Annotated in this window: 99 protein-coding genes, 4 tRNA genes and 3 rRNA genes (1 of these 106 only partly in view); 63 read left to right on the top strand and 43 right to left on the bottom strand. The window is 33.4% G+C overall.

From position 1 onward, the window contains the following. Positions 1-120 precede the first annotated feature (120 nt). Positions 121-504 (bottom strand): DUF983 domain-containing protein, encoded by a 384-nt coding sequence (locus AAFN75_RS04105; RefSeq protein ID WP_144115679.1) that lies wholly within the window; start codon positions 502-504, stop codon positions 121-123. 85 nt (positions 505-589) lie between these two features. On the opposite strand from AAFN75_RS04105, the gene AAFN75_RS04100 reads away from it, so the two are divergent. The 9 genes from AAFN75_RS04100 (at position 590) to AAFN75_RS04060 (ending at position 10,572) form a co-directional block, all read left to right on the top strand. Beyond that, the gene (locus AAFN75_RS04100) at positions 590-2,500 is read left to right on the top strand and encodes an ATP-binding cassette domain-containing protein (protein WP_411808351.1); all 1,911 of its coding nucleotides are present in this window, start codon (positions 590-592) and stop codon (positions 2,498-2,500) included. 79 nt (positions 2,501-2,579) lie between these two features. Beyond that, entirely contained in the window at positions 2,580-3,713 is a 1,134-nt protein-coding gene (locus tag AAFN75_RS04095) for an efflux RND transporter periplasmic adaptor subunit (protein ID WP_411808350.1), read from the top strand. 2 nt (positions 3,714-3,715) lie between these two features. After that, a complete protein-coding gene (locus AAFN75_RS04090) occupies positions 3,716-6,913 on the top strand; it encodes an efflux RND transporter permease subunit (protein ID WP_411808349.1) in 3,198 nt (1,065 codons plus the stop codon). Further along, the gene (locus tag AAFN75_RS04085; protein WP_411808348.1) at positions 6,903-8,222 is read left to right on the top strand and encodes a TolC family protein; all 1,320 of its coding nucleotides are present in this window, start codon (positions 6,903-6,905) and stop codon (positions 8,220-8,222) included. The genes AAFN75_RS04090 and AAFN75_RS04085 overlap by 11 nt, the downstream gene beginning before the upstream one ends. A gap of 188 nt (positions 8,223-8,410) precedes the next feature. Then, positions 8,411-9,235, top strand: a complete 825-nt coding sequence (locus tag AAFN75_RS04080; protein ID WP_411808347.1) for a Two component regulator three Y domain protein — start codon at positions 8,411-8,413, stop codon at positions 9,233-9,235. A 67-nt stretch (positions 9,236-9,302) separates the two neighbouring features. Further along, positions 9,303-9,485 (top strand): CPXCG motif-containing cysteine-rich protein, encoded by a 183-nt coding sequence (locus AAFN75_RS04075; protein WP_411808346.1) that lies wholly within the window; start codon positions 9,303-9,305, stop codon positions 9,483-9,485. Between the two features lie 119 nt (positions 9,486-9,604). Beyond that, positions 9,605-9,677 (top strand) — tRNA-Met (locus AAFN75_RS04070). A 235-nt stretch (positions 9,678-9,912) separates the two neighbouring features. After that, entirely contained in the window at positions 9,913-10,158 is a 246-nt protein-coding gene (locus AAFN75_RS04065) for a hypothetical protein (protein WP_411808345.1), read from the top strand. 168 nt (positions 10,159-10,326) lie between these two features. Beyond that, positions 10,327-10,572, top strand: a complete 246-nt coding sequence (locus tag AAFN75_RS04060) for a hypothetical protein (protein ID WP_411808344.1) — start codon at positions 10,327-10,329, stop codon at positions 10,570-10,572. Positions 10,573-10,943: 371 nt separating this feature from the next. On the opposite strand, the gene dps is transcribed toward AAFN75_RS04060, so the two are convergent. The 18 genes from dps to AAFN75_RS03970 all read right to left on the bottom strand — a co-directional run bounded on the left by dps (position 10,944) and on the right by AAFN75_RS03970 (position 27,144). Next, the gene (gene dps / locus AAFN75_RS04055; protein WP_411808343.1) at positions 10,944-11,417 is read right to left on the bottom strand and encodes a DNA starvation/stationary phase protection protein Dps; all 474 of its coding nucleotides are present in this window, start codon (positions 11,415-11,417) and stop codon (positions 10,944-10,946) included. Between the two features lie 44 nt (positions 11,418-11,461). Next, positions 11,462-12,067 (bottom strand): cysteine hydrolase family protein, encoded by a 606-nt coding sequence (locus AAFN75_RS04050; RefSeq protein ID WP_411808342.1) that lies wholly within the window; start codon positions 12,065-12,067, stop codon positions 11,462-11,464. 25 nt (positions 12,068-12,092) lie between these two features. Continuing rightward, a complete protein-coding gene (locus AAFN75_RS04045; RefSeq protein ID WP_411808341.1) occupies positions 12,093-12,497 on the bottom strand; it encodes a nuclear transport factor 2 family protein in 405 nt (134 codons plus the stop codon). Positions 12,498-12,632: 135 nt separating this feature from the next. After that, complete coding sequence (locus AAFN75_RS04040) at positions 12,633-13,025, bottom strand: DoxX family protein (RefSeq protein WP_411808340.1); 393 nt, start codon at positions 13,023-13,025, stop codon at positions 12,633-12,635. A 12-nt stretch (positions 13,026-13,037) separates the two neighbouring features. Beyond that, complete coding sequence (locus tag AAFN75_RS04035) at positions 13,038-13,703, bottom strand: peroxiredoxin-like family protein (RefSeq protein WP_411808339.1); 666 nt, start codon at positions 13,701-13,703, stop codon at positions 13,038-13,040. A 102-nt stretch (positions 13,704-13,805) separates the two neighbouring features. After that, on the bottom strand, positions 13,806-14,660 hold the full coding sequence (locus tag AAFN75_RS04030; protein WP_411808337.1) for a helix-turn-helix domain-containing protein: 855 nt from the start codon (positions 14,658-14,660) through the stop codon (positions 13,806-13,808). 89 nt (positions 14,661-14,749) lie between these two features. After that, on the bottom strand, positions 14,750-15,994 hold the full coding sequence (locus AAFN75_RS04025; RefSeq protein WP_411808336.1) for an MFS transporter: 1,245 nt from the start codon (positions 15,992-15,994) through the stop codon (positions 14,750-14,752). Between the two features lie 32 nt (positions 15,995-16,026). Continuing rightward, entirely contained in the window at positions 16,027-16,797 is a 771-nt protein-coding gene (locus AAFN75_RS04020) for an MBL fold metallo-hydrolase (protein WP_411808335.1), read from the bottom strand. Between the two features lie 137 nt (positions 16,798-16,934). Next, on the bottom strand, positions 16,935-17,072 hold the full coding sequence (locus AAFN75_RS04015; protein WP_411808334.1) for a hypothetical protein: 138 nt from the start codon (positions 17,070-17,072) through the stop codon (positions 16,935-16,937). Between the two features lie 123 nt (positions 17,073-17,195). After that, a complete protein-coding gene (locus AAFN75_RS04010; protein ID WP_411808333.1) occupies positions 17,196-17,858 on the bottom strand; it encodes a DUF2461 domain-containing protein in 663 nt (220 codons plus the stop codon). A gap of 174 nt (positions 17,859-18,032) precedes the next feature. Beyond that, positions 18,033-18,602, bottom strand: coding sequence for a TetR/AcrR family transcriptional regulator (locus AAFN75_RS04005; protein ID WP_411809269.1), 570 nt, complete (start codon positions 18,600-18,602; stop codon positions 18,033-18,035). 227 nt (positions 18,603-18,829) lie between these two features. Further along, positions 18,830-20,101, bottom strand: coding sequence for an aminotransferase class V-fold PLP-dependent enzyme (locus AAFN75_RS04000; RefSeq protein ID WP_411808332.1), 1,272 nt, complete (start codon positions 20,099-20,101; stop codon positions 18,830-18,832). Positions 20,102-20,322: 221 nt separating this feature from the next. Beyond that, positions 20,323-21,696: an MBL fold metallo-hydrolase RNA specificity domain-containing protein gene (locus tag AAFN75_RS03995; protein ID WP_411808331.1), complete on the bottom strand. Its 1,374-nt coding sequence runs from the start codon at positions 21,694-21,696 to the stop codon at positions 20,323-20,325. Between the two features lie 12 nt (positions 21,697-21,708). Further along, the gene (locus AAFN75_RS03990) at positions 21,709-22,548 is read right to left on the bottom strand and encodes an ATP cone domain-containing protein (protein WP_411808330.1); all 840 of its coding nucleotides are present in this window, start codon (positions 22,546-22,548) and stop codon (positions 21,709-21,711) included. 129 nt (positions 22,549-22,677) lie between these two features. Continuing rightward, positions 22,678-23,526 (bottom strand): universal stress protein, encoded by an 849-nt coding sequence (locus AAFN75_RS03985; protein ID WP_411808329.1) that lies wholly within the window; start codon positions 23,524-23,526, stop codon positions 22,678-22,680. Positions 23,527-23,660: 134 nt separating this feature from the next. Continuing rightward, entirely contained in the window at positions 23,661-24,500 is an 840-nt protein-coding gene (locus AAFN75_RS03980; RefSeq protein WP_411808328.1) for a universal stress protein, read from the bottom strand. An 89-nt stretch (positions 24,501-24,589) separates the two neighbouring features. Continuing rightward, positions 24,590-25,642 carry a response regulator gene (locus tag AAFN75_RS03975; RefSeq protein ID WP_411808327.1) on the bottom strand — a complete coding sequence of 351 codons (1,053 nt, stop codon included), beginning with the start codon at positions 25,640-25,642 and terminating at the stop codon, positions 24,590-24,592. Continuing rightward, a complete protein-coding gene (locus AAFN75_RS03970; protein ID WP_411808326.1) occupies positions 25,639-27,144 on the bottom strand; it encodes a PAS domain S-box protein in 1,506 nt (501 codons plus the stop codon). The genes AAFN75_RS03975 and AAFN75_RS03970 overlap by 4 nt, the downstream gene beginning before the upstream one ends. Positions 27,145-27,270: 126 nt before the next feature. Here AAFN75_RS03970 and AAFN75_RS03965 point away from each other — a divergent pair, with 126 nt between their 5' ends. The 15 genes from AAFN75_RS03965 (at position 27,271) to AAFN75_RS03895 (ending at position 44,648) form a co-directional block, all read left to right on the top strand. After that, the gene (locus AAFN75_RS03965) at positions 27,271-27,663 is read left to right on the top strand and encodes a hypothetical protein (RefSeq protein ID WP_411808325.1); all 393 of its coding nucleotides are present in this window, start codon (positions 27,271-27,273) and stop codon (positions 27,661-27,663) included. Between the two features lie 81 nt (positions 27,664-27,744). Continuing rightward, the gene (trxA, locus tag AAFN75_RS03960; protein WP_411808324.1) at positions 27,745-28,041 is read left to right on the top strand and encodes a thioredoxin; all 297 of its coding nucleotides are present in this window, start codon (positions 27,745-27,747) and stop codon (positions 28,039-28,041) included. Positions 28,042-28,174: 133 nt separating this feature from the next. Then, a complete protein-coding gene (locus AAFN75_RS03955; protein WP_411808323.1) occupies positions 28,175-29,257 on the top strand; it encodes an efflux RND transporter periplasmic adaptor subunit in 1,083 nt (360 codons plus the stop codon). Continuing rightward, complete coding sequence (locus AAFN75_RS03950) at positions 29,254-30,516, top strand: ABC transporter permease (RefSeq protein WP_411808322.1); 1,263 nt, start codon at positions 29,254-29,256, stop codon at positions 30,514-30,516. Before AAFN75_RS03955 ends, AAFN75_RS03950 begins: the two co-directional genes overlap by 4 nt. Position 30,517: 1 nt before the next feature. Then, the gene (locus AAFN75_RS03945) at positions 30,518-31,192 is read left to right on the top strand and encodes an ABC transporter ATP-binding protein (protein ID WP_411808321.1); all 675 of its coding nucleotides are present in this window, start codon (positions 30,518-30,520) and stop codon (positions 31,190-31,192) included. An 82-nt stretch (positions 31,193-31,274) separates the two neighbouring features. After that, positions 31,275-31,487 (top strand): hypothetical protein, encoded by a 213-nt coding sequence (locus AAFN75_RS03940; protein ID WP_411808320.1) that lies wholly within the window; start codon positions 31,275-31,277, stop codon positions 31,485-31,487. Next, positions 31,487-32,371, top strand: coding sequence for a DnaJ C-terminal domain-containing protein (locus tag AAFN75_RS03935; protein ID WP_411808319.1), 885 nt, complete (start codon positions 31,487-31,489; stop codon positions 32,369-32,371). The genes AAFN75_RS03940 and AAFN75_RS03935 overlap by 1 nt, the downstream gene beginning before the upstream one ends. A gap of 1 nt (position 32,372) precedes the next feature. Then, positions 32,373-32,669, top strand: coding sequence for a chaperone modulator CbpM (locus tag AAFN75_RS03930; protein WP_411808318.1), 297 nt, complete (start codon positions 32,373-32,375; stop codon positions 32,667-32,669). A gap of 9 nt (positions 32,670-32,678) precedes the next feature. Then, on the top strand, positions 32,679-33,590 hold the full coding sequence (locus AAFN75_RS03925) for a mechanosensitive ion channel family protein (RefSeq protein ID WP_411808317.1): 912 nt from the start codon (positions 32,679-32,681) through the stop codon (positions 33,588-33,590). A 127-nt stretch (positions 33,591-33,717) separates the two neighbouring features. Further along, positions 33,718-35,685, top strand: a complete 1,968-nt coding sequence (locus AAFN75_RS03920) for a heavy metal translocating P-type ATPase (protein ID WP_411808316.1) — start codon at positions 33,718-33,720, stop codon at positions 35,683-35,685. A gap of 152 nt (positions 35,686-35,837) precedes the next feature. Next, complete coding sequence (locus AAFN75_RS03915) at positions 35,838-36,293, top strand: pyridoxamine 5'-phosphate oxidase family protein (protein WP_411808315.1); 456 nt, start codon at positions 35,838-35,840, stop codon at positions 36,291-36,293. Positions 36,294-36,381: 88 nt separating this feature from the next. Beyond that, positions 36,382-37,260: an RsiV family protein gene (locus tag AAFN75_RS03910; protein WP_411808314.1), complete on the top strand. Its 879-nt coding sequence runs from the start codon at positions 36,382-36,384 to the stop codon at positions 37,258-37,260. Positions 37,261-37,646: 386 nt separating this feature from the next. Next, complete coding sequence (locus AAFN75_RS03905) at positions 37,647-40,844, top strand: SusC/RagA family TonB-linked outer membrane protein (RefSeq protein WP_411808313.1); 3,198 nt, start codon at positions 37,647-37,649, stop codon at positions 40,842-40,844. 10 nt (positions 40,845-40,854) lie between these two features. Continuing rightward, the gene (locus AAFN75_RS03900) at positions 40,855-42,192 is read left to right on the top strand and encodes a RagB/SusD family nutrient uptake outer membrane protein (protein ID WP_411808312.1); all 1,338 of its coding nucleotides are present in this window, start codon (positions 40,855-40,857) and stop codon (positions 42,190-42,192) included. Positions 42,193-42,431: 239 nt separating this feature from the next. Then, positions 42,432-44,648 (top strand): FUSC family protein, encoded by a 2,217-nt coding sequence (locus AAFN75_RS03895; RefSeq protein ID WP_411808311.1) that lies wholly within the window; start codon positions 42,432-42,434, stop codon positions 44,646-44,648. A gap of 16 nt (positions 44,649-44,664) precedes the next feature. Here the strand turns inward: AAFN75_RS03895 and AAFN75_RS03890 are convergent, their stop codons facing one another. Then, positions 44,665-45,687, bottom strand: a complete 1,023-nt coding sequence (locus AAFN75_RS03890) for a LacI family DNA-binding transcriptional regulator (protein ID WP_411808310.1) — start codon at positions 45,685-45,687, stop codon at positions 44,665-44,667. Between the two features lie 153 nt (positions 45,688-45,840). On the opposite strand from AAFN75_RS03890, the gene AAFN75_RS03885 reads away from it, so the two are divergent. The 5 genes from AAFN75_RS03885 to era all read left to right on the top strand — a co-directional run bounded on the left by AAFN75_RS03885 (position 45,841) and on the right by era (position 50,806). Beyond that, positions 45,841-46,887: a sugar kinase gene (locus tag AAFN75_RS03885; RefSeq protein ID WP_144115636.1), complete on the top strand. Its 1,047-nt coding sequence runs from the start codon at positions 45,841-45,843 to the stop codon at positions 46,885-46,887. Between the two features lie 125 nt (positions 46,888-47,012). Beyond that, positions 47,013-48,230: a 6-phosphofructokinase gene (locus tag AAFN75_RS03880; protein WP_411808309.1), complete on the top strand. Its 1,218-nt coding sequence runs from the start codon at positions 47,013-47,015 to the stop codon at positions 48,228-48,230. 27 nt (positions 48,231-48,257) lie between these two features. Then, the gene (locus AAFN75_RS03875; RefSeq protein ID WP_411808308.1) at positions 48,258-48,926 is read left to right on the top strand and encodes a bifunctional 4-hydroxy-2-oxoglutarate aldolase/2-dehydro-3-deoxy-phosphogluconate aldolase; all 669 of its coding nucleotides are present in this window, start codon (positions 48,258-48,260) and stop codon (positions 48,924-48,926) included. Positions 48,927-49,099: 173 nt separating this feature from the next. Beyond that, positions 49,100-49,801, top strand: coding sequence for an FKBP-type peptidyl-prolyl cis-trans isomerase (locus AAFN75_RS03870; RefSeq protein ID WP_144115633.1), 702 nt, complete (start codon positions 49,100-49,102; stop codon positions 49,799-49,801). Between the two features lie 123 nt (positions 49,802-49,924). Continuing rightward, positions 49,925-50,806, top strand: a complete 882-nt coding sequence (gene era / locus AAFN75_RS03865) for a GTPase Era (protein ID WP_144115632.1) — start codon at positions 49,925-49,927, stop codon at positions 50,804-50,806. Here the strand turns inward: era and AAFN75_RS03860 are convergent. After that, complete coding sequence (locus tag AAFN75_RS03860) at positions 50,803-51,321, bottom strand: GTP-binding protein (RefSeq protein WP_411808307.1); 519 nt, start codon at positions 51,319-51,321, stop codon at positions 50,803-50,805. The genes era and AAFN75_RS03860 overlap by 4 nt on opposite strands. 391 nt (positions 51,322-51,712) lie before the next feature. On the opposite strand from AAFN75_RS03860, the gene der reads away from it, so the two are divergent. The 4 genes from der (at position 51,713) to AAFN75_RS03840 (ending at position 57,042) form a co-directional block, all read left to right on the top strand. Then, complete coding sequence (der, locus tag AAFN75_RS03855) at positions 51,713-53,017, top strand: ribosome biogenesis GTPase Der (RefSeq protein WP_411808306.1); 1,305 nt, start codon at positions 51,713-51,715, stop codon at positions 53,015-53,017. Between the two features lie 175 nt (positions 53,018-53,192). Next, on the top strand, positions 53,193-53,435 hold the full coding sequence (locus AAFN75_RS03850) for a hypothetical protein (RefSeq protein WP_411808305.1): 243 nt from the start codon (positions 53,193-53,195) through the stop codon (positions 53,433-53,435). A 7-nt stretch (positions 53,436-53,442) separates the two neighbouring features. Continuing rightward, complete coding sequence (locus tag AAFN75_RS03845; protein ID WP_411808304.1) at positions 53,443-55,947, top strand: outer membrane beta-barrel protein; 2,505 nt, start codon at positions 53,443-53,445, stop codon at positions 55,945-55,947. 90 nt (positions 55,948-56,037) lie between these two features. After that, positions 56,038-57,042, top strand: a complete 1,005-nt coding sequence (locus AAFN75_RS03840) for a sugar kinase (RefSeq protein ID WP_411808303.1) — start codon at positions 56,038-56,040, stop codon at positions 57,040-57,042. 102 nt (positions 57,043-57,144) lie between these two features. Here the strand turns inward: AAFN75_RS03840 and AAFN75_RS03835 are convergent, their stop codons facing one another. The 5 genes from AAFN75_RS03835 to AAFN75_RS03815 all read right to left on the bottom strand — a co-directional run bounded on the left by AAFN75_RS03835 (position 57,145) and on the right by AAFN75_RS03815 (position 60,444). Next, the gene (locus AAFN75_RS03835) at positions 57,145-57,987 is read right to left on the bottom strand and encodes a TPM domain-containing protein (RefSeq protein ID WP_411808302.1); all 843 of its coding nucleotides are present in this window, start codon (positions 57,985-57,987) and stop codon (positions 57,145-57,147) included. Positions 57,988-57,996: 9 nt separating this feature from the next. After that, on the bottom strand, positions 57,997-58,440 hold the full coding sequence (locus tag AAFN75_RS03830) for a TPM domain-containing protein (RefSeq protein WP_411808301.1): 444 nt from the start codon (positions 58,438-58,440) through the stop codon (positions 57,997-57,999). Between the two features lie 5 nt (positions 58,441-58,445). Continuing rightward, positions 58,446-59,042 (bottom strand): LemA family protein, encoded by a 597-nt coding sequence (locus AAFN75_RS03825; protein ID WP_411808300.1) that lies wholly within the window; start codon positions 59,040-59,042, stop codon positions 58,446-58,448. A 101-nt stretch (positions 59,043-59,143) separates the two neighbouring features. Continuing rightward, positions 59,144-59,473 (bottom strand): MerR family transcriptional regulator, encoded by a 330-nt coding sequence (locus AAFN75_RS03820; protein ID WP_411808299.1) that lies wholly within the window; start codon positions 59,471-59,473, stop codon positions 59,144-59,146. Beyond that, positions 59,473-60,444: a M23 family metallopeptidase gene (locus AAFN75_RS03815; protein WP_411808298.1), complete on the bottom strand. Its 972-nt coding sequence runs from the start codon at positions 60,442-60,444 to the stop codon at positions 59,473-59,475. The genes AAFN75_RS03820 and AAFN75_RS03815 overlap by 1 nt, the downstream gene beginning before the upstream one ends. A 223-nt stretch (positions 60,445-60,667) precedes the next feature. Here AAFN75_RS03815 and alaS point away from each other — a divergent pair, with 223 nt between their 5' ends. The 3 genes from alaS to AAFN75_RS03800 all read left to right on the top strand — a co-directional run bounded on the left by alaS (position 60,668) and on the right by AAFN75_RS03800 (position 65,350). Next, positions 60,668-63,283, top strand: a complete 2,616-nt coding sequence (gene alaS / locus AAFN75_RS03810; protein WP_411808297.1) for an alanine--tRNA ligase — start codon at positions 60,668-60,670, stop codon at positions 63,281-63,283. Positions 63,284-63,309: 26 nt separating this feature from the next. Continuing rightward, positions 63,310-64,254 carry a GSCFA domain-containing protein gene (locus tag AAFN75_RS03805; RefSeq protein ID WP_411808296.1) on the top strand — a complete coding sequence of 315 codons (945 nt, stop codon included), beginning with the start codon at positions 63,310-63,312 and terminating at the stop codon, positions 64,252-64,254. A 481-nt stretch (positions 64,255-64,735) separates the two neighbouring features. After that, the gene (locus tag AAFN75_RS03800; RefSeq protein WP_411808295.1) at positions 64,736-65,350 is read left to right on the top strand and encodes a DUF4230 domain-containing protein; all 615 of its coding nucleotides are present in this window, start codon (positions 64,736-64,738) and stop codon (positions 65,348-65,350) included. Here the strand turns inward: AAFN75_RS03800 and AAFN75_RS03795 are convergent. Next, a complete protein-coding gene (locus tag AAFN75_RS03795) occupies positions 65,345-65,650 on the bottom strand; it encodes a rhodanese-like domain-containing protein (protein WP_411808294.1) in 306 nt (101 codons plus the stop codon). The two genes, AAFN75_RS03800 and AAFN75_RS03795, sit on opposite strands and share 6 nt — an antisense overlap. A gap of 111 nt (positions 65,651-65,761) precedes the next feature. Between AAFN75_RS03795 and AAFN75_RS03790 the strand changes: the two genes are divergently transcribed. The 3 genes from AAFN75_RS03790 (at position 65,762) to AAFN75_RS03780 (ending at position 68,795) form a co-directional block, all read left to right on the top strand. Next, on the top strand, positions 65,762-66,511 hold the full coding sequence (locus AAFN75_RS03790; protein WP_411808293.1) for an enoyl-CoA hydratase/isomerase family protein: 750 nt from the start codon (positions 65,762-65,764) through the stop codon (positions 66,509-66,511). Between the two features lie 185 nt (positions 66,512-66,696). Then, complete coding sequence (locus AAFN75_RS03785) at positions 66,697-67,239, top strand: hypothetical protein (protein WP_411808292.1); 543 nt, start codon at positions 66,697-66,699, stop codon at positions 67,237-67,239. Between the two features lie 95 nt (positions 67,240-67,334). Next, positions 67,335-68,795, top strand: coding sequence for a potassium/proton antiporter (locus AAFN75_RS03780; RefSeq protein ID WP_411808291.1), 1,461 nt, complete (start codon positions 67,335-67,337; stop codon positions 68,793-68,795). Positions 68,796-68,838: 43 nt separating this feature from the next. Here AAFN75_RS03780 and AAFN75_RS03775 read toward each other — a convergent pair whose 3' ends face one another. The 3 genes from AAFN75_RS03775 to AAFN75_RS03765 all read right to left on the bottom strand — a co-directional run bounded on the left by AAFN75_RS03775 (position 68,839) and on the right by AAFN75_RS03765 (position 71,623). Continuing rightward, positions 68,839-70,596, bottom strand: coding sequence for an aromatic amino acid hydroxylase (locus tag AAFN75_RS03775; RefSeq protein ID WP_411808290.1), 1,758 nt, complete (start codon positions 70,594-70,596; stop codon positions 68,839-68,841). 189 nt (positions 70,597-70,785) lie between these two features. Next, positions 70,786-71,343, bottom strand: coding sequence for a DUF4136 domain-containing protein (locus AAFN75_RS03770; protein WP_411808289.1), 558 nt, complete (start codon positions 71,341-71,343; stop codon positions 70,786-70,788). 115 nt (positions 71,344-71,458) lie between these two features. Next, entirely contained in the window at positions 71,459-71,623 is a 165-nt protein-coding gene (locus AAFN75_RS03765; protein WP_411808288.1) for a DUF5522 domain-containing protein, read from the bottom strand. Between the two features lie 160 nt (positions 71,624-71,783). Here AAFN75_RS03765 and AAFN75_RS03760 point away from each other — a divergent pair, with 160 nt between their 5' ends. From AAFN75_RS03760 to AAFN75_RS03740, 5 genes are read left to right on the top strand one after another with little or no spacing between them, the layout of a single operon-like run. Beyond that, positions 71,784-72,122 (top strand): hypothetical protein, encoded by a 339-nt coding sequence (locus tag AAFN75_RS03760; RefSeq protein ID WP_411808287.1) that lies wholly within the window; start codon positions 71,784-71,786, stop codon positions 72,120-72,122. Then, a complete protein-coding gene (locus AAFN75_RS03755; protein WP_411808286.1) occupies positions 72,112-73,020 on the top strand; it encodes a 1-aminocyclopropane-1-carboxylate deaminase/D-cysteine desulfhydrase in 909 nt (302 codons plus the stop codon). The genes AAFN75_RS03760 and AAFN75_RS03755 overlap by 11 nt, the downstream gene beginning before the upstream one ends. A gap of 4 nt (positions 73,021-73,024) precedes the next feature. Continuing rightward, a complete protein-coding gene (locus AAFN75_RS03750; RefSeq protein ID WP_411808284.1) occupies positions 73,025-73,810 on the top strand; it encodes a glucosaminidase domain-containing protein in 786 nt (261 codons plus the stop codon). Positions 73,811-73,815: 5 nt separating this feature from the next. After that, positions 73,816-75,102: a glutamate-1-semialdehyde 2,1-aminomutase gene (hemL, locus tag AAFN75_RS03745; RefSeq protein ID WP_411808283.1), complete on the top strand. Its 1,287-nt coding sequence runs from the start codon at positions 73,816-73,818 to the stop codon at positions 75,100-75,102. A gap of 16 nt (positions 75,103-75,118) precedes the next feature. Beyond that, complete coding sequence (locus AAFN75_RS03740; RefSeq protein ID WP_411808282.1) at positions 75,119-75,601, top strand: SRPBCC family protein; 483 nt, start codon at positions 75,119-75,121, stop codon at positions 75,599-75,601. Between the two features lie 97 nt (positions 75,602-75,698). Here AAFN75_RS03740 and AAFN75_RS03735 read toward each other — a convergent pair whose 3' ends face one another. The 3 genes from AAFN75_RS03735 to AAFN75_RS03725 all read right to left on the bottom strand — a co-directional run bounded on the left by AAFN75_RS03735 (position 75,699) and on the right by AAFN75_RS03725 (position 79,290). After that, positions 75,699-76,184, bottom strand: coding sequence for a hypothetical protein (locus AAFN75_RS03735; protein WP_411808281.1), 486 nt, complete (start codon positions 76,182-76,184; stop codon positions 75,699-75,701). A 335-nt stretch (positions 76,185-76,519) separates the two neighbouring features. Beyond that, complete coding sequence (locus AAFN75_RS03730) at positions 76,520-77,737, bottom strand: hypothetical protein (protein ID WP_411808280.1); 1,218 nt, start codon at positions 77,735-77,737, stop codon at positions 76,520-76,522. Positions 77,738-77,772: 35 nt separating this feature from the next. Further along, on the bottom strand, positions 77,773-79,290 hold the full coding sequence (locus AAFN75_RS03725; RefSeq protein WP_411808279.1) for a hypothetical protein: 1,518 nt from the start codon (positions 79,288-79,290) through the stop codon (positions 77,773-77,775). Between the two features lie 153 nt (positions 79,291-79,443). Between AAFN75_RS03725 and yiaA the strand changes: the two genes are divergently transcribed. The 5 genes from yiaA to AAFN75_RS03700 all read left to right on the top strand — a co-directional run bounded on the left by yiaA (position 79,444) and on the right by AAFN75_RS03700 (position 83,626). Beyond that, the gene (yiaA, locus tag AAFN75_RS03720) at positions 79,444-79,926 is read left to right on the top strand and encodes an inner membrane protein YiaA (protein ID WP_411808278.1); all 483 of its coding nucleotides are present in this window, start codon (positions 79,444-79,446) and stop codon (positions 79,924-79,926) included. Positions 79,927-80,062: 136 nt separating this feature from the next. Continuing rightward, positions 80,063-81,349 carry a DUF2157 domain-containing protein gene (locus AAFN75_RS03715; RefSeq protein ID WP_411808277.1) on the top strand — a complete coding sequence of 429 codons (1,287 nt, stop codon included), beginning with the start codon at positions 80,063-80,065 and terminating at the stop codon, positions 81,347-81,349. A 5-nt stretch (positions 81,350-81,354) separates the two neighbouring features. Next, on the top strand, positions 81,355-81,918 hold the full coding sequence (locus tag AAFN75_RS03710; protein WP_411808276.1) for a GDYXXLXY domain-containing protein: 564 nt from the start codon (positions 81,355-81,357) through the stop codon (positions 81,916-81,918). Positions 81,919-81,963: 45 nt separating this feature from the next. Beyond that, positions 81,964-82,842, top strand: coding sequence for an alpha/beta hydrolase (locus AAFN75_RS03705; protein WP_411808274.1), 879 nt, complete (start codon positions 81,964-81,966; stop codon positions 82,840-82,842). After that, positions 82,802-83,626 carry an alpha/beta hydrolase gene (locus AAFN75_RS03700; RefSeq protein WP_411808273.1) on the top strand — a complete coding sequence of 275 codons (825 nt, stop codon included), beginning with the start codon at positions 82,802-82,804 and terminating at the stop codon, positions 83,624-83,626. The genes AAFN75_RS03705 and AAFN75_RS03700 overlap by 41 nt, the downstream gene beginning before the upstream one ends. 1 nt (position 83,627) lies before the next feature. On the opposite strand, the gene AAFN75_RS03695 is transcribed toward AAFN75_RS03700, so the two are convergent. Both AAFN75_RS03695 and lysS read right to left on the bottom strand, forming a co-directional pair. Beyond that, entirely contained in the window at positions 83,628-86,096 is a 2,469-nt protein-coding gene (locus AAFN75_RS03695) for a hypothetical protein (protein ID WP_411808272.1), read from the bottom strand. A gap of 332 nt (positions 86,097-86,428) precedes the next feature. After that, on the bottom strand, positions 86,429-88,123 hold the full coding sequence (lysS, locus tag AAFN75_RS03690; protein WP_411808271.1) for a lysine--tRNA ligase: 1,695 nt from the start codon (positions 88,121-88,123) through the stop codon (positions 86,429-86,431). A gap of 319 nt (positions 88,124-88,442) precedes the next feature. Here lysS and AAFN75_RS03685 point away from each other — a divergent pair, with 319 nt between their 5' ends. Beyond that, positions 88,443-88,601 (top strand): YqaE/Pmp3 family membrane protein, encoded by a 159-nt coding sequence (locus tag AAFN75_RS03685; protein WP_092851274.1) that lies wholly within the window; start codon positions 88,443-88,445, stop codon positions 88,599-88,601. An 85-nt stretch (positions 88,602-88,686) separates the two neighbouring features. Next, positions 88,687-89,385 (top strand): lipoyl(octanoyl) transferase LipB, encoded by a 699-nt coding sequence (gene lipB / locus AAFN75_RS03680; RefSeq protein ID WP_411808270.1) that lies wholly within the window; start codon positions 88,687-88,689, stop codon positions 89,383-89,385. A gap of 102 nt (positions 89,386-89,487) precedes the next feature. On the opposite strand, the gene AAFN75_RS03675 is transcribed toward lipB, so the two are convergent. The 7 genes from AAFN75_RS03675 to AAFN75_RS03645 form a co-directional block, all read right to left on the bottom strand. Then, positions 89,488-89,880 carry a response regulator gene (locus tag AAFN75_RS03675; RefSeq protein ID WP_411808269.1) on the bottom strand — a complete coding sequence of 131 codons (393 nt, stop codon included), beginning with the start codon at positions 89,878-89,880 and terminating at the stop codon, positions 89,488-89,490. After that, positions 89,867-91,738 (bottom strand): PAS domain S-box protein, encoded by a 1,872-nt coding sequence (locus AAFN75_RS03670; RefSeq protein ID WP_411808268.1) that lies wholly within the window; start codon positions 91,736-91,738, stop codon positions 89,867-89,869. The genes AAFN75_RS03675 and AAFN75_RS03670 overlap by 14 nt, the downstream gene beginning before the upstream one ends. A gap of 307 nt (positions 91,739-92,045) precedes the next feature. Then, the gene (locus tag AAFN75_RS03665; protein ID WP_144115595.1) at positions 92,046-93,095 is read right to left on the bottom strand and encodes a nucleoid-associated protein; all 1,050 of its coding nucleotides are present in this window, start codon (positions 93,093-93,095) and stop codon (positions 92,046-92,048) included. Positions 93,096-93,218: 123 nt separating this feature from the next. Then, the gene (locus tag AAFN75_RS03660; RefSeq protein ID WP_411808267.1) at positions 93,219-93,896 is read right to left on the bottom strand and encodes a hypothetical protein; all 678 of its coding nucleotides are present in this window, start codon (positions 93,894-93,896) and stop codon (positions 93,219-93,221) included. Positions 93,897-93,973: 77 nt separating this feature from the next. Further along, complete coding sequence (locus tag AAFN75_RS03655; RefSeq protein WP_411808266.1) at positions 93,974-94,426, bottom strand: hypothetical protein; 453 nt, start codon at positions 94,424-94,426, stop codon at positions 93,974-93,976. A 95-nt stretch (positions 94,427-94,521) separates the two neighbouring features. Then, positions 94,522-96,954 carry a ribonuclease HII gene (locus AAFN75_RS03650; protein WP_411808265.1) on the bottom strand — a complete coding sequence of 811 codons (2,433 nt, stop codon included), beginning with the start codon at positions 96,952-96,954 and terminating at the stop codon, positions 94,522-94,524. 31 nt (positions 96,955-96,985) lie between these two features. Then, complete coding sequence (locus tag AAFN75_RS03645; RefSeq protein ID WP_411808264.1) at positions 96,986-97,585, bottom strand: ribonuclease HII; 600 nt, start codon at positions 97,583-97,585, stop codon at positions 96,986-96,988. A gap of 273 nt (positions 97,586-97,858) precedes the next feature. Here AAFN75_RS03645 and AAFN75_RS03640 point away from each other — a divergent pair, with 273 nt between their 5' ends. From AAFN75_RS03640 to rrf, 10 genes are all read left to right on the top strand, one after another. Then, positions 97,859-101,203, top strand: a complete 3,345-nt coding sequence (locus AAFN75_RS03640) for a SusC/RagA family TonB-linked outer membrane protein (RefSeq protein ID WP_411808263.1) — start codon at positions 97,859-97,861, stop codon at positions 101,201-101,203. A 10-nt stretch (positions 101,204-101,213) separates the two neighbouring features. After that, a complete protein-coding gene (locus AAFN75_RS03635; RefSeq protein ID WP_411808262.1) occupies positions 101,214-102,716 on the top strand; it encodes a RagB/SusD family nutrient uptake outer membrane protein in 1,503 nt (500 codons plus the stop codon). A 26-nt stretch (positions 102,717-102,742) separates the two neighbouring features. Beyond that, complete coding sequence (locus AAFN75_RS03630) at positions 102,743-103,600, top strand: substrate import-associated zinc metallohydrolase lipoprotein (RefSeq protein WP_411808261.1); 858 nt, start codon at positions 102,743-102,745, stop codon at positions 103,598-103,600. Between the two features lie 12 nt (positions 103,601-103,612). Next, positions 103,613-105,016, top strand: coding sequence for a DUF4302 domain-containing protein (locus AAFN75_RS03625; protein WP_411808260.1), 1,404 nt, complete (start codon positions 103,613-103,615; stop codon positions 105,014-105,016). 247 nt (positions 105,017-105,263) lie between these two features. Continuing rightward, positions 105,264-107,267, top strand: coding sequence for a putative porin (locus AAFN75_RS03620; RefSeq protein WP_411808259.1), 2,004 nt, complete (start codon positions 105,264-105,266; stop codon positions 107,265-107,267). An 827-nt stretch (positions 107,268-108,094) separates the two neighbouring features. Next, a 16S ribosomal RNA gene (locus AAFN75_RS03615) occupies positions 108,095-109,612 on the top strand. A gap of 88 nt (positions 109,613-109,700) precedes the next feature. After that, positions 109,701-109,774 (top strand) — tRNA-Ile (locus AAFN75_RS03610). A 103-nt stretch (positions 109,775-109,877) separates the two neighbouring features. Further along, a tRNA-Ala gene (locus AAFN75_RS03605) sits at positions 109,878-109,951 on the top strand. A gap of 191 nt (positions 109,952-110,142) precedes the next feature. Next, a 23S ribosomal RNA gene (locus tag AAFN75_RS03600) occupies positions 110,143-112,967 on the top strand. Positions 112,968-113,101: 134 nt separating this feature from the next. Further along, positions 113,102-113,209 (top strand): 5S ribosomal RNA (rrf, locus tag AAFN75_RS03595). Together the 16S, 23S and 5S rRNA genes with 2 tRNA genes alongside form the textbook arrangement of a ribosomal RNA operon. A gap of 859 nt (positions 113,210-114,068) precedes the next feature. Here the strand turns inward: rrf and AAFN75_RS03590 are convergent. After that, a tRNA-Phe gene (locus AAFN75_RS03590) sits at positions 114,069-114,141 on the bottom strand. A 179-nt stretch (positions 114,142-114,320) separates the two neighbouring features. Here AAFN75_RS03590 and AAFN75_RS03585 point away from each other — a divergent pair. Both AAFN75_RS03585 and AAFN75_RS03580 read left to right on the top strand, forming a co-directional pair. After that, positions 114,321-115,052 carry a type III pantothenate kinase gene (locus AAFN75_RS03585; RefSeq protein WP_411808258.1) on the top strand — a complete coding sequence of 244 codons (732 nt, stop codon included), beginning with the start codon at positions 114,321-114,323 and terminating at the stop codon, positions 115,050-115,052. Beyond that, positions 115,049-115,343: the 5' end (the start) of a hypothetical protein gene (locus tag AAFN75_RS03580; protein WP_411808257.1), read on the top strand. It continues 1,010 nt past the right edge of the window; 295 of the gene's 1,305 nt are visible here — the first part of the coding sequence; it begins with the start codon at positions 115,049-115,051; its stop codon lies off the right edge, out of view. Before AAFN75_RS03585 ends, AAFN75_RS03580 begins: the two co-directional genes overlap by 4 nt.

The following is a 115,343-nucleotide window of genomic DNA, read 5'->3' as shown; positions in this document are numbered from 1 at the left end:
CAGTGAAACATTTATAATCGATGAATATAGGTTCGCAGCCCTTAGGATGAGCGAGGACTTATAGAGAAATTCGCAACTCTGTATGATTAACCTATCTGAAGGCAGGCAGACGTCTAAAAATTATTTTTTCTTTAAGGTTTTATCGTAACTCATAAAAAAGTTTATCCAAATGTTCCTTGAAACTCTCATTATTATGGGCATAAAAACGACAAGCGTAACTATTATAGAAATAAAAATACCATTAAGGCTAGCGTTAAAAACGTAAAGGCTAATAATAAAAGCGGCAAAGGCAAAAGCTATACCTACGGCGTAACTAACATACATGGCACCGTAAAAAAACGAGGGTTCAATCTTATATTTTGTGCCACAGTTGCTGCATTTTTCGTTCATGGTTAATGCTTCGGTTAGAATATAAGGGTTAGTATTAACGTACATAGATTCTTCATGACACTTTGGACATGTTCCGGTTAAAATGCTATATAATTTTGATCCTTTTTTAAACATATAATTTAGTGTACTTTTGCATGCGAAATTGCAATACAAAAATACTATTTTATTAATAACGTATTGTTACAAAAGTTACATTTCTATGATGAATATCCATAATTTATCGATTTCTTTTCAAGGAGAATACCTTTTTGAAGACATAACATTTAAACTCGGTAATGGCGATAGAATTGGGCTTATTGGAAAAAATGGCGCTGGAAAATCTACAATGCTTAAAATTTTATCGAAAGAAATGGAGCCCGATACAGGACAAATAGCTGCCGATAAAGAACTTAAAATTGGCTTTTTAAAGCAGGATATTGATTTTGTTTTAGGTAGAACGGTCTTAGAAGAATCGTATGAAGCGTTTACCGAAATAAAAGTACTTGAAGCTAAAATGGAAGCTGTTAATACGCAATTAGCAGAACGTACCGATTATGAAAGTGAAGGCTATAACCAGCTCATGATTGATATAAATGAGTTGCAACACCAATATGAAATTCAAGGTGGTTACAATTACCAAGGTGATACCGAAAAGATCCTGCAAGGTTTAGGTTTTAAACGTGAAGATTTTAATAAGCTTACCGATACTTTTTCTGGCGGATGGCGTATGCGTATTGAACTAGCAAAATTATTATTGCAGAATAATGATATTTTACTTTTAGATGAGCCTACCAACCACTTGGATATTGAATCTATTATTTGGTTGGAAGGATTTTTAAGAAATTATGCAGGTGCAGTGGCTATTGTATCGCATGATAAAATGTTTTTGGATAATGTTACTAATAGAACTATTGAAATTTCTTTAGGAAGAATTTACGATTATCCAAAACCGTATTCTAAGTTTTTAGTGTTGCGTGAAGAATTGCGAACCCAACAATTGGCGTCGCAAAAAAATCAGCAAAAGCAAATTGAGCAAACCGAAAAGTTAATTGAAAAGTTTCGTGCTAAAGCATCAAAAGCGACTATGGCACAATCGCTTATTAAAAAGCTTGATAAAATTGATAGAATTGAGGTTGATGAAGATGATAATAGTGTAATGACCTTAAATTTCCCGGTATCTATAACACCAGGAAAAGTTGTAGTTGAAACCAATAAGATTTCTAAAACCTATGGTGATAATCAGGTTTTAAAGGAAGTTGATTTACTTATTGAGCGCGATAGTAAAACCGCTTTTGTTGGTCAAAACGGACAAGGGAAATCGACTTTAGCCAAAATTATGGTTGGCGATATTAAATATGATGGTGAATTAAAACTTGGGCATAATGTACAAATAGGATATTTTGCTCAAAATCAAGCAGAGTATTTAGATGGAAATAAAACCGTACTAGATACTATGATTGATGCCGCAAATGAAACCAACCGTAGTAAGGTTCGTGATATTTTAGGATCGTTTTTGTTTAGAGGTGACGAGGCCGAAAAATATGTACGTGTGCTTTCTGGAGGAGAGCGTAACCGTCTGGCTTTAGCTAAGTTGATGCTACAACCGTTTAATGTGCTTATTATGGATGAGCCAACGAACCACTTAGATATAAAATCTAAAAATGTATTAAAGGATGCTTTAAAGCGCTTTGAAGGTACTTTAATTTTGGTGTCGCATGATCGTGATTTTCTACAAGGTTTAACAAACTTAGTATATGAGTTTAAGGACCACAAGCTAACGCAGTATCTAGGTGATATTGATTACTATTTAGAAAAACGAAAAGTTGAAAACTTAAGAGAGGTTGAAAAACGTACGGTAGTTAAGGAAACGCCAAAGGTTAAAAAACAACAGTCTTATGAAGATCAAAAAAAATTAAAGTCGCTTAATAATAAGTTGAGTAATGTTGAGTCTAAAATTAACCAGTTAGAACGCGAAATAAAGGCAATTGATTTAGAACTCGAAATTAACTATGAAGAAGTGACCTCTAAACCAAACTTTTTTGATGATTATCAAAAAAAGAAAACTGCTTTACAAGGTTTTATGGAAAAATGGGAAGACATTCATCTAGAAATTGAAGAGTTCGAAAATTAGTAATTTTTTATGTTTTTTTTAACGTTTATCGCTTCAACTATAGGCTAATTTTGCCTGCATACTTATCAAAACTCTGTGTATGCGCAAAATTATACTATCCATTATTGGACTATTGTTAATAGTAGCCTCTTTTTTTTATGCTAAAAAATTAATAGCAGATAAAAACAGACCAAAACCTGTACTAGCAAAAGTTGTAAAAACTGTTTTTACAGATACTATTCAAAACAGCGTAATTCCTATCGTTATTGCTGCAAATGGAAGTTTGGAAGCCAAACGCAGATTAGAAATTTATGCCGAGGTACAAGGTATATTTAAGCAAGGAAGTAAGTTATTTAAGCCAGGGCAAGAATACAGAGCTGGACAAACTTTAATTAAAGTGGATGCAGCAGAGTATTATGCAAGTGTACAATCTGCTAAAAGCAATCTCTACAACTCCATTGCTGCAATTATGCCAGATTTACGTTTAGATTTTCCTGATATTTTTAATAAATGGCAAAACTATCTTTCTAGTTTCGATTTAAATAAAACAACACCTAAGTTGCCTGAAATGACTTCCGATAAGGAGAACTATTTTATTACAGGAAGAAGTATAGTTTCTAATTACTACAATGTAAAAAATTTAGAACAACGTTTAGCCAAATATAGTATTACTGCACCGTTTTCTGGTATTTTAACTGAAGCTTTAGTTACCGAAGGTACATTAATTAGAAGTGGACAAAAACTAGGGGAATTTATAGATCCATCCGTTTACGAAATGGAAGTTGCTGTTAGTAAAGTCTATGCCAACTTACTTAAAGTGGGAGAAGATGTTGCTTTAAATAATTTAGATAAAACCGAAAATTATAAAGGAAAAGTATCTCGTGTAAATGGAAGCATAGATCCAACAACGCAAACCATTACAGCTTATATTGAAGTTAAAAATACAAACCTAAAAGAAGGTATGTACTTAGAGGCTAATTTAAATGCGAAGGAGGAAAGTGATGCTATAGAAATAGATAGAAACTTATTACTAGAAACGCAACAAATTTACGTTGTAAAAGATAGTTTGCTAGATGTAATAGATGTAAAACCTATTTATTTTTCGGATACTAAAGTGGTTTTGAAAAATGTGCCAAACGGAACGGTAATACTTAAAAAGCCAGTTCCTGGAGCGTATGCAGGAATGTTGGTGAAATCTTTTGAAGAACAATCTGAAGCTAAAGACCAACAATAGCCATGAGAAAACTTATAGCCTATTTTATTAAGTATCATGTAGCAGTAAATGTTTTTATTTTAGCTTTTATTGGTTTCGGAATTCTAGGAATACTATCGTTAAAATCATCATTTTTCCCTTTAGTAGATTCTAAAATAATTAATGTAAGTGTTAATTATCCGGGAGCTTCACCTCAAGAAATTGAGGAAGGTATTGTACTTCAAATAGAAGATAATCTTAAAGGATTAAAAGGTGTAGATCGCGTTACATCTGTATCGAGAGAAAACAGTGGGTCTATTACTGTAGAAATAGAAAAAGGCGAAAATATAGACTTCATGTTACTTGAAGTTAAAAATGCGGTAGATCGTGTGCCTTCTTTTCCAACAGGAATGGAACCTTTAGTAGTTGCAAAGCAAGAAGCCGTTAGAGAAACCATTTCGTTTGCATTGAGTGGCGAAAATATTCCGCTAGCTACTTTAAAACAAATTGGTAGAGATGTTGAAAACGATTTGAGAGCTATAGATGGTATTTCTCAAATTTCTATTTCTGGTTACCCTGCTGAAGAAATTGAAATCGCAGTAAATGAAACTAGTTTATTAGCTTATAATTTAACATTTAGTGAAGTTTCGCAAGCAGTTAGCAGAACTAATATTTTAACTACAGGCGGAACTATAAAAACAGATGCCGAAGAGTATCTTATTAGAGCAAATAACCGTTCGTATTATGGAGACGAGCTTTCTAATATTGTTGTTCGTGCTTCAAGCGATGGAAAAGTAGTCCGTTTAAAAGATGTTGCTGTTATTCGCGATCGCTTTTCAGAAACACCTAATGCCACGTATTTTAATCAAAAATTAGCCATAAATATTTCTATAACTAGTACCAATTCTGAAGATTTAATTTCATCTGCGGATAAAGTTAAAGAGTATATTGAAGTTTATAACCAGAAACATAATAATGTACAATTAAATGTTGTTCGTGATTTATCTACAACATTAAACCAACGTACAGATCTTTTAACAGAAAATGCCATAGTAGGAATGCTATTGGTATTAATATTTTTATCCTTATTCTTAAATACACGTTTAGCCTTTTGGGTTGCTTTTGGGTTGCCAATTTCATTTTTAGGAATGTTCATATTTGCAGGACAGTTTGATGTAACCATTAATGTATTATCACTTTTTGGAATGATTATCGTTATTGGGATTTTGGTAGATGATGGTATTGTTATTGCTGAAAATATTTATCAGCATTTCGAAAAAGGAAAATCTGCTATCGATGCAGCTATAGATGGAACAATGGAAGTTATTCCTCCTGTAGTTTCAGCAATTATTACAACGCTATTAGCATTTTCATTATTTCTGTTTTTAGACAGTAGGATTGGTGAGTTTTTTGGCGAAGTGTCGGTAATTGTAATACTTACTTTGGTGGTTTCTTTAGTGGAGGCATTAATTATTCTTCCGGCGCACTTAGCCCATTCTAAAGCGTTAAGAAAACCAGTTGTAGAAGAGAATCCTTCAAAAATGAAGCAATTCTTCACAAAAATGAGAGTGATAAATAAGGCTGGAGATAATTTTATGAACTTTTTACGCGATAAATTTTATACACCAATAATTACTTTCGTTTTAAATTTTAAAATACTCTCTTTAAGTATTTTTGTGGCTTTACTAATTTTTACCTTTGGAGCTATTGGAGGCGGAATAATTGGAGTTACTATGTTTCCTTCGGTTGCCAGTGATAGAGTATCCATAGAACTGGATATGCCCAACGGAACCAACGAGAAAATCACAGATTCTATTATTTCTATGATAGAAGAAAAATCGTTTATTGTTAACAAAGAATTTACCGAGAAATACTTAAAAGGAACAGGTAAGGAGCTATTTGAAAATACTATTTTAACTATAAATAGTAGCTCTAGTGCACAATTACAAATTAATATGTTACCCGGAGAGGAGCGACCAGATGCTATTAAATCTTCATTAGTAACTAATAGATTAAGAGAGCTTGTAGGTCCTGTAATTGGGACAGAACGTTTAATTTATGGTTCTGGAGGAAATTTTGGAGGAAGTCCAGTTTCAGTAGCGCTTTTAGGAAATAATATAGACGAATTAAAGGCAGCAAAAGTAGAACTGAAAAAAGTTTTAGAATCTAATGTTTTGTTAAAGGATGTCGAAGACAACGATCCTGCAGGAATTAAAGAAATACGCATAGAACTTAAGGAAAGTGCATATTTACTAGGCTTAAATTTAAGCACTGTAATGAGTCAAGTTCGTTCTGGTTTTTTTGGAACACAAGCGCAGCGTTTTCAAAGAGGACAAGACGAAATTAGAGTTTGGGTGCGTTACGATAGAAGCAATAGAGCATCGATTAACGATCTAGACGAAATGCGAATTGTAACACCAACAGGAGAGCGTGTCACATTAAAGGATATCGCTTTTTATAGCATAGAAAGAGGAGATGTTGCCATTAATCATTTAGAGGGGCAAAGAGAAATTAAAGTGTCGGCAGATTTAAAAGATCCAAATACAAGTACAGCAGATATTCTAGAAGATTTAAAGAACATAACAATGGTAGATTTACAGTCTAAATACCCAACCATTTCTGCATCTTTCGAAGGACAAAACAGAGAAAAAGATAAATTAATGAGTTCTTTAGGTAAAGCTGGAATTCCTATTTTATTTCTTATCTATATTGTTATTGCTTTCACGTTTAGAAGCTACAGCCAACCTATATTATTAATTTTATTGGTTCCGTTTAGTCTTACAGCTGTAGCTTGGGGACACTGGATGCTTGGTTTTTCTGTAAATATATTATCGCTTTTAGGAATCATAGCCTTAATAGGTATTATGGTTAACGATGGGTTGGTGCTTATAGGTAAATTTAATTCTAATTTAAAGGAAGGCTTAAAGTTTGATGAAGCATTATTAAACGCAGGTAAATCGCGTTTTAGAGCAATATTTTTAACCTCTTTAACAACTATTGCAGGTTTAGCACCGTTGCTTTTAGAAAAAAGTAGACAAGCACAATTTTTAAAACCTATGGCAATTTCAATATCATTTGGTATTGCATATGCAACCGTATTAACATTGTTGGTGTTACCATTGTTTTTATCTTTTAGTAATAGTTTTAAGCAAAAAGGTAAATGGTTAATTACAGGAAATGATGTTACAAAAGAAGAAGTAGAACGAGCTATAAAAGAACAAAATGAAGAGAATGAACATTAAATTTGTTTGTTTTAGTTTAATAGTAATGTTGTTCCACGGTTCAATAATTGCTCAAGAACTAATTACACCCGAAAAAGCTGTTAGCTTAGCTTTAGATAATAATTATGGTATCAAGTTAGCGAAAACCGATGTGGAAATCGCTAAAAATAATGCCGATATTTTAAACTCTGGTTATTTACCAACTTTAACGGGTAACGCTGGTGCTAATTACAATTTAGATGATACGGAAGTTGGTTTTGCAGATGGAACGAATAGAGTTTTAAACGGTGCAGAAAGTTCTAGATACAATGCTTCTGTAGATTTAAATTACACCATATTTGACGGTTTAGGGCGTTCTTATAACTATAAACAGTTTAAAGAAACAAAGCAATTAACAGAGTTAGAAGCACGTGAAACTATTGAGAATACAATTGTACAACTATTTACAATTTATTATAAAGTAGCGGAACTTGTTGAAAATAAAGATGCTGTTTCTCAAACTTTAAATATTTCAAAAGAAAGGTTATTAAGATCTCAATATCAATTTGAATACGGACAATCTAATAAGTTAGCGAGTCTTAATGCCGAGGTAGATATTAATAATGACAGTATTAGTTTAATGAATACTACACAGGAGTTAAATAACGCTAAACGCGATTTAAATTTTGTTTTGGGTAATACAATTCCCGAAGATTTTAATATAAGTACCGAAGTTGATTTTAATAACCTTTACGATAAAAATGAACTTTTAAATAAAGTTAAAGATAATAATATTAGTGTTTTACAGATAAATAAAAGTATTGATATTAATACTTTAGGAGTAAAATCTGAATCGTCCGCCTATTTACCTACTGTTGGTTTAACAGGAAGTTATGGTTGGAATAAAAGTAATAATAATGCGGCTTCTTTTGCTGCCTATTCCGTTAACACGGGGCTTTCAGCAGGATTAAGTTTTAGTTGGGATTTATTTGATGGCGGAAGCACAATTACAAATGTTAGAAATGCCAAAATAAATTTAGAATCTCAAAACATTTTAAAAGAGCAACTATTAGTATCGGTAGTACGCGATTTTAATAACGCCTGGGACGATTACCAGAATAAGCTAAGTGTTTACAGACTTCAAGAACATAATATAAAGACAGCTCAGAATAATTTTGATAGAACACAAGAGCAATTTAAATTAGGGCAAGTTAACTCTATAGAGTTTAGGCAGGCACAGCTTAATTTACTAAGTGCAGAGTTAAGTAGAAATCAGGCAAAGTATTTGGCAAAATTAGCCGAATTCCAACTTCTTCAATTAAGTGGGGAGATTTTAAACGTAGAATACTAGATTAAGTCATTTAAAATCAATGTATTAATAGTTTTTGGTTTGGGGCTTTATGTTGTAAAAGACATGTATTTCGTCTATTCATCGAAAATGAAATGTTAAAATTACGTGTGTTTCAGCGATAAAAATAGTTTTTAATCTGATTCGGGTCTATATTCGTACCAGAATTAACCCCCGAATTAATCGAAATTATGAAAACTCTTAAATTAATAGCAATTTGTTTTTTAGTATCAGCTTATTCTTTTGCAAACGTTTCTAGTTCAGATAAAGATGCTTTAATTGCTCTATATAACTCTACTAACGGTGCAGAATGGAATTCTTCTTGGGATTTAAGTTTAGCTATCGATACTTGGTATGGTGTTAAAATAGAAAATGAAAGAGTTGTAGAGATTAATCTTCAGTTTAATAATCTTAATGGGCCTTTACCAACAGAAATAGGAGATTTAACAGGATTAAAAATTTTAAACTTAGGTTTTAATAAACTTAACGGAACAATCCCTTCTTCAATTAAAGAATTAAAAGAATTAAAGGATTTACAATTATTTATGAATGGTTTTGAAGGTGAAATTCCTGCTGAACTTGGTGAATTAAAAAAATTAGAATCTTTAAAATTATATAGCAATAAATTTACAGGAGAGATTCCTAGTGTATTAATGGGCTTAACAAACTTAAAAGAGCTTTTATTAGGAAGTAACTTTTTAACAGGACAAATACCAACAGAGATTTATGCATTAACAAAGTTGCAAAAACTAAGTTTAATGGATAATAAAATGGATGGTGAAATCCCAGCAGAAATAGCACAATTAAAAGATTTAGAAGAGTTATTATTATCTACAAATCAATTTTCGGGAGACTTACCAAAAGAATTCATGAATTTAACCAAGTTAAATACAATGATGGTAAGTGATAATAACCTAAACCAAGAATACATTAGTGTTTCTGGTAAAAACCCTCCAACGTTAATGCATTTAGAATTACAAAATGCAACTGCAACAATGGATATAGAAAAAGAATAATATAGTTTTTATAGTTTAGTTAGTATTAAACCATCACAGTTGTGATGGTTTTTTTTATTTTTATAAAATGATTGAACATTATTTTACCTGTCCACATTGTTGGGAAAACATTTCAATGTTATTAGATGCTTCGGTAAATAAGCAAACTTATATCGAGGATTGCGAAGTTTGCTGTAACCCAATTCAGATTATTACTCAGTTTATTGATTCCGAATTAACAGTGTTTCAAGCAAATAGCATTGAGCAATAATATTTTATTAAATTATGTTTGTAGAAACGTAAAAACAGTGTATATTTGCAGTCCGAAATAATTTGGTCGGCATTATGAACCGAAAGTTAACAGCTAAGTAAATTATTTCAAGATTACATCGCGGGATAGAGCAGTAGGTAGCTCGTCGGGCTCATAACCCGAAGGTCACTGGTTCGAGTCCAGTTCCCGCTACTAACAAATAAAGGGCTTCCGATAAATCGGAAGCTTTTTTTATTCCAATGGTACAGAATAGGTACAGAATAAAGCTGTTTTTCTTCACCTTAATAGCATTTGATTCAGTTTGATTTCATTTGGCATTTAAAAAAATTAAATAATTTATATAATGTTTTGAATATATCTGAATTAACAAAACCCGAGACTTAGGATTTAACTTAATTATTAGTGTTATAAATAATAAAATGTAGGCGTGGTGGAATTGGTAGACACGTTAGACTTAGGATCTAATGCCAGAAAATGTATTTGGAGACTCATTAAAAATGAACAAGATAACGCTATTTTATCCATAGTTAATGTTGGAAAAGAAAGTGTTGAATTAACCATAAAAAATAGCGAAATGATTGTCTTTAAGAATAAAATTAATGGTGCGCCAATAACTGCAATACCAAGAATAGAATATTATGACGTCTTGTTTGTTGAAGAACTAAAAAACTAATGACTATACTTAAATTTGAAATGATGAATTATTCAAAAAACAATAATGGTCTTATGCAGTTTCGTATTACTTTTAGTGAGTTTGTGCAACTCTACAAAAAAGGGACCAGATGATACTAAAAAGGTGGACACGAATACAATCCTGAAATATACAAGCAAAAGTATGAAGATGCTGAAAAAAGAGGACAAAAAGGCATTTTTTTATTATTTGAAACCATTAGAGCATAAAGGAAAAAATGTTGATAACGATACTGAATATTTAACCGATGTATTATTTGGTGAAGGTGCTCGTTTTATTAAAGAATCTTCAAAAATGTATAAGCCATTCTTCTTATTTATGTCTTATAATGCACCACAAACACCATTAGAAGCTGAAAAGGAAGACTTAGAATTTTATTCAGGTATGAAAAGATAAAAATCGTCGCACGTATGCGGTCATGGTTCATGCTGTTTATAAAGGTGTGGTGGAAATTTTTTAAAGTTTAAAGGCTACAGGAGAATATGAAAACTCGTTAATCATATTTTATAGTGATAATGTGATAGACCAGACAAAGGTGCGTCAAACTTCCTATTAAAAGTGAGAAAAGGAAGCGTTGCGAAGGAGGTTATAGAAGAGTCATATGATTTAAAGCATATCAAATGAAACTAAATAGGGTGGCCAAATTCTATATCCTTATAATTTCTGAAAGAAGAAAATTTAAAGAATCCTTAAAACAATAAGCATCCAACCCTATTACTAGATCAATGCCTTTTTAAATATAATAATCTTAAATATTCTCCGAAATTTTAGTGCAAATGAGACTCTAACAACCAAAGTCCTTTATCTAAACCTCTTGTTACTTCAGTCATTAAATCTGCTGACGCAGTATCTTCCAAATTTTCAATTAACTTAATTGCATCTCGTGAGGTTTGGCAAAGATTTCCATAAGCAATAGATAGCTGTTTTAAAAGATTCAATTGACCCTTATTCGTGTTAGATAATGGGGTTAACCTAGAAGCTTTAGTAACATCGCTTAATCCGCCTTTAGCAACTCCTCCAATAGAGGCAATACGTTCGGCTATTGTATCAATGAAACCTAGAACGTCATTCCCAAGGTCATCAAAAAGTTGGTGCAAGGAATAAAAGTTATTCCCTTTTACATTCCAATGCGCCAGCTTTAGCTGACTATACAAATCGATAGTATCTGCTAATTGTAAATTCAAAATGTGTGTTACATCCTCTGTGTTTTCTATTTTAAGAGCGCTTTTTAATACTGCCATAAGATTATGTTTATGCCATAGAAACTGGTTCTAAAGTTTTTTAATTAATGAACTGGCTTTGTATCCATACGTTGAATTACCTTGTCTAATGGAACTACTTCACTTGCCCAAGTACCAATAACTTGTAAATAGTCATCCAAAGAGTCTTTATTTTCGAATGGTGCGGGTCCTGTAGTTTCTGTAACTACAAAAACAGGTATGTCTCTTGAAAATGCCTCGTGTGCCGTAAAACTGATGGCATTATTGACACTAACACCACCAAGAATGATTTGTTCTTTTCCTAATTCCTTTAAGAGCACATCTAGAGTACCGCCCCAAAAGGCACCTAGTCTATTCCTTGTATGTTTAAAATCTTCACTTTCTTGAACTAACCTAGTGTCCCAATTGGTCCAAGGTGAACTTAGCTCGTAATACCCTTGCTCAACTTCTGGCCAATTACTTATGAGGCCAGAATCTTCCTTGCTGTTTTTAAGTGCATAAGTCGAATGTATTACAGGAATCCCCATCTTTCTGCTATAAGAAGTCAAAGCATTTATCGGCTCAATTAATGGCTCTGCATCGTTTTTATATGGACTACCTGGTTCTGTAAATAAGCGTTCCATATCCACTATTAAGGTCACTGCCTTATCTGGATTTAATTTGAATTGCATAATTTATATTTTTAAATGAAACAATTTAGTTTTCTTCTGGTCTCAAGAAAATCACCTCACGAGTTACCTGCCAACGACCATCTTCAAATACCAAATCAATACTTAGAATAAGAATTTGTTCTTGCCCACTTAGATTATTCTTACGAGATAATAATACATGTGCATTTTTCCCATTCACATCTATTTTGTGAAATTTCGCCCATGTGTTCATTGGTGGATCACCAGCATCTCTTTTGCTTTTAAAAAGGCCTTTAAAGGCTTCTTTATTAGCCGTATTTAAATTATCATCTGTATCTATCATTATGACATTTAAATCATTGTGATAAATTGTATCTAACGTTTCAACATCATAATTTGTTGCTGTTTGTATTAAATCTACAATTACCTTTTTTACGGTATTGGTACCGTTATTTCTCTTTTCTGTTTTCATTGTATTTGTATTTTTAAAATTATTATTTTTTTATACTTCAAAATTAAGGCAAGACCCATTGTTTTGCGTAATCGATATCTGATTAATTATAGTCAATATATAACTTATACCATTTTCTATTTAAAATTGCTGGTATTAATTAAATTGAACTTCTTCTTTTTGCGCCAATGTTCCTGAAAATACTTTATGTTCATAAACTCTAGAAATAATGATAGCAATAATTGCTATTACTGCTAGAGGCCACTCACCATCACTCACCATATAGTGAGCAAAAAATGCTAATACAGCATCAAAAAAGAAACCAGCATAAGCCCATTCTTTTAGGATATTATTTTTTCTATACCATACCGCAAATAAGCCTAGGATTTTTAAAAAAGCCAGTGGGTAGATAATCCAAGTCGGGAAGCCTAAATTATTGTAGAATCCTGATACCATATCATACTTGGTCAAATACATAACTGCTGAGAATGTAAAAATAAGAGTCATTACACCTGTAGCTATCCAATAAATCGTTTTGTTTGTTTTCATAATATTTACTTTTTATATTAAAGTTGTTTGTTTTGTTTTAGATTTTAAGATGTTTAGTAATTCACTTGGCTCTAACCTTGTCATATAGTTTTCTTCAAGGTGCTGAAAAATAACCTCTAAGTCTTTATTAATCACATAAACGCCTGGAACTGGTAACTCAAAGTTTAAGTTTGCGTGAAACTTTGACAAGTCAATTCCAAAATTGGCGTATTCAGTTTTAAGAGCGTCATTTAACGTAAATACAATACCTAGAGATTTCATAAATTTTGCATCTATATCGCTTAACACGGGGAACGATAATCTGTTCTTTTCGAAAGTCTTCATATTGTTATTTGGCACCTCAGCACTAATAGCTATAATGCTTGCACCTAAGTTTTGAAAACTTTTTTGAAGGGCGTCGTAAGCACGTAGTTCCATATTGCAATAAGGACACCATCCACCTCTGTAGAAGTTTAAAACAAGGTAATCTTGCTCGATAAATTGGCTTATGTTCTCGCTTTTTCCAGCAACATCAATAAGAGAGGCATCCTCAATTTTTTCACCAACTTGGGTCGTGTTTTTCTTTAAATCGCTAGAAGCGATTTCTTCAATTCCATCAAGCAAAACTTTGGCTATATGTTTTGGCATTCTGGAGAATCCGGTTTCATTAATTTGAAGTAATTGTTCTTGTAATGTCATAGTAAATAATTTTATGACACAAAACTAGTACGTAAGGCAAGTAAGTGGATATTCTATTTGAAATTAAAAATAGTCAATATGTAACCAAAAAAATAACTAAAGCTAATTTGTAAATTTACTTGGAGTGACACCCTCATATCTTTTAAAGAAACGTATAAAGTTTGACGGTTCTTGAAAACCGACTTTAAAGGCAATTTCTTGAGTGGTATATTTTTTTTCTGAAAGGTTACGCTTTATTTCTAAAAGCAACCAACTGTCTATAAAAGCCTTTGCAGTAACATTAGCAAGTTCTTTACAAATATCATTGAGATACTTATAGGATACAAACAATTTTTTTGCGTAAAACTTAGCATCGTGGCTATCGTGATAGTGCAAACTTATAAGCTGTTTGAATTGAATAAAATCTTTAAAACGTTTACTTTGAAAAACTTCGTGCTGATACACTGTAAAACGTTTCATTTGAATAAGTAGAGAAAGAAAGATGTTTTTAGCAAAATCCGCTTTTAGATTTTGATTGCTACTTTCTTGCATATTCTTTAGAAGCGTAATAAACGGAATTAGGTTAGGGATATTTTCTTCACCAGTAAGTAAACTTTTTGTATTGAATAAATGAAGAAAGTGAAAGAGGTCTTTTTCGCCTATATTGTCAGTAATAAAAGATGCTTTAAAAGAAATAACATAACCTTTTACTTGTAGTTCTTTTTCAAAGTAATTGACTTGGTCTTTCACTAAAGGAATAACAACGCCTGGCGAAAGTATAATTTCATTAAAATCAACATTATGAACACCTTTACCTTCCGTAATAATAATTAATGCATGAAATTGAATTCTATGACTAATCGAGATATCAAAGTTACTTTGTTTACATCGCTCATAAAGTTCTTCAATAGGAATCACTTCAAAATCAATCGGTTGATTAATGAATCTAGTAAAACCAATATTTTCAATTTCTACCAAGGTTATATTGATAATTTGAGTTTATACAAACGATAATAATTGTATAAGCTGTCCAGGAAGCGTAAAAATAAACTTTAAATTCCACTATTTCAATTTTCCTTTTTAGACATCAACCACTTTCTAAGAATAAGCATAAACAATCCTAAAAATCCAAAAATAACGGTCGCGACTTGTATCGGAAATTCATAGCCATATAATCCAGCTAAAACTCCCGCAATTAAGGCTGGTATGGTTTGACCCAATGAATCTGCGCTGGCTCTAAACCCTAACACTTTACCTTGTTCTTTTCTGGAACCACTTTGAGACGTAATGGTTATAATGCCTGTACGCAGCAACTCGTTTGCAGAAGCAAAAAACAAAACAAACACTAACAACTCCATTGTTCTTGTAGTAAAAGTTAAAAGGCCTAACGCTGCAAACAAAACAAATGCACTCACTATACTTATTTTATATTGCTGATACAACTTATCTATTCTTGGTACTAATTGGGTTTGCGAAATAATACTTACAATCCCAATATAGAAAAACAATAACCCAATATTAGTTTCAGAATAATCCAATCGTTTTAGGAGGAATACTCCTAAAAAAGAAGTAAACAACGTAAAAGCAAAAGAGTAAATAAAGCTACTTCCATAAAGCACTCGGTTAGCTTTGGTTTTTATTATTTCAGAAATGTTGCCCAAAGATTTAAATAGCTTTACATCTAGGGATTTATCCATGGGAGATGTTTCTGGTAAACGCTTATGCAATAAGAATACATTTGTAAATGAAAATACAGCAGACACCATAAATGCGAAAAAAGGACCAAACCAAGGCACCAGTTCTGAATTAGAAAGAAGTCCTCCCAAAAACGGACCAATCATAAACCCTAATCCTAAGGCTGCCCCTGCAATACCGAAATTTTTAGCTCGGTCTTTAGGTTCTGAAATATCTGCAACAACTGACTGTGCAATGGCGATAGACCCTCCAGTAATACCATCAAAAAAGCGGGCAATAAAAAGTAGTGGAAGATTACCTATTAAAATACCAACGGCAAACAACACATTAGAAACTCCAGTGCCCATAATTGCACCTTTTAACAAAGGCCTCCGTCCAAATTTATCTGAATATTGTCCAAAAACCGGATTTGCAAAAAATTGAGCAAACGTATAAATGGAGAATAATATGCCTAATAATAAATAGCCTGTCTCTTTAGACATAGCGGCTGGCAATACGTAACTGGGAGAGTTAGGGTCTGTAAACATAAATGGTAGAATAGGAATAATCATAGAAAATCCTATAACTTCAATTAAAATGGTTACGAATACAATGTCTATTGTTTTCTTTTGGTTCATCGGATAATTTTTAAAATTTAGTTTAACAATTTTTAATGTTTAGCGAGTTGGTACGAAGCAGGTACAAAACGAAATCCATTTCCTCTTTCCTCCACGTAGCCTATTCCAGGAAATGGCATATGATACCCAATCATAGGTGTTTTATCCGCTGCTAACATTCCTAAAATTTTACGTCGAGACGTCACCGCTTTTTCAGCGTCTGCATCAAACTTAAAATGCCAATCTGGACGCGCAAAAGACCAGATATAATGGTTTGCGAGGTCTGCAGTTAATACTAATTGCTCTCCATTACTTTCTAAATGCAAACAAAAATGTCCAGGCGAATGACCAAATGAAGCCATTGCAGTAATTCCACTGGCTATTGAATTTCCATCATCTATAAATGTCATTTTTTCTGCTAGTGGAGTCACTTGTTTTGCCACCATGTCACTTACTAAATTACCTTCTCCTAGTTTCTGCCAGAAATTATATTCAACTGCACCTGCAACATATTTTGCATTGGGAAAATTTGGTTTTCCGTCTTTAATTAATCCGCCTATGTGGTCTGGATGCATATGAGAAATCGCAACCACATCAATAGATTCTGGCGATACATTTGCTTGTTTAAGTGACTGCATAAGTCCGCCAAAGCCTAGTCCAGTATCTGCTAAAACACGTTCTTTTCCGGTGTCAATTAGCGTAGGGCTCATATAGGCTTGCAGAGAAGTGGAAGAAATGAAATTTTCTTTTGAAACTTTATTGAATTCAGCTTCAGGTATTGCTGCTGCATATTCAAGCCTTGGTTCATCTGCGATTGCCGTCATATCTAATAATGACGTTATTTTCATATCTCCTAAGTTGTATATTCTAGAGACTCGATTTGTTTCTGCTGCTTTTTTGTTTCTGTTTATATTTATAGACATCGTATTTATATTTTAAGATTAAATTTTATTTTTTTACTTTAAAGTGTTGTTCCATTTAAATGCACAACGGTTTTACTAGGTGTAGCATTTACAAAAGCTTGCATTGCCATACAGGTATTTGTGCAATCTGTTATAAAGGCCTGAATTACATCTTCGGGCTCATTACTTTCAATCACTAAATGCGTTTCAATACCCTTACAGCCTCCATTAATGCCTGGTGGCTCATTTGGGTTCAGTAGTAAAAAGCATTTTTTATTTTACTCGTAAGTTGTAAACTTTTAAATTTTTAGTTAGTTTAATTAAACACTAGTTGCTTTTTCTAACCATTGTATAAATGGTTTTGCTGTGAGTACAACGTCTTCAATAATATCTGCTAGATTACCGTCTATAAGTTCTTTTTTTGTCGGATTATAGGTTGCTGTAAAACTTTTTCGTCTTAGTAATTCTATATTAGGATGGTCATTGGCGTAGCCTCTTGGACTTGTTTTAAGTGCGTGCTCATCTTCAGCTAGACCTCCAAATAATTTTTTAAACTTTTTTTCATTCAAAATATCAATAAGCTCTTGAGCATCATAATCTATAGCTTGTCTAACGCTTTCCAAAACGTCTTTTTCTGGCCGATAAAGACCAGTGCCTATTAATGTGAATTCGGGACCAAAAGCAAAAAAGAATTTAGATATACGTTCGTCTTTTGTAAAAGGTGAACACGAAAAATTAGCACGATAAATAGGTTTGTTCTTGTTGAACATTCTGTTATTAGTGATGCGCATAATCACGTCTTTTGGTTTGAATTGATTGAAAAATGGATCGTGTATTTTCATACGTTCTAAGATGGCTTCAACTTCATCTAACCAATATTGTTTAGCTGTATGATATCGTTTTCTATTTTCATCCATCCATTCCTTACTATTGTTTTTTTGAAGGTCTAGAAGAAAGTCCCAGATATAGTTTTTAGTGTTCATGTTTCTAATTATTTTAAAAATGAAGAATGTATTTATGCAATTTTAATTTATTCGAAAAGGTGTTGCATTTTATACAGCAAATACAAATGACCGTCGGTCATTAATGTGTTAGCAAAATGCTAATGTTTAACTTATTTTTAATATAGTTAAACATAATAGAGATATAGGATATATTTATGGAATTAGACCTTCTACAGTTGTATTTACAAAAAATTCAAAAAAATTCTTGGCTGTAGTATTTAAATTATTTGATAATTGTTGTTCTCTAGTTTCAACAAGTTGCATAATGCCTCCAGTCATTCCCCAAAACATAAAGCTGAGTGATGCGCTATTTAGGTCTTGTCTAATAGCTTTGCGTTCTATAGCTTCATCGATAATTCCCTTAATATATATAGAAATCTCGTGTCCTTTTTTAGCAAGTTCACCTGTTTCATTTAAACCAGAATTTTGCTCATAGAAAGTAATAAGCTGATGATATCTTTTTTGTTCTTTAGAGAAATAATAATCTGCCCAAAAAATACCTTTGATTTTTTCGATTGAATCTTTTTCGTCCTGAGTGTACTTCTTAAAATAGTCTAGCAATAAATTTCTAGCCATTATAGCTATAGTGCCAATTATTTCTTCTTTATCATCAAAATACAAATAGACAGTACCTTTGGCAACACCAGCCATTTTTGCAACTTTATTGATGCTGAATGCCGCTAAGCCATCTTTTAGAATTAGTTCTTCCGCTGCTGCTAATATTGCAACATATTTGGGTTCTTTAGATTTTTGTTTTTTAGTGATGATTTGAGGTATTTAGAAGTTTTCATTTTATCAACCAATCTGTTCAAAGATAAAATTAAATTTAGCTTAAGTTTATAATTAATCAGTATTGTAAAAAGGCCTCATCAAAATAGCTGAGCTTTTATCTCGGTTGCTTCACTAAAAAAGTGCCTTGTTTTAAAACTAAGCGAAATCACTTATCACAGTTATAAGCTGAACCAATTTTGAGTAATTTGTTCTTCTACGCTGTGATTTTTTTTATGAACAAATTCATTTTTAACAGCATCATATTTATAGTCTGTTCCCCAAGTTTCAAAGTGTTCTGCAACTTGTTTTATAGCATCGCAAATAAAAGAAATTTCATCGTTTGTCATCGTAGGATGAATAGACATCCTAATCCAACCTGGACGTTCTAAAAGACAACCATCCAAGATTTTTTTCTCTATGGATTTAGAAGTTAAATGGTCAACGTTTAATAAATAGTGCCCATAGGTACCAGCACAAGAACAACCTCCACGAGTTTGTACACCAAATCTATCATTAAGTAATTTAACGATGAGATTATAATGTGCATTTTCAATATAAAAAGAAAAAACTCCTAATCTATCTTCATGTTCGGGTGCTAATATTTTTAAATTTTCTATCGTTCTGAGCTTTTCAAAAATTATGTCATTTAACTCATGCTCTCTATCCAAAATATTTTGGACCCCCATTTTTTCTTTCAATTGAATGGAAAGTGCAATTTTTATGGCTTGAAGAAAACCTGGTGTTCCTCCATCTTCACGAGTTTCAATATCATCAATATAATCATGATCGCCCCAAGGATTTGTGTAACTTACTGTGCCGCCGCCTGGGTTATCTGGCACTAAATTTTTATATAATTTTTTATTAAAAATTAATACACCTGAAGCTCCTGGTCCACCTAAAAATTTATGTGGAGAAAATGTTATAGCATCTAAATAAGATTCCTCATCATTAGAAGGATGCATATCGATATCTACATAAGGTGCAGAACATGCAAAATCTACAAAGCAAAGCCCATTGTTTTGATGCATGATTCTTGCTACTTCACGGTAGTTTGTTCTAATACCTGTAACGTTGGAACATCCTGTGATTGCAGCTATTTTAATAGGGCAATCTTTATGTTTTTCAATAAGCGCTTCTAATTTTATAACACAAGGAAAACCAGCTTCATTTGAAGGAATAACTTCTACTCTTGCAATCGTTTCTAACCAAGAGGTTTGATTAGAATGGTGTTCCATGTGAGATACAAAAATAATTGGGCGTTTTTCCTCTGGAACTTCTGTATGGTCTTTTAAATTTTCACTCAGTTTGAGTCCTAAAATACGTTGAAACTTATTTATTGCGCCAGTCATACCTGTACCAACAGTTATTAGTACATCATCTTTTGAAGCTTCATGCATTTCTTCAGCATTAAGCCATTCTACGTAGCGTAAATGTTTTTGTGTGGTTTTCATGGTGTGTGTGTTTAATAAGAAAGCAAAACACAATTCCCTTAAATCATGTTCTGCTTTCTTGCGCGTTACAAAAGTGTGATAACCTGTTCAGCTTTAGGAAATCGTTTTTGTAAGTTGCTTAATAATCCAAGTTTTTGTTTTATATTTTTTCAAATATTTTCCTAAATTACTTTTAGTGAATCATTTATGAAATGATAATTATCAGTTATACTAATTTAATTTTAAACCATTAACTTACTTACATCGGTTAGCTTAGGTATAGTAGCGTCCCAATTATATAGGTCTTTCAGTTTTACTCTAAACGCGTCTAAGGCTGTTGGTTCACCATGTATTAGGTATACTTTTTCTGGTGCGTTTTTAATATCGCTAAGCCAATCTAATAGGCCTTGTTGATCTGCATGAGCCGATAAGCTTTCAATGTTTTTTATAGTAGCCTTTACAGGATAGTATTTTCCGTAAAACCGAATCTCGTGTGCGCCTTCTTGTAATTGTCTGCCACGAGTGCCTTCTGCTTGATAGCCAACTAATAGCACTGTTGTTGAAGGCTCATCAATAAGTTGTTGTAAATAGGTTAAAACGCGTCCTCCTGTAACCATACCACTTCCTGCCATCACAATTTTAGAGCGTTTATCGTCAATGGTTTCCCAGGTTTCTTTGTAGGATTGAATTATGTTTACATGCTCGCACATAGCAGCAAATTCTTTAGGAGATTGTTTATGCCATTTAGGGAAACGTTTAAAAACATCCAATACGTTTTTACCCATTGGGCTATCAACAAATATTGGGATGTTTGGAATTTTATTGTCTTGATATAGTTTCCATAAAATGAACATGAGCATTTGTAAGCGCTCTACAGCAAAACTTGGTATTATAAGATTCCCCTTTTTATTGATGGTTTCCAAAATAATTTGGGTTAGTACATCTTCAATATTTTCTGCCGGATGTAATTTGTTACCATAAGTGCTCTCAATAAATAAAAAGTCGGCCTTTTTAGGTTTTTTAGGAGCGTATAGTAAGTAATCGTGTTTTCGGCCTATATCTCCAGAAAACACAAAACGCTTCCCGTTAATGTCTAATTCTATAAAGGTTGCTCCTATAATATGGCCATTGTATTGAAAGCGATAAGATATATGCTCTGATAATTGAATCCAAGTATCTTCAATCTCTACTTCAAATTGTTTAATGGTTTTTTCGGCATCTAATTTGGAATAAAATGGTAAAGCAGGACTGTGTTTTGTGTAATTTTCCTCATTTGCCTTTTTCGCCTCTTCCTCATGTATTTTAGCGCTATCTCTTAATATTACTTCTGCTATAGCCAAAGTAGGAGCAGTGCCTTTAATTTTACCCTTAAAGCCTTGTTTTATTAAACGTGGCAGATAGCCAACATGGTCTAAGTGGCCATGCGTTAATAAAACTACATCGATAGTGCTTACATCTATAGGGAGATTTTCCCAATTAAGTTCTCTAAGTTCTTTTAAGCCTTGAAACATACCACAATCTATAAGGATGTTTTTTTCTGAAGTTTCAATTAAAAATTTAGAACCCGTAACAACTCCTGCCGCACCTAAAAAACTGATTTTTACAAATTTTTCCATGTTAATATATTTTTAGCCACATAAATGTGAAATATCATCTAGAATTTTCTTTTTCCGTGTCTCGGAAACACCAAGATGATCTAAATAAAATTTATCGTTAATTAAATCTCTGCAAAGGATTACAGATCGACTTAAAAGAAAATTTTTTTCACGCTTAGAAAGCAGTGTAGACACGGTAATTGGGTATAGACCTAAACGATCAATTCTATCTTTTAAACCATCGTTTAGTGGGTAATCCCAACTTAATAAATACAGTCCGCAGCAATTACCATATTGTATGGCGTCCTTGGTGAATCTTGTGTTAGTAACGACCCAGCCTTGGGTAAGTGACTCTTCGTCTTTTTTTAGTTTTTGCCAATTGTTTTTTATGTCTTGATATCTAGAATTGATATACAGAGGAATTTTAACATTACAGTTAAGACCTTCTTCACTATGAAATTTACATTCTATAATAGTCGCTTCAGAATTTTTTCGCGCTATAACGTCAATTTCATGCGAAACACATTTGCCCTGTAAAATAGTACCAACCTCTGTTTTGTAGCCCGAATATTTTAAAATAGCGCTAACAAAACGCTCAAAAGGAAAGCCCGTTGGTCCTAACTCGTAAATGGCTTTCTTGAGTTTGTATTTTGAAGCAAAATGACTCTTGCTTTTTTTAAGTAATGCAAACGCTCTGTTATATATTTCTTTGGTTGATATACTTTGGTAGAGCTCATCACGAACCTTATCTATAATTTGATTGACAACTTGGTTATCTGCCCCGGATCGTTTTAAGGATGTTCGTAATTTTTCCAATGAAAATTTTACTTTTTCACCAGAGGACTTAATAATATCTATATTAGAAATATTCATGTTATAATAACTTTTATACTTATTCGGTTAAGCCAGTTTAGCTTAAAATGAAGCACGAATACTAATTGAGATTAAGCATCATATAAAAAAGACTTAGAAGTAATAGCATCTTTTTTACGATTTTAAATATTAAACGCGTGCTGTGTTTTGCATAGCTAATAAGGGTATAGTTAACCCAAGACTCACCTTATCGATATTAGAAGGGAATAACATATCTTCTAAAAACGAATGCTGTGTATTAACCATGGTAATCATATCGAAATCTTTCTCTTCTATAAAAGTCTTGATAGTATCGGCTATTTTTCTGCTGTCTTCATGATGAAATTTTACTTCGTTTTCACTCAAGGCATCTTTTATAAAAGCTTTGTTATCTTCTTGTCTTATGGAAAGTTTGTTAATTTTAGAAACATATAAAACATCGATGCAGCTTCTGTTAGGTTTGGCTAAAATGGAAAGTAGTTTTAGCTCGCGACGTTTGTAAGGCATTAAATAGTTAGTGGGGAATAAAATTCGTTTAGGTCGAGTATTGGTGTAATTGGAAGGAATAGCCAAAACAGGACATGGCACATATTTTAAAACTTGAAATGTTTGGCTGCCAAATACAATATGCCTTTCGTCTGATATACCTTTAGTGCCCATAACAATCAAATCTATATTTTTTGCATTTGCAATAAGATTAGCTTCTTCTATTAAAGTGTTATAAGCCGAAATGCAGTGATAGGTAAATCTAGGATTAGGCGCTGTTTTTTTTACCTCTGTAATAAGTTGTTCTAAATTAGATTGCGACTCATTTCTAACACGAGTTAAAACATCATTAAAAACGTCTCGAGAGGCTAATTCTTCATGATCGTAAAATTCATTTTGATACGCATGCATGAAATAGAATTCGGTTTTTTGATATTTAAAAAATTCTAGCGCATAGTTAATGGCATTCTTAGAGTTTTCTGAAAAATCCGTAGGAATTAAAATAGATAGCATGATAATTGGTTTTAGATTTCTGTTAGGAAAGTAAGCTTTAAAAAATCTAGAAACTATGATATATATCAGATGTGCCATTTTAAGGCATTGTGCTAAAACTATTTAGGTGTCTATTTAATTTAAGCGTAAATGTGCTACTCGTGTAATACTAAAAAAGGAATATCTGTGTGGTATGTTATTTTTTCAACCTTAGAGTGGAATAGAATATTTTGAAAATAATTTAGGTTTTTGGCTACCATTGCTATCATGTCTACAGACCTGCTTTCTACAAAGCATTCAATAGCATCTTCAACATTTTTATTGGTAAGAAAATGAAAGCTTGGATTAAACTCTTCAAAATAATCATTTAGTAATTCCTTATTATTAAGTTGTTCGGGATTTAATGTAGTGTCTTTATTTTGAATATGAATAACTCGTAAATTGCCTTTTGTATCTTTTAATACATTTGTTAAAGGTTGTAGTATATTAAGATCGTAAGTGAGGTTAAAATCTGATGTAAATGCAACCTCTTGTAGCTTATTATATTTTGCACATTCTGGTACTACTAAGGTGGTACATTTCACTTTGGTAATAACATCGCCAGTGTTACTGCCAACAATGAATTTGCTAAGGCCTGATGCACCTTTGGTGCCCATAACAATCATGTCTATTTTCTTTTCTTCAACATGTTTTCTTATGGCTTCTAAAAAGAAATAATTTTCGGTAAGTGTATAAAAACGGTGGTTTTTGTTTACTTTATGGTTCTCTCTAACTTGTTTTAATTGCTGTCTTAATTTAGTGCGAGAAGGCTTGGTGTAAATTTCTTCAATAACGTCTTCTGTTGTTATATAATTTTCTGCACTAGCAACCATACCTTCAATTCTGTTAACATGAAGTAGGTAAAAATTACATTCCGTATTTTCAAAAAAAGCAATGGCATACGATATAGCATTCCATGAGTTTTCTGAGAAGTCCGTAGGTAATAAAACATTCATCTTTTAAATTTCTTAGTAAATACAAATCTAAAATGATGAAGCCTATTAAAATATGATATCCATCATATTAGAAATACTTGTGTATTAGGCTAGTAGATGTCCTGTAATTCTTGAAGATTAATAACTTTAATATTTCTGCCTTCCATTTCTATGAGGCCTTTCTTTTTAAAATCGGACAAGGTTCTTATTAATGTTTCTGTCGCAATTCCAGCTACACTTGCCAAATCATTACGAGAAATTTTAATAGGATCTTCAGGTTTCGAATTTATTTTTTCGGCAAATCTTATAATTGTTGATGCTGTTTTTCTTTGTACAGAACTGTAAGCCATTTGCAATAATTGGTCTTTAACTCCTGTAATGTCATCGGTTAGTAATTGAATAACTTCTAGGGCTACCTTGTGGTTTTGGTCTAGTATATCTTTTAGTTCGTTTTTAGCAACACCAACCATTTTTAACTCTCCTAAAGCTGTTGCTGTTTCTCGGTAAGGTATATTTTGCGTGAATGATGTATAGCCAAAGAGATCATCTTCTTTATGAAGGGCTGTGGTAAGTTCTTTTCCTTTTTCATCAAATTTATAACACTTTACAACACCTTTTAAAATTAAATAGACATAATTAGAGTTATTACCTTCTTTATAAATAATGTCGCCTTTACTGTAGTTAAAAATGGTGCCATTATCGTCGAAGAAATTTTTTAGGTCGTTAATTGTTCTTAATTGTTCTTCTGGATTAGTTGAATCATTTAAAGCTAATTCGCGTTCTTCCTTTAAAATAGCAGCTTTTGCTATTCTACTTTCAATAGCGCTTAAAATTTCATCTTCATTAAAGGGTTTTGTAATATAGTCGTCTGCTCCCATATTCATGCCTTTTCTTACATCTTGTCTTTCTGTTTTGGCAGATAAAAATATAAACGGTATAAATTTGGTGCTATTATCTTTTGATAGGCCTTCTAGCACACCATATCCATCTAAAATAGGCATCATGATATCACAGATTATAATATCTGGATTTTTATCTTTTGCAACTTCAAGACCAATTTGCCCGTTGGCGGCTGTAATAACTTCGTAGTCCGAAAGCTCTAATAACTCGGCTGTGTTTTCTCTTAATACGGTGTCGTCCTCTATTAATAATACTGTTTTCATTGTTGTGCTTTATTGGGTAGTTCTATAGTGAATGTTGAACCTTCGTGCTCTATGCTTTTAAATGTTATACTGCCATTTAAGCTTTCTAAATGGTCTTTTACAATATTTAGTCCAATACCTGTACCTTGTATTAGTAATGCATTTTCAGCTCTAAAATAGCGATTAAATATGTTTTTTTGATCTTTCTCCGGAATACCAATACCATTATCTTTTACTATAAAAACGGTAGTTGTTTCATTTTGAGAAATCTTTATGTCAATAATCGTGTTTTCAGAAGAGTACTTTATAGCATTATAGATTAAGTTGGATAAAGTTAGTTCTAATATTTTTTCATCTTGGTATAACGAAATATCATCTATATTCTCTGGGTAGTTAATTTTTTGTCCAGCTTTTAATAGCATATTGGCATTATAGATAACCTCGTTAAGAACTTTACTTAACTTAAAAGTGGCAAATTTATAATTGATTTTACCTTTCTCTAGTTTTTCTATCGAAAGGAAATCATTTAATATAGTATTAAGGTATTGTACTTTTTCTGTAATGGTATTAATATGTTTCTCTCGTTTATCTTGCTGTTCGGTTAATTTGTATTTATTTAATAACATGGTTGACGTTAAAATACCGCTTAAAGGGGTTTTAAATTCATGCGAAACCATAGATAAGAATTTTGTTTTCAACTCGTTTAATTCCTTTTCGGTAGCTAAAGCTGTTTTCAGTTCTGCGGTACGCACAGCAACCGTTTTCTCCAAATTTTCAGTATAATTTTTTTGTTCCGTTATATCTAAAATAATGGCTAAAAAAACATCTTTATCGCCTAGTTTAGAACGCTGTAAATGTACATTTACAGGGTAAGTGCTACCAGATTTTCGTTGATGGACCGTTTCGAATTCAATCTTTTCTTCTTTAGTCTCATTAAGTAATTCTAGTTTTTGTCTGAATTGTGATTCTGTAAATTTTGGTTTTATGTCAACAGGAGTCATGGTTTTAAGCTCTTCCAAACTGTAACCTATGTTTTTTTGCGCACCATAGTTAACGTTTATAAATTTTAAATCATCGTTAGCAAATACATATATTTCATTAAGTGATTCTTGAAAAATATTAGCCAAGTGATTGCGTTCTTGTTCCATGTATTTACGCTCGCTAATGTCTATTACTAGAGCCATAACATACCCCTTTCCGTAAACAGTAAACGGATTAAGTCCTGCTTCAACAGGAAAAACACTACCGTCTTTACGCGCGCCATAAAGATCGCGACCATGTCCCATTTGTCGGCGGGCTTTATCTTTCATAAAACCATTAAAATGAGCGCCATGACCAGCATGATAGTTTTGAGGAATTAAAATATTTAGTGGTTGTTTTATGAGTTCGCCCTTAGCATAACCAAACATTTTGTTGGCAGAATCGTTAGTTTCAACAATGTTTTGGTGTTCATCAACTACTATAACGCCTTCGGAAACAGCATCTAAAAGCACCTTAGTTATATCTTTATCTTGCTGAAACATATAAGTTTTAATGGTTTAATTGGTAAAGTGATTAAAGATAACTGATTTATATCATTCTTTAAAACTAATATTACCTCTAAATTTGGTTTGGTTTAAAGCCCTTAACATATGGTGGTTAAAAAGAAAATGACACTACAGTTTTATCAAAACCTTGGTAAGTTGTTTTATGCTATTGCAGCTATAGATGGTAAAGTAAGTGCGAAAGAATTTGAGAAACTAAAACTATTAGTAAAAAAGCAATGGTTAGAGGTAGATGCTATTGAAGATGCTTTTGGTACAGATGCCGCTTACCAAATTGAATTTGTTTTCGATTGGCTTAATGAAGCTAGATCGCTTAACACGAAGACTTGTTTTGACGATTTTATTAATTACAAAAAAAGCCAAAGTCACTTATTTACTAAAGAGATTAAAAGCCTAATATTAAAAACGGCTTCGGCAATTGCTTATGCTTTTTCGGGTATTAATAAGTCTGAACTTACTTTGTTAGCAAAATTAGATATAGAGTTAAAAATATCCTAAAGTTATTCTCGTGTTTCAGCCTTTGAAACCGCAGTTTAATTGACGATTTTAAACTTAAAAATGGGATAAATATATTAGAAAATGAAAAGTAGTTTTAACAATATTATAAAATCAGAACCATGTGTTTTAGTAGACTTTTTTGCTGATTGGTGTGGCCCATGTAAAACGCTATCTCCAATATTAAAGGATGTTAAAAAAGAGCTTGGAGATACTGTAAAGATTGTGAAAATTAATGTTGATAAAAATGAATTGCTAGCAGCAAAGTACCAAGTACGTGGTGTGCCAACAATGTTGCTTTTTAAAAATGGAAATCAGGTTTGGAGGCAATCTGGAGTACTTCAAAAAAATGATATTATAGCAGTTATCAATTCAAATTAAAGCGTACAAATAATCTCGAAGCCATATAGCGCATTTTAATTTTGGTAATTAGGGGTTTGTTCAGGTACATGTCCTAGAGCATTAGTTGTATCTATCAAAATATCACGTTAAAATTTAAACGATCTTATTAGTCATGAAAGTATGTTTTTGTATCAGTATACTATTGCTTACCGTGTCTTGCTCAGATAAACAGGATAAAATTTTACCTGTAGAACAATCTTTAACGGAGTCTGTTTATGCCTCGGCAACGGTTCAGCCCGACAGCCTTTATAAAGTTTATGCCGCTGTTTCAGGAATTTTAGACGACGTTCTTGTTAAAGAAGGCGACTTGGTAGCTAAAGGAAAACCCTTGTTTCAAATTATTAATAGTGCACCAAAATTAAATAGTGAAAATGCCAAATTTGCTTTAGATCTCGCTAAAGAAAATTATAATGGAAGTGCAGCTATTTTAAGTGGTATTAAAGATGAAATTGATGCGGCTATCCTTAAACTTAAAAACGATTCGATTAATTATTTCAGACAAAAAAATCTTTGGGAACAACGTATAGGTTCCAAATTGCAATATGAAAGTAAAAAGCTCACTTTCGACTTGGCTGTAAACCAATTAAAACTTTTAAAAAACAATTATAATAGAACCAAATATGAGTTGCAAACCGTAGTAAAACAAGCGGAAAATAATTTTAATACGGCTTCCATAGCAACAAGTGATTTTATGGTTGCTAGTAAAATGAATGGGAAAGTTTATGCACTACTAAACGAACCAGGGGAGATTGTATCAAGTATGGAGCCTTTAGCAGTTTTAGGCAGCACAAATCGTTTTATTATTAATTTGCTGGTAGATGAGGTAGATATTGTTAGAATTAATAACAAGCAACAGGTGTTGTTAGTTTTAGAGGCGTATGCAGATACTGTTTTTGAAGCTCAGATTTCTAAAATTTATCCCAAAAAGGACGAACGAAACCAAACTTTTACCGTTGAAGCTGTTTTTATAAATCCACCAAAAATATTGTATCCAGGACTTTCTGGTGAGGCTAATATTATCATAACCAAAAAGGAAAATGTATTAACCATTCCTAAAGCTTATTTAATAGACGATAATAAGGTAAAAACAGACGACGGTATTGTGTCTGTAAATATTGGTGTGCAAAATTTAGATGCCATTGAAGTGCTTTCAGGAATAACCAAGGATACATATATTTATAAGCCAGACAAATGACTAATTGGAGCATCATATTAAGTATTGCTAAAACACATTTACTTACTAAAATAAAGCAAACATCCATTGCTGCATTAGGTGTAACATTTGGTATTGGGTCTTACATTACTTTAGTGTGTTTTATGACAGGTTTAAACACCATGTTGGATGATTTAATGCTAAATCAAACACCACACATTCACGTTTACAATGAAATTGAACCTTCAAAAAAGCAACCGGTTTCATTATACGATAATCTTAGTAATAGTTTTAACGTTATTCATTCCATTAAACCAAAATTAAGTCAGAAAAAAATACATAATGCTTTACCAATTATAAATTATTTAGAACATAGTGATAAAGTATTAGGCGCACTTCCTCAGGTAAAAGCACAAATTTTCTATATAGCAGGATCGATAGAAATTAGTGGGAATCTTATAGGTATCAATCCTATTGAAGAAGCTAAGTATTTTAATATGAGCGATTATATTATAGAAGGGTCTGCCATGGCATTACAAAATACAGATAATGGGATTTTGTTGGGTATTGGTATTGCAAAAAAAATGGCTTTAAAAATAGGAGACCGTATTCAGGTAAGCCCAATAAATGGTTCTATTTTTCCATTAAAAATTGTAGGGTTTTATCAAAGTGGTGTAGCCGATGTAGATGCTATTCAAAGCTTTACTAATATTAAAACGGTACAGCGCATTTTAGGAGAAGCTAATAACTATATCACAGATATTAATGTGAAGTTGTATGATATAGAAACAGCCATACCACTTGCAAAAACAATAGAACAACAATTTAACCTTAAAGCTATTGATATTAAAACCGCTAACGCACAGTTTGAAACCGGAACAACAATTAGAAACTTAATTACCTACGCTGTGTCTATAACACTTCTTATTGTAGCAGGATTTGGTATATACAATATTTTAAATATGCTTATTTACGAAAAAATGAATGACATCGCTATTCTTAAGGCTACAGGGTTTTCTGGTAAAGATGTACAACTTATTTTTATGAGTCAAGCTATGATAATTGGTTTTGTTGGTGGTGTTTTAGGTTTGCTAATTGGTTTCGGGTTAACGAGTTTAATCGAAACAATTCCTTTTAAAACAGAAGCTTTACCAACCGTAGAAACATACCCTATAAATAAAGATCCGTTGTACTTTACAATAGGCTTTTCGTTTGCTATGGTATCAACGTTTCTTGCGGGGTATTTACCAGCAAAAAAAGCCAAAAAAATAGATCCAGTTAAAATTATAAGAGGCCAATAATATGAGTGTTATTTTAGAAGCTAAGCATATTAATAAATACTTTAAAAAGCCTGTGAATTTTCATGTGTTAAAGGATATCAGTTTTCAAATAAGAAAAGGGGAATTTGCATCTGTTATGGGGAAATCGGGTTGTGGGAAATCGACTTTGCTTTACATTCTTTCCACTATGGATACCGATTACGAAGGTGAACTATATCTTAAAAACCAACTTATTACAGGTCAAGATAGCACGCATTTATCTCATTTGCGTAACAAACATATTGGTTTTGTGTTTCAGTTTCATTATTTGCTTTCGGAGTTTTCGGTGCTAGAAAACGTTATGCTTCCAGCTAAGAAATTGGCAGAAAAATCACTTCAAGAAATTGAGCATAATGCCATTCAAAAACTTAAAATTCTAAATATTGAGCATTTAGGATCTAAAAAAGCATCGCAAGTTTCTGGTGGTGAGAAACAGCGTGTAGCTATTGCTCGTGCACTTATAAACGACCCGTCTATAATTATGGGCGATGAGCCAACGGGAAACTTAGATAGCCACAATGCTGAAAATGTATTTAATATTTTTAAACAGTTGAGTGATGAGCAAGGTTTGTCTCTTTTAATCGTTACACACGATGAAGATTTTGCAAATAAAACAGATAGAATTATTCAAATGGAAGATGGAAAAATACTTCTGTAAACACACCTTTCATTCATGATATTAATCATTTTTAATACCCTCTTTTGCAACTAACTTTATAGTGTAGTTTTAAGCAAAAGGTATGAAAACACTTCAAGACATAGAAAATCAAATAATAACGTTAACGACAAGCATAGAAGTAAATTACCCCGAGCTATATGCTACGTTAGATGAAAACCCAGTTACTATTCCTAGTAATAGTCATCCGGATATGACCATAACTATTATGGAAGATTATCTAGAAAGTTTAAAACAAATATTAAAGCAATACAGTAAAACTCATAATAAAAAGTAATGGCATTTATCGATTATTATAAAATACTAGGCATTTCTAAAACTGCTACAGTAGGCGATATCAAAAAAGCCTATCGTAAGCTAGCGCGTAAATATCACCCAGACTTAAACCCTAATGATAAGCTTGCAGAGCAAAAATTTAAGGAGATTAACGAGGCTAATGAGGTGCTAAGTAATCCTGAAAATCGTAAAAAATACGATGAGTATGGGGAGCATTGGCAACATGCCGAAGAATACGAAAAAGCGAAACAACAAAAGCAGTATCAGCGAAGCACACAGGGACCTCAAGGTGGTTATTCCGAAGAAGATTTTTCGGATTTTTTCGGAGATATGTTTGGAGGAAGAGCGTCTGGAAGTAGTGGCAGACAAGTAAAGTTTAGGGGGCAAGATTTTAATGCGCAACTGCAGTTAGAATTAAAAGATGTTTATACTACTCAAAAAAGGACATTAACCGTAAATAATAAAAACATACGTATTACCATTCCTGCTGGTGTTGAAAATGGACAGGTTATTAAAATTAAAGGGCATGGAGGAAAAGGAGTAAATGGTGGTCCTAATGGCGATTTGTATATCGAGTTTTCAGTGGTTAATAATTCACTTTTTAGAAGAGATGGTAATAATTTATACGTTTCGGTAGATTTAGATTTGTATAAAGCGCTGTTAGGTGGCGAAATTATGGTGAATACTTTTGATGGAAAAGTAAAACTTACCGTAAAACCAGAAACCCAAAATGGCACCAAAATAAAATTAAAGGGCAAAGGGTTTCCTAAGTATAAAAAAGAAGGACAATTTGGCGATTTGTATGTAACCTATAATATAAAAACACCAGTAAACCTTTCAGAAAAAGAAAAAGAACTGTTTACAGAACTTTCAAAATTGCGATAAAATGGACACAGCACAACTTATATCAATACAACAATTTTGCACACATTACAATGTACCTGTAAAGTTTATTAACGCCTTACAAGAATACGAGTTAATTGAAATTACGATTACCAATAATCAAGATTATTTAAAAACTAACCAGCTTAATGCTATCGAAAAAATGATGCGAATGCATTATGATTTGGATATTAATTTTGAAGGTATAGATGTTATTTATAATTTATTAAAACAAGTAGAGCTGCTTCAAGAAGAAGTGCGCATTTTAAAAAATAAATTAAGCGCTTATGAAGGTTTTTAATTTGCTATTATGACAACAATAGAATACATAAAAGAATGGTTAAGTACCAATCCACTAATATGGAATGTTATTCGGTTTCTTGCCATACTATTTGTTATTTTATTAGGTGTGCAGTTGGTAAGACGCTATTTAAAAAAACACATTTCTAATACGGTTATACGTTATAAAGCTCAAAAAGCCATAGAGATTATAGGTTATGGATTGTTAATTTTTTTAACTATCACTTATTTTTCTGGTTCTATTAAGGATTTTACAATAATTATAGGACTATTTACTGCAGGGTTAGCATTTACATTACAGGAGTTAATCTTAAGTATTGCGGGATCAATCTATATATTTTTAGTAAAAGTTTATAAACCTGGAGATCGCATTGAAATTAATGGCATTAAGGGAGATGTTATAGATGTGGATAGTATTTATACAACCATGATGGAAATTGGCCAATGGGTTGAAAGTGATAACTATAGTGGGCGTATTGTAAAACTGAGTAATGCTTTTGTGTTTAAAGGTCCAATCTATAACTACTCGCAAGATTTTCCTTTTATTTGGGATCAATTCAATTTGCCTATTCGTTATGGTTCAGATATGGAACTTGCAAAATCTATTGTTATTAATATTGCTTCAGAAACCCTTTCAGAATACACTAAGGCATCCAAATCGCAATGGGAAGCGGTAGTGAATAAATATTATATTGAAGATGCTATAGTTGAACCTACACTTGCTATTAGGCTTACCGACAATTGGGTGGAATTCAATTTAAGGTATATTGTAGATTACAAAAAAAGACGATTAACAAGGCACCTTCTTCATGATGAAATTCGAAAAGCTTTCGAGCAAACAAACGGAAAAGTGGTATTAGCATCAACAACAATAGAGCTTATTAAAATTCCTGAAATAAAGATAAATTCAGAACAAATTTAAAAGTAATAATACCCATTATAAATGGTGTTCGCTGGTTGTAAACTTATTTTTTTTACTATGGATTTATTAACTTTATAAGCATCGAAATGCCAAGATATACTTTTAGTGAGTTTTAATTAAAAAACATATGGCTAATAATGAACATGACGTACACGGACATTACCAGGTTTTAGGTAAGAAAACAGAGCTTTACTTTGCAGTCTTTTGCGGTGTTTTTCTAGTTATAGGTTTTAGTATTGAAAAATTAATTGGCTTAGAAGGTTGGTTTTCTTTGTTAAGTTACATTATTTCTTATTTTTTTGGAGGGTTCTTTATTACTATCGAAGCCATAAAAAAAATTCCGAAAGGTGAATTTGATATAGATTTTTTAATGATTGCCGCTGCCGCTGGAGCTGCTTATATTGGTAGTTGGGCAGAAGGCGCGTTACTTTTGTTTCTATTTAGTTTAGGTCATGCTTTAGAGCATTATGCCATGAATAAAGCTAAAAAATCTATTGAGGCTTTAGGTCATTTATCTCCAAAAACGGCTCTTGTAAAAAGGAATGGAAAACTTGAAGAAGTACCAATCGAGACTTTAAAAATAGAGGATGTTATTGTTGTTAAACCAAATACAAAAATTGCAGCCGATGGTGTTATTTTAAGTGGTAGTTCTAGTATTAATCAAGCACCAATAACAGGGGAAAGCATGCCAATTGATAAAACAAGCATTGCTAGAACAAACAATTTGCCGGAGTTTAAGGATATTGATAAAAGCCATGTTGTATTTGCTGGTACAATTAATGGGGATAGTAGTATTGAGGTTTTAGTGCTTAAACTAACAGAAGATTCTACGGTTTCTCGATTAATTAAAATGGTAAGCGAGGTTGAAACTCAAAAATCGCCAACACAGCGACTCACCAAAAAGTTTGAAAAATGGTATGTGCCCATTGTTATTATAGTTGTTTTTCTATTGTGTTTTGCTTTCATTATAGTAGATGAAACTTTTAATGCAAGCTTATACCGAGCCATTACAGTATTAGTTGCTGCTAGTCCTTGCGCATTGGCAATTTCAACGCCAAGTGCTGTTTTAAGCGGGATAGCAAGAGCCGCTCAAAAAGGAGTGCTTATTAAAGGCGGAAAAGCTTTAGAGGATTTAGGCGAAATAACTACTATAGCATTCGATAAAACGGGCACATTAACCGAAGGCAAACCAAAACTCACAAATTTAATTCCTTTAAATAATTTTAATGAGAAGGATTTAGCTCATTTAGTTTTGGAGGTGGAGAGTTTAAGCAACCATCCGTTGGCAAAAGCTATAGCTAATGATTTAGGTGTGAAATTTAATATAGCGTCTCAAAATAAAGCATCTAATGTAAACGCTATTCAAGGAAAAGGTATTCAGGCACAATATAAAGGTGAAAAAACACGTATCGGTAATGTAAAATTAATGGAAGATTCAGGTATAAAAGTCACTAAAACCATTCATTCTAAAATGAATCAGCTTTTACAAAATGGACATACCGTAATGTTAGTAGCGTTTAAAACTGATATTGTAGGACTAGTTAGTGTTATGGATTTACCTCGCAAAACCGCCGCTTCTACCTTAAAGCGATTGCAGGAAATAGGTGTTAAACACATGATAATGCTTACAGGAGATCATCAAAACGTTGGTGATGCTATTGCTAAACAAATAGGACTAACTGAAGCTAAAGGAAACTTGCTTCCAGAAGATAAAGTTTCGGCTATAAAAGCATTAATTAAACGCGATAAAAAAATAGCTATGGTAGGAGATGGTGTTAATGACGCACCAGCAATGGCATTAAGTACAGTAAGTATTGCTATGGGAGCAGCAGGTAGCGATGTCGCATTAGAAACAGCCGATGTAGCTCTCATGTCCGATAAAATTGAAAATTTACCTTTTGTTATTGGTTTAAGTCGAGCCTCTAAGCGTATTATTAAACAGAATATTTTTATAAGTCTTGGTGTTGTAGTGCTGCTAGTTCCAGTAACCATTTTGGGACTAACAAATATAGGTGTAGCAGTAGCTTTTCATGAAGGCTCAACCATTGTAGTGGTTTTAAATGCCTTGCGATTACTTCGTTTTAAAATGAGTTAATTCTTAAGTTTTATGAAAAATTAATTGGTCTTGGTACCATGAGTAGATTTCTTAAAGAAGTAATCTCATTTGTTAATTGTGAGAACTGATTAATATCATAGTCTAAAGCTAACATTATTAGTATTTTAGGTGAAATACTAGACTATAACACCATGATAAGGAATTTACAGCAAGATGAATGTGCAAATATTCTGGCATCCAATTACATTGGTAATCTATCCTATATTTATAGAGATCGGCCCTATGTAGTGCCAATAACCTATTTCTTTGATGCACAAAATAATGTTATTATTGGTTACTCAGCCGAAGGCCATAAAATTAGAGCCATGCGTAAAAACACAAGTGTTTCTTTAGGGGTTTCAGAAATCGATTCGGTTAATTCTTGGAATTCAGTGCTCGCTCAAGGCACATTCAAAGAGCTTTCTGGAAGTAATTCCAAAGCGCAACTGCATGTTTTCTCTTTAGGTGTAAAAGATTTAATTATTTATAAAGAACACAGGAAACTAGATTTTATAAGTGAGTTTTCTAGTAAAATCTACAAAGATGATTTTCCAATCGTTTTCCAGATAAAAATAGATGAGCTTACCGGTAAAATTAGAAACCACTAATTTACTAAGTAAACTATAAAAGTCAAGTTGATAGGAGTTTAATCAATTCAATAAATGTCGTATTAATTAAAGTAATAATTTCAAAAGGATGAAATATTTATATCTAGTTGGGCTGTTAGTTGTGTTTTTAGCGTGTAAAAACGATAAACGTGAGGAAAATACTTTGGAGAATAAGGTTTTAGACAGCCTTAAGCGGATGCCTTTAGATTCATTAAAATTAAAGGATTTTGATATTGAATCCTTAGATAAATCTGTTACCATTGAGTTAAAGCAAAAACAACTCATCGAAAAAAAAGATGAAAGTGAAGAGCTTGAGGAGTTGATAATTGATAAGCATTACCTGGTTGAAAAGAAAGATTATACCATTAATTTTAAATACCCGCTAATTAACGAATCTTATAAACTCACTAACAGAAATTTTAATGAGTTTATTAATGATTATTATGTTAATATAACCAAAACAGAATCTGATATTTTAGAGAGTAAAGCGTTCTGTGATAGTATAGATGCTAAAACATTTAGGGAGGAGCGCTTTATCGATTATAAGATTTATAATGTTAATGATCTGCTAGTAAGCGTATTGTTTTATAAAGAGAATTTTTATAATGGTGCCATGCATCCTAGTTATTCTTTCGATTGTTTTAATTTCGATTTAAACAGAGGTGTTTTTATGACTTATGCCGATTTTTTTACTCAGGATTCAGAAGAAGAGTTAGTAGATATTATAAACAAAAACATAAATAAACGAATTGGAAAAGCAGATATTTACTATGATTGCTGGGAGGTTTCTTTAGATGATTTTTCTACAAGTAAAAACAACTTTGTACTCAATGATACTTATATCGAATTCTATTTTGATGATTGTGTAATATGTCCATCGTACACAGGTACATATTCTATTGAACTGCCTTTAACCAATTTGCTTTCAGTTTTAAAGAAATACGATTCTAATCCATTAGTTTTTTAATGTAGTTGAGCGGTATTGTAATTTTTTAAAGTGTCATATTATAATAAAATCAGTGCGACTTACCAATTTATTAGTCAATAGACTCAATACTCATTTGGTGGTCATCAAAACAAATTTGGCATCTATTCTATGTACAACAAATTAGCTTTGTAATTGGTAATAAACATGAATTCAAGGCTATTTTAAATTTTATTAACTAGTATCGCTAGAGCATAATTATTAAGGATTCTTCATTTTAATAGAGGTTTTTTAGTGGAATTCTCTAAACCAGCTAAAAACTAGTGAAAAAAAATTTTGTTTTAACATAGTTTTAATATATATTTGGCAAACCAATTTGGTAAACCAATTTGGTGTACCAAAACTAATATTAAACAAAAACTAAATTAATGAAACAAACAAGAAATTTAAAAAAGACGCTCCTATTATTAATAGGGTTTTGTTTTGCATTGAATTTAAATGCACAGCAAAAGACGATAACCGGTGTGGTTACTGCTGAGGCAGATGGTATGGGACTTCCAGGTGTTAATGTTATTGTTAAAGGAACAACTACAGGAGCATCAACAGATTTTGATGGTAATTATTCTATTACTGTAAGTGGTAGCGATGCCGTTTTATCTTTCAGTTATATTGGATATGTTGCTAAAGAGATTACAGTAGGTGGTAACAATACAATTAATGTTGCCTTAGTTGAAGATTTAGCTGCGCTAGATGAAGTTGTAGTTGTAGGGTATGGTACTCGAAAAAAATCACATTTAACGGGAGCAGTAGCAAAAATAGGTGGTGATGATGTTGCCGCTGTACAAACAGCTCGTGTTGATGAAGCATTGGTAGGAAAGCTACCTGGTGTTAATATTCAAAATCAGAGTGGTGAACCTGGTTCGGACTTAAAAATACAAATTAGAGCAGGATCTTCACTTTCGAGTAATTCAGATCCTTTAATTGTTGTTGATGGCTTTCCGATTTCAGGAAATTTAGCAACGGTTAATCCAAACGATATTGAAAGTTTAGAGGTGTTAAAAGATGCTGCTTCTGCCGCTATTTATGGTTCTTTGGGAGCAAATGGTGTTATTTTGGTAACCACCAAAAAAGGAAAAACAGGAAAACTAAATTTTAGTTATAACGCCTATACAAGTACTTCAAGAAAGTATGTAAAAGATATTGAGATGCTTAAAACTGCTGGTGAATGGGCAGAAGACTTACAATCAGGTGATTATGATCTTTCTTTTACTGATCCAGGTTTATTAGAATATAGACTTGATGCATACACGAATGCACCAGATGTTGTGAGTATTGAAGATTGGCTTTTTAAAAGTGGTAATTCAACTAGCCATGATTTTAGTGTGAGTGGAGGATCTGAAAATATTAAAGCGTTTGCTTCACTTGGTTATTTAAATACCGATGGTATTGTGAGAGGGCAAGGTTATGAAAGATATAACGGACGTATGAATATTGATGCTAATTTGAACGATAAATTTAAAGCAGGCTTGAGTATGAATGGATTCTATGGTAATCAAGATATTGTTCCTTGGGAAATGAGGGATCTTTTGAGATCGTATAGTATAAGTCCTATATACCATACACAAGCGTCGATTGATTTCGTTCAGCAACTAGATCAAAAAAGACAAGCTTTATTCGATTCTGGGTTTACAGGAAATAATATAGGGCAGTCGTTTGATAGTAATTATAGAGGTGTAGGTTTAGATCCTACTAGTATCTATGATTTACAACCTGGTGATGTAGTTCACGATTGGCAATACGGTAGAAATCAAAATGGAATTGGAGGAACAGGAGATGCTGGTGTAGCTGCTAAATTTGACAATTCAAGAAGATATAAGAAAACATATTATGGAAACGTAAGTTCTTATTTACAGTATGAGTTAATGGAAGGGTTAAACATTAAAACCATTTTTGGCGCAGATTTACGTGATGTTAATGAGTACGAATATCATGGAGTACAATCAGATGGTCAACAACGTGCTGATAGAGGAACATTGGATATAAGTGATATAAAAAAGTCTACTGTGTTAAGTACAACTACTGTAGATTATTCAACTGTACTTAATGATAAGCATGATATTAATGCAGTTGTCGGTATGGAGTTTGTAAATACTAAATTCACCGGACTTGAATCAGATGGTACTAATGCACCTGAAGGTTATCCTTTAAATTATTCTTTTTTCAATGCTGAAGATGTCATTTCTAATAGAATTGAAGAGAAGCAATCAAGAAGAGGTATTTTTGGAAGAGTTGCTTATGCCTATGATAATAAATATTTGTTATCAGCATCTGTTAGGAGAGATGGTGATTCACGTTTTGGGGCAAATGAAAGGTTTGCAGTATTTCCAGCATTGTCTTTAGGGTGGAATGTACACAAGGAATCTTTTTTACAAGATAGTGAAACGTTAAGTTTGTTAAAGCTTAGATTTAGTACAGGTTCTTTAGGGACTTCTTCAGATTTAGGTTCTTATAGTTCTTTAAGTATTTTAGGAACTTCGCCTACTGCTTTTGGTACAGGGTTTTTAATTCCTCAAGATGTGGCAAATGCAGATTTAACTTGGCAAACCAATAAAGAAACTAACTATGGAGTTGATTTAGGGTTTATAAATAATCGTTTCAGATTAAGTGTAGATTATTATAACTCAGATGTTAACGATATGTTGATTCAACAAAGTGTTTCTGAAGTTTTAGGAACACCACAAATTAGACTTAATCGTGGTGATATTACTAGTTCTGGTTTAGAGTTTGAACTAAATGCTAACATCATGCAAAAAGATGATTTTTCTTGGAGTATGAATGCCAACTTATCTACAGTTAATTCAGAAATTACTAGCTTAGGATCTCTTGATGAATTACCTAGACAAATTTATGGTGGGCCGTCTGGTAGAGGTGTTGAGTTTAGAAACTATGTAGGTGGAGAGCTTGGTGAAATGTGGGGTTATGAAAGCGCTGGGAGAGTTGAAACCATATATATGGCAGATCCAACTAGAAATGTTGGAAATGGTAGTGGTTTAGCTTATATAGTAGATCAAAATGGTGATGGTGACATTACTTATGAAGATGATTATGTTAAATTAGGATCGGCTACTCCAGATTTTTACTGGGGATTGTCTAGTACTATGAACTATAAGGAATTTGATTTATCATTCCAGTTCCAAGGATCTCAAGGTGCTGAAGTGTATAATATTGATCCTATTTACTGGCAATCGGAATTTCGTGACTCTACAACACCTGCTTTTGACCTTGAAAGCGATGGTATTGCCGATAATAATGGCCTGCATTATCAATTAACCAGAGATGTACATGGTGCATTGATTCAAGATGCATCATACATTGCTTTAAGAAATATAACTCTTGGTTATACACTTCAACCAGATTTTATAAGCAAAATGGGAATAGGTTCTCTGAGAGTATATGCTGCAGCTACCAATTTATTATACATAATGGGTAAAGATTATACGTCTTTTAACCCAGAAGGTGTTGAGATTGAAAATAGTAATTATGCAGGCCCTACAACTTACGGATATCAAGAAGGAGCTAGCCCGATTGTTAGAAGTTTTACTTTCGGCGTAAATGTTAATTTTTAAATAAGAAATAATGAAAAAAATAAAATATATATATATAACATTAGTCGCTACGTTGTTGATAACAGCATGTGATAATGATTTGGAGCAATCACCTTCTTTAGATTTAGAAGCAATTAATTTGATAGAATTTGGACCAGTTTTAAATGCAGCATATTACTATCACACAGGAGTTGCCATGCCGCAAGCGGTTTTAGGAGATTTTAGAGCAGACAATATGTTGATGTTAGAAGATCCTTTTACATCAATTGATACGTATAACTCAGACTTGGCAGGAGGAGATATGACAGGTGCATTTTTTACCCCTGTTTATCGTAATTTATATAAGGCAATATTAAGTGCTAATAACGTTATTGAAAACTCATCAAATGAAACTCAAATTGCCGAGGCTAAATTTTTAAGAGGATTATCTTACTTTAAACTAGTGCTTATTTTTGGTGATGTTCCTGTTAACTTATCGGCTGCACCAAGTACTTCCGATTTGTCTATCTTGGTTAAACAACCAGTGAATGATATTTACAATGATGTAATTATTCCAGACTTCCAAGATGCTATAGCGGGTCTAGATAATTCTGATATAGCTTCAGGACGCGCAAGTCAAATTGCTGCACGTGCATTTCTTGGTAAAGTATACATGCATAGAGGTGATTTTGGCCCTGCAGCGACAGAACTTGGAGCTGTAGTAAGCGCTGCTAGTGCTGCTGGTATAACTTTAGAGCCTAACTTTGCTGATGTAGTAACCGATATTAGTTCAGAAATTATTTTTGCAACGAAAATATCAGGTTCTATTTCTAATGCCGATGGTTCTACGTCTTCTTCTACATTTCCAGGTTGGTTTTCTGGAGGTGATACTAAATCTAGTACACCTTTAGATCCGCGCTTAACTGCTGCTTTTGATGCTAGTAGTGCTGCTGGTGGTGGTACAGATTTAAGAAAAGCATTAACTATTGATGCAGCAGGTGGTAAAGGTGTAAAATATACTGGAGGTGCCGATCAGGACTTTATAGAAATGAGACTATCTGATGTTATTTTAATGTATGCGGAAGCATTAAATGAAAATAGCACACCTGCTAGTACAGTACTTCCTTTATTAGATCCAATAAGAACGAGAGCTGGTTTAACAAGTTTAACGGGTACGGTAAGTTCTCAAGCAGATGTTAGAGAAGTTATTTATGATGAAAGAAGAGTAGAGTTAGCGCTTGAAGGACATAGATGGTTTGATTTAGTAAGAACAGGCACAGTTGATGCTGAAATGGGGCTTACTATTAATGCAAATTATTACATATTCCCTATTCCAGATAGCGAAATACTTGCTACCAACGGAGTAATCACACAAAACGACGGTTACTAACAGGAAAAACTTTAATTTAAGTTAGTTTGATTTTTAGGTTCTCCGATCTTTTTTAAGGTCGGAGAACCTTTTTTTATACCCTTAATCCAAATTAAAACTAGCATTAGGTTTGTGTCATTTTAATGTGATTGATACTCTTAAATAACTACATTTTGCCCTTTTGGTTTTGGAATAATTATTATCCTAAATAACTAGTCTTAGCTAAAAAGACTTCTTAAATTTGAGGCATAAATTTAGTTATGATTAAAAATTTAATTAGATACTTTAAAAGCATACATTTTACTAAGGCCATTTTGGTTGCTTTAGCCATGGTAACGCCGGTATTAATATCTATTTATTTTTTTAATAGTTTCGAAATAGGCTTTAGTATAGCTTTAGGCGCAATATTATGTGCCCCATGCGATGTTCCAGGAAGTTTAAAACATAAGTTTTACGGCATATTAACATCTGTTGTGTTAGTGTTTATCATCACGTTACTAATCGGGTATTTTAGTAGTACACTTCTAATAGTTATACCGTTGTTAATCGTTTTGGTTTTTGCGGTTTCTTACATTTCGGTTTTTGGTTTTAGAGCCTCATTAATTTCATTGGCTGGTTTGCTTTCGTTTGTGTTAGCCTTTGCCTATGAAAGTAGTGAGATTACTGTTTTGGAACATGCCTTATATCTTGCGTTAGGAGGCGTCTGGTACTTGTTTTTAACAATTTTAACCCAATTGTCTTTACCACAAGTGCAAACGGATTACTTGTTTATAGAACTGTTATACAAAACATCAGAATTTATAAAAATAAGAGGAAAGTTATTAGTTGAAATCAATAATAGAAATGAACTTTTAGAAGCCAATTTTAAACTGCAAATAGAAATAAACGAACTCCAAGAAACCATAAGAGAGGTGATTTTAGAAAAAAGATTAAACTCTGGTTTTAGTAATAGAACAAGACGACAACAGTTGTTTTTTTCTAGAGTTATGGAAATATATGAATTGGCTATTTCCAACACGATTGATTATTATAAGTTTGATACCTTATTTAAAGATCATCCCGAAAAAATAGATGAGTTTAAAGTATTAATTTTCGAAATTTCAAATAGACTAGCTTTTATTGCTAAGGTGGTTTTAAAGGAAGAGAAGCTTACATTTAATGATAATTTTAAAGTGCTTCTTAAAAAAATACAGAACCATATAGATATTTATAAGGTGAAGGTAGGTTTACCGGAATCAAGAGAGGGTGCCATACTTCTGTTAAACTTTAAAGCCTATCAAGAGCGGCAGATTAGCAACTTAAATGACATCGCTAGGATATTAGAGAATTATTCTAAAAACAATAAAATTAGAGGCATAAAGGACGCCGAACAATTTATAACTCAACAGGATTATGATGTTAAAAAACTGAAAGCCAATTTTAGTTTTAAATCGCCAATATTTAGACACTCGTTACGATTAACGCTTACAATGCTAATCGGTTTTTTAATTGGGTATGCTATGGAAATGCAGCAATCGTATTGGATTTTGTTAACCATTGTTGTAATAATGAGACCTAGCTACGGCTTAACTAAACAACGAACTGTACAAAGGTTGGTAGGAACTTTAATAGGCGCTGCTTTAGGTGTGGGTATTGTTTTTTTAACACAAAACACTGTAGTTTATGCTGTAATTGCAGCCTTATCTTTAATAATTGGGTTTTCAATTTTAAAACAGAATTATAGAAATGGCGCAGCCTTTATTACCTTATATGTAGTTTTTATGTATGCCTTAATTCATCCAAATGTTTTAATGGCTATTCAGTTTAGGGTTGTAGATACGCTTATAGGAGGAGTATTGGCCTATGCTGGGAATTATTTATTTTGGCCAGCATGGGAGTCGAAAAACATTAAAGAGTTTTTTGTTAATTCTATTAATGGAATTGCTGATTTTTTGAAACAAATAGATGTTTTATATCATGAAAAAGGAGAGGTGTCTACGGCCTATAAGTTAGCTAGAAAAGAGACGTTTTTACAAGTAGCGAATTTGAATGCTGCTTACCAAAGATTGGTGCAAGAGCCTAAATCGAAACAACAGAATATTGTTGTTATTTACGACTTAATTACCATTTGTAATACCTATTTGTCTTCGTTGGCATCCTTAGGTATTTATATTAGAACAAACAAAACAAGCAACGTACCAAAGCAATTTGAAATTTATGTAACGCATATTTTATCTAATCTTGAAAAAGCTGTAGATATTTTAGAAGATAAAGAATCTAATATCCATTTAGTAAATGAAGATTTAGATAAGGCTACCAAGAATTACGAGGATGACTTTAATTGCTTAGTATCACAACGTGGAGAAGAAATTAAAAAAGGAGTTCCTATTTCTAACGAAATGAGAGCGCAGTTGCACGAAACAAAATTAATATTCGAGCAGTTAAGTTGGCTGTTTAATCTATCGGAAAGTTTAGTTAAAAAAGTAAAACGTATTTAAATAAATGGCTTTTTTATTAATTTCTTGAGGATTCTCGTATTACCAATTCGGCATCTAAAATTATTTTATTCAAGGTTTGTTTTACTGTTTTTTTCTTGGTGTAACCTAAAAATGTTAAGGCAGCTTGTTTTCCAATTCCTGCACTGTGTTGGTTAATACTACTAATAGAAGGTGTTACTACAGCTGTAAAAGGTTCGTCGCCAAAACCAACTAAAGCGATATCTTCTGGCACCTTTATTTTTCGTTCTTTTAAAGCTTGTAAAGCACCTAATGCAGCATAATCACTGGCAACGTAAACAGCATCTGGTCTTTCTTTTAGTTGGAGTAATTGTTCCATTTTTTCTTTGCCATCTTCAATAGTTAGGCTGCTTTCAATTAAAAGCTCTGGATCTAACGGTAAATTGTGCTTCTTTACAGCATCAATATAACCTCTAATTCTATTGTTAAAAATGCGGGTACGCTTATAGCCTCCTATATGGGCAATTCTTTTTCGACCTTGATTTACAAGATGCTCAATAATATCTTGACTGCTTTTATAATCATTAATACCTATATAATCCACATTTAAATCATTTTCACCACGATCAAATAAAATTAAAGGAATGCCTTTTGCTTTTACTTTTTCATAATAATCTAAATCTACAGTTTCATTGGCCATTGATGCAATTATACCATCAACTTGAGTGAACAATAAAGTATCAATACTGTCGCACTCCTTTTTAAACGATTCGTTAGATTGTGTTATAATAATGTTATAACCTTCTTTGTTCAACACCTCTTCAATATTTTGAATAACAGAAGAAAAAAAGTTGCTATTAGTTCTAGGCACAATAACGCCAACTAATTTGCTTTTTCCTTTTCTTAAGGCGCTAGCAAGATGATTTGGTTGATAATTAAGATTTGCGGCAACTTGTTTAACAGCCTTTTTAGTTTTTTTACTAATTCTAGAGTCGTCGTTAAGTGCTTTAGAAACCGCAGCAGCAGAGATATTTAAAACATTAGCAATATCTTTTATAGTGGTTTTCTTTTTGATATTCAATTTTTTTATATATTTGCTTAATCGTTTAAGCAAATATATAGTTTTAACTTATTCAATCAAAATCTAAGCGTAATTAAAGATTTTGATTTATTTTCAACTAGTTGGTTAAACGTTTAAGCAAAAACTAATTTTTAAATAATAATACTAAATAAGATGAGTAAAGTAGTAACTTTCGGAGAGATCATGTTAAGATTAGCTCCACAAGGATTTTTAAGATTTTCACAAGCAAATAACTTTGATGCTATTTACGGTGGTGGAGAATCAAACGTAGCTGTTTCTTTAGCTAATTATGGTGTGTCATGTGATTTCGTAACACGTTTACCAAAAAATGATATTGGTGAGTGTGCTATGATGGAAATGCGTAAAAGAGGTGTAGGTGTCGATAAAATTGTTTGGGGTGGAGATCGTTTAGGGATCTACTTTTTAGAAACTGGTGCTGTATCTAGAGGATCTAAAGTGGTTTACGATAGAGCACATTCTGCAATAGCTGAAATTGAATCAGGAATGATTGATTGGGATGCTGTTTTTGAAGGTGTTGAGTGGTTTCACTGGACAGGAATTACACCAGCAATTTCTCAAGGTGCTGCCGATGTTTGTTTAGAAGCTGTTAAAGCTGCAAGTGCTAAAGGTATTACTATTTCTACCGATTTAAATTACCGTGCTAAACTTTGGAACTATTGTAGCGATGCACATAGAGAAAAAGTTATGACTGAGATTACATCGTATTGTGATATCGTGTTAGGAAATGAAGAAGATGCAGAAATGCATTTCGGAATTAAACCTGCAGGAGCAGCAGTTCAAACAGCTGGACATGATGTAAAAGCAGAAGCTTTCTTATCTGTTTGCCAACAAATGATGGAAAAATTTCCAAGAGCTAAAAAGGTAATTACTACTTTAAGAGGTTCTATTTCTGCATCTCACAATACTTGGGCTGGAGTTTTATATGATGGAAAACAAATGTTACAAACGCGTCAATATCAAATAACAGATATCGTTGATAGAGTTGGTGGTGGAGATTCTTTCATGGGTGGATTAATCTACGGATTATTAAAATACCCGGAAAATGATCAAAATGCATTAGATTTTGCTGTTGCAGCGTCTTGTTTAAAACACACTATTAAAGGTGATGCAAACTTAGTAACTGTTGCTGAGGTTGAAAAACTAATGGGTGGTGATGCATCTGGTAGAGTTGCTAGATAATTTATATCAATAAGATTTATAAAAATAACCTACAAGGTGAAATACAGCTGTAATTGCTGTAAACACCTTGTAGTTTTGTTATTTAAATTAGTACGTTTTTCTAACCTTAAAATCATATAAATTATATGAAAAAATCTATTGCAATAATGTGTGGAGGCGGACCAGCTCCAGGCATAAATACTGTAATAAGTACTTTGGCCAAAACATTCTTGAAAGATGGATACGAGGTTATAGGTGTGCATCATGGTTATAAAGGATTGCTTTCTGATGAACCTTCATTAGTTTTTTTTGATTTTCATCATGCCGATAGAATTTTTAGTCGTGGTGGTTCAACTTTAATAATGAGCCGTTTTAAGCCAAAAGATAGCGATTTTAAAGCCGGTTTTTTTAAGAAATACAACGTAAAACTACTAGTAACTATTGGTGGCGATGATACCGCGTCAACAGCCAATAGGTTAACAAAATATGTAAATACTCAGGATTTGGATGTGGCTCATGTTCATGTTCCTAAAACCATCGATAACGATTTACCGTTGCCAGATAGAAATCCAACTTTTGGTTTTCATACGGCAAAAGATGAAGGTGTGCGTATTGGTAATACCGTTTATGAAGACGCTAGAACTAGCGAAAACTGGTTTGTAGTTGCCGCTATGGGGCGTTCGGCAGGGCATCTTGCTTTTGGGATTGCATCGGCGTGTCATTATCAAATGATGATTATTCCTGAAATGTTTAATAAAACTAAAATAACATTCGAGAAAATTATCAATATGATTATTTCTTCTATTGTTAAATGCAAAATTCAAGGTATCGAATATGGTGTTGCTTTGGTTAGTGAAGGTGTTTTTCATTTTATGGATGAAGACGAAATCTTAAACTCAGGTATCAATTTTACTTACGACGATCATGGACATCCAGAACTAGGAAACGTAAGTAAATCTCATATATTTAATTATTTATTACAAACTAAGCTTAAAGAGGTTGGTTTAGATATAAAATCAAGGCCTGTAGAGCTTGGGTACGAATTAAGGTGTTGTAACCCTATTGCATTCGATTTAACCCTATGCACTTTATTAGGTATAGGTGTTAAAAAATTATATGACGAAGGCGTTTCTGGTTGTATTGTAAGTGCAAATTCAAAAGGCGATATTATGCCTTTATATCTAAAAGATTTTGAGGATAATGAGGGTAAAATACCACCTAGATTGGTAGATATCAATTCAGATATGGCTCAGCTATTTATTAATAATCTATTTTATATTAAGGAAAAAGATTATGAGTTGGCTAAACAATATTTACCTAATCCGGAGGCATACGATTTTAAAAAAATATTAAATTGGAATTAAATTAACTAATAAAAAAACAAAAATATAATGGCACAATTTTCAAGATTAGAAGTAGCGCAAGCAATGAAAGATACAGGAATGATTCCTTTATTTTTTCATAATGATATAGAATTAAGTAAAAAAGTATTAAAAGCATGTTACGATGGTGGTGCTCGTTTAATGGAGTTTACTGCTCGTGGTGATTTTGCTCACGAAGTTTTTGGAGAATTAACTAAATATGCTATTGCTGAATTACCAGGAATGATAATGGGTGTAGGGTCTGTAACAGATGCAGGTGCTGCGTCATTATACATGGCTTTAGGAGCAAACTTTATTGTAACTCCGGTTTTAAGAGAAGATATTGCAATTGCTTGTAACCGTAAAAAAGTATTATGGTCTCCAGGATGTGGTACTTTAACAGAGATTACTAGAGCAGAGGAATTAGGATGCGAAATCGTAAAATTATTCCCTGGCGATATCTACGGACCTCAATTTGTAAAAGGTATTAAAGGTCCACAACCATGGACGTCGGTTATGCCTACAGGTGGTGTTTCGCCAACAGAAGAAAACCTTAAAGGATGGTTTGATGCTGGTGTAACTTGTGTTGGAATGGGATCTAAATTGATTTCAAAAGAAATTATTGCTAATAAAGATTACGCAAAATTAGAGAAGGATGTTAAATCAGCCTTAGCTATTGTAAAGTCTGTTAGAAAATAATTAATAGTATAAAATATTTTTTTAAGAGCCGCTATCTAGTGGCTCTTTTAATTTGTAATAGTTGTTTAGTAACCTGTTTTATGGTTTTTAAGAGGTAATTAAGTGTCCTTATTTTTCTTTTTTACTCTCTATAAAATTTGTTACATTTGGCGACACATTAAAAAAATATAAAGATGAAAATAATGAAAGTTTTAAGTTTGCTAGCAGTAATTATACTTGTAGCATCTTGTAATCAAAACGGAGCAACACAAAAAGCATTAACAACAGAGATTGACTCAGTAAGTTATGCTATAGGTATGGATGTTGCCAAAAATGTTAAAGCTAGTTTTGATGAATTTGATGGCGATTTATTCATGCAAGGTTTTAATAATGTATCAGATTCTACAAATATCTTACTTGATGAAGCTAAAGCACAACAAGTGGTTAGAGCTTATTTTCAAAAGAAACAACAAGCTGATGCAGCAAAATTAAAAGAAGAAGGAGAAAACAATAAAATTGAAGGTGAAAAATTCTTAGCTGAAAACAAAACTAAAGATGGTGTTGTAACAACAGATAGTGGTTTACAATACATAGTTTTAAAAGAAGGAACAGGAGCAAAACCAACAACATCTTCTAAAGTAAAAGTTCATTACCACGGAACTTTAATTGACGGAACTGTATTTGATAGTTCTGTGGATAGAGGAGAGCCAACTGAGTTTGGAGTAACTCAAGTTATTAAAGGTTGGACTGAAGGTTTACAATTAATGAAAGAAGGTGCTAAGTATAAGTTTTTTATCCCTAGTGATATTGCTTACGGTGCTAATCCAAGACCAGGAGGAGCAATTAAACCGAACTCAACATTAATTTTCGATGTAGAATTATTAGAAGTAAAGTAATTTTACCTTTAATAGTTTAAATATAAAAACAGGAAGCTATGCTTCCTGTTTTTTTTGTTTTTACATTTTTAGTATATTAAAATATTCAAGTTGTAACTTTGCACTATCTTAAATAAAAATATCATGAGCCATAAAGCAGGTTTTGTAAATATAATTGGTAATCCTAATGTTGGGAAATCTACATTAATGAATGCCTTTGTTGGAGAAAAACTTTCCATAATCACATCTAAAGCGCAAACTACAAGACACCGAATTTTAGGTATTGTAAATGGCGACGATTTTCAAGTCGTTTTAAGTGATACTCCAGGTATAATTAAGCCAGCTTACCAGCTTCAAGAATCGATGATGGGGTTTGTAAAATCGGCTTTCGAGGATGCCGATGTACTTATTTACATGGTGGAAATTGGAGAAAAGGAGTTAAAAGATGAAGCTTTTTTTAATAAAATTACCAATTCGAAAATACCGGTTTTATTATTGCTCAATAAAATTGATAAATCAGATCAAGAGCAGTTAGAAAGTCAAGTGCAAACGTGGTCAGAAAAAGTACCTAATGCAGAAATTTTCCCGGTTTCAGCGCTAGAAGGCTTTAATGTAAAGGAGGTTTTTAATAGAATATTAGACTTACTTCCAGAGTCGCCACCGTTTTACCCAAAAGATCAATTAACCGATAAGCCAGAGCGTTTCTTTATAAATGAAACCATTCGAGAAAAAATCTTGATGCATTATAAAAAAGAAATTCCTTATGCAGTAGAAGTTGATACGGAAGAGTTTTTTGAAGAAGAACAAATAATTAGAGTAAGATCTGTTATTATGGTCGAACGCGAAACTCAAAAAGGTATTATTATTGGCCATAAAGGAAGTGCTTTAAAGCGTGTAGGTGTTGAGTCTAGAAAGGATTTAGAAAAGTTTTTCGGAAAGCAAATTCATATTGAATTATATGTAAAAGTGAATAAAAACTGGAGAAGCAATCAAAACCAGCTGAAACGTTTTGGTTACAATAACTAATCAGTGCTAAGTGCATTGTTATCTATTCCTAGAATATCATTCATAAAAGTATTAAGCAATCGCATGTCTTTTATGCTTGATGCTTTACCTATGCTACCAGCAAAATATAGGGTAACCCAAAGCAAAACCATTAAAAGGGTAATGCTAGCTTGCACAGCAAAACTCTGTTTTAATGTCATATTGGTATAGGTCCAAATAGCAAATGCTATAAAAAAACCAGCAACAAGAAAATGGAGGAACATAAAAAGTGTCCAAACTGTTGGATTTGGTCCAAACAGTCCATGTAGAGTACTAGAGTTGTCGTCAGTCTTATTTATTTCTAAATGTAATTGTGGAGACCAAAAGTGTTGTTGTTCTTTAGGGAATTTAATAAAAACATGGTCGTCCACACGAGTAATAATAAAATCTTTTTGGGTGATCTTTGCATTCTCAAAATCGCTTAAAACAGCTTCATTTGGCCTTGGAATTTCTAGTTTAAACCTCGGTCGCAATACAATGTCGTTACTTAAAGGCATTCATATTTTGTTTAGCATAGTAAATTACTGTTTTTTATTTAAAATAAATGTGGTCTTTAAAAATAATTCAATCAAAGACAACCTTAGTGTGTAAAAGCGTATTGAAATAGAGCTGACTTTTTTAGTTCAATATCTAGAAGGAATTTTACAATAACACAGTTTAAAAGATAAATTAAATGGGTATCAGTAAGTTACAATTAAGTCTTGCTTCTTTACTCTAACGGCGAAGCGGTCTTGATTCTTAAATCAAGCATTATTGATTTAAAAATTAAAATACTTTCAATCTTTATTAAAAAAGAACTTTGCGTCATCTATATTTCCTATTTTTGCAAAATGTTTCGGATAGAAATATTAAGGCATCAGATAAGGTGTAACAGATAAGATAAAGATTATGAGTAATATAGTAGCTATTGTAGGAAGGCCAAATGTTGGTAAATCAACGTTTTTTAATCGTTTAATTCAACGAAGAGAAGCCATTGTTGATGCCGTTAGTGGTGTTACAAGAGACCGCCATTATGGTAAAAGTGATTGGAACGGAAAAGAGTTTTCTTTAATAGATACTGGAGGTTACGTTTTAGGAAGTGATGATGTTTTTGAAGCTGAAATTGATAAGCAAGTAGAATTGGCTATTGATGAGGCCGATGCTATTATTTTCATGGTCGATGTAGAATCTGGTGTAACCGGAATGGATGAGGATGTTGCAAAGTTACTTCGTAAGGTAAGTAAACCTGTATTTCTTGTAGTAAATAAAGTGGATAATGGTAAGCGTGCAGAAGATGCTGTAGAGTTTTATTCCTTAGGTTTAGGTGAATATTACACCGTAGCTAGTATAAACGGAAGTGGAACAGGAGAATTATTAGATGCTTTGGTTGAAGCTTTGCCAGAAAAGGAAGAAGTTGTAGAGGAAGCATTACCAAGATTTGCTGTAGTGGGGCGTCCAAACGCAGGGAAATCATCCTTTATAAATGCACTTATTGGAGAAGATAGATATATTGTTACCGATATTGCAGGTACAACTAGAGATTCTATAGATACTAAATACAATCGTTTTGGTTTTGAGTTTAATTTGGTTGATACTGCCGGAATTAGAAGAAAATCTAAAGTAAAAGAAGATTTAGAATTTTATTCCGTAATGCGTAGTGTAAGAGCTATCGAGCATGCCGATGTTTGTTTAGTCGTTTTAGATGCCAACCGTGGTTTTGATGGACAGGTGCAAAACATTTTCTGGCTTGCAGAACGTAACCGTAAGGGTATTGTAGTGCTAGTTAATAAATGGGATTTGGTTGAAAAAGATCATAAATCGGTTAAGGAATACGAAAAAGTAATTAGAAAACAAATGGAACCATTTACCGATGTGCCAATTGTTTTTATCTCTGCATTAACCAAACAACGTATTTTTAAGGCTATTGAAACTGCAGTGGAGGTCTACCAAAACCGTTCTAAAAAGATTAAAACAAGTCAGCTTAACGAAGTGCTACTTCCAATTATAGAAAATTATCCGCCACCAGCATACAAAGCAAAATTTGTTAAAATTAAATATATTATGCAGTTGCCAACACCGCAACCACAATTTGCTTTCTTTTGTAATTTACCTCAATATGTAAAAGAGCCTTACAAGCGTTTCTTAGAGAATAAATTAAGAGAAAAATTTGGTTTTAATGGTGTGCCTATTAGTGTTTACATGCGTAAAAAGTAATACATATCTTGGGTAAGAATTTCTTAGCCAAGTCAAATTTTAAGTTTATTTAAAGTCTTAAAGCATAAAAATCTAAATACTAGTTTTTTAAGTTTTAAGACTTTTTTAAGAAAAATCTTATGATGTTCAAACTATATTAGAGGTTTTAAATAAAAACCAACCAAAAATCAATATAATGAAGTCTATTCTTTTAGTAATAGTCATTTTGTTTACATCATTATCTTTTTCTCAATCTAAATCATTCGAAATCTCTGGTACACTAATATCAGAGGAAGATGCTGTTCCTTTGGAGTCTGCAACGGTTTATTTACAACGCGTTACCGATAGTAGCTTAGTTACTTATGGGTTAACCAATAAAGAAGGTAAATTTACTTTAGAAGGAAAAATAGCACGTAAAAAAGCTAATCTATTTCCGTGAGGTTAATATGGATAAAAAAATCATTGATTTAGGAACTATAAATTTACAAATAAGCTCTGATGCTTTAGATGCTATAATTATTAAATCAACAGCTCCAATAACCATTAAAAAGGATACTTTAGAGTTTAATGTGAAGTCTTTTAAAACAAAAAAGGATGCCAATGTAGAAGACTTGTTAAAACAGCTTCCTGGAGTAGAAATTGATGAAGAAGGTAATATTAAAGTTAATGGAAAAGAAGTAAACAAAATACTCGTTAATGGAAAACCATTTTTTGGTGACGATCCCACAATAACAACCAGAAATTTAACCAAAGATATTGTAGAAAAAATACAAGTTTTAGATACTAAAACTAAAGATCAAGCATTTACAGGCGCAACTGCCGATGGCGAAAATAAAACCGTAAACCTTGTTATAAAAGAAGAAAACAATAAAGGTGATTTTGGCAGGCTAGCTGCAGGTAAAGGAACCGATAAACATTATGAGTTTGCAGGTATGTATAATCATTTTGATAACGACCAACGCGTTAGTGTTTTGGCAGGTGGTAACGATATTAACTCACCAGGTTTTAGCTTTGGCGAAATTCGTAAAATGTTTGGTGGCGGTAATAGTGTCCGGTTTAATGGAAATGGTTCTTTTTCTATAGATGGTAGGTCTTTTGGCGGTGGTCAAGGTATTACAGAATCTCAAAATTATGGTGCTAATTATGCCGATGAGTATGGTGAAGGTAAAGATATAGCAGCTAACTATTTTTATTCTGGAAGTAGTTCAGAAAATAGAAGTAAAAGAGATCGAGAAAATATTTTATCTGATTCGAGATATTTTGCATCTTCAAACTCCAGTTCTTTTAGTGATAACGAAAGCCACAGTGCTAATGTGGAGTTTGATGTTAAGGTAGATTCTACACTTTTAATTAATTTTGAGCCGTCATTCAGCTATACAAAAAGTAAAAATTATTATAGTGAAGATGAGTCTTCAACCAACGACTCCAATGCATTAATTAACGAATCAACTTCCAATTCTAACGTAGAAAATATTGGTAAAAATTTTAGTAGTGATCTTGATATTACCAAGAAATTTGGTTCTAATGGTGCTTTTATAAAGTTTAGTTTTGATAATGATATTAGAACACGAGAACTGGATGATTATTTAGTTTCAAAAACAAATATATACGGAGATTCGCCCGAAGAAATTAACAGAAATCAGTATACTGAAGGTGAAAATAAAGTCAATAATTTTAGATCCAATATTACTTATAGATTACCCTTAGTAGGGAAAACTTTTTTCTTGGAATTTAAATATGGGTACACGCGAAACAAGCAACAAGACAGACGAAGCACTTTTGATAAAGAAGATCCAGAGGCTGAATATTATACCGTTTTTAATAACGAGTTAAGTACAGATTTCGAGTATATTAATGAAATGTCAACGCCCGCGTTAGAGTTGGAGTTTAAAAACGAAAAAATATCTGCAAGATTTGAAACCACCTATGTATTTAGAACTTTAGAAAATAATGATATTTTAAGGCCAACCTTAAGTTTAAAACGAAATTTTGAAGCTATCGAATTTCGATCAAGATTTCGTTATAAATTTAGTGATAAAGCGTCCATGCGAATGGGGTATAACTTAGATAATAATCCGCCGCAATTATCTCAATTACAACCGTTTTTAAATGTGTCTAATCCTTTAAATACTGTAATTGGTAATCCTAATTTGGTACCTCAAAATAACCATAGAGTTTATGCGAGTTACAATACCTTCGATTTTCAAAAAGGTTCTGGTTTTTACGGATATTTAAGTGCTAATTTTGATAATAATAAAGTTGTTTCTAAAACCATTATTGATGAGGATTTGGTAAGAGAAACAACCTATGATAACGTAAACGGTTCTTATAATGTAAATGGTTATTTATCGGTTAACAAGAAGGTAAAAGTAGATAGTTTACGCACGGTTACATTTTACTTAGGCGTTGGGCCAAGTATTAGAAAATCAATAAACTTCAATAACGGTGTTAAATATTCGAGTACTAATAATTCGGCTTCTCCAAACGTGGGTTTACGTTTTAACTGGAAAGATGTTTTAGAGTTTAATCCTAATTATAGAATGTCTTTTACCAGAAATACATTTGATTTAGAAGCCTTCGAAAACCAAGAGTTTGTCAGTCATTCACTTAATTTGAATACAGCTACTTTTTTGCCAAAAGGTTTCGAATGGCGAAATGATATGAGATATAGTTACAATCCCAATATTGCAGATGGGTTTCAAAAAAGTGCATGGTTTTGGAATGCTACACTAGCATACTCGATGCTTAAGGATAAAGGTACGCTTACTTTAAAGGCTTACGATTTACTAAACCAAAACACCAATGCCAGACGAATTGCCACAGCTAACTACATAGAGGATTCTCAAAGCACCGTATTGCAACAATATTTCATGCTTAGTTTTAGTTGGAAATTTAATAGCTTAGGTAAGGCCGGAGAAACAGGAGGCGGTTCTAGGTATTATAGACATTAATTCGAGCAAAGTAAAAGTTTATAAATATTCTTCCAGTTTCAGTGTAATATTTAAACTGATATTTCCTATTTTAGTTTAAAATAGAATACTATGAGTCAGATTATTACATTTGGTGAAGTGCTTATGCGTATATCACCGCGAGGAAATAGAAAATTTATCCAATCCAATACAGTTGAATTTTATTTTGGTGGTACAGAACTTAATGTAGGACTTTCTATTGCTCATTTTGGTGAAAGTGTAAAACATATTACTTGTATTTCTAATGATTTTATAGGCAATACAGCTTTGGCTTACCTTAATAAATTCGATTTAGATACAACGGCTATTGTTCGGTCAGATAGACCTTTAGGGGTTTATTTTTTAGAGGTTGGAGCCGTTATGCGTCCTAGTCAAATTTCGTATAACAGATCGCATTCTGCTTTTTCCGAAATTAAACCAAGTATGGTAGATTGGGAAAAATCTTTGGCAAATGGAAGCTGGTTTCATTGGACAGGTATTACACCTGCATTAACCCAAGGCAGTTTCGATACTTTAAAAGAAGGCTTAAAACTGGCTAGAAAAAAAGGTATGCAAGTATCGGCAGACCCAACATATAGAAGTGGCTTATGGAAATATGGAGTCGATCCTAAAGAGGCTTTAACCGAATTACTGCATTGCTCTACTATTTTTATTGGAGGTATTAACGAAATGAACGAGGTTTTAGGTACCGATTTTGGTTATAGTAACGATGAGTTTATAGAAGCTAGTAAATTACTTATTGAAAAATTCCCAACTATAGTTAAAGTATTTGATAAAATAAGAACATCCATAAATTCTTCATGGCATAAAATTAGAGCAAGAATGTGGAATGGTGAAAAATTCTACGAAACTCAAGATTTCGATATTACACATATTGTAGACCGTATTGGAACAGGTGATGCCTTTGCAGCAGGTTTAATTTATGGTTTGCAACACTTTAAGGATACTAAATCTATGGAGTTTGCAAGTGCAGCCTGTGCTTTAAAACACACGTATGTAGGTGATGTTAATTACGCCACTATCGATGAGGTAATGCGTATTGTTGAAGGTAATGTGTCCGGACGTTTTAATAGATAATAAACGCAGTAATAAAGCAAAAAGAGTTAGGTTTTTTTGAGTTCTCCTAAAATAGAACAGTTTACTGAGACTGAAACTGAAACTGCAACTGCAAACTAAACCTTACCAGCCACCAGAAGCACCGCCACCGCCAAAGCCGCCGCCGCCGAAACCGCCACCAAAACGGCCTCCAGAAAAACCTCCGCCGCCAGAGCTTCCGCCCCAACCACTAGACCCACGTCGGTAACTACCACGGCCCATATTACTTAAAATAATGGCTTCTAAAATATCGCTTCCTGTCGATCTGTGACCGCCATTGCGTCCACCACCGCCTCGCCTATTTTTCGATATGGATATTAGAATAATAATAAAAATAAAGATGAGGATAAAGATGATGCCAATAGGAAATTCGCCTTCGCTAGATTGACGTGTACCTGTGTATTCTCCATTTAATACTTCAAAAATGGCATCGGCACCTCGGTTTAATCCGCCAGGGTAGTCATTCTGTCTAAAATAAGGAATAATGTCTCGTTCTATAATTCGCTTAGACAAGGCATCGGTTAATAAATGCTCTACGCCATAACCCGTGCTAATGGCTATTTTTCTATCATTTCTAGCTAATAGAATTAATACGCCGTTATCTTTTTCTTTACTACCACCAATTCCCCACTTTTGTCCCCATTTAGCACCTAAGTAACTAATGTTTTCTCCGTTGGTGGAATTTATAATAGCCACAACAATTTGTGTTGAGGTAGTATCGGAATATTTTATAAGTTTATTTTCTAAGCTAGATTTTTCTGAAGCACTTAATAAATTGATATAGTCATACACACTAGTTTGAAACTTGGGTGTTTCAGGAATTTCATATTGGGCATGAGCAATATTCAAAACAAAGCATAGCATTAAAAAACTAATAATGCTTTTTGTTTTTAAAAGTGATTGCAAACTGAATACTGAAAACTGCATACTAACTATCTATCCTTTAGAAATTTCGTTTGTTAACTCGTTAGTGTCATTATCAGAATAAGGAAAATACCTTTTAAGTTCTTCGCCAGATTTTAAAATGCCTTCAATTAACCCTTTTTTAAAATCACCTTTTTTAAAATGCAATTGCATAATATCTTTAGTGCTATCCCAAAAGTTACTCTCAACCTTATCATTAATGCCTTTGTCGCCATAAATAGCAAAAGCTTTATCTTCAATTGCCAAATAAATTAACACGCCATTTTGAAGTTTTGTGTTATCCATTTTTAAGGTGTGAAATAAATCTAAAGCACGAGTGGTAATGCCATCGCCTTTGCAGGTTTGCTCGAGGTGCACACGTATTTCTCCCGAAGTGTTTAGTTCGGCAACTCGAATAGCTTCAACAATCTCTTGCTCCTCGCTAGTACTTAAGAAATCTTCAACGTTATTTGGCATATGATTTAGTTAAAATCGAAATCAACATCTGGTGCTTTTTCACTTCCCGCTTCAGATTTAAAATAAGTCATAGGTTCAAAACCTAAAATGCCGGCAAGTATGGAATTAGGAAATGTTTTAACGTGGTTGTTATAAGGTTCTACAGATTCGTTAAAACGATCTCTAGCAACGTTAATTCTGTTTTCGGTACCTTCCAACTGGCTTTGTAATTCTAAAAAATTTTGGTTTGCTTTTAATTCTGGGTAACGCTCTACAGTTACTAATAAGCTTTTTAAAGCGCCAGATAAACCACCTTGAACTTCATTAAATTTGGCAAGTTGTTCTGGAGTAATGTTAGATGGATCTATGGTAACAGAAGTTGCCTTTGCTCTAGCTTCTATAACGGCTGTTAGTGTGCCTTTTTCGAAATCGGCAGCACCTTGTACTGTTTTTACTAAATTACCTATTAAATCGTTTCTTCGTTGGTAGCTACTTTCAACATTTGCCCATGTTTTAGTTGCACTTTCTTGAAGGTTTACAGCAGTATTGTTAAATCCTTTTCCCCAAGAATAAATTCCTATGGCAACAATTGCGATAATAATTAATGGTAAAAATTTTTTCATAATCGAATGTGTATTGGTTTTTTATGTTGTCAGTTAGACGCCACTTTTAAATAAAAGTTACTTGTTTTAAGCGTTTTTTTTATATTTATAACTCAAGCATTTTAAAGATGCTCCTTAATCTTGGTAAGTTGGCTTTTAATATCTTCAAGTTTACTAATAATCTCGAAGTTATTGAGGGCTTGTTTTTTTTCTTCTTTTAAGTGGGTTTTTGCACCTTCTAAAGTAAAACCACGTTCTTTTACCAGGTGATAAATAAATTTTAAGTTTTTTATATCCTCTGGCGTAAATTTACGATTGCCTTTTGCGTTTTTTTTAGGTTTAAGAACATCAAATTCGCCTTCCCAGAAACGGATAAGCGATGTGTTAACCCCGAAAGCTTTAGCGACCTCTCCAATAGCATAATATCTTTTTTCTGGTAAATTTATATGCATTAATCTAGCGATTGGTTTTCTAAAGAAGCGTGCTCCAATAGTTTGTTAAATTCTTCGGCCGTTAAACTACCATAGTAAAAGTTTATTGGGTTAATACGGTCGCCATCTTTAAAAATCTCATAATGTAAATGAGGGGCTTCAGAGCGTCCTGTGCTTCCAACAAAACCTATTAAATCGCCACGTTTTACTTTCTGGTTTTTTCTAACATTGTATTTGTACAAATGCGCGTACAAACTAGTGTAACCGTAACCATGGTCTATTCTTATATGTTTTCCGTAACCCGATGAGTTACTGTCTGCGCGTTCCACAACACCATCGCCACTAGCATAAATAGGTGTGCCTCTAGGGGCAGTAAAATCCATACCCCAATGCATTTTTCTAACCTTTGTAAATGGATCTGAGCGCATGCCGTAACCAGAAGCCATTCGAGTTAAATCTTCATTGCTAACCGGTTGTATTGCTGGAATTGCAGCAAGTAATTTTTCTTTTTCTTCAGCTAGAATAGCAATTTCATCTAGCGATTTAGATTGTACTACAATTTGTTTTTGTAATATGTCTAAACGCTTATTACTTTCTATAATTAATTTAGAATTATCAAAGCCTTCTAAACTCTTGTAACGATTTATACCACCAAAACCTGCTTTTCGTTGTTCGTCGGGTATTGGGTTAGCTTCAAAATAGACGCGGTAAATATTATTATCTCTATCGGCAACATTGGCTAAAACGGCCTCGGCATGTTCCATTTTTTTGTTCAGCAATTCAAACTGTAATTGCGTATTTTGTAATTCTCTTTTTAAGGCACGTTCTTTTGGCGATTCTACATACTGACTCGCAATAAAAACAAATATAAATGCAAAAAAAGCGGCCGCTAACATAAAGAGCGTCGCATACTTAAAAGTAGTTCGTTTTTTGCGCTCTATTTTGCGGTATGAGAGTGATTCTTTATCGTAGTAATATTTTACCTTACTCATGTCTTAAATTATACTATTTTTGCAACTAAATTTTATGCAACAAAAGCTGTTGTTTAAAGTATGTTAACGAACAAACCTACGAAATTATTATCAAAATAGTTGTAATGATAATTTAAAAGTAGATTAAGTATCTCCTTAATTTTAAATATTTTTGGAGAGTAAATATAGAAAATTGTTTTTATTAAAAGTAAATTAATAAAAACACGATGCATAATAACGATACATGAAGTCACAAGAAGTTAGATCAAAGTTTTTAAGTTTTTTTGAAGAAAAGAAACATAGCATAGTGCCATCGGCGCCAATGGTTTTAAAGGATGACCCTACATTAATGTTTGTTAATGCAGGTATGGTACCTTTTAAAGAGTATTTTTTGGGTAATGGAAAACCTAAAAATAACCGTCTTGCAGATTCACAGAAATGTTTAAGAGTTTCTGGTAAACATAACGATTTAGAGGAAGTAGGTTACGATACGTATCACCATACTTTATTTGAAATGTTAGGAAACTGGAGTTTTGGCGATTACTTTAAAAAAGAAGCTATTGCTTGGGCTTGGGAGCTTTTAACAGAGGTTTTTGGTATTGATAAGGATATTTTATACGTAACCGTTTTTGAAGGAAGTGATGATGCCGATGATTTAAAAATGGATACCGAAGCTTATGATATTTGGAAACAATACATATCTGAAGATCGCATTCTAAAAGGTAATAAAAAGGATAATTTCTGGGAAATGGGCGATCAAGGACCATGCGGACCTTGTAGTGAGATTCATGTAGATATTCGTTCGGCAGAAGAAAAAGCTAAAGTTTCTGGAATGGATTTAGTTAATGAAGATCATCCTCAAGTTGTTGAGATATGGAATCTAGTATTCATGCAATACAACCGGAAGGCTAATGGTGTTCTTGAAGGCTTACCAAACAAGCATATTGATACAGGTATGGGCTTCGAGCGTTTATGTATGGTGCTTCAAGGTGTTCAGTCTAACTATGATACCGATGTGTTTACACCAATAATTCACGAAATTGAAACTATAACTAATAAGACTTACGGGAAAAATGATGAGGCAGATATTGCTATTCGCGTAATTTCCGATCATGTTCGTGCCGTAGCATTTTCAATAGCCGATGGGCAATTACCAAGTAATACTGGTGCTGGTTACGTTATTAGACGAATTTTACGTCGTGCCGTGCGTTACGGATTCACTTTTTTAGATAAAAAAGAACCGTTTTTATACAGATTGGTTGATGTTTTAAGTAACCAAATGGGAAAAGCTTTCCCAGAATTAAAAGCGCAAAAGCAATTAATTGAGAATGTTATTAAAGAAGAAGAACAATCGTTTTTAAGAACCTTAGATCAAGGTTTGGTTTTATTAAATCGTATTGTAGACGAAACAAAAGGCGATACAGTTTCGGGTGAAAAAGCATTCGAATTATACGATACCTATGGGTTTCCTATAGATTTATCGGCTTTAATACTTTCTGAAAAAGGCATGAAGCTTGATGAAAAAGGATTTAACGACCATTTACAAAAACAAAAAGAGCGTTCTCGTGCGGCAAGCGAAATGTCTACAGAAGATTGGACGATTCTTGTTGAAGATGCTGAAGAAGAATTTATTGGCTATGATAGTTTAGAAGCTAATGTAAAACTTACTAGATACAGAAAAGTAACCTCTAAAAAAGATGGTGATATGTATCAGTTGGTTTTTAATTTAACACCGTTTTATCCTGAAGGAGGCGGACAAGTTGGAGATAAAGGTTATTTAGAAGATACACACGGCGATGTCGTTTACATTTTAGATACCAAAAAAGAGAATAATGTAATTATTCATTTTACTAAAAACTTACCACACCATGTTAATGAAGTGTTTAAGGCTGTTGTAGATTCCAAGCAACGTTATAAAACAGAATGTAATCATACAGCTACGCACTTGCTACATCAAGCATTGCGCGAAGTTTTAGGAACTCACGTAGAACAAAAGGGGAGCGCTGTGCACTCAAAATATTTGCGTTTCGATTTTTCTCATTTCTCAAAATTAACAACTGAAGAATTACAAGAAGTCGAGAATTTTGTAAACCGACGTATTGAAGGTAAACTACCATTGCAAGAAAAACGTAATATTCCTATAGATGAAGCCATTGCCGAAGGCGCAATGAGTTTGTTTGGCGAAAAGTATGGCGATACTGTACGTGCTATTCGTTTTGGTAAATCGATAGAGCTTTGTGGAGGAACACACGTAAAAAATACAGCAGACATTTGGCATTTTAAAATAGTATCTGAAGGTGCAGTAGCATCTGGAATTAGAAGAATTGAAGCTATTACCAACGATGCTGTAAAAGATTTTTATTTTGAAAACAACAGGGCGTATTTCGAGATGAGAGACTTGTTAAACAATGCTCAAGAACCTGTTAAGGCACTTCAAAACTTGCAAGACGAAAATGCAAGTCTTAAAAAGCAAATAGAAGGTTTACTAAAGGATAAAGCTAAAAACATAAAAGGCGAACTTAAAGGAGAATTGGAAGCTATTAATGGCATTCAATTTTTAGCTAAAGAACTAGATTTAGATGCTGGCGGATTAAAAGATGTGGCTTTCGATTTAGGTAGCCAGTTTAATAATTTATTTTTATTATTCGCAACCGAGCAAAACGGAAAAGCATTATTGTCTTGTTACATTTCTAAAGAATTAGTGGCAAGTAAAGGTTTAAATGCTGGGCAAGTAGTTAGAGAATTAGGTAGATATATCCAAGGTGGCGGCGGCGGACAACCATTTTTTGCTACTGCTGGTGGTAAAAACCCTGGAGGAATAGAGGAGGCTTTAAGCAATGCTAAGAAATACTTGGTTTAAAAGGGTTGCGCTATAAAAAAACCAAGATGAAATTTCAAACCAATATACCGTTAGAATCACAGTCAGAAAATCAAATAGACTACAGTTCTAATGTGCTGTTGTTTGGTTCCTGTTTTTCAGAAAATATTGGAGAGAAGCTAAGCTATTTTAAATTTAAAAATACTCAAAACCCGTTTGGTATATTATTTCATCCTAAAGCTATTGAAACCTTAATTTCTAAAGCTGTTAGTGGTTATGTATATACACAAAACGATGTATTTTATCATAACGAGCAATGGCATTGTTTTGATGCCCATTCAAAATTAAGTCGCCCATCAAAAGAGGATTTATTAAATGAATTAAACGCTCATATTAATGTTACGGCTTTAAATTTAAAAAAAGCATCGCATATTGTTATTACACTAGGTACAGCTTGGGTGTATAGCAATATTGAAACAAAACAAGTTATAGCCAATTGCCATAAGGTACCGCAAAAGCAATTTAAAAAGGAATTGTTATCGGTTGCAGAAATAGAAGCGTGTTTAAAAAACATTCTTAACTTAATAAGAAGTGTTAACCCTTCGGTTTCGGTAATATTTACGGTTTCTCCAATACGGCATATAAAAGATGGGTTTGTAGAAAGCACACAAAGTAAAGCGCATTTAATAGCAGCTATTCATCAAGTTTTAATGGGGCAATCTTATTATTTTCCTTCTTTTGAAATAATGATGGACGAACTTCGCGACTATCGTTTTTACAATGCAGATATGATTCACCCAAGCCCATTAGCGGTAACATACATATGGGAAAAATTTAAGGCGGTTTGGATTTCGGAGGCATCATTTAAAACTATGGAAGCGGTTAATGTTATTCAAAAAGGTCTACAACATGAGCCTTTTAATGAAACATCGGAGGCACACGGAAAGTTTCTTAAAAATTTACAAGAAAAAATGAAGAAACTTCAGTCGTCATATTCCCATATTCAATTTTAAGCACGTGTAACTTGTAAGATGAAGTTTACTGGAAGTTCACAATATGTGTTTTTTTAAGTGGATTACATAAAATTCGTACTAAAAAATGTATCGTATTTTGGTATTGATTCTCAGGTTATTGCGATTAGCTTTTTTTTTCGCACTTAGTCGAGAAATTAATAGACCTCAATTAATTAATTGTAGTTTCATCTTGCTATTAATCAATTTATATAAAAAGCACCAATATTTTAATCAGTTACATGATTGAATGTTGGTGTTTTTTTTTTTCATTATTTTCCTGGTAATGGGGGTAAATTAATAATTCGTTAACCTTTAGGTAATATAAAAGCTACTATTGTGCTGTATATTTGCAGTGTTAGTTTAGTTTAGTAAAAATGCATTGGTTTAGACTTCTTATGTCGAAGGAAACTGATGTTTTTTTTTTGCCTAAAAATTAACTTATACTGCCCTTATAGTTTTAAAATTATTTCTAAATTAGTACATGCGAAAAATTCTGTTTGGTGTAATTATTACTTTAGTAATACTCTTTACTTTTAAGTATTGTGGAGATAGGCAAGAGGATAAAATAATGCTTCAAGAAAGTTCGGTCCTTATTCAAGAACAAATAAAAAATGTTGGTAAGCTTATTGTTACCGAAGGGCATTTTAGCGAAGTTTTTAATTATAAAAACTCAAAAGATATTTTTGGTGATTTGTTCTCGGTTGAAAAGAAAGCTTTAATTGTTGTAAATGCCGATGTAACTGTTGCTTACGATTTAAGTAAAATTGAATTTGAACTTAATGAAGCTGATAAAACCCTAACGATTTTAAGTATCCCGGAAGAAGAAGTAAAAATTCATCCAGATTTGGAGTATTATGATGTACAGGCAGATTACTTAAATCCATTTGAAGCCAAGGATTATAACGATATTAAAAATACTGTAAATGTGATGCTAACAAATAAGATTGAAGCTTCAGATTTAAAAGCAAATGCTAAAAACAGATTAATTAGCGAACTATCAAAATTTTATATCCTTACCAATTCTTTAGGGTGGACATTAAAATGCAACGCACAACCTGTACAATCTGCAAAAGATTTACAAAGTATAAAACTATAGCTTATTTCTTAAGCTTGTCCAGCCACCACCGTTTAAAGCTTCAACACCATTACTGTTTAAAATGGAAGCCGCACTACCCGAGCGCATACCACTCGCACAGCAGGTTATTACGGGTTTGTTTAACTTCTTTATTTCAGCAATTTTAGCATTTATAGTTTGTAATGGAATGTTTTTAGATCCTGAAATGGCACCTTGGCTATATTCATTAACCGTTCTTACATCAATAATAACGGCACCTCTTGTTTTAAAATCGTTTATCATGTTTTTTTTATTACCAAATAGAAAATTAAATAAGCCCATAGTTTATTTTTTATGCAAAGTACTTTAATTATTTTTAAAGTTTAAGTAACATGAGTTGCATAAGGATACATTAAAAATTTATGTATATTCAGCTTTTAAAATTTTAAATTTATGGAAGCTTACGTTTCGCTTACTATTACTAATAATGTAGGATATATAGAGTTTTATCATCCTAATAGAAACTCTATGCCTAGCGATGTGTTATCAAAATTACAGCAAACTATTATAGATGCCGGTAGTAACGATAACATAAAAGTTATTGTTTTAAAAAGTGGCGGTAACAGAACCTTTTGTGCAGGTGCTAGTTTTAACGAGGTTATAGCTATTGATAACGAAGTAAGCGGAAAACAATTTTTCTTAGGTTTTGCAAACGTTATAAACGCTATGCGTAAATGCCCAAAATTAATTATTGGGCGCGTGCAGGGTAAAACTGTTGGTGGTGGTGTTGGTTTAGCTGCAGCAACAGATTATTGTTTAGCTTCAAAATTTGCTTCTATTCGATTAAGCGAATTAAGTATTGGTATAGGACCATTTGTAATAGAGCCAGCAGTGTCTAGAAAAATTGGAGTAAACGCTATGTCGCAAATGACTATTGATGCAGAAACATTTTTCTCGGTTCAATTTGCTAAAGAAAAAGGTTTGTATGCCGAAGTATTTGAGACTACTGAAGAGTTAGATATAGCTGTTGCAGATTTAGCCGAAAAATTAGCGAGTTATAATCCTGAAGCAATTAATGAAATGAAAAAAGTGTTTTGGAAAGGCACCGAAAATTGGGACGCATTACTTGCCGAACGTGCAGAAATGAGTGGAAAATTGGTGTTAAGTAAGTTTACTAAAAACACCTTGAAAAGGTTTAGGTAAATTGTATTGAGATTCACTTTTCTTAAGGGTTTTGCCTTATTTTTCCCATCAAAAATAATTATCTTTACCGGATTACAGAAGTGTAATATTTATGTTATCCTGATTTGTTTATGGGGTAGTATTTGTATTAGTTTCGTTTTAAATTTTGTAGTTATAACCATATTTCACATTTCGCCGAAAATTAAATGAATAAGGCATATTACGCTGAGAAAGGATTATTTGTTGGAATCACTTCGGTTGTTTGTGCGTTTTATTTTTTTGCTCCCACTCTTTTTACTTTAAAAAGTTCGCTAATTGAAATTAATGGAGAAATAAGTGAATTAAATATTTATTATACCCGTGTGGAGAGTTATAGAGGTTCAAATAGTATTAAATCAGAACTACAATTTACACTGAATTCGTCTCAAAGTAGATATGTCCTTATGAAAAATATAGGGCAAAGTGGAATTAATGAAAGATTTGAGAATTTAGAAAATCAATTAAGACAATCAGGAAGTGCTAGTGTTTGGATAAAACAAAGCCAAAAATATGAATATAAACCGACCGTTTTTCAAATAGCCGATAAGAATAGAAGTATAATTTATGGTTTTGAAGAATCGAAATCGCATTCAAGATTCGGATTTTTGATTTCTTTTGCCTTGGGAATTTTTGGAATTGGATTATGGGTGAGACATAAATACTTTAAAAATCCTGATATGAGGAAGTCTAAAAGAATTAGCTTTTTTTAACTTTAAAAATATTCCGAATGGATTTTAAGAGTTTTATTAATTTTTACAAAAAAATATACATGCCTTTACTTAAATAGAAGTAAGAGAATAAAACAATGAACTTAACTATCGAAAACATATTATTAGTTGGCTCCTTATTACTTCTTGTAAGTATTATAGCCGGTAAGACTACCTATAAATTTGGTGTACCAACCTTACTCCTTTTCTTGTTTATAGGCATGTTGGCAGGTTCAGATGGTATTGGTGGTATCCGTTTTGATAACCCAAAACTTGCACAATTTATAGGCATTGTATCTCTTAATTTTATTTTGTTTTCGGGTGGATTAGATACCAACTGGAAAGATGTTAAACCCATTCTAAAAGAAGGTGTGGTGTTATCCACATTAGGAGTTTTATTAACGGCAGTTTCTCTTGGGATTTTTGTATATTACGTTACAGATTTTACTATTTATGAGAGTTTGTTGCTAGGGTCTATCGTGTCTTCAACAGATGCTGCTGCTGTATTTTCAATTTTACGTTCAAAAAGTATTGCATTAAAAACGAACCTAAGGCCAACTTTGGAGTTAGAAAGTGGTAGTAACGATCCTATGGCTTATGTGCTTACCCTTGCGTTTTTAACTTTAGTAATCCATCAAGACCAAAGTTTTATATCTATAATTCCACTGTTTTTACAGCAAATGGTTCTGGGAGGTATCGCAGGTATTGCCTTTGGGGTATCTAGTAAATATATTATCAATAAGATAAAACTTGATTTTGAAGGGCTTTATCCTGTATTAGTAATCACATTAATGTTTATTACCTTTTCTGCTACCGATTTTGTGGGCGGAAATGGGTTTCTTGCCATATACATTTGTGCTGTTTATTTAGGTAACCAAGATTTAATACATAAAAAAACCATTTTAAAAATGTTTGATGGTTTAGCGTGGCTTATGCAAATTGTTCTATTCCTTACATTAGGGCTGCTTGTTTTTCCATCGCAAATCATTCCGTATATGGGTATTGGTTTACTTATTTCGGTGTTCTTAATTTTAGTTGCTAGACCTATAGGTGTGTTTATTAGTCTTATATTTTTTAAAATGAAACTTAAACGCCGATTTTATATCTCGTGGGTTGGTTTACGTGGTGCCGTTCCAATTGTGTTTGCAACCTATCCGCTTTTAGCAGGTATTGATAAAGCGCACATGATTTTTAATATAGTATTCTTTATTTCGGTAACTTCCATATTAATTCAAGGAACTACGCTTTCTATCGTAGCGAAATGGTTAAATGTGGCTTTACCTGAACAAGCAAAAAGATTAACGGCAACAGATTTACTCATGTCAGATAATCCAAAAGCAGAAATGAAGGAAATTTTAATAACTTCAGGTTGTTTCGCGGTAGACAAAAAAATTGTAGAGTTGGGGTTTCCTAAAAATGCAATAATAGCCATGATTATAAGAGATAATAATTACATGACACCCAACGGAGCAACAGTAATTAAAGCGGAAGACACCTTAATAGTTCTCGCAGATAAACACAACGTTTTTGATGAAGTGTATAAAGCTCTCGAGAAATAGAAAGCGATTATGTGGCTAAAATCACTTGTAAATTAAAATAGTATTAGCTTAATGGTTTTTGATTAACAAGCTCTAGACCATCATCAATTAAGTGTCCTAATTCTGGTTTGTTTTGTTTAACTGTTTCCAGATGATTCAATATTTTTTCACATAACTCGGTTTCATTGGCTAAGTGCGCTAACTCATATAATTCAACAGCTAACAGCCAGTCATTAGGATGGTTTTCAATAAGCTGTTCTAAAACTTTAGTTCTAGAAACGGTAGTGTTGGTACCTTTTCTGTAATCTCTAACTTGTTGGTACAAGGTTTCCAAGGCTAACTGAGCTTTTGTTTTTTTAATATGAATGGTGTTCGAACTTGTTTTATGTGTAATTAAATCAAAACTAATTAAATCGGCAGGTCCCGAAAAGGCCGATACAATAGCTTTACCCACAGCCATATCATAATTTCCCCATTCGGGTTTAAAAAGAATGGTTTCATTATAAGAAACAGTACAGTTTTTAAAACTAATAAGTATAATTTTGCCCTGTAAATTACGTTTTCCGGTTATAATTTCCCCTGAAACTTGTATTCCGCCTTCAAACTCTAGGGTAACCACTTTTTCTTCATAAATATTGTAAGCCGCTAAATCTCGAGGACTCATATCTTCAATGGCTAGATTAATGCCTTTTAGTTTTCCTATGGGTGAACCAAATCCTTTGTTATGTGTGCTTATGCCGTGCCCTACTAATTCTTTTTCGCGATAAGCTAGAGCTGTTGGTCCTGTGGTTTGTATGTAACTCGGTTGGCCTTCGTGTTGGATCACTTGAGTGAAAATACCCGAAATTTGTACACCTGTGCTCAACTCAATAGTGCCTAAGGCATTCGAATCAATTAATTTTTGTGCACCTTGTAATCCACCTTTACGCAAAGCCATGGTGTTCGCAAATTCTTCAAGAATTAAACTTAAATGTGCAAAATTTGGTGTTACATAAAGTTGAGGTTGAGGTTTAGTTATATCAAAATCTTTATATGTTGCATTAATGTTGTAGGGCAGTTTTTTAACAGCATCCGTTATACACCAAGCGCTTTCTCCTATGGACGATAATAATCCAGCACCATAAATTTTTGGATTTTCAAGACTACCTATTAAACCATATTCCACGGTCCACCAATGAAGGTTTCTAATTAGTGCCATTTCACTAGGTTCACCCATGTTGTTTTGCAAATGGTCAACTTTCTCTTCCGCGGAAGCGATATCCTTTTCCGAGGAATTAGGAGCTTCTTTTATAATGGATAGGTGCCTTACAGCCTCGTAAAGTTCGTAATCTTTAGCCGATGAAATAGCTTTACAGCCAATTTCGCCAAAACGCCTTAGGTATTCGGCATATTCTGGGTTTGCAATAATAGGGGCGTGCCCTGCACCTTCATGAATAATATCGGGAGCTGGTGTATATTCAATATGTTCTAATTGCCTAATGTCGCTTGCAATTACTAATACATTATAAGCTTGAAATTCCATGAAAGCATTTGGAGGTATAAAGCCGTCAACCGCAACAGCTGCCCAACCAATATCTTTTAAAATGCGGTTCATGCCATACATATTTGGAATATGATCAATAGAAATCCCTGTTTGTATTAAACCATCTAAATAAGATTTATGTGCTACTTTACTTAAAAAATCGACATTTTTACGCATCACGTATCTCCAAACCGCTTGATTAATAGCTGAATAATCCTCGTAATTTTGAGGTTTAATAAACTGTTTTAAGTGTTTTGGTAATTTTTTTAGTATTTCGTTCGATTCAAATAAATCCGACATTGTTAAGTTTTATGTATGAAACCACTATAAAAATACGAATAATTCATTAATAATTATGATTTTTAGGTTTTCTTTCAATGAGGTGTATTTTTAATCGAGTAATTTCTGAGACTATAGGATATAAAAAAAAGCAACCCTAATCGAGTTGCTTTTTTAAATACGTTTTTGGAATTTTAAATTCCTGAAAAATTATTTTTCTGCTCCAGGAGGATATTTTTCCATGATTTGAGAAACAAACTCCTTAATACGTTCTTCCTTCTTTTCCATGTTTCTGCTTAAATAGCCAGTTCCCATACCTTGCCAAACCAATTCTTTTTTATTGGCATCAATAATGTCTATATATAAATGGCCTTGTGTGCTTACACTTGTGCTAGGTTGATTATAACCCCAGCCCCAACCAGGACCAAAGCCTCCGTAACCGCCCCAACCCCAGCGGCCCATGCCCCAAGAATTGTTATAAACATCAACACGTTGTTGCGACTTTGTAAATAAGCTAATTAATACATCTGGGTTTTCAGATTTTGTAAAACCTTTAGCTAAAAGTTCGGCTTCGATAGCACGAAGAATTCTACGTTTATCTAAATCGCTAATTTCTGCTTTATCAATACCTGTTTTAAAAAAGGCAAAGGTTTTGTATTGGCTAAATGTAGCTTCTTTGTCGTAATCGGCTGCTACTCTAACAGAGCTGCAAGATGAAACCACTAATAGTAAAACTAAAACTGGTAGGGTTGTGAAAAGTTTTTTCATAGTACAATTTTTAAAGGTTATAGTAGCTGTAAACTGTTAATTTTTAGCTTTATTATTAAAATATCATGTTAAATAGTAGTATCAATAATCATACCAAGGATTTTGGTTTGAGCAACTACTTTCTAGTGGGGGTTGTAGCCTTATTATATCCATAAGGGCAATGTCGGCATCCGCTTTCGCAGCAATATCCACGTTTTAAGTGATATTGCTCTGTAAAACAACGATAACCTTCGGGTGTCCAATAGAAATCGCCTTCTTCAATAGGAATTATTTTTTTCATTTGTAACAAAGATAATGTAAATTGAAAAAGCTTAAACACCTTCCATATAATTTGTTATTGTATTTTTTTAGAATAGCTATTGGTTTTAGGCTTAATGCTGTTTTAATTAAAAAAAATACTTTAAGGTAAATGTTGGATTGGTTTTTGAAATGTATGTAATATGATTTTTATTTCTAAATATTTAGTACCTAAAGGATACACTGGCATGACTATTTATCCTTTTGTTTTTTTAAAATCGGAAGCTTTAAAAACGAATACCGTTTTAATTAATCATGAAAAAATACATTTAAAGCAACAGGTAGAGCTTTTAATACTTCCTTTTTATGTGATTTACCTTGCCGAGTTTTTAATACGACTTTTGCAGTATAGAAATTGGCAAAAAGCTTACCGGAATATTTCGTTTGAGCGCGAAGCTTATTGCAACCAAACTAACTTAGAATATATTAACGGTCGCTCTATTTGGAGTTTTTTGAAGTATCTTCGCCATCATGATATTTAAGCTTGAAAATAGTATTAACCAGCATATAAAACTGCCTAATAAATTGGTAGAACTTTATATAAAACGCGAAGATGATATCCATCCATTTGTATCTGGTAATAAATACCGTAAGTTAAAATACAATTTACTTGAAGCGAAAAAACACAACTACTATACCTTGTTAACTTTTGGTGGGGCGTTTTCAAATCATATTGCTGCTGTAGCGGCTGCAGGTAAGCAGACAGGTTTAAAAACAATTGGAGTTATTCGCGGCGAGGAACTTGCTGAAAAAGTGGCGAGCAATGCGACATTAAGTTTTGCCAAGGCTAATGGTATGCGTTTTAAATTTGTATCGCGCGAGACGTATAGCGATAAAACAAATCCAAGGTTTTTAGAAGCTTTAAAAAAAGAATTTGGTTCGTTTTATCATATTCCGGAAGGTGGTACTAATGCGTTTGCTATTAAAGGTTGCGAAGAAATTTTAACTCCAGAAGATTTCAATTTTAATTACATCTGCACAGCAGTTGGTACTGGTGGTACAATTTCTGGACTAATTAATTGTTTAAAACCTAGTCAACAAGTTTTAGGTTTTCCTGCCTTAAAAGGCGACTTTTTAAAAGAAGATATTAGTAAATTTGCCAACAAATCCAATTGGGAATTAATTACCGATTATCATTTTGGTGGTTATGCTAAAATTAATGAAGCCTTAATTGCTTTTATTAATACGTTTAAACAAGATTACGGTATTGCTTTAGATCCTGTTTATACCGGAAAAATGCTGTTTGGTATTTTCGATTTAATTGAAAAAGGATATTTTCCAGAGGGTTCAAAAATATTAGCTATTCATACAGGTGGTTTGCAAGGAATTGCGGGTATGAATGCTGTTTTAAAAAAGAAAAATTTACCAATAATTATGTAATGTAATGAATAGAATTATAGTAATTATATGTTTGGCAGGTGTGCTTTTTAGTTGTAAGTCTAAAAAAAGTGTGGTTACCAAAAAGCCAAATACCACAACAAGAGATGTTCGAAAAACAACCGAAACTCCAAATAATACTAAAGTATATGCGAGTAATACCGAGCGTTATGTTGATGTTCATAGTGAAACGGCACAGCAAGAAATGAGTTTGTATGGTATTCCGGCAAGTATAACCTTGGCTCAAGGGATTTTAGAATCTGGTTCTGGAAATGGCCGTTTGGCTGTTGAAGCGAATAATCATTTTGGTATTAAGTGCCACGGTTGGACAGGGCAAAAGATTTATCATGATGACGATGCTACACAGGAATGTTTTAGAAAGTATAAAGATGCCAAGTATTCTTTTAGAGACCACTCGTTGTTTTTAACAGAAAGATCTCGCTACTCGAAGTTATTTAAATTAAAACAAGAAGACTATAAAGGTTGGGCTAAAGGTTTACGGGCAGCTGGTTATGCTACAGACCCTAAATATCCGCAAAAATTAATAAGTTTAATAGAGCGCTACAAGTTATATGAGTTTGATAAAGCCGTTCTTGGCGACAACTATGTAAGTTACAAAAGCCCAGTAACATCAAACCGAACTACCTATACCGTTGTTAAGGGCGATACGTTATATTCCATTTCACGACGCTATAATATTTCGGTAAAAGAACTTCAAAATTTAAACGGTTTACCTGATTCTGCTATTAGTATTGGGCAGGAGTTAGTGGTTAAACCATCAACAAAAAATTAGTTATAATGATTTATAAAAGAAGCAGTGCACTATTTGCCGAAGCAGAAAAAGTAATTCCTGGAGGCGTAAATTCTCCAGTTAGAGCCTTTAAAGGTGTGGGAGGAAAACCCATTTTTGTAAAAGAAGCTAAAGGTGCGTATTTGTATGATGAAGACGGAAACCGTTTGGTGGATTATATAAATTCTTGGGGTCCTATGATTTTAGGTCATGCCTTTGAGCCTGTGGTTAAAGCCGTTGTCGAGAAAGCCAAAAAAGGAACCTCGTTTGGAATGCCAACCGAAATTGAAACTCAAATTGCAGAATTAGCAGTTTCAATGGTGCCTAATATTGATAAAATACGTTTTGTAAACTCTGGAACCGAAGCCTGTATGAGCGCCGTGCGTTTGGCAAGAGGATATACCGGAAAAGATAAAATAATAAAGTTTGCTGGTTGTTACCATGGGCATTCCGATTCTTTTTTAATTCAGGCAGGAAGTGGTCTGAGTACTTTTGGAGTGCCAAACAGTCCTGGAGTTACTAAAGGAACGGCGCAAGATACTTTACTAGCACGTTATAATGATCTAGATAATTTAAGGGCTTTAATTGAAGCAAATAAAAACGAAATAGCCTGTATAATTATTGAGCCAGTAGCTGGAAATATGGGGTGCATTCCTCCCGTAGAAGGATTTTTACAGGGGTTGCGAGATTTATGCGATGCACATAATATTTTATTGGTTTTCGATGAGGTGATGACTGGTTTTCGTTTAGCAAAAGGTGGAGCGCAGGAATTATTTAATGTAAATGCAGATATAGTTTGTTTTGGGAAAGTTATTGGTGGCGGTTTGCCGGTTGGTGCTTTTGCAGCAAGAAATGAGATTATGAACTACTTAGCGCCTTTAGGGCCTGTTTATCAGGCGGGAACTTTAAGTGGTAATCCGTTGGCTATGGCTGCCGGATTAGCAATGCTAAAGGAGTTAAACGCAGATGCAGAAGTTTTTAAAAGACTAGAAGAAAAAACCGCTTATTTGCATTTAGGTATTGCGAAGGTTTTAAATGAAAACAAGATACTACATACCATAAATAGAAACGGTTCTATGATTTCGGTACATTTTGATGGGGCTGCAGTTATTGATTTTGATACCGCTGCAAAAGGTAATAATGAAACGTTTAAAAAGTTTTTTCACGGCATGCTTAACGCTGGTGTTTATATTGCGCCAAGTGCTTTTGAAACTTGGTTTATTACAGATGCCTTAAGTTATGAGGATTTAGATTTTACAATTGCTGCTGTGAATACCGTGGCTAAAACACTGTAGTTTTTTTATTTGTGTAATGCCTAGAATTGAAATTAAAACGGAAATAGAAGCGCCAAAAGAAATTGTTTTTGATCTTTCTAGAAGTATCGATTTACATAAAATTTCTACCAAGCAAACCCATGAGAAAGCCATTGCAGGAACCATTGGAGGTTTAATAGGCTTGCATGAAAGTGTAACTTGGAGGGCGAAACACTTAGGGGTTTACCAGAATCTAACTTCGAAAATTACAGAATTTAATCGTCCGGATGTATTTGTTGATGAAATGCAAAAAGGGGCTTTTAAATCGTTTAGGCATGAGCATCATTTTAATGCACTAAATAATGGTGGTACATTAATGATTGATGTTTTTGATTATGAATCGCCTTATGGTGTTTTTGGAAAACTGGCAGATTACTTATTTTTAAAAAGGTATATGACTAATTTACTTGTGGAAAGAAACCGGATTGTAAAAGAATTTGCCGAATCTGAGAAATGGAAAGCTGTATTATTAACAGATTAAACTGTTTAATGGGTTGGTAAAATAATGTATAAAAAAAACGCATCTCAATTATTGAGATGCGTTTTTACATTAACTAAACTCTAATTAAAATAACTAATTATATTTTACCTTCATCATAGCCTCTTTTTTGGCCTTTCTTTTTTCCTTCGCCTTTTCTTTTTCCTTTTTTCCCCATTCTAGCTTGCATCTTTTCCCATTTTGCATATTGCTCGTCGTTTAAAATGTCTTTCATTTTAGCTTTCTCTGCAATTTTATGGTCTAATCTGGCATTTGCCATTGCTAAACGTTCTTCTTTTGTTGGTTTTTTAGCATCGCCATTTTCTTTTTTAGCTTTGCGGTTTTCCATCATTTCTTTACGTTTGGTGGCATTTTCTAGGTTTAATTTTTGAACCTTGCTTTGTTGCGACTCTGTTAAATCTAAGGCAAGTGTCATTTTTTTAGTTTGAAATGTTGCCATTTCTTCGGCTGATAGGTTCATCATTCTTTCTCCTCTTTCACCTCTGTTGTGTTTTTCTTTTTTTTCTTCTTGAGCCGAAACTTGTAATGCGAACAATGCTACAGCGATTAATATTAATTTTTTCATTTTTTTATTGTTTTTAAATTTATTTGTCTTTTGGACTTCCTAAAATTAAAAGGGTTTAATGGGAGTATTGTTTTTAACTACATATTAACAGTTTTACGGTGTGTTTGGAATTTAAAATGCCTTTGGTTATGGACGATTTAAGTTGGTCTGTTTGCGGATATGTGGTAACTTAAAATAGGATAGTGGCTGTAGCGGACTTGCCCGCGTTAGGGATTGCAATGGAAAGCCCACAGCGACCTTTTGGGAGCGAGGACTTGTAATGGAAAGCCCGACTTTTTATGATCCTGCAAGGTTTTGGAAACCTTGAAGGTATGAGTAAAAAGTAACGCCCCAAATTATTTTGCGATTGGTACTTTTAAACTTATGCCTGTTTGAAAATCTGGTGCGTTATTTACTCTTAAGTCTTCTTTTACAAAGAGTGAAAGTTTGTATTTAGGTGTGCCGTAGGTGTATATGAAATTCCAACTAGCTAGTGGTTCATAAAGTGTGTAAACTCCATTTTGCCAGCCGCCTTTTATTTCTCGCCATTTGCCAATAAGTCTATAATAATTGCTTTCGTCTTGTTTGTTATATGCCGATTGGGCGTGGTAATTAATACCAAAGGCGTTAAAATTGCCCTTTTTTGTGTATTTGGTTAGTTCTATTTCGCCTTCGAAGGTAGCTAGGAAAGGGCTGTTTCCTAGGTCGATAACCTCTTTAAAGTTTACAATGTTTTTTGCTAAGGTGTTTACGCCTACTGCGAAGTTAAGCTCGTAATTATTTTTTAATGCCAGTTTTTTTATAAAGTTTGCCGAAATACCAGCGTCCAAGGAGGCATTGTATTTTGATGTGTTCCAGCCTAAGTGTGTGCCAAAATTAAGATAGATGTTTCTGGTTTTGTTTATGGCTAATTTTGGGTAATAATAATGTGTTAGTTCTAAGCCGCCAGTAAAAAAATCGTTATTGTTGAGTTGTAATGTGTTGCCGTTTCGGTCTAAATAGTTAAAGTTTACTTGGTTTAATCCGTAATAGCGTCGTCCAAAAGGATCTTCGCCACCTGCTACATTACTGTGAAACCATTCTATACTTTCGTCGCTAGTAAACAAGGAAAATGGGTATTTTCCATTGGTAATTAAATAGGACCGAAGGGTTACAGCTAATTCGTGTTGTTTGTTAATTGGGATGTTGGCGGTAACTCGAAACTCTTTAATTATAGCATCTATAACGATATTTAAATAATCGGCTGGTGTTAGCTCTTGATCTAAAAATTCAAACCTACGGCTGTACCAGATTACTTGACTTAGTTTTTTTCTTACTACGGGGTCTTTAGGGTAATGCGCTTCTACAAACGGGTGAAACGTATTTCCGGATGTATAGTTTATGGCTAATGTAGTTTTTTCTGGCGGTGCGTATTTAAAATTAGTATTTATACGCGAGCTAAATATACCAAAGTGGTGGGTAGATAATATACTTGGGTTGTCAATTCCGTTTTTAAAGGATAAACTATCTTGTGCTTGTGCCGTAAGCAGGAAGCCACATAAACCGAGTAAAATGAATATACTTTTTTTTAGCATTGCGCAAAAATAGGTAAACTTTAAATAATTATAGTTTATGTGATTGTTAATTCTGATTGTGCCTTATTTATTAGGTTTAATGTGGTTTTAAATACTGTGGTGTTGGTTGCTTTGCTAATTAGCCAACTGTAAAAGCTAATTACAAAAATGTCTTCTTTATGTATTTTTTGCCAATTAAAGTTTGCTTTTATTTTGCTTTTAAAAGCGGGTGTACATGCATTTTCTGGGCTTTTGTAATACATTTCTACAAAACTTAAGTAGATAATAACGCGCTGTTGGTTTATGCTTTTTAGGTATGGGATGTATTGACGTTTAAAGCTTAGTAATTTAGATTCTACTAGGTTGATGTTTTGTAGCTCAATATGTAAAAGAATTTCAATTAGGTTCTTTTTAATTAACCATTCTTTTCCTGCTTTTTCGGCGTACCAAGTATCGGTATGGTATAGTTTAGAGAGTAAGCTGTGCGTTTTTTTAAAATCTAATTTCTGGAAATAGAACAAGATAAGGCTTAAATTAATATCCAATAGCGTTTCAATATCTTTATGTTTAGCTGGACGTATAGTTTCTAATAATTGGATGGCACTGCCTTGCTTGTTACTATAGTTTAAATTTAAGCCTTTTAATAAATGGTACTTTAGAACAAATGTTTTATGGTATTTCTTTTTTTGCAATTGCATGTGTTGGTGCATAAGCTCTAAGTATTGCAATGATTCTTTAAATTTTTTATTTCTGAAAAGTGCATTTGCTATGGCGTACAAAATATGGATGTGGTAAAATAGTTGTTTCTGTTTATTTTTATGTTTGGTGATTATTTGGTACATGTCGATTAAAAAAGGTTCGATTTTTAAATAATCTTTAGTTATAAATGCCGAAATACTTGATATGGTTACTAATTGGTATAATGATTTAAACGACATAGAATCGTTTAAAGTGATGTTGTGCTCTTTTAGGATGTTGGTTAAAATGGTTTGAAAATCTAGAATATCACCTTTATAGGCGATGCTGTTTAGGGTTTGCCTGATTTTTGCATACACGATATTTAGCTCGTCTTCTAAATGAATGTTTTTTTGATTGGTTTTAAATTTTACTGTAAGCGCATCAATATCTGCAAAGGGATATGCGTAGGCGTATTGAATTTTTGTGTGATATATTTCGTTTAAAAATGGAAATAGGTCGTTGGTTGAAGCTAATTTTTCGGCTTTATCTAAAATTTTATATGCCACTTTATACTGCTTTTGTTGCAAGAAGGCTTTGGATGCTAAGATGAACTTAATGATTTGCATATCTGCAGAGTTTTCTTCTTGTAAACTTTGGTTGGCTGTAAAGTCTATTAATGACTCATACAGCCGTTTCCTAAGCGCGTGGTATGCGTTTTTTTTATTGCCATATAGTTTAGTGCAAATAGCGTTAGAGTCTAATTCGTTTTTGCATAGTAAATTAAATAGCTTGATGTTTTTGGTGTCGTTTCGTTTGTTCTTTTTATCAAGGTAAGTGATGAATTTTTGCTGGTCTTCGCTAGAAAAGGCCGAAACTATCTCGTTTAAATCTGTCATTTAATCGTCATTAAATAGTGTGTAGTATAAGTAAATATAGCTATTATTTATAATTATGTTTATTTTATATCGTCATTTATTTGTGAAAGTTGTGTTTTAGGAGATTTAGTTATTTCGCAGATTTGCCTCATAATCATTAAAAACAAAAACATTATGAATTATCAAACAACAGTTTCAGTAGATGAAAAATCAAAAGAAACAAAACGTAAAAAAGACGATAAAGTAAACAATCACAAACCAACTTCAGCCTTCATTGGCGCATCTTGGTCTGCATTATTAATTGGTATGGCTTCTTTTTGTATTGGTTTATGGAATGCCGATATGCTTTTAAATGAAAAGGGCTATTACTTCACCATATTATTGTTTGGCTTATTTTCTGTAATATCTGTTCAAAAAGCAGTTAGAGATAGAATTGAAGATATTCCCGTAACCGATATTTATTATAGCATTAGTTGGTTTACAACCGTAATATCTATTGTGTTATTAGTAATTGGACTTTGGAATGCCGATTTGTTATTAAGCGAAAAAGGGTTTTATGGGATGTCGTTTCTGCTAAGTTTGTTTTCGGCCATTGCAGTGCAGAAAAACACAAGAGATGTTCAAGTTATAAATAGAACTAGTGATGATGAGGATTAGAAAGAGTTTAAAACCATCAAAAACAAAAAATATAAAAGGGTTGTTTTTATGATTGGTTAGTTAACCCAAAACCTCGTTGCTTTTATGGTGACGAGGTTTTAAAAAACACTTATCTTTCATTGATTAAATTAAAATTATGAATTCAAAAATTCAAACCGACATTAAAGAACTTGTTGCTCAGCGAGTTATCTCTGTTGATGTGGCCTCGGATATTGAGCGGTATTATAGTTCTAAAAAATCAGATGCACCAAACCGCTTATTTACTGTGTTTGCTGTATTGGGGTCTACATTAGTTGGTCTTGGTATTATTTTAATATTGGCTCATAATTGGGACGATTTTTCAAGATCTATAAAAACAATTTTTGCCTTTGCGCCATTAGTCATTGGTCAACTTATTATTGGCTTTTCTATTTTAAAGAAAAAGAGCGCGACATGGCTTGAAGGTTCTGGTGTGTTTCTATTTTTTGCCGTTGGAGCAAGTATGGCGTTAGTAAGCCAGATTTATAATATTCCAGGTAATTTTAGTAGTTATCTACTAACGTGGATCTTACTTTGCCTACCTCTTGTTTATCTTTTAAAATCGAAAACACTAGCTGTTTTACATATTGCTTTTACAACAAGTTACGCCTGCTCATTTGGTTATTTTGTTGGTAACGATACGCCTTGGTTGTACCTATTGCTTTTAGTTTTAGTACTGCCGTATTATTACCAATTGCTAAAGCAAAAAAAGGAACATAATATTACTTCTATTTTTAATTGGCTTGTGCCTTTAAGTGTCATTATTGTTCTAGGAACTTTTGTGGAAAGAAGTGCAACATTAGGTTTTTTAATGTATGTTATTCTGTTCGGGTTGCTTTATAATATTGGAAAGTTGGCCTATTTTGATAACCAAAAATTACGACGGAATGGTTATTTGATTTTAGGATCGTTAGGAACTGTTTGTATGTTGCTAATAACTAGTTTTGAATGGCTTTGGAATGATATTTTAAGAGATCATTTACTGTTTAATAGTCAAGAGTTTTATGTCGTGTTGTTGCTTTTAATTTTGACTTTAGGCGTGTTAGGTTATTCGTATTTTAAAAAATGGATAGAGGGTTTCAATCTGTTTCAATATGTCTTTATTTTATTCACAATTATATTTTTTATAGAATGGTCAAACAGTTTTACTTCCTTGGTGTTAATTAATTTATTAATACTTGCATTAGGCGTAATAGCTATTAAAATTGGTGCAGATAAATTCCATTTTGGTGTTTTAAATTATGGTTTACTAATAATTACAGCGCTTATTGTTTGTCGTTTTTTCGATACCGATATGAGTTTTGTTGTAAGAGGCTTGTTATTTGTAAGCGTCGGTGTTGGCTTCTTTTTAACCAATTATATCATGTTGAAAAAGCAAAAATTGAATTCAAATAATAAAAAATAGAACAGATGAAAACCATCCACATATTCATACTATTTATAGTAGTTGCAATGGCTCAGTTATTCGTGCCTGCTCAAATGATTTTTAATAAGGAATCTATTATTAAATCAGGCGTAGCCTATAAATTTAAAACCCAACCTGTTGACCCTAGCGATCCGTTTAGAGGTAAATATATTATTCTTAATTACGAGCTAAATGCTTTTGTAACAAACGATTCAGTTTGGGAGAGACACGATAAAGTTTACGTGTACTTAGAAACCGATAGCTTAGGTTTTGCTAAGGTAAATGATATTAGTAAAAGACCTTTAAAATTAGCTAAAGATCATATTATAGCAGATGTTAATTGGTATAATTCAAACGATAAAAAATTAAATTTCAATTTACCATTTAACAGGTATTATATGGAAGAAACTAAAGCTTATGATGCCGAGGTTGCGGTAAGACAGAATGAGCGCGATTCATTACCAAATACAACTTATGCCTTAGTGTATGTTAAAGATGGAGAAGCCGTGTTAAATGATGTTGTTATTAATGAAATTTCTATTAAAGATTATGTAGAAAAGGACGATTGAGTTTAATTATCTCAATTATTGTATCTTAGTCATAAAACGCCACATATGCCATATTGGTTACATATTCTTATTTGGTTTTTTGTTGCTTATGTGGCGATAAGTATTGCTTTGTTTTATCTGCAAGACTATATGTTGTTTAAGCCAGAAAAGCTTCCTAAGGATTTTGAGTTTTATTATGAAAACCAAGATTTTGAAGAGCATAATCTAGAAACAAGAGATGGAGCAACCATAAACGGTATTTTGTTTAAACCTAAAAGCGAATCGAAAGGGATTGTTTTGTATTTAAAAGGAAACTCGAAAAGTATTAAAGGTTGGGGTAAGTTTGCGGTAGATTTTACCAGACATGGCTATAATGTTTTAATGGTAGATTATAGAGGTTTTGGAAAAAGTACCGGCAGACGCTCGCAAAAAGCGATAAAAAGAGATTTGCAAGTCGTTTATAATAAAATAAAGGAACGCACCAACGAAGATAGAATTATATTGTATGGAAGATCTTTAGGTTCTGGCTTTGCAGCAAAATTAGCATCAATGAATAATCCAAAAATGTTAATTCTAGATGCACCTTATTACAGTTTAACCAAAGTAACCGCACGTTATGCGCCTTTTATGCCATTATCATTATTAATAAAATATCCGTTGCCCACTTACAAATGGTTAAAATATGTAAAATGCCCAATTCATATTATTCACGGTACAAACGATAAGCTTATTCCGTATAAAACTAGCGTTAAACTATCGAAAGTAAATCCGAAACTCACAAAGCTACATTCGGTTATTGGCGGTGGACACAAAGATTTAAATAATTTCGAATCGTATCATAAAATGATTCATGAGATAATAAATAGTAACCCTCAAGAAATCGATTTATCAACTACAAGTATTCATGTTAAACATAGCTCAAAACCCAATAAAACGAAAACTTAAAAAAGTATTTTTAGTTTTAATTAGTCTCTATCTTATGGTTGGATCGTTATTATATTTTTTTCAAGAAAAACTCATGTTTTTGCCAACAGTTTTGGAGCAAGATTATGAATATCAATTATCTTATCCCTTTGAAGAATTGTTTTTTAAGACTGAAGAAAACGCCGTAATAAATGCGATTCATTTTAAAATAGAAAATCCAAAAGGTGTAGTGCTGTTTTTTCATGGGAATGCGGGCGATTTATCGCGTTGGGGAACATTAGCAGAATACTTTGTTGAAAAACAGTATGATGTTTTGGTTATGGATTATAGAACTTACGGAAAAAGTAAAGGCAAGCTAAGTGAAAAAGCATTGTATTTAGATGCGCAATATTGTTATGATTATTTAAAAGAAAAGTATAATGAAGAAGATATTACTATTTACGGACGCTCTTTAGGAACGGGTTTAGCCACGTATGTTGCTTCCAAGAACAAACCTAAAAACCTTATTTTAGAAACACCTTATTATAGTATTTTAGATGTGGCAGAATCTAGGTTTCCCATATTTCCCGTGAAAAATCTTTTAAAATATAAAATACTTAGCTACCAATTTATAAAAGAAACTGCCTGTCCTATTTTAATTCTTCATGGTACCGACGATCAAGTGGTACCTTATGAATCTGCAAAGAAACTATTTGAAGCTGCTCCAAAAGAAAAAAACACATTTATTACTTTTGAAGGGGGAAATCATGGTAATTTAAGTACTTATGAAAGTTACCATAAACAAATAGATGATATATTGAAATAATTTAGTCCACCTCTAATGTAGATAAATGATATACAGGAATACCTGAATCTGTAATACCTTCAATTTTTATAGCATAATTACTTTTCTTATCGCTAGTAAAAAAGGAAACTTCAGCCTTAGTGTTGTTTTCATTGAGTACTATTTTGGGTTCCCAATGCAAAGTGGTTCTAATATCAGCTTTCATGGCTTCTTCAAAACCATTTAAATGATCCGGAGCGTAGAACTCTCTAGCAGAGTAGAAACCTATGGCTTCAAAATCAATAATTCCTGGTTTACGTTTTACATTTTTAATCGAAATATTGGCGCCTGTTATAGAGTATATGGCAACCACGCCATTTCCAGCATTGCTAAAAGAAGAAGCTTCAGCACCCGATAGTACATCTATAAAATCGATGTCGCTACCAGTTAGATGAGAAATATCTACTAATTCAACCTGAAAACCGTCCAAATAAACTGCTGGTGTCTCGTTTCGTACATATATAGAATCGTTTAGAGTAGTAACTCCAGGAAGCATGTTTAGTAAATCGAAAATAGATAAGTGACTTTGGTTTTCAAGACTTTTCATATCTAATCGTTTTGATGCATAGCCATAATCTGTTCTGTCATTTAATTCTTGTTCTCTTTGTTCTTCTTCAGTTTCTTTTTGAGCTGTAATAACAATTTCATCTAGTACTCGTGCAGATTTAGCAAATTCTGCATCAATTTGGAATATGTTTTTGGCTTGTTGTAAAAAGCTATTTATTTTACTACTGTCTTGTAATGTTGATTTTAAAACATCATTTCTGGTGATTTTTGGGCTACTAAAATTAGTGTTGTTTAAAGCAATGGAAACTAACCTGTTTTTTTTGTCATTATCAGATTTAAAATCTTTAACGCGAGCTTCTAAAAGTATGGCTAAGGTATCATTAAAAACAAAAGGACCGTAATTGAATACACCTTTAATATCGGTTTGCTTTTTTTCTTGGTATGGTAAACCTCCCATAAGAGTAATTCTTGTAGCCGTTGGTATAGGTTGCTTATTTCCCTTTAAGCTACTTGTGTTGCCTGAAATAAGAATACCTTTTTCGGGAGTAAAGCGATTTTTTGTTGGTGGTTTGTATAATAAATCATTCCAAGTAAAACGTCTCCAGCCATGAGTAAGCATTAAAATATCTAATAAATAACGTCGTTTTATATCGTTTTCATTCTGAAAGAAATAACCAGGGTCTTCAATAGGTCCTCTTAAATCTGAATTTAATAAAAGGTAGGTTTTTATGTTTTCGCTTTGCGCACTTTGTCCAACACCATCAATATCGGTAATTGACATTGATAAATTTCCCGACAAAGGTTGTCCGGTTTTATCACTTAAATCTATTTGCATAGAAACCTTGTCTCTGGTTTTAGGCGCTTCATTATCTAAGGTTACCTTTATGTTTGCATTATCATTTTGGTTGTCTACATAAACTAGCCTTTCGCAAACAGGATTACCGCTGCTATTAAATAAAGTAAAACTAACTACGCCATTCTTTAAAGCAGCCGTGTTTATTTTTACTTTGTAGTTATTTTTGTCATCAGTTTCTAGCCTTTCATAAATTAAATGTCCACGTTGATGCGCCACCAAAAACGTGTTTTTTAAGCCAATACCAGTGTTAGATGATGCTTGCACGATAATTTGGTTGCCAGAATTAATCATGTTTAGGTTGTAACCGCTTGGTAAAGCTTCTGGTAACGGATATTTTACTTCTTCACCATTAAACATAATGCTGGCGTAATAGGTTTTGCCTGCTTCGGGTAATAAGGATGCAACACTTAACCCAAATTTGTAGGTAGCAAAGGTTGAGACCACGTTATTATTAGAATCTTTAATGTTGCCTTTTAATTCAATATCGTGATAAGCTTGGTCCTTAATTTTAATACCTACTTTGGTATTTAGTCCGTTTACTAAATAACCACTTTCAGGATAAAATCCAATTTCAGGTGGTGTTACAGGGCCTTTTTTAGTACTGAAAGAAGTATTTGATAAAACATTAGACTTTTTGTTAAGAGTATCATGTTCTGATACATTCCAAATAGGAATTTGAGTCTGGAAAAAATAATCAGCATCATCATTTCGCATATGGTTTGTATAGGCTCTTAGCAGGTATTTTCCAGATTTCCAATCTTTGTTTATTTTAAAATCGCCGGCAACACTAACATCTTCAGTGTAGAGCTGTCGTTTAGATACAATGCTGTCTTTTTCATTAACAAGTTCTACATAAAGGACCCGACTTAAGTCTGATTTTTGATGCGAAATACCGTTTACTAGATAGGCAGTGTACCAAATATCTTCGCTTGTAGTGTAGTATGGTTTGTCTGTTTGGACATATATTTTTTCAGGATAATTAGCTGCATAATTTTCTAATTTACCTAGCACTAGTTCTCTAAAATTATTTGCTAATGTGAATCCTAAAAGTGTAAATAGTGTAATACCTATTGCAATTTTTTTAATCATGCTAATTGTAATTAGTGATGCTTTTTTTTAAACAATAAATATAGTAACTAAAGTATTAAGTAATTGTTCTCGTGTAAGACTTTATAAAAAGGAATTAGTTTAAAATTACCTTGTAATATCTTAAAAAATTAACATACGATACCTAGAACTCTTAAAGAAAAATTAAAATTAAACAAACCACTGTTAAACATTTCTAAAAGCTATGATTGGAAAGGGATAAATGTGTGATATTTGACCTGAGTTTAGTTAATAGATTTAGTTGGTTAGTTTAAAAAAAGCCAGTAATTTTAAAAAATTACTGGCTTTTTTGTGTTTTATATTTTTAGTAAATATTAAACCACGCTAACAAACAACCCATCATCAGTCTTCTCAACTTTAGCAAGGTTATTTTTAGTTAACTCTTTAATTGTTTTATCCCATTTTTTATTAGATAAACCAGACTGACCTTTTAAAGCCACAAGATCTAGATTTTCTACTTTCTTTAAAATTTCTAAAACTGCTTTAGCATCATCACTAATAGCTAAAGGTTTTTTCTCAGGACGCATTTGCGGGAAAAACAACACTTCCTGGATCGATTGGTTGTTGGTTAAAAACATAATTAAACGATCCATACCAATACCCATACCAGATGTAGGAGGCATACCATACTCCAAAGCACGTAAAAAGTCATGATCAATAAACTCGGTAGCTTCGTCATCACCTTTAGCAGCCAATTTAAGTTGGTGCTCAAAACGCTCACGTTGGTCTATTGGGTCGTTAAGTTCAGAATATGCATTTGCTATTTCTTTACCACAAACCATAAGCTCAAAACGCTCTGTTAATTCAGGGTTATCACGGTGTTCTTTACACAGTGGGCTCATTTCTTTTGGGTAATCTGTAATGTAGGTAGGCTGTATGTAGTTGCCCTCACATTTTTCACCAAAAATTTCATCAATAAGTTTGCCTTTACCCATGGTGGCATCAACTTCAATACCTAGGTCTTTTGCTGCTTGTCTTATTTCATCTTCAGATTTATCTGTAATATCAAAACCAGTAAAATGCTTAATAGAATCTGCCATGGTTACTCTAGCATAAGGCGCTTTAAAATCTATTTCATGCTCGCCAAAAGTTGCTTTAGTACTGCCGTTAACAGCAATAGCGCAATGTTCTAATAAACGCTCACAGAAATCCATCATCCAGTTATAATCCTTGTAAGCAACATAAATTTCCATGGCTGTAAACTCAGGGTTGTGGGTTCTGTCCATACCCTCGTTTCTAAAGTTTTTAGAAAACTCATAAACCCCATCAAAACCACCAACAATAAGCCTTTTAAGATACAATTCGTTTGCAATTCGCATATACAAAGGGATATCCAAAGCATTGTGGTGTGTAATAAACGGGCGCGCCGCAGCACCACCAGGAATAGGCTGTAAAACAGGAGTTTCAACCTCGAAATAACCAGAATCATTAAAAAACTGGCGCATAGCATTAAACAATTTTGTACGCTTAACAAACACCTCTTTAACCTGTGGGTTTACCACCAAATCGGCATAACGTTGTCTGTAGCGCTGTTCTGGGTCGGTAAACGCATCATGCACTTTTCCATCGGCATCAGTTCTAGGTAATGGTAAAGGTTTTAAAGCCTTACTAAGTAAAGTAAAGTTTTTAACTTTTACCGTTTTTTCTCCTACCTTGGTTAAAAACAATTCGCCTTCAACACCAATAAAATCACCAATATCTAGCAATTTTTTATACACATCGTTGTACTTGCTTTTATCATCGCCAGTACAAATTTCATCTCTATTAAAATACACTTGAATACGGCCATCGGCATCCTGCAACTCAGCAAAACTTGCATTACCCTGTATACGTCTAGACATTAATCTACCAGCAATAACCACTTTATTTTCCTCCTTAAAATTGGTTTTTATGGATTTCGATGTGTCCTTAACAGGATATAAATCTGCTGGATAAGGATTAATACCCAAATCGCGTAATTTTGCTAATTTCTCTCTTCTTACAAGTTCTTGCTCAGATAATTGTGACATATTCTAAATACTAGGTGAAAATTTTTAAGGCACAAAGATAAACATTTGATTTCCCATTTACAGCTATTGATTTATGAATTTTTTGGGCGCTCCCCAAGGGTCGGGCTATCCGCTACAAGTCCTCGCACTTCCTTCGTCAGGCTGTGGGCTATCCGCTACTATCCCTAGCGCGAGTTGGTCCGCCATTTACGGTAATTGTTCTGTAGTATCTTAGCGTATTTATAATGATTTTAAAATAAATAGTATCTGCTACATAAAGTGTAACAAACACGTAACTTTATCGTCCAATAGGTAAATCATCAATTAAATTAAATCAAACATGAGTTTTTGGAGAGTATTACTGTCTATTATTTGCCCGCCTTTAGCAGTTATCGATAAAGGTTGCGGTTCTATTATTATCGTCTTTTTATTATGGCTTTGTGGCTGGGTGCCCGGAGTAATTGCAGCATTAGTTATAGTGAATAACCCTAAGAGTTAGTTTGCAGTATGCAGTCTTCAGTCATTTGTCTTCGGTCAGCTGTCTTCGGTTATTTTCACATAAAATATCGTAATTTTGCAGTGTTATGAATAAGAACATCGAACTTCAAGATTTAGGCTTAAAAGACTATAAAGAAACCTGGGATTACCAAGAAACCCTGTTTCGTGGTATAGTAGACTCAAAAATTAAAAATAGGCGAGAAGATGCCGGTTTAGAAACTAAAAATTATTTTTTATTTGTTGAGCATCCGCATGTGTATACGTTGGGTAAAAGTGGCGATATGTCTAACCTATTAATAGACCAAGCACAACTAAAAGAAAAAAACGCAAGTTTTTATAAAGTAAATCGTGGCGGCGATATTACCTATCATGGTCCTGGGCAAATAGTAGGCTACCCTATTTTAGACTTAGATAATTTTTTTACCGATATCCATAAATATCTTCGTTTTTTAGAAGAAATGATTATCCTAACCCTTGCCGAATACGGTTTAAAAGCAGAACGCAGCCCTGGAGAAACTGGAGTTTGGTTAGATGTAGGAACACCATTTGCACGTAAAATTTGCGCTATGGGTGTGCGTGCTAGCCGTTGGGTAACCATGCATGGTTTTGCACTTAATGTAAATGCTAACTTAGGGTATTTCGATTTAATGATTCCGTGTGGTATTCGAGGAAAAGCAGTAACCTCTTTAAATGTTGAGCTTGGTAAAAAAGAAGTGGATGAGGCTGAGGTTAAAACAAAGTTATTAAAACATTTTGCTGAGCTTTTTAAGGCGGGATTTGTTTAACTGTATTAATCCGTTTATAGGATTTAATGATTTCGATTTCGCACATAAAAAAAACACCTCTTAAAAAGTGTTTTTATTTTTATCTATTAATCTCAGAGCTAATTAAGCTTCAAAAACAGTTTCTTTTAATTTCTCTAAAGTTATAGGTTTAACAATGTAGTTGCTGTTAATGTTATATTCTTCAGCACGACGTTTGTCTGCTTCAGAATCAGAGCTGGTAACAATAAAAATTTCTAATTTTTGCTCTACAGGTATGGTTTTAAAGGCATCTAAAAACTGCCAGCCATCCCAAATAGGCATGTTTAAATCCAATAAGATAAGTTCAGGAAGTTTTTCGCCATTCGCGATTATCGATTTTAATTTATCAAAGGCATCTTTACCGTTAGAGCAAATTAAAACAGATTCAACCAAACCACTCAGGTTTAAAAAACGTTTGGTGATATAAACGTGAGTTGGATCGTCCTCAATAATACAAGCTAGATTAATTTTTTTCATTTCTAAAATTTACTTTAAAGGTTGTTCCAATATTTTCTGTACTTTCTACTTCAATTTTGCCGCCTAAGGCTTCTACTTGGTTTTTGGTTATAAATAAGCCAATGCCTTTAGAGTCTTCATTTCGATGAAATGTTTTATACATGCCAAAAAGCTTGTTTTTATGCAAGTCTAGGTTTATTCCAAGCCCATTGTCTGTAAATTCTATAGAAGTAGATGTCGTGTTTTTTTTGTAATTTATATCTAGGTAACTATCTCTGTCTTTGGAGCGATACTTTATAGCATTTGTAATAAAATTTAAAACAATACTATCTAAATATGCTTTAATACCAATAACCTCAAGATTATCTGGGATATTGTTTTTTATTTTTACCCTGTTCATTTCTGCAAGGGGTAAAATAGATTCAATTTGTTGATCGATAATTGGTTTTATAGGTATGTTGGTAAGCGTTTCTTTAGATAACATGTTTATTTGCACAATTTCTGAAAGGTCTGAAATAGTTTCTTCCAAATTCTGAGATGATGTTTCTAAAAGCTGAACCATTTCATTATTGAACAGCTCGGGCAGTTCACTTTTTAAAATACCTAAAAGTGCCGAAATACCTCCTGAGTGCGACCTTAAATTATGCGAAACAATATGGGCAAAGTTTTTTAAACGCTCATTTTGGTCTTTTGTTATGGATATAATTTTTTCCAATCGAATTTCTTGCTCCTTAATTAATGTGATATCTACTATTTGAGAAACAAAATGAAGCACATCGTCGTTTATGTCTCTTACCACAGAAACTGCTAAATGTATATAAACAATATGGCCGTCTTTATGAAAATAGCGCTTGTCAATTTTGTAATGGTCGCGTTTTCCAGTAATAATTTCTTTTAATAAGTATAAATCTAAATCAAGATCATCTGGATGTGTACTATCTTGAAATGAAAGTTTATGTAACTCCAAAGCTGTATAACCAATAATATCACAAAGCGTTTGGTTAACTTTTAACCATTTACCATCTTTATCTAAAATAGCCATACCAATGGCAGCATTTTCAAAGCTACCCCTAAAAGCTTGCTCACTTTGTTTTAGCTTAATTTGATTGGTTTTTAATAAATCTATATCTTGAATAGTCCCATAGATCCTTTGGAAGGAACCGTTATTCTTTTCTGGTATTCCAATTACTTTTACCCATTTGGTATGGTTTAATTTTGTTACAATTTGCAGCTCTTCAGTAAACCCTTTTCCGTCATTTAAAGCAAGAAGTACGAGTTCGGTAATTCGATCTCTGCTATAGCCTTTCTTGTAGAAATTTATTCCTGTATCAAGGGAAGGTTCATAGTCTTCATCAACTTCATGTATTGTTTTGGTTGTACCGCTCCAGATTACTGTTTTGTTGGTAACATCCATTTCCCAAAAACCAATATGAGCTTCTTGATTACATCTATGTAAAAAGCGTTCTTGTTCTTTTAGGTTTGTAACTTCAATATGAGATCCTAACATTCTAATAGGTTCTCCTTTTTTATTTCTTATTGCTAGACCTTTGCAACGTATCCAAACTATTTTACCAGTTTTATGTGTGTAGCGAACAACTTGATCGTATGGGTGCTTTGGGTCGCTTAAATGTTTTTGAAAGTTAGCAACGGCAAGTTTTAAATCGTCTTGGTTTATAATGTTTTGTCTTGCAGAGGCTTTGTGTGGCATGTTTTCTGGATTGTAACCTAGGGTTTCCCAAAAGCGTTCGTTCATCCATTCGTTTTCTGGGTTTTCCAAATCCCAGAACCACATACCGTCTAGAGAATTACTTTGTATGAACTCGAAAATAGTATCATCCGATTTTACAAGATCGTATAATTCCTTTTGTAAATAATTCATTTTTAATTATTTATGTAATATTGCTATTAATTAATACTCTTTTAAAGTAAACACTAGGGTTTACACGTATTGTATAGCTTTGGAGAGACGACTTGTTTATAGATAAGTGAGAGGTAAATTATCACTAAAACAGTAGGGGGCTAGCTACTTATTTAGTAGTAAATTTAGTGAATTAGTAGCGATAATTATAAATAATTGTAGTTATTTTAAAAATAAAGCATGCCGAACTGTGTCTTTGTTATAGTTAAAAACAGGATGTATTTAAGTGTTAGGTGGATAAAGAGTCTTACTTTCTTTGAAAAGAAAATTAATCTTCCTCATTAAAAAATACCTTGTAATAATGCATTTTCTTTACTTCGTCATAACCACGTTCTAAATATTCGGCTGATGCATCTGGCGCGTCAATATCTAGTTTTATTTGTATGTTAGTGTCTAGTTTAATGTCTGTTTTAATTTTTCGTTTAGCCTTGGTTACTACGGCTTCAGCAACATCAAATTGGTTTCTTAACACCAGATTTTTTTCACCCTCATAATCTTTCTTGTAGTTTTCAAACTCTCTAATATGCTTTTCGTCTTCAAAGAGTTCTTCTTTAAAACGTTCTACATTTACAATTTCATTTTCTTTAAAAAAATCGATAGTATGTGCTAAAAATGTATTTTGTTCTTTGGCGCCATAATTAGGTTTTAAAACCTCGGTCGAGAATTCTTTACAGAGCTCTATATATTGTTGTGTGTGGTTGTTGGCATCATCGGCATATTTTATATTTAAAAAATGATTAAGCCAATATTGGGCATCGTAACTATTATTATCTACGCTTAAAATAATATTACCTTCGGTATCACTTTGGTTTAAAATTAAACAGCCTTTATCAACTTTTCTGGAGTTTATTCCTTTTTGCACTAACACATCGTAACTATTATTTTCTAAATAGGTTTGAAAGAAATTAACTTTACTTTCAATTTTAAAAATTCCAATAGCGTTGGTAGACATATCTCTAAATTCTATGCCTTCAAACATAACAATTAAAACATCGCCTGTTTTTATTTGAGCCGAACTCGATTGCTCATATAAATGTGTTACTATATGTTTTGATACTTCAACAAAAGCCTCCTCGTCGTTAAACATTTGTGTACAATAGCTATTAATTTCGTTTAACGAAATACTGGCATGGTGGTTAAACCTGTAGCTTTGTACTACGCTACCAAAAGGCCTTAATAAGAAAGGTAGCATTAAGTCGTAACTTGGTTCATCAAAATCAACTAACTTTTCTGAGAAAGCATTTTTTGTATCGTTGAATTTATTACCAACCTTATGAATAATGAATTTTGATATGGCAGCGTTTTTTCTTGAAATCATGAGTTGAATATTATAAATGCAATACTATAAAATTAAGCTGAATTTGATATAAAAAAAGAGCACCAAAGTACGATACTTTGATGCTCAATATTTCAGGAATGGCTTTTGGTGGTTAATAAGCCTTTATTTTTTAAAACTTGTAAGTTCTGAATATCCCATAAGTTTTCCGTTTTTGTTATACGATTCACTTTTTACAACGCCAACGCCTTCGGCAATCCATTCTTTTATTTTAAATGTCATTTTCATGCCCATTTTCATTTCGTTATCATAACTTAATGCAAAACAGTTAAAGGTTCCTGCTGGTGTGGTTATCGATTCTTTTTGATCTACTTTTCTGTTTAGTATGTTAACGCTCATATTCATATTTATACCACCCATATTTATCGCCATATTCATATTAGCATCTTTTAAAGATTGGCCAATTTGTAAATCGTTAGGCAATTCAATATTTGTACCTGTAACCTCCATTTCCATATCCTTATATTGTTTAAGCATATCTGGATTAATCATGGATTTAAAATCTATTGAAACGGTGTTTCCATCGCACATTATGTCATAACTGGTGGTTGTAATTTCTTTTCCTTTAGCATCATAAATAATGGTTTTTATAGTAGCAGTATTGCCAACAATATTTGTTACTTCGTAATTAACAACACCTTCCTTTTTACCTTTTTTGCTATAGTTTGTTATTTCGAAGGTAACGCCTTCTTCAAAAGGATAGTATGCTTTACATGCATTTTGACTGTAAGACGAAACGCTTATAAAAAATAGACCTATTAATATTGTAATTTTTGTTTTCATTTTGTTTGATTTTTTAGAATACGCTTTAGGTATTATGTTTTTAATATATTTTATTTGCTAAGTAGCTTCTAAAGGTACTAATCATCTTCAGTATCAATGTCATTTTCCTCTACATTAGTGTTTTTCTCGCCGAGTAATAATTTTTTTGAAGTTTTAATACTGTATTTAAGTGCTTTTTTTGCTTTATTAATTCTAAGGGTTGCTTTTCCTTGTTTTAATATACTTAAGCCATCCAAATCATCTAGAATATTTGAAGCGCTATCGATTAAGCCTTCTAAATCATTTCTAGCTTCCTCTAAGGAGTCGATATCTTCATCCTCTAAAGGTGTTCCTGTTTCTGCAAAACCATCGTATTTATAAACTTTATCGTAAATATCGAATGATTTAGTAACAAAAGCATCTACACTGGAAACACCAATGTTACTATTAGGGCGTTTTAGTTGTTTGGTTTGCGCATCGAGTTTTGGGAATAGGGCAATAAAAGCAATCCAAAAGAGAATGATGCTTGCCGCATTTTTTGGTGATTTCATTTTGTAACGAGTTGATTAATAGCTGCCTTAAAGATAAAGATTAATTTTTATCGATATACAACGCATGTAGATTTATTTACATCGTTATCAGGCAGTTAATTAATTTGATACAAAATTATAGAGTTGTTTTCTCCCTTAGTTACAAATTCTAAATTACTGTCTTTGTCAATATTATCAAGTTCTATTGAAGCATTTCCGTAAACCGGGAAATTTGGGAGTAATTTAGATTGGCTATCGTATAAATAGATTTTATGTGATTGCAAATCAGTTGTGGAAACGTAAATTTTATTATTAATGTAGAAAAGTTTCGGGTTGGAATAATCTCCAAAGTCTAACTCGGTAGTTTTATTTTTAATAACAAGTTTGTTTTCGCTTTGCGTTACTAATGTTTTACTCGTTGTTTCAATATGATGATTCTCGGTTAGGTTTAAGTTTCTAGACGATACATTTCCTTTTGAATCTACTAGAACTAGATCGCCAGAGGCCGTTGTTGTAGTAAACGTATTATTGTATAAAAATATAGGTTGGTTGGAGTAGGAGTACGATTGTTTAGGTTTTACTCTAGTTTTTCCGAGCCTGTCTAGTATGTAAAGTTTGTTACTAGTTTTAATAGTAATGTAATCTTTAGTTCCAATTCTAAAATGTTTAGGTTGCGTTATAATAGTTTTATTAGCGGTTTTAAAAGTGAAACCGTTTATTGTTTTTCCTTTTGTGTCGTACATTAAAACGTTTTTACCTTGCGTAACTAAAAGTCTGTAGTTTTTTCGGTTATCATAATCGAAAACAGCCAAGGGTTGGGTAATATTATCATTAAATTTTAAGGCAAACGGTTTTACTTCCTTACCATTTCTATCTAAAACATAAACCCGGTTTGGTGTAGCAAATGCTAATTGTAAGCGCCCATTTTTATAAATGTCTATTTGCTCAATCTTACCTAAAATAGGCCCTTGTAATTGCTTTTTCCAAAGTGTTTTTCCTTGGTTGGAAATTAAATATAGATTGTTATTGACATCTTGAACAACAATTTCTTTTTGTTTTGTAATATGGTTTTTTACAAATTGCGGTGTGTTTAAAATAGCCTTGTCGAGTTTAATATTTAATTCTTCTGACACTGAGTTTACATGCGCTCTTTTTTTATTTTTTGCTATAATGCCATTAACATGCGCAAAATTATTATCGTATATAAATTGAATGGCTGTTGCATTGTAACCATCAATATTATAGGTTGTATTAGCTGAAATGTTTTTGTTTAATAGCGTTTTTAGCGAAGCTGCATTTATAATTTGTAGTAAGGATGATGCATCACTTAAGTTTTCTTTGTTGTTTTTAAAATACGATGTCGTACTTAATGTTGTTTTATTTTGATAGTTAGCAATAATATTTTGGAGCATTTCAGTGCTTCCGCTAAATACAAGGAAGTCGTCTATAATGCAATACAAGTTTGCATTGGCAGAAGTAATTAACGGAGAAAACGTATGAGCAAATAAACTAGGTTTACTAAAACTATAAATATCAATTTCTCTGTACGTTTCAACGATCGTTTGCTCGCTTAAAAGCGCGTCTTTGGTTGCAATAATATCAATAGAATTTAATATGATTGCACGATTATTACCTTCATAAATAACACCAATTTCTATTACGTCATTAAAAAGGTTGGTATTCGTATTTAAGGAATCTGTACTTTGATATTTAATTAAGTTTTCTTGAAATTGAGTAAAATCGTTAAATGTAAATGCTAATACACCATCGCTATTAGTTGGTGTTATATTTTGAATTTGATTGACTTGCGGAATCGTGTTTTTAAAAATATTTATAAGACTTTCGGTAGAATCATTCGCCTTGGCAATACCGTTAAAGTACATGTCGTTTTGGTTTAATTCCAAATCGATAGCCATATATTCTGTTAGCAGGTTAAGTGAAAGTGAATCTTCAATAAAAAGCGAAGGTGCTAAGCTCGATTTTGTGTTTAATAGTAGCGATGCTGTTTTGTCTTTGCTGGATGCCTTGTAAAGCCTTTTTAGGTTTTCGTCATTAAAAGTAGAATTAAAAACTTGATCAACGATCTGTTTTGATGATGATGCAAAAAAGGTACTATCAATAGTAGTGCTGTAAAACGTATCTTGATCGATAGTATGTTTTCTAATAGCTTGGTTGTTGTATTTAAGTAGTTCTTCTGTGTAATTGGGTAAAGAATCCGTTAGAAACAAATCTTTAGTCAATTTCGTTACTACCGAATACTGCATGCTATCTGTATTATCTTCAGAAAAGCAAATTAAAAGTTCGCTTGCAGGGCTTAAATAGGTTAACGGCGATAATTGTTTTTCTAAATTCTTATAAGTAGTCGTGCCCGATATACTTTGTAAAAAGTCACTATTATAAATGCCGCTGTTTAATCCTTCAGTGTTATTAGTTTTTAAAATAAACGAGGTGTTTTCGGGTACATAATCTAAAAGGTTAATGCGTTTATTGTTTGTTTTAGAACATCCAAAAACGAATAAAAATATATAGGAAAAACAAAGTAGTCTCATGTAAGGGGTTAATTTATACAAATATAAAAACTTAAACGTCTAACTTAAATTGGTCGGGTAATAATCTAAACGATTTTCTGTGGTATTTTGTTATACCATATTTTTTAATGGCTGCCCGATGCTCTTTAGTAGGATACCCTTTGTTTTGTTTCCAGTTATACATGGGGAATTCCTGGTGGATTTTGTCCATATATAAATCCCTGTGTGTTTTTGCTAAAACAGAAGCCGCAGCAATACTTAAATATTTGCTATCACCTTTAATAATGGTTTCGTGGGGTACGTTTTTGTAAAGCTTAAACTTGTTACCATCAACAATAATAAATTGTGGTGTTTTACTTAATTTATCTATGGAGTGATGCATAGCCAAAATTGAGGCATTCAATATGTTAATCTTATCAATTTCTTCTTGAAAAACATGGGCAACTCCAAAGCATAGGGCTTGTTCTTCAATAATAGGTTTTAAAAGCATTCTTTTCTTTTCGCTAAGTTGTTTGGAGTCGTTTAAAACGGCATTACTAAAGTGTTTTGGAAGTATTACGGCTGCAGCAGTAACAGGTCCAGCTAAACAACCGCGACCAGCTTCATCTGTTCCGCACTCTAAAATTAAATTGGAATGATTTGCTAATAACATGGTGCTAAAATATTGATAATTCTCGAAACTCAATTATTATGTATACATAGTATTTTTAATGTGTAAAATATGGATAGTTTAACAATCATTATAGAATTTTTAGATATATGCATTTTTTGTTAAAATTTTATGATTAAAAAGAGAGTTTTGTTGAGATATATGAGTTTTTGAAATGTTAAAAGTGGTTTTGTTAAGAATTTTTTAAGATAAATCTTTGTTTCTTTAAGATAATATTTAGAAATTCGTCAATGACTAACTCAAATAATTATTTATATGAAATTAAAATTGACCTGGTTGTTAACACTGTTAATGGTGTTTTCAATTCAACTGTCTAATGCTCAAGAAAGTCAAATTACGGGAAAAATTACTGATCCCACTGGTTTGCCTTTGCCCGGAGTAACTATTGTAGTAGATGGAACGAGTAAAGGTGTAGTTTCCGATTTTGACGGAATTTATGCTATTAGGGCTAAAAAAGGAGATGTGTTGCGAATGAGTTTTATTGGTATGAAAACTCAAAGAATAAGCGTTGCAGACGCCTCAACAATAAACATTACAATGGCAGAAGATTTAGAAAGTCTTGATGCGGTAGTTGTTACGGGGTATCAAAATGTAGATAGAGAGTTATTTACTGGTGCATCGCAAACAGTCAAAGCAGCCGATATTAAACTTGACGCTGTGCCTGATGTAACTCGAAGTTTAGAAGGTAGAGCCGCCGGTGTAAGTGTACAAAACGTTACTGGAACGTTTGGTGCGGCACCTAGAATAACTATTCGTGGTTCGTCTTCAATTTTAGGAGATACAAAACCTATTTGGGTTATTGATGGAGCTATACAAGAAGAGATTGTAGATATATCTTTTCAAGATTTAGTTGCTGGAGATATTAATAGTTTATTAAGTTCTGCTTTAGCAGGATTAAATGCTAATGATATTGAAAGTTTTGAGATTCTTAGGGATGCATCTGCAAGTGCTCAGTACGGAGCAAGAGCATTAAATGGTGTTGTAGTAATTACTACTAAATCTGGGAAAAGAAATCAAAAACCTTCTTTTAATTATTCTTCAGAGTATGCAGTTAGAGCTATTCCAAGTTACAGCCAGTATAACCTTTTAAATTCTCAAGAAACAGTTTCTATTTACAGACAGTTAGCAAGTGCTCAAGTGGGCCAAATAACTAATACAGGTGTGGTTAATGGTAGAACAGGTGGTATTTACAACTTGCTTTATAATTCTTTAGAACCAAATGAACAAGGAGAATTTGAAGTTAGCAATACGCCAGAAGGAAGAGCTAGCTTTTTACAGCAATATGAACTAGCTAATACCGATTGGTTTAAAGAGTTATTTAGGGCTACTCCTACACAAACACACACCTTAAGCTTTTCGGCCGGTAGTGAGAAAAGTACGACATATGCATCTTTAGGGTATTTTACAGATCCAGGGTGGACTATTGCAGATAGAGTAAGAAGATTAACAGGGAACTTAAGAAATACCTTTTATTTAGGAGATGATGATAGAATTAAGGTAACCACACAGTTAAATACTTCGATTAGAAATCAAATGGCTCCTGGGACTTTAGATAGGGAGTCAGATCAATTTTTTGGTTCCTTTACTCGAGAGTTTGATATAAACCCTTTTAATTATGCGCTTAATACAAGTAGAGCAATTCGTCCAAGAGATAATAATGGAGATTTAGAATATGTTCGAAACAATTGGGCTCCGTTTAATATCCTAGAGGAAGTTAAGAATAACTATATTGAATTAAATGTAAACGATGTAAGGTTTCAAGCGCAGTTAGATTATCAGATTAATGATAATTTAAAATATTCATTCTTAGGAACTGCTCGTTATGCAAGCTCAATTTCAGATCATTCCACAACCGAGTTTTCTAATGCTGCTGGGGCTTATAGAGCAGATGATAATACTATTATTAGAGATGCTAATACCTTTTTGTTTCAAGATCCAGAACTTCCAAATACTAGCCCATACGTAGTTTTACCAGTTGGTGGAATTTTAAGAAATAGTAGAAATACTATTACAACTTATACAGTAAGAAATACTTTAGAGTATAAGAAAAGATTTAAAGATGATATGCATGGTTTAACCATTTATGGAGGACAAGAGTATAGACATACAGATCGTTCTTCTGGTTTTGATACTGGGTATGGCTACCAATTCTCTAGAGGAGGAACGGTTTTTACAGATCCTGATATTTTAAGAAAGGCAATTTTAGATGGCGATGACTATTTTGGTTACCAAGAAACTAGAAATAGAGAGATTACCTTGTTTGCTAATGCTACTTATGATTTCGATAAAAAATATATTTTAAATGTTTCAGGGAACTATGAAGGCTCAAATAGAGCAGGTAAATCTGACGGAACTAGATGGTTACCAACATATACTGTTTCAGGAAGATGGAATATACACAGAGAGAACTTTATCGATAACTCGGGTGTTTTAAATAATTTAGTACTAAGAGGTTCTTATGGACTGTCTGCATTAATTGCTAATACGGCATCTAATAATGAAGCCATATTTAGAAATCAAGTAACTGATAGGTTATTAATATCTGATAGAGAAAATGCTATTGATATTATCGATTTACAAAACTCTGGTTTAACTTGGGAAAAACAAACAGAATATAACTTAGGTTTAGATATTGGCTTATTCGGAAATCGAATTGCAATGAATGTTGATGCGTATTATAGAGATGGAAAGGATTTAATAGATTTTATAACAACCTCAGGTATTGGGGGAGAATCAATAAAATTAGGTAATTTTTCTTCTTTAGAAACTAAAGGTATAGAGTTTCAGCTGAATACTGTAAATGTATCAGGTGCTGATTTTAAATGGAATTCAGGATTTAATATATCATTACTTGACCAAAAAATCACTGATTTACAACAGGAACCTAATGTGTTCGATTTAATTACGGGAGGTCAATTTGGTAATGCGGTAGGTTATGCACCAAATTCGTTGTTCTCATTTAATTTTGAAGGACTTGATAGTGATGGTTACCCAACTTTTACATTACCTGAAGATGGTATAGATTTTCAGTCAACCGATGATCCATTATCATATTTAAAATACGAAGGCGCAACATTGCCAAATGTAACAGGTGGACTTGCTAATAATTTTAATTATAAAAATTGGGATTTTAGCTTCTTCATTTCGTTCTCTGCAGGAAATAAAATCAGGTTAGATCCTGCTTATTCTTCAAGCTATTCAGATTTATCGGTTTTTCCAACTGAATTTTTAAACAGATGGTTGGTTCCTGGAGATGAAGAATTTACTAATATACCAGTAATACCTTCAGAACAATTAATTCAAAGAAGAGGAACAACAGATTCTAGACAAATTTTTAATGCCTATAATTATTCGTCTGAGCGTATAGCAGATGGAGATTTTATACGTATGAAGAATATAACACTAGGCTATTCATTAGATAAGAATGTTGTTAAAAAATTAGGGATGACGCGTTTCAGGTTAAGCTTGCAAACAACAAATCCATTCTTAATTTATTCTGATGATAAATTAGCCGGACAGGATCCTGAATTTATAAGATCTGGTGGTGTGGCCTTTCCAATAACTAGGTTATATACATTTACTGTTAATGTTGGATTTTAAAAAAAAAACTATGAAAAAATATAATTTAATAAAATTACCAATCATTGCACTGCTTTTAGTAATGGTATCATGCGATGAAATATTAGATGAGTCACCAGATAATAGAACAGAAATTGATTCTTTAGATAAAATTGGTGAGCTTTTAGTAAATGCGTATCCGCAAGCTTTATATACGCCTTTTTTGGAACCAATGTCTGACAATGCAGATGATAAAGGTTTTTCTGCTACAGAAACTCGCTTAAATGATTTTATGTATGAATGGGGAGAGTTTTTTGATGATGATGATGATACACCAACCAATTATTGGAATGAAGCTTATGCAGCTATAGCTCAAGCAAATCAAGCCTTGACTTCGCTAGATGAACTAGGCGAAACTGATGTGAATGAAAGAGGGGAAGCGCTTTTATGCAGGGCGTATGGCCATTTTATGTTAGTAAATATTTTTGCTAAAGCATATAATCCATCAACTGCTTCGTCCGATTTAGGAATTGCATATGTAACGGAGCCAGAAACTACCTTACTTCCGCAATATTCAAGAAATACAGTTGAAGAAGTTTATGATTTTATAAAAGCAGATTTAGTTGAAGGTCTTAAGTATATTGGAAATGATTTAAACTACAACGAGCCTAAATTTCATTTTAATGCAAGAGCTGCTAATGCATTTGCTTCTCGTTTTTATCTTGTGCTAGGAGAATGGCAAAAAGTTGTTGAGCATAGTAATAACGTTCTAGGTTCAGGTTCAGGTGTAGAAGATATTAGAGATTATACAAATGATTACAGAGGAGCGGCTTTGAGTTATAGCGAAAGAGCTTTTAGGTTTTCTGCAGCTATAGAACCTGCAAATTTATTAATAACTGTAGGATCTTCAGTATATAACAGAAATCATGCTAGTTTACGTTATCAGTTAAGTGGTAGTTTAGCTAGAATACTTTCCTTTAATGGTAATGCTGCGGGACTTGAATGGTCCGAACAGGTCTATGGAGGTAGCGATGTAGTTTATAATGTTCCTAAATATGACGAATATTTTAAAGTAACTAACCAAGCGGCAGGAACGGGAACTCCTTTTGTTCAAATTCCTATTTTAACTACCGATGAAGCCATGTTTAATAGAGCCGAGGCTTATGCTATGCTAGGAGAATTTCAATTAGCTGCAGATGATTTAAATACATTATTATCCGTTAAATCTGAAAACTATACTAGTGCGGCTATATTAACTACTGATGATATTGCTAATAATTTTGGGGTTGACGTAAATTATTACACGCCGTTTTATGAAATATCAGGAGATGCATTGCCTTTTGTAAATGTTATTTTAGAAACAAAAAGATCTGTTTTTTATAACGAAGGTTTGCGTTGGTTTGATATAAAAAGACATGATATAGAAGTACAGCATGAAAGACAAGTTACACCAAATGTTTCTGAAACTTTAGTGCTTCCTAAAGGCGATAATAAAAGGGCATTGCAAATTCCAACCGAGGCGCAATCTCGTGGTATTTTACCAAACCCAAGATAGCCTTGTTAAACTTTAAAACAATTAAAATGAAAAATATAAAAAATATAACACTGGTAAATCTTGTATTTGTCTTCTTGTTACTAGGCTCCTGCAGTGATACGTCTGATACTATAAAAGAAAGCCAAATAGATACGAGCACACCAATTCTTTCAGATTTAGATATCTGGTTAAGATCTAATTTTGTTGCACCATATAATATTGAAATATCTTATTTATGGGGTGCTAGTGATACCGATATAGCTAGGTTTTTATATCCAATGCGAGAGGCTGGCGTAGAACGTTGGTCTGAAACAATTAGAAACGCTTGGATTGAACCTTATAACGAATTAGGTGGCGATGATTTTATAGCAAAAATTACCCCTCGTCAATTAGTGTATTCTGGAGGTTTTAATTATAATCCTAATAGTCCTACCATAACCTTAGGTTTGGCAGAGGCAGGAACTAGAATTACGTTTTTTAATTTAGACTATCTAGATTATTCTGATGAAGATAATATTAGAGAGCCTTTAAGAACTCTACATCATGAGTATGGACATATTTTGAACCAGAAAATTCCGTTTACAGATGATTATGGTTTAATAACTCCAGGAGATTATACGGCCCAATGGTTTAATGTTAGCGATCAAGAAGCGTTAGATATGGGATTCATTACCCCGTATGCGTCCAGTCAGCCAGGTGAAGATTTTGTTGAAATTATAGCAAATATGTTAACTAACTCTAAAGAAGATTTTGATGCAATTGTTAGTACGGCTAGTCCTACAGGTCAAGCGTACATACGACAAAAACAAGACATTGTAGTGGCGTATTTTCAAGAAAACTTCAATATCGATTTATATGAACTTCAGGAACTAACGTACCAGGCACTTATAGATAGTTTGGACTAAAAAAAAATAAAAATGAAAAAAATAATTAAATACATATTCAGTTTATTATTGTTAACTATTGTTCTTAATTCTTGTGAAGTTGATAGAACAGAAGCAGTATTTGATGAGGCACCCTCAATTAGAATTGATGAAAATATTGAAGAGTTGCGAACCTTTCTATTATCTCAAGAAGAAGGTTATTCTGGTGTTTACTTTCCAAATAATAGTATTGTAGGTGGTGTAAATTTCCATATGAAGTTTACCGAAGATTTAAGAGTTAAAATCACTTCCGATTTTAAATCAAATACCGAGCTTACAGATACAAGATACGATATTGTTACAGGAACAACTGCTGCCGAATTGGTTTTCACATCAGGGTCAAGACATATTACAGATTTAATTCAGGATGGCGATCAAGGTTTCAATACATTTTATGGCGGCAACTCATTTCAATATGTGGGTGAAGAAAATGGAGTGATTTCGTTTAAAGAAGTACGTAGTGACGGACTTTTTGTAATCTCGCCTTCCGGTTTTACAGATTTTGAAACAGAAAGTGTTGCTAGTGCCGATTTGACGTATGCCACTAGAGAAGCGTTCACAGAGATTGATTGTGAAACCGCATCGGTTTATGATAATTTAGTTTTAGCAGTAAATAATGCTGGCGAAACTACTAATTATATATTAAATTATGATTCTAGAAATTTCTTCTTCGATGCAGGAACTACTGATGAAAACGGAGAGAGTACAAGGCAAGGTTTAGGAGTAGCTTTTACTTTTATAGACGGGCAAGAAGCAATACAAATTAGTCCAGCCTTAGAGGTTGGAGAAAATAGCTTCGAGAATTTTATTTTAGATTCAGGAGCAGATAAAGTTCAATACGTAGCAAATGTTAATGGAGTAACGGCCTCTATCTCTCAAACGTCTTTATCGGCGCCTACAGGAGAGGATGTTATGGAGCTGCCAGGTTCAATTTATGTTTACGATGTAGCAGACGGTACAAATCCATTGTTAAGTCCTTGCTTTACAGAAACAGTTTTAGATCAAATGAATACAAACCTCGATCTTCGATTTGGCGCAGGTACATTAAAATTTTCTTTTTATTACCTATTCCTTAATTTAGAAGGTGGTTGTTCAAATTTAGCAATATTTTTAGAAGATGAAACTGGTGGCTTGTATCGAGCTAATTATTGTATTGTTGCCAATATAGAAAACAATACCATGTTCTTTGAGTACCTTGGACCATATTCTGGGGTAAACGATGCGTTTTTCGAAGAAAATTTACAACCTTTAATGGACTTTTTCAGTGGCCCTCAAGGTTTACTTTACACCAACGAAGGTTCTTTTAGCGGTAGTATAAATGGTTATTTAAATGCGGCAGGTGCGTTTACTAGTTTAGATAATCCTTCATTACGATCTTATGGCTATTTCTTTCCATAAAAATATTAAATGAGTATTACTCAACTAATTTAAAAACCCCTATGCTTAATAAATAAAGCATAGGGGTTTTATTTATTTAATAAATACTGTAAAATATAATTTTTTCATTTTACATCGTTATCATAAATTGTATTTACATTTGCATACTTTTAATTTTGTTTACTTTTTTAGCATAATTAAAATCTGTATTGAAAACTATTTATAGTTATCATAACCTTATAATATTTTTTTTTAAAAACATTTCAGAATGCATAAATTGGTTGTTTTACTACTCTTGTTATTTTTTACTTTATCTATTAAGGCGCAAGATGCACCACAGAGAGTGGATAGACAATCTGCAATGGAGTCCCTTCAAGTTCAAGACTCAGTAAAGTTAAAACGAAACGCTCCAACTAAAGATAAAACATCAGAGCAACCAAAAGCCAAAATCCAAGACTACTTAATAATCTCTCACGAAAGAGATACAACATATTTAGATACCTCATTAACTATTCAAAAAGAATACAAGTTTAATTACCTGCTTAAAGATAATTTTGGCCTAATTCCATTTTCCAATTTAGGGCAAACCTATAACAGTCTAACACATAATTTTGCTAATAGTAACTCAATGCCATTATTTGGTGCAAGAGCAAGACATTTTAATTACATGGAAATTGAGGATATCAATTATTACCATGTACCAACACCATTAACAGAGTTGTTTTTTAAAACAGCATTCGAGCAAGGTCAGCTAGCCGATTCCTTTTTTACGGTAAACACCTCGCCACAATTTAATTTTTCAATTGCTTATAAAGGATTACGATCCTTAGGTAAATATCAAAATATATTAACCAGTACGGGTAACTTTAGGTTTACATCAAATTATACATCAAAAAATAAACGTTATACAGCACGAGGCCATATAGTAACTCAAGACTTATTAAATCAAGAAAATGGAGGTTTGGAAGACGATAGCGTTATCAATTTTGAGTCCGGAGACCAAGAGTTTATCGATAGATCAATTTTAGAAGTTAATTTCGAAAATGCCGAAAGCATAATGCGAGGTAAACGTTTCCACCTAGACCATAGCTATACAATTCTAAATAAATCAGTAAAAGCAGAACTACCAGAAACATTAAACGATTCTACCTCCAAAAGCACCATAACAGTAAATCATATTATGTCCTTCGAGGATAAGTATTACGAGTATAATCAAACAGGGGACGAACCAGATTATTTTGGAGACGCATTCGTAACAACAGACCTAAAGGACAAAGCCACTCTAGAAAATTTCTATAACAAAGTTGAGGTCGATTACTTTAACAACGTACTAGGGCGGTTTAAGTTCAATGTAAACACCAATAACTATAACTATGGTTACAATAAATTAGTCGTCTTAAACGGAAATACAATAACAAACCGAATAAAAGGGAGTATAGTCGCCGTAGGCGGTAAGTATAGCAAACGCTATAAAGGTTTGCAATTAAATGGAGAGTTAGGAGCCAATATATCTGGCGATTTCGATGGCAACTATATAAAAGCAAACGCAGTTTTTAATTTAAATAGCGAGATATCAGCATCGGCATCTATTAATCACAGTTCAAAAGTGCCAAATTATAACACCCTATTATATCAAAGCGATTATATTAATTATAACTGGCAAAACAACTTTAATAATATCGAAACCCAACAAATAGGGTTTAACCTAAAATATAAAAACCTAGCAAACCTAAAAGTCGATTATTCTACAATCGATAACTTTGTATATTTTCAAAAAGACGCAATCACACTCCAGGTATCACCATTCCAAAATAACAGCACAATAAACTACCTAAGAGTAAAACTAGCAAACGAAATAAAGTTCGGTAAATTCGCCTTAAACAATACCATATTATACCAAAACGTAAAAGACGATAATAATACCTTAAACGTACCCGAGTTAAACACACGTAACACCATATACTTTTCAAGCCCATTATTTAAAAATGCCTTGTATTTACAAACAGGTATCACCTTAAATTACTTTACCAACTATTATATGGATGCCTATAATCCTGTCTTGGCAGAATTCTATGTGCAAAACGATACTGAATTTGGTAATTTTCCGCGCCTAGACTTTTTTCTAAACGCAAAAATCCGTCAAACAAGAATTTATTTTAAAGCAGAACACTTTAATGCAGCATTCACTGGCTATAATTATTATTCAGCACCAAACTATCCATACCGCGATTTCTCAATTAGGTTTGGGGTCGTTTGGAATTTCTTCCTGTAAATAGCATTAGGGCGTTACCCAAGGGTCGGGCTTTACATTACAAGTCCTCGCACCTCCTTCGTCGGGCTGTGGGCTTTCCATTACAATCCCTAACGCGGGTCTACCAACAAGCATATACAATAGCTGTAAGTAAATAGGTCATCCTATATGGGTATCAGTTTTATTATTCATAGTTATATATAATGCGCTTGTAAGTAATCAAGCAACTAATATTTCATTAAATCAGCTTAGGAGTTTTTTATTAAGTGGTTTTTTTACGTGTTGTAAATAACAGGAAATAAGCTTGTTAAAGGAGTGGTGTTAAAAAAGGAAAAAAAATCTAAAAAAAGTCATTGTCAAAATAAAAAAGGATAGTAAGTTTGCACCCCGTTAAAAACGCAATATGTGTTTAATGGAACGTTCATAAGAAGGTTGATTGATAATTTTAAGAGGTTTAAAAAACTTTTCAAAAAAAATATCAAAATCACTTGTAAGAGTTAATAAAAAGGTTGTAGATTTGCAGCCGCTAAAAACGGTAATTATCGCAGATAGCAAAACGCTCATATAAAGGTTTTGGTTTTAGGTTTAGGAAGTTAAAAAAAACTTTTTAAAATAAATCAAAAAACTATTGTGAGAGTTAAAAAAGGGTTTTATATTTGCACCCGCTAACAAGGAAACGAGTTAACAAAAGAGAAACAAGTTCATAAACATATTGAATTGACAGCGTAAAAATTAATTTGGAAACGAATTAATTTAACAAAGAGAATAGACCATTTTGAGTACTAGAGATTCTGATTAGTTGTTAAAAGATGTTGACTTAATTTATTAAGATTAACACACAAAAATTAACGATGAAGAGTTTGATCCTGGCTCAGGATGAACGCTAGCGGCAGGCCTAACACATGCAAGTCGAGGGGTAACATGGTAGCTTGCTACTGATGACGACCGGCGCACGGGTGCGTAACGCGTATAGAATCTACCTTTTGCTGAGGAATAGCCCAGAGAAATTTGGATTAATGCCTCATAGTATGCAGCCTTCTCATGAAGATTGCATTAAAGGTTACGGCAAAAGATGACTATGCGTCCTATTAGCTAGATGGTAAGGTAACGGCTTACCATGGCAACGATAGGTAGGGGCCCTGAGAGGGGGATCCCCCACACTGGTACTGAGACACGGACCAGACTCCTACGGGAGGCAGCAGTGAGGAATATTGGACAATGGAGGCAACTCTGATCCAGCCATGCCGCGTGCAGGAAGACTGCCCTATGGGTTGTAAACTGCTTTTATACAGGAAGAAACAATCTCACGTGTGAGATCTTGACGGTACTGTAAGAATAAGGATCGGCTAACTCCGTGCCAGCAGCCGCGGTAATACGGAGGATCCAAGCGTTATCCGGAATCATTGGGTTTAAAGGGTCCGTAGGTGGATAATTAAGTCAGAGGTGAAAGTTTGCAGCTCAACTGTAAAATTGCCTTTGATACTGGTTATCTTGAATTATTGTGAAGTAGTTAGAATATGTAGTGTAGCGGTGAAATGCATAGATATTACATAGAATACCAATTGCGAAGGCAGATTACTAACAATCAATTGACACTGATGGACGAAAGCGTAGGTAGCGAACGGGATTAGATACCCCGGTAGTCTACGCCGTAAACGATGGATACTAGCTGTTGGACTTCGGTTCAGTGGCTAAGCGAAAGTGATAAGTATCCCACCTGGGGAGTACGTTCGCAAGAATGAAACTCAAAGGAATTGACGGGGGCCCGCACAAGCGGTGGAGCATGTGGTTTAATTCGATGATACGCGAGGAACCTTACCAGGGCTTAAATGTAGATTGACAGGTTTAGAGATAGACTTTTCTTCGGACAATTTACAAGGTGCTGCATGGTTGTCGTCAGCTCGTGCCGTGAGGTGTCAGGTTAAGTCCTATAACGAGCGCAACCCCTGTTGTTAGTTGCCAGCGAGTCATGTCGGGAACTCTAACAAGACTGCCAGTGCAAACTGTGAGGAAGGTGGGGATGACGTCAAATCATCACGGCCCTTACGTCCTGGGCTACACACGTGCTACAATGGTAGGGACAGAGAGCAGCCACTGGGCGACCAGGAGCGAATCTATAAACCCTATCACAGTTCGGATCGGAGTCTGCAACTCGACTCCGTGAAGCTGGAATCGCTAGTAATCGCATATCAGCCATGATGCGGTGAATACGTTCCCGGGCCTTGTACACACCGCCCGTCAAGCCATGGAAGCTGGGAGTGCCTGAAGTCCGTCACCGTAAGGAGCGGCCTAGGGTAAAATCGGTAACTAGGGCTAAGTCGTAACAAGGTAGCCGTACCGGAAGGTGCGGCTGGAACACCTCCTTTCTAGAGAAAGACGACTAATAAGTATCAAAAACTATTATGAAGAGTAGTTTATTCTCAAAGCTGTTAATTTAAAATAAAGATTTAGTAGAGTCTCATAGCTCAGCTGGTTAGAGCGCTACACTGATAATGTAGAGGTCGGCAGTTCGAGTCTGCCTGAGACTACTAACTACTAAATATAAAGGAAATTCTAGAAGAGAACTATCCACCAAAAGTCGGCAACAAGCGACTGCATACTGCAGACTGTGGACTGTTAACTTAAAGAAACGGGGGATTAGCTCAGCTGGCTAGAGCGCCTGCCTTGCACGCAGGAGGTCATCGGTTCGACTCCGATATTCTCCACGAATTACGAAAGTAATTAAAGTTCATTGACATATTGAAAAAAGATACATGAAATATGATTAGATAAATCTAATCTATTAAAAGTAATAATTAGGATTAATTAGAATCACCACGAGCGATATCTAATTAATCATATTATAGTTATAAAATCGTTTATAATTATAATAAACTCATTAAAAAAGCAAAAAGTACAATAAGCTAAATAAGGGCGTATGGGGAATGCCTAGGCTCTCAGAGGCGATGAAGGACGTGATAAGCTGCGAAAAGTTGCGGGGATCTGCACACAAGAATTGATCCGCAAATATCCGAATGGGGCAACCCACTATATTGAAGATATAGTATCCGAAAGGAAGCAAACCCGGAGAACTGAAACATCTAAGTACCCGGAGGAGAAGAAAACAAAAGTGATTCCGATAGTAGCGGCGAGCGAAATTGGATTAGCCCAAACCAAAGTTGTTACGGCAATTTTGGGGTTGTAGGACCACGATATTTGAAGCACGATGAATTAGAATTGTTTGGAAAGACAAGCCATAGACGGTGATAGCCCGGTATAAGTAAAGACTGTGAATCTAGTGGTATCCTGAGTAGTGCGGGGCACGTGAAACCCTGTATGAAACAGTCGGGACCATCCGATAAGGCTAAATACTCCTGAGAGACCGATAGTGAACTAGTACCGTGAGGGAAAGGTGAAAAGAACCCTGAATAAGGGAGTGAAATAGAACCTGAAACCATACGCTTACAAGCGGTCGGAGCAGACTTGATCTGTGACGGCGTGCCTTTTGCATAATGAGCCTACGAGTTACCGTTGCTAGCAAGGTTAAGTACTTCAGGTACGGATCCGTAGCGAAAGCGAGTCTGAATAGGGCGCTTAGTTAGTAGTGGTAGACGCGAAACCGTGTGATCTACCCATGGGCAGGTTGAAGCTGTAGTAACATACAGTGGAGGACCGAACGGATATACGTTGAAAAGTGTTCCGATGACCTGTGGGTAGGGGTGAAAGGCCAATCAAACTCGGAAATAGCTCGTACTCCCCGAAATGCATTTAGGTGCAGCGTTGATTTATAGTTTTATAGAGGTAGAGCTACTGATTGGATGCGGGGGCTTCACCGCCTACCAATTCCTGACAAACTCCGAATGCTATAAAATGTTAATCAGCAGTGAGGGCATGGGTGCTAAGGTCCATGTCCGAGAGGGAAAGAACCCAGACCATCAGCTAAGGTCCCAAAATATATGTTAAGTTGAACTAACGAGGTTGAACTGCTTTGACAGCTAGGATGTTGGCTTGGAAGCAGCCATTCATTTAAAGAGTGCGTAACAGCTCACTAGTCGAGCGGTTCGGCATGGATAATAATCGGGCATAAACATATTACCGAAGCTATGGGATAGAAATATCGGTAGGGGAGCATTGTAGTGTCGTCGAAGGTGTGATGTGAGTCATGCTGGAGAAGCTACAAAAGAAAATGTAGGCATAAGTAACGATAATGCGGGCGAGAAACCCGCACGCCGAAAGACTAAGGTTTCCTCAGCTATGCTAATCAGCTGAGGGTTAGTCGGGACCTAACGCGAACCCGAAAGGGGTAGTGGATGGACAACAGGTTAATATTCCTGTACCTGCTCTCAATAAAAGTGACGGAGGTGTAAATTTGGTGCGTACTGACGGAATAGTACGTTGAAGCGAGTAGTGATACCGCGATAGTACACTGAGACTTCGGTCAAGGTGATAATCCAGAAAAGCAACTTCCAAGAAAAGCAAGAGAAGCAGCCCGTACCCTAAACCGACACAGGTAGTTGGGATGAGAATTCTAAGGCGCTCGAGAGATTCATGGCTAAGGAATTAGGCAAAATAGACTCGTAACTTCGGGAGAAGAGTCGCCACCCTTCGGGGTGGCCGCAGTGAAAAGGTCCAGGCGACTGTTTATCAAAAACACAGGGCTATGCTAAATTGAAAGATGATGTATATGGCCTGACACCTGCCCGGTGCTGGAAGGTTAAGTGGAGGGTTTAGAAGTTTACTTCGAAGATCTCAAATGAAGCCCCAGTAAACGGCGGCCGTAACTATAACGGTCCTAAGGTAGCGAAATTCCTTGTCGGGTAAGTTCCGACCTGCACGAATGGTGCAACGATCTGGACACTGTCTCAGCCATGAGCTCGGTGAAATTGTAGTATCGGTGAAGATGCCGATTACCCGCTGTGGGACGAAAAGACCCCGTGCACCTTTACTATAGCTTAGTATTGGTTTTGGATAAGTAATGTGTAGGATAGGTGGGAGACTTTGAAGTGGCGTCGCTAGGCGTTGTGGAGTCATTGTTGAAATACCACCCTTTGCTTATCTAGAGTCTAACCTTCGAAGAAGGGACAGTGCTTGGTGGGTAGTTTGACTGGGGTGGTCGCCTCCAAAAGAGTAACGGAGGCTTCTAAAGGTTCCCTCAATACGGTTGGTAATCGTGTGTAGAGTGCAATGGCATAAGGGAGCTTGACTGAGAGACCTACAAGTCGATCAGGTACGAAAGTAGAGCATAGTGATCCGGTGGTTCCGCATGGAAGGGCCATCGCTCAAAGGATAAAAGGTACGCCGGGGATAACAGGCTGATCTCCCCCAAGAGCTCATATCGACGGGGGGGTTTGGCACCTCGATGTCGGCTCGTCACATCCTGGGGCTGGAGAAGGTCCCAAGGGTTGGGCTGTTCGCCCATTAAAGTGGCACGCGAGCTGGGTTCAGAACGTCGTGAGACAGTTCGGTCTCTATCTACAGTGGGCGTTAGAAATTTGAGTGGATCTGACTCTAGTACGAGAGGACCGAGTTGGACTAACCTCTGGTGTATCTGTTGTTCCGCCAGGAGCATTGCAGAGTAGCTACGTTGGGAAGGGATAAGCGCTGAAAGCATATAAGCGCGAAACCCACCACAAGATGAGATTTCTTTAAAGGGTCGTGGGAGATTACCACGTTGATAGGCTATAGGTGTAAAGGCAGTAATGTCATAGCCGAGTAGTACTAATAACCCATAGGCTTATTGTACGCCTGTTTTTTTACTAAGTTCAATATTATTACAACAATCATGTCTCTTATTTTCAATATGTTAAGATATTTGTTCATCTATAGGATGAACGCTGAAGACTCGAGGTGAAAGCCGACAGTCAGCAGCTATAACTTAAGGTGGTTATAGCGATGGGGCTCACCTCTTACCATTCCGAACAGAGAAGTTAAGCCCATTAGCGCCGATGGTACTACATTTGTGGGAGAGTAGGTCGTTGCCTTTTTTAATCCTCAACATTTATTTGTTGAGGATTTTTTTTGCGCTATTCTGAAGGATGGGGGAGAGTAGCGTTAAGAATATACTTAAGGCATATATTTTTCCAATAACTCACTATGATCTGTTTAAAAACAGATATTGTATAGTACCAGAGTGATCAGAATTGTATATTGTGAAATGGATGTTAATTCTAGAATAGTAACGTGTTTATGGAGTCAAATTTCCTCGAGCTTGGAGTTTGATTGTAAAGCTTACACGTTTTTATTGTATGGGTGTTGTTTTTTCCTATGCTTACTGTTTTTATGGGGTATATTAAGCTTAAATTGTTTTACAATAATTTTATGTTAGAGGATTATTATGTTTTGGTGATATTTTACAGGCAAGGGCTTTAGTTTATCATTATAATTTGCTGTTCTAGTATGGATTTAAGATCTGTAATATGGTTCTCTTATGCTGTATTGGGATTTTTAAGTATATTCTATATAGTGTAAAGTTGTTATACTCCAGATTTAATAGGCCTGAAATGTTATAAATGCGGATTATAGTAATACTTATTCTATATTTATAAAGACAACTGTCTGTATGTTTTTAGGTTTAGTACTGCTTTATAGGAGATAAACTGAATATAAAGTTGTGTATGTATGTTGGCAAATAAGCGCGGGAGCGATAGAAGTGGTTAGGTATTGTAAAACTTCCATTTATGGTTTTACAAAACTAATATCGGATAGTGCGGTTTTTATATTGTTTTAATGTTTGTAATAGCTTTTTTGCTATTTTGTGATTAAGCTTGTATTTCAAACGCGCCGAAAGCGCAGAACTTATTAAAAACAAAAAATCCCGTAAACCTAAGTTTCGAGATTTTTTTGTGGTACCTCCAGGAATCGAACCAGGGACACAAGGATTTTCAGTCCTTTGCTCTACCAACTGAGCTAAGGTACCTCGCCAAAGCGGTTGCAAATATATATTCAATTTTGTTATTCGCCAAGAGAAAAATGTAAAATTTTTAATTTTTTTAATTTATTTTTAAAATTTAGAGGTAACTTATTTGTTATTAATATTATAGGGAATTTTAGTTATTTATTATTTGTGGTTTTGTAATTTTAGCTTTTTAAAAAACTATGAATTTAATTATTGATGTTGGGAACTCTTTTGTAAAACTGGCTGTTTTTAATGGTATTGATCTTATAGATAAGCGTGTTGTTTTACTTAAGGATGTTGAGGAGGAAATAGATGTGTTAGCAAAAGGTTATCTTGATTTGGATAATGTTATAATATCCTCGGTAGGGAAATTTGCAAAGGAGCCTATAAATGCTATTTCTAAACGTTTTAATGTGCTGGTTTTGGACTCTCATACTAAATTGCCTTTTAAAAACCTTTACAGTACGCCTAAAACCTTAGGTGTAGATAGGATTGCTTTGGTTTGTGGTTCTATTAATAAGTTTGCTAAGAAGAACGTGCTTATTATAGATGCGGGTACATGTGTTACTTATGATTTTATAAATAATGATAATGAGTATTTAGGTGGTGCTATTTCCCCTGGTATTAATATGCGTTATAAGGCTTTGAATAATTTTACTGCTAAATTGCCGTTGTTAGATAAAGAAATGCCGGAAAATATTGTTGGTAATTCTACCGAAGCATCCATACATTCTGGTGTTGTTTTTGGGTTTTTAAAGGAAATTGAAGGTGTTATTGAATGTTATGAAGAAAAATATTCTGATTTAACAGTAATTTTAACAGGTGGGGATACTAAATTCTTGTCTAAACAATTAAAAAGTAGCATATTTGCCAATCCTAATTTTCTTTTAGAAGGATTAAACTATATTTTACAATTTAACTCAAACGAATGATTAAAAAACTTGTATTAGTTTTTATTGCAATAATTGCAATGCACGGTTATGCACAACAAGGAACAACATCTCCTTATTCCTTTTATGGTATTGGTAGCTTAAAGTTTAAAGGCACTGTAGAGAATAGAAGTATGGGAGGTTTGAGTATTTATAACGATAGTATTCACGTTAACTTAAGGAATCCTGCGTCTTACGCTAGTGATAATTTGGAGCTTTGGGATAACGAAAGCAGACCTGTTAAGTTTGCTGTTGGTGGTAGTTACACAAGTTCGACTATAGAAAGTAGTACGA

The organism is Algibacter sp. AS12 (assembly GCF_046736315.1).
Taxonomy (GTDB): Bacteria; Bacteroidota; Bacteroidia; order Flavobacteriales; family Flavobacteriaceae; genus Algibacter_B; species Algibacter_B amylolyticus.
This window is presented reverse-complemented; position numbering and strand designations above follow the sequence as displayed.

Coding starts and splice junctions, on each gene's coding strand:
- AAFN75_RS03910 (WP_411808314.1), top strand. CDS start 36,382: ATGAAATATTTATATCTAGTTGGGCTGTTAGTTGTGTTTTTAGCGTGT.
- AAFN75_RS03970 (WP_411808326.1), bottom strand. CDS start 27,144: ATGTTTCAGCAAGATAAAGATATAACTAAGGTGCTTTTAGATGCTGTT.
- AAFN75_RS04025 (WP_411808336.1), bottom strand. CDS start 15,994: ATGAACCAAAAGAAAACAATAGACATTGTATTCGTAACCATTTTAATT.
- AAFN75_RS03635 (WP_411808262.1), top strand. CDS start 101,214: ATGAAAAAATATAATTTAATAAAATTACCAATCATTGCACTGCTTTTA.
- AAFN75_RS03820 (WP_411808299.1), bottom strand. CDS start 59,473: ATGCATATAAATTTACCAGAAAAAAGATATTATGCTATTGGAGAGGTC.
- lysS (WP_411808271.1), bottom strand. CDS start 88,123: ATGTCACAATTATCTGAGCAAGAACTTGTAAGAAGAGAGAAATTAGCA.
- AAFN75_RS03870 (WP_144115633.1), top strand. CDS start 49,100: ATGAAAATAATGAAAGTTTTAAGTTTGCTAGCAGTAATTATACTTGTA.
- AAFN75_RS03950 (WP_411808322.1), top strand. CDS start 29,254: ATGACTAATTGGAGCATCATATTAAGTATTGCTAAAACACATTTACTT.
- AAFN75_RS03620 (WP_411808259.1), top strand. CDS start 105,264: ATGCATAAATTGGTTGTTTTACTACTCTTGTTATTTTTTACTTTATCT.
- AAFN75_RS03900 (WP_411808312.1), top strand. CDS start 40,855: ATGAAAAAAATAAAATATATATATATAACATTAGTCGCTACGTTGTTG.
- hemL (WP_411808283.1), top strand. CDS start 73,816: ATGATTTATAAAAGAAGCAGTGCACTATTTGCCGAAGCAGAAAAAGTA.
- AAFN75_RS04020 (WP_411808335.1), bottom strand. CDS start 16,797: ATGACGGCAATCGCAGATGAACCAAGGCTTGAATATGCAGCAGCAATA.
- AAFN75_RS03980 (WP_411808328.1), bottom strand. CDS start 24,500: ATGAATGTTTTATTACCTACGGACTTCTCAGAAAACTCATGGAATGCT.
- AAFN75_RS04095 (WP_411808350.1), top strand. CDS start 2,580: ATGCGCAAAATTATACTATCCATTATTGGACTATTGTTAATAGTAGCC.
- AAFN75_RS04105 (WP_144115679.1), bottom strand. CDS start 504: ATGTTTAAAAAAGGATCAAAATTATATAGCATTTTAACCGGAACATGT.
- AAFN75_RS03965 (WP_411808325.1), top strand. CDS start 27,271: ATGACACTACAGTTTTATCAAAACCTTGGTAAGTTGTTTTATGCTATT.
- AAFN75_RS04080 (WP_411808347.1), top strand. CDS start 8,411: ATGAAAACTCTTAAATTAATAGCAATTTGTTTTTTAGTATCAGCTTAT.
- AAFN75_RS03685 (WP_092851274.1), top strand. CDS start 88,443: ATGAGTTTTTGGAGAGTATTACTGTCTATTATTTGCCCGCCTTTAGCA.
- AAFN75_RS03930 (WP_411808318.1), top strand. CDS start 32,373: ATGGACACAGCACAACTTATATCAATACAACAATTTTGCACACATTAC.
- AAFN75_RS04085 (WP_411808348.1), top strand. CDS start 6,903: ATGAACATTAAATTTGTTTGTTTTAGTTTAATAGTAATGTTGTTCCAC.
- lipB (WP_411808270.1), top strand. CDS start 88,687: ATGAATAAGAACATCGAACTTCAAGATTTAGGCTTAAAAGACTATAAA.
- AAFN75_RS03915 (WP_411808315.1), top strand. CDS start 35,838: ATGATAAGGAATTTACAGCAAGATGAATGTGCAAATATTCTGGCATCC.
- AAFN75_RS03770 (WP_411808289.1), bottom strand. CDS start 71,343: ATGAAAAAACTTTTCACAACCCTACCAGTTTTAGTTTTACTATTAGTG.
- AAFN75_RS04060 (WP_411808344.1), top strand. CDS start 10,327: ATGCTGAAAAAAGAGGACAAAAAGGCATTTTTTTATTATTTGAAACCA.
- AAFN75_RS04075 (WP_411808346.1), top strand. CDS start 9,303: ATGATTGAACATTATTTTACCTGTCCACATTGTTGGGAAAACATTTCA.
- AAFN75_RS04000 (WP_411808332.1), bottom strand. CDS start 20,101: ATGAAAACCACACAAAAACATTTACGCTACGTAGAATGGCTTAATGCT.
- AAFN75_RS03760 (WP_411808287.1), top strand. CDS start 71,784: ATGATTTTTATTTCTAAATATTTAGTACCTAAAGGATACACTGGCATG.
- AAFN75_RS03885 (WP_144115636.1), top strand. CDS start 45,841: ATGAGTAAAGTAGTAACTTTCGGAGAGATCATGTTAAGATTAGCTCCA.
- AAFN75_RS03985 (WP_411808329.1), bottom strand. CDS start 23,526: ATGCTATCTATTTTAATTCCTACGGATTTTTCAGAAAACTCTAAGAAT.
- AAFN75_RS03655 (WP_411808266.1), bottom strand. CDS start 94,426: ATGAAATCACCAAAAAATGCGGCAAGCATCATTCTCTTTTGGATTGCT.
- AAFN75_RS03695 (WP_411808272.1), bottom strand. CDS start 86,096: ATGATTAAAAAAATTGCAATAGGTATTACACTATTTACACTTTTAGGA.
- AAFN75_RS03995 (WP_411808331.1), bottom strand. CDS start 21,696: ATGGAAAAATTTGTAAAAATCAGTTTTTTAGGTGCGGCAGGAGTTGTT.
- AAFN75_RS03925 (WP_411808317.1), top strand. CDS start 32,679: ATGACAACAATAGAATACATAAAAGAATGGTTAAGTACCAATCCACTA.
- AAFN75_RS03625 (WP_411808260.1), top strand. CDS start 103,613: ATGAAAAAAATAATTAAATACATATTCAGTTTATTATTGTTAACTATT.
- AAFN75_RS03920 (WP_411808316.1), top strand. CDS start 33,718: ATGGCTAATAATGAACATGACGTACACGGACATTACCAGGTTTTAGGT.
- AAFN75_RS04010 (WP_411808333.1), bottom strand. CDS start 17,858: ATGAACACTAAAAACTATATCTGGGACTTTCTTCTAGACCTTCAAAAA.
- AAFN75_RS03645 (WP_411808264.1), bottom strand. CDS start 97,585: ATGTTATTAGCAAATCATTCCAATTTAATTTTAGAGTGCGGAACAGAT.
- AAFN75_RS03850 (WP_411808305.1), top strand. CDS start 53,193: ATGAAGTCTATTCTTTTAGTAATAGTCATTTTGTTTACATCATTATCT.
- AAFN75_RS03660 (WP_411808267.1), bottom strand. CDS start 93,896: ATGAAAACAAAAATTACAATATTAATAGGTCTATTTTTTATAAGCGTT.
- AAFN75_RS03725 (WP_411808279.1), bottom strand. CDS start 79,290: ATGACAGATTTAAACGAGATAGTTTCGGCCTTTTCTAGCGAAGACCAG.
- AAFN75_RS03785 (WP_411808292.1), top strand. CDS start 66,697: ATGAATAAGGCATATTACGCTGAGAAAGGATTATTTGTTGGAATCACT.
- der (WP_411808306.1), top strand. CDS start 51,713: ATGAGTAATATAGTAGCTATTGTAGGAAGGCCAAATGTTGGTAAATCA.
- AAFN75_RS03775 (WP_411808290.1), bottom strand. CDS start 70,596: ATGTCGGATTTATTTGAATCGAACGAAATACTAAAAAAATTACCAAAA.
- AAFN75_RS03975 (WP_411808327.1), bottom strand. CDS start 25,642: ATGAAAACAGTATTATTAATAGAGGACGACACCGTATTAAGAGAAAAC.
- AAFN75_RS03765 (WP_411808288.1), bottom strand. CDS start 71,623: ATGAAAAAAATAATTCCTATTGAAGAAGGCGATTTCTATTGGACACCC.
- AAFN75_RS04090 (WP_411808349.1), top strand. CDS start 3,716: ATGAGAAAACTTATAGCCTATTTTATTAAGTATCATGTAGCAGTAAAT.
- AAFN75_RS03840 (WP_411808303.1), top strand. CDS start 56,038: ATGAGTCAGATTATTACATTTGGTGAAGTGCTTATGCGTATATCACCG.
- AAFN75_RS03780 (WP_411808291.1), top strand. CDS start 67,335: ATGAACTTAACTATCGAAAACATATTATTAGTTGGCTCCTTATTACTT.
- AAFN75_RS03955 (WP_411808323.1), top strand. CDS start 28,175: ATGAAAGTATGTTTTTGTATCAGTATACTATTGCTTACCGTGTCTTGC.
- AAFN75_RS03705 (WP_411808274.1), top strand. CDS start 81,964: ATGCCATATTGGTTACATATTCTTATTTGGTTTTTTGTTGCTTATGTG.
- AAFN75_RS03905 (WP_411808313.1), top strand. CDS start 37,647: ATGAAACAAACAAGAAATTTAAAAAAGACGCTCCTATTATTAATAGGG.
- AAFN75_RS03750 (WP_411808284.1), top strand. CDS start 73,025: ATGAATAGAATTATAGTAATTATATGTTTGGCAGGTGTGCTTTTTAGT.
- AAFN75_RS03815 (WP_411808298.1), bottom strand. CDS start 60,444: ATGAGTAAGGTAAAATATTACTACGATAAAGAATCACTCTCATACCGC.
- AAFN75_RS03715 (WP_411808277.1), top strand. CDS start 80,063: ATGAATTCAAAAATTCAAACCGACATTAAAGAACTTGTTGCTCAGCGA.
- AAFN75_RS03880 (WP_411808309.1), top strand. CDS start 47,013: ATGAAAAAATCTATTGCAATAATGTGTGGAGGCGGACCAGCTCCAGGC.
- AAFN75_RS03795 (WP_411808294.1), bottom strand. CDS start 65,650: ATGGGCTTATTTAATTTTCTATTTGGTAATAAAAAAAACATGATAAAC.
- alaS (WP_411808297.1), top strand. CDS start 60,668: ATGAAGTCACAAGAAGTTAGATCAAAGTTTTTAAGTTTTTTTGAAGAA.
- AAFN75_RS03940 (WP_411808320.1), top strand. CDS start 31,275: ATGAAAACACTTCAAGACATAGAAAATCAAATAATAACGTTAACGACA.
- dps (WP_411808343.1), bottom strand. CDS start 11,417: ATGGCAGTATTAAAAAGCGCTCTTAAAATAGAAAACACAGAGGATGTA.
- AAFN75_RS04050 (WP_411808342.1), bottom strand. CDS start 12,067: ATGCAATTCAAATTAAATCCAGATAAGGCAGTGACCTTAATAGTGGAT.
- AAFN75_RS04100 (WP_411808351.1), top strand. CDS start 590: ATGATGAATATCCATAATTTATCGATTTCTTTTCAAGGAGAATACCTT.
- AAFN75_RS03730 (WP_411808280.1), bottom strand. CDS start 77,737: ATGCTAAAAAAAAGTATATTCATTTTACTCGGTTTATGTGGCTTCCTG.
- AAFN75_RS03735 (WP_411808281.1), bottom strand. CDS start 76,184: ATGAAAAAATTAATATTAATCGCTGTAGCATTGTTCGCATTACAAGTT.
- AAFN75_RS03860 (WP_411808307.1), bottom strand. CDS start 51,321: ATGCCTTTAAGTAACGACATTGTATTGCGACCGAGGTTTAAACTAGAA.
- AAFN75_RS03845 (WP_411808304.1), top strand. CDS start 53,443: ATGGATAAAAAAATCATTGATTTAGGAACTATAAATTTACAAATAAGC.
- AAFN75_RS03755 (WP_411808286.1), top strand. CDS start 72,112: ATGATATTTAAGCTTGAAAATAGTATTAACCAGCATATAAAACTGCCT.
- AAFN75_RS03800 (WP_411808295.1), top strand. CDS start 64,736: ATGCGAAAAATTCTGTTTGGTGTAATTATTACTTTAGTAATACTCTTT.
- AAFN75_RS03630 (WP_411808261.1), top strand. CDS start 102,743: ATGAAAAATATAAAAAATATAACACTGGTAAATCTTGTATTTGTCTTC.
- AAFN75_RS03710 (WP_411808276.1), top strand. CDS start 81,355: ATGAAAACCATCCACATATTCATACTATTTATAGTAGTTGCAATGGCT.
- AAFN75_RS03585 (WP_411808258.1), top strand. CDS start 114,321: ATGAATTTAATTATTGATGTTGGGAACTCTTTTGTAAAACTGGCTGTT.
- AAFN75_RS03895 (WP_411808311.1), top strand. CDS start 42,432: ATGATTAAAAATTTAATTAGATACTTTAAAAGCATACATTTTACTAAG.
- AAFN75_RS03935 (WP_411808319.1), top strand. CDS start 31,487: ATGGCATTTATCGATTATTATAAAATACTAGGCATTTCTAAAACTGCT.
- AAFN75_RS03675 (WP_411808269.1), bottom strand. CDS start 89,880: ATGAAAAAAATTAATCTAGCTTGTATTATTGAGGACGATCCAACTCAC.
- AAFN75_RS03640 (WP_411808263.1), top strand. CDS start 97,859: ATGAAATTAAAATTGACCTGGTTGTTAACACTGTTAATGGTGTTTTCA.
- AAFN75_RS03805 (WP_411808296.1), top strand. CDS start 63,310: ATGAAATTTCAAACCAATATACCGTTAGAATCACAGTCAGAAAATCAA.
- era (WP_144115632.1), top strand. CDS start 49,925: ATGAGCCATAAAGCAGGTTTTGTAAATATAATTGGTAATCCTAATGTT.
- AAFN75_RS03825 (WP_411808300.1), bottom strand. CDS start 59,042: ATGAAAAAATTTTTACCATTAATTATTATCGCAATTGTTGCCATAGGA.
- AAFN75_RS03665 (WP_144115595.1), bottom strand. CDS start 93,095: ATGATTTCAAGAAAAAACGCTGCCATATCAAAATTCATTATTCATAAG.
- AAFN75_RS03740 (WP_411808282.1), top strand. CDS start 75,119: ATGCCTAGAATTGAAATTAAAACGGAAATAGAAGCGCCAAAAGAAATT.
- AAFN75_RS03875 (WP_411808308.1), top strand. CDS start 48,258: ATGGCACAATTTTCAAGATTAGAAGTAGCGCAAGCAATGAAAGATACA.
- AAFN75_RS04035 (WP_411808339.1), bottom strand. CDS start 13,703: ATGACATTACAAGAACAATTACTTCAAATTAATGAAACCGGATTCTCC.
- AAFN75_RS03830 (WP_411808301.1), bottom strand. CDS start 58,440: ATGCCAAATAACGTTGAAGATTTCTTAAGTACTAGCGAGGAGCAAGAG.
- AAFN75_RS03790 (WP_411808293.1), top strand. CDS start 65,762: ATGGAAGCTTACGTTTCGCTTACTATTACTAATAATGTAGGATATATA.
- AAFN75_RS04040 (WP_411808340.1), bottom strand. CDS start 13,025: ATGAAAACAAACAAAACGATTTATTGGATAGCTACAGGTGTAATGACT.
- yiaA (WP_411808278.1), top strand. CDS start 79,444: ATGAATTATCAAACAACAGTTTCAGTAGATGAAAAATCAAAAGAAACA.
- AAFN75_RS03990 (WP_411808330.1), bottom strand. CDS start 22,548: ATGAATATTTCTAATATAGATATTATTAAGTCCTCTGGTGAAAAAGTA.
- AAFN75_RS03700 (WP_411808273.1), top strand. CDS start 82,802: ATGTTAAACATAGCTCAAAACCCAATAAAACGAAAACTTAAAAAAGTA.
- AAFN75_RS03650 (WP_411808265.1), bottom strand. CDS start 96,954: ATGAGACTACTTTGTTTTTCCTATATATTTTTATTCGTTTTTGGATGT.
- AAFN75_RS04045 (WP_411808341.1), bottom strand. CDS start 12,497: ATGAAAACAGAAAAGAGAAATAACGGTACCAATACCGTAAAAAAGGTA.
- trxA (WP_411808324.1), top strand. CDS start 27,745: ATGAAAAGTAGTTTTAACAATATTATAAAATCAGAACCATGTGTTTTA.
- AAFN75_RS03945 (WP_411808321.1), top strand. CDS start 30,518: ATGAGTGTTATTTTAGAAGCTAAGCATATTAATAAATACTTTAAAAAG.
- AAFN75_RS03670 (WP_411808268.1), bottom strand. CDS start 91,738: ATGAATTATTTACAAAAGGAATTATACGATCTTGTAAAATCGGATGAT.
- AAFN75_RS03835 (WP_411808302.1), bottom strand. CDS start 57,987: ATGCAGTTTTCAGTATTCAGTTTGCAATCACTTTTAAAAACAAAAAGC.